Origin of the sequence: Embleya scabrispora DSM 41855, assembly GCF_000372745.1 — a bacterium.
GTDB lineage: Bacteria > Actinomycetota > Actinomycetes > Streptomycetales > Streptomycetaceae > Embleya > Embleya scabrispora.
On record NZ_KB889678.1, the window covers coordinates 1 to 113,020 of the forward strand.

The following is a 113,020-nucleotide window of genomic DNA, read 5'->3' on the forward strand; positions in this document are numbered from 1 at the left end:
GCCTCGGAGCCGGCGGCCGACACCTCACGCAGCGACAGTCCACCGCGCTTTCAACCAACGAGGTGGCGGGCACGTTACGACGCCGGCGACACACCACCGTCCGCAGGCTCGCCACGCGGGTGACCGTCGGTGCCCACGACACGCCTGCTAGCATTTGCTAGCATCGACTTATGGCGAAAACACAACTCAACGTGCGCCTGGACGAGGACGCGGCCGACGCCGCCCGCCAGGCCGCCGAGACCAGGCACATGACCCTGCAGCAATACATCGAACACCTCGTGCGCAGCGACACCGATCCGCTGCGGGCGGCGTTCGTGGCGTCCGCGCGCGATGTGATCACGGAGTACGGCGATCTCATCGAGGAGCGCGCGCGTGCACCTCGCGGTTGACCTGACCTGGATCCTGGAGATCGCGCGCCTCGCAGGCGAACAGGATCCTTCCCCCGACGACTTCGGGGTGCCCCTGGCCGCGGTCGAGCGCCACAAGGCCGTCCTGTTCGATCGTGACGTCTACGACGGCGTCCACGCGCGCGCCGCCGCCCTCGCGCACACCCTGGGCCGCCTGAACTGGCTCGAGCGCTCGAACATGACGGTCGCCGTCGCGGTCGCCGTCGCCTACCTCCAGGCATCCGGCAGGTCGGTCAAACCCGGGCCCGAGGAGATCACCCGGCTCGTCGACGAGCTGCGCCGCGAAGACTGCAGCGCCCACTCCGTCACCGCCCTCCTGCGCTCCTGGCCCGCCTGACCGGCCCGGACACGCCGGTCGGCGGACGGGGATGCTCCCGGACCCACTCGACTCGCGAACCGTTCTCGCTCCCGGAGGCGAAAGATGCGGACCCCCTTCATGGTCGATGGTCTGTTCCCGGTCCGGGGTGATCTCCCATTCCAGGCCCGCGGGCAGTTCGGTGGCCAGGTGGCGGCGCAGCGGTTCGAGGACATGCGGGATGCCGTCGGTGCCGCGTCGGGCGTGCTCGACCTGCGGGACCCGCACCCACCAGGCAGCGATCGGGCGGGCGCACACGTCCGCGAATCACTGGCCGCGGCATCGTACGCGTCGCCGGGCTGGGCGGCCGCCACAGCCGTCCAGGCCCTTGCCGAGGCCCCCACCACACCGGGCGATGCCGCCGCACGCGCCCACGACCTCCTCGATCGCGTCCCCGTGCAACACCTGCGCGGCACCACCCGCGAACGGCTCGACCGCCTGACGTCGGCACTGCCCCGGGACCTGCAAGCAGGCTACGAACTCCGCGAACGCCTGAGGGAGTTGCCGCCGGCCGTCGACACCCACGGACAACCACCGACACCGTAGGACCACCGCAGCCGCCCGTGAGGCCGCCTCGCCGGGACTCGTCACCTCCCCTCGTTCCGGAGGCGGAGCCCAGGTGCATGTCGCCCGAGCGCGTTCGTCTCCTGGGGTGAGCCGCTCGCGCCGGGGAGCTCGGGATGTCGATCCACCGTCGGATACATCACCGGGTAGCCGGGATGTCCTCACGGTCAGTGGGAGGGGCGGGGCCCGGCGGCGCGGCGCAGCCGGTTGGCGACCGCTGCGCCCAGCCGCTCTTCCGGTGGCAGTGACGCGAGGATGACGTCGCAGTCGTGCTCGTCGAGTTCGCGCAGGAATCCGAACAGGCCGCGCGCGTATGCGGTCGTCGAGGCGGGCACCGCCACGATCGCGTGTGCCTTGACCGCCTCCTCGGGAACGGAGGGAGGAAGGAGGATGCCCACGCGCCGGCCCCGGTCCTGCGCGAGCGCCGCTTCGGCGGCAATGCGGTCGGGCGCGACGAGAACCACCGGGGCTCGCGGAGCGTAGTGGGAGGGATGTTGGCCCGGTACTCGGACACGGCTGGTCTCCGGAACCGGCAGGGCACGGCCGAGCACTGCTTCGAGGTCCTCGCGGGTCACACCGCCGGGTCGAAGGATGCCGAGGGTTTCGCTTGTGGCGTCGACGATCGTCGACTCGACGCCGACCCGGCACGGGCCGCCGTCCAGTACGACGTCGACGGCATCGCCGAGTTCCGTGCGCACGTGGTCCGCCGTGGTGGGGCTGACCGAGCCGAAGCGGTTGGCGGACGGGGCCGCGACGGCACCGCCGAAGGTGGAGAGCAGCGCGAGCGCCACGGGATGGTCGGGCACCCGCACGGCCACCGTCTCCAGGCCGCCCGTCACCTCCGGCGGCACGCGGCGCCCGCGCCGCAGGACCAGCGTGAGCGGGCCCGGCCAGAAACGCTCGGCCGGCAGGCGCGCCGCGGCCGGCACGTCGTCGACCCATGCGTCCAGATGCTCCGCGCCGGCGATGTGGATGATCAGCGGGTGCGAGGGCGGACGGCCCTTCACCTGGAAGACGCGTGCGACGGCGGCGGGGTCCTCGGCGTTGGCGCCGAGACCGTAGACGGTTTCGGTGGGGAGCGCCACCAGGCCCCCCGCGCGCAGTACGTCGGCCGCCTTCTCGATCTCGCCGGTTCCCGCCGTCACCCTCGTGGCCCCTCTCCCGGTACCTGCTGCCGGAGCCATTCTCCTCCTCGACGGCGCCGGCGCCGAATCAAGGCCGGACGGAACAACAGGCCGGGCGACGAACACTCGACGGTGCGGGACGCAGGACCGTCGTCGACGCCGCCCGCCCGTTCGCCGTCCCGCTCGTCGAGGACGACATCGCCGACACCGTGGGTGGTCGTCGTCCGACACACGTTGGTCACAACTCGCAGGCGGTCGGCTCTCGTTCCCGGGCGAAGGGGGAAAGGTCGGCGCCCGCCACCTGTGGGGCCGCCGTTTTCAGGCGCTCGGGCTCGGGACCGTCGGTTGGGTGGGCAGGCCGTGGGCGGTGACGAGTCGGGCGCTGCCGTCGGCCAGGCGGTAGGACAGGCCCACCACGGCGGTCCGTCCTGCGGCGACGCGCTCGGCGAGTTCCCGGGATCGGTCCATGAGGAGGTCGACGCTGTGCCGTATGTGCTCGGCGATGATGTCGTCGTCGTGGGTGAGCCCGGCCGCGCGGGCGGCCAGGATGCTGGGGGTGACGCGTTCGATGACGTCGCGTACGTACCCGGTGGCGGCGACACCGTCGGTCACGGCGGCACGGGCGGCGGCGACCGCGCCGCACGAGTCGTGCCCGAGCACTACGACCAGCGGGCAGTCCAGGACGCTCACGCCGTATTCGATGCTGCCCAGGACCTCCGGACCGGCCACGTGGCCGGCGGTGCGTACGACGAACAGGTCGCCCAGGCCCCGGTCGAAGATGATCTCGGCGGCCAGGCGCGAGTCGGAACAGCCGAAGAGCACCGCGAACGGGCGCTGGCCGGGTGCGGTCTGCGCGCGACGTGCGGCATCCTGGTTGGGATGCTGCGGAGTGCCGTCCACGAAGCGCCGGTTGCCGGCCAGCAGCAGTTCGACGGCTTCGGACGGGGTCAAAGCGGCGACGTCGATCATGGAGGCAGGCTACGTCCGATCCCGCTCGCCACGACATCGGGGTCCGCCGAAGGGCGAGGCGGATGTGGCGGACCACGATCGGGTGTCCGGCATCGCCCGGCACCGGGCCGGATCGGCAGCGCCGGCTGCCGGAGCCCCCGACACACAACAAACCCGCCCTGGGTCACGACGCCAGGAACAGCAGCCCCACACGGGGGCGGTCGGGCCTTCGCGCCGCCACCGCAGGCCGCTTCCGACCTTCTCGAAGGACGCAACTCGACCCGCGGTGCGGCGGGCCGACCGCCGATCCTGCGGTGCGCCGCTCGAACCCGTGACCGTCGGCGGGCGCGCGGACGCGGGCTGCGCACCCACTCGGCCCAACCGCCGCCGCAGGGGCTCGGCGCCCCACCCGGGCCCCGAGCCGGAACGACCCGTGACACGCCCGCGTGGAGGTGCGCTCCGAGGGCGGCGGTAGTTGCATGGACGACGACCGTGCCCGAGACCACGGAGGTCGACATGCACATTCTGCGCGCGGTGGAGAGCGAACGGACCCGCTGGTGGCACGCGATGGCCCGCAGGGACATCGCCCTGTGTGGAGTCGCCCTCCCGGGCGAGGCCGGCCCCACACCCGACGGATCCCTGACCGACCTGCTGTGTCCTCCCTGCATGTCCGCGATCGATCGAGGCGTCGAGAACGCCGAAGCCACGGCCTCCCGCATCGAGGCGGCGGCCATGGAGCAGCCACCCGCGCCCGGCCCGGCGTGACCGACGCCGCCCGAGGGTTGCCCCGCATGGGTCACGCGCTCGTCGACCGGTGCGGGCCCGAGGTCGTCGTGGACGTGGGCAGCGCACTGCCCGCGTGCCGGGGCTCGTTCGAGGCGGGCCGGTTTTCTGCGGTGGGCCGCGCCCTCGGTCACGGCCGCTGCCCGGCGTTCGACGCGCGCCCGCGACGTCTTTCGGGGGCCGGTCCCCGGACGAGGGGCGCGACGAAGGGCGACGCCGTGGCCTGCGCGTGGCGGTCGGCACCGGCCGGAACTTTCGGTGGTGCGGGTGCGGGTGCCGGGGGTGGGCCGACCACCCGGGCGCGCGGGGTGGCCGTCGCGCAGGTGGCGCACATCTCGGCCAACCGCCATACGCAGCCGAGCCGGTTGGGCACGACCACGAAGCGGATGGTGCCGGCGCAGCGGCGCGGGGTGCGCCCGTGCCAGGCGCAGCCCTCACTGTGGCAGCGGCACTTGGCGTCGGGGCGGGCGGGGCCTTCGGTGCGGGCGTGGAAGGCGAGGTGTTCCAGGGCCGCGGCGGGGCAGCCGCCGGGTTGCCGTGTCCGGCGGGGTCGGCCGGGCATCCGTGTCGGGCGCACTGGATCCTCGACCGTTTCAGCGCGGGGCGGCCGTGGGCGACAATCCGTACGGTCCACAGCCGTCCGGTGGTGTTCACGCAAGCGTCGGACATCGATGGGACCTCTTTCGTCGCCCCGGCCTCGCCGGTGATGACCCGTGGCCCGACACGATGGCGCCGGCGGGGCGTTCTTCGCGCGGCGGTCATCCTGCAAACGGAGCATTCGTGTCTCGAACGTGTGACGCGCCTGAGCCGATCGGGCACCCCGACTCCGGTGGTCCGCTCCGGCGGGCCGGATCGCACGGCGGGACGTGGCGCTTTGGGTGGCCACCGCCCCCGGGTCGTCCCGGGCTCCTTCGTCCTTTCCGACACGGCCGGAGGCCACGGCTGTGCTCTGCCGGATCCTGCCGCCGGTGCGTGCCGGGATGAGGAACCCGGTTGCCGGGGACCGCGACTCCCGTGGGTGAACTCAACCGTCGTGGTCGGCAAGGGGCGTGGGCGGGAACCGCTCCGCACAGGTGCCCGGGGTCCGCCGGAACGAAGGGGAGATCGGTGAGCGCGGTCAACTCCTACGACGCCGTATGCGTTGCCTGCGGCTCGCACGTCGCGGCCCGTACGGGCGTCGTCACCTGCGCTGCGGTGGGTGCCGACCGCAACGGTGCGCGGGTGCTGGTACGCACCTGGTGCGACGGTTGCGCACCGGACCCCGACCACACGACGGACCGGACGGCGCCTGTCGGCGTCCGATGCGCCGCGCGCGTTCTCGACCACGGATGACTTCGACGCGCGCCGGGCCTCGATGCAGCGCGATGCGGTGGCCGCCAGGCGTGATCCCGCAGCGGGTGGGAGGCCGGGCGCCCCCTTGGCCGGAAGTCCGCGCAGCGGCGCGGGAGTCCTCGGCGTCGGCGCCCAGACCTCTGCCACCAACGCCCGGTTCGAGGGGTGCCGTCATGGGCCGGCGGTTGGGCGGAGAGTCGGATCGAGCAGATTCGACCCGTCCCGGCTCGTCTGCCCGGGGCATTGTGGAGGCCGTGGCTGCTCGACCGCGGTTGACGATCGAGCGGGCCGGCAAGGGCCGGGCGTCGCCATTCGGCCGACCCTCCCGTCACCGTCACCCGGTCAGCCCGACAAGCCGCCTTGTGCATTGCTTTCCGCCGCGGCCGGCGAAGCACTCGGCACGATCGTCGGGGCCGGCACCGGTTCCTGCCGCCTTGCCCGGAAAAGCATGCACCGGGCTGCTTCGCCGCCGCAGGTGTCGGTCACCGGACGTCGAGGGCGGCCACCTGCCGCGGGCGCCTCAACTAGGTTGGCTCGCATATCGGTTGGGCAGGCAGCGCGACGTCGTGTGAGGAGATCGGGTGTACGGGGGCACGATCATCGGGGGCCGCTATCGCGTGGAACACGTCCTGGGAAGAGGTGGGTTGGGGGAAGTCTGGGAGGCGCTGGATCTGACGCTCGACCGGCGGGTCGCCGTCAAGTTCGTCACCGGCGTGATGCAGTACCCGGAAGCGGCCACGCGGTTCGCCCGCGAGGCCCGGACCCTCGCCTCGCTCCACCACGCGGGCATCGTCACCGTCCACGACGCCGGGACGATCGACCACGACGGCGGGCCCCTGCCCTACCTCGTGCTGGAGAAGCTGCACGGCTCGACCTGGGAGACCGCACAGGTGGACTCGGTCGTCGAGACCGGCGCCCGCCTGGCCGACGCACTCGCGCACGTCCACGAGGCGCGGATCCTGCACCGCGACATCAAGCCCGCCAACATCATGATCTGCCCGGACGGGCGCGTGGTGCTGATGGACTTCGGCATCGCCCGCGACGACGCCTCCCTCACCCGCACCGTCACCGCCCCGGGCAGGGCATTCGGCACCCCCGCCTACATGGCCCCCGAACAGCTTCAGGGCCACCCCGCCACGCCGTCCTCGGACGTGTACTCGCTCGGTCTGGTCCTGGTCGAGAAACTCACCGGCCACCGCCTGCCCGCCGAACAACTCACCGCGCAGGTCCAAGCCGTCGTCCCCGGGCATCTGCTGCCCCTGCTCACCCGCATGACCTCGCCCCGTCCCGACCAGCGACCCACCGCCGCCGAGTGCGCCGAACTGCTGCGGACGCCCGTAGAGCCGGCGAGGTCGCGCGGGCCGGTGCGACACGACGCGTTGGGACGCTTCCTCCCGCCGGCGGTACTGCTCACGCTGTTCGCGATCTCCCTGTTCCTGCCCGCCTACACGTTCTCGGGGACGGGTGAGGCCTGGATCGACGACCAGGACGGGCAATGGACGGTCAAGGAGGCCTTCGGCGGCGGCGGCCTCGTCAAGATCGGCGCCTTCGTCGGACTGGCGACGACCCTGGTCACGACAGTGGTGCTCGTCCCGGGCTCCGGCGTGCGCACGCGGCTGGCGGGCTACGCGGGAGCGGCACTCGCCGTGGGCTGCCTCCTGTGGCTGGGCTCGTCCAACCCTCCCTACTACGACCTCGACGACGAGGAGCAAAAAGCGATCCGCTCCGGAATGTGGCTCTTCTACCTGACGACGGCCGCCGGCGTCGCCACGTACATCCACCGCGACGTCCGTACCCGCAGCGGGACCGCACTGCCACGCGAACGGCTCGCCGCCCCGGCGATGCTGCTCACGCTGTTCGCCATCACCCTGTTCCAGCCCGCCTACCTGGACTCGAAAGGCTATTGGAGCGTCATGGAGGCCGTCGCCGGCGACGGCCTCACGAGCGTCGGCGTCTTCGCCGGACTGGCGACGACCCTGGTGGCGACGGCGGTGCTCGTCCCGGGCTCCGGCGTGCGCACGCGGCTGGCGGGCTACGCGGGAGCGGCACTCGCGGCGGGCTGCCTCCTGCGACTGCACGCGGCCCCCGACGCCGACCTCGACGCCGATCCGACCTACCTCGCGCTGCGGCTCTTCCACCTGACCTCGGCCCTGACCATCGCCACGTTCATCCACCGCGACACCACCAGGTCGTTCCGGTGAACCTCCCGCGACGGTGGCCGGGTCGGTGCAAGGGTGGGCGGGTGCCCTTCGCGGGGTCCACACATACTCGCCTGGTGGCGTGCGTGCGGGCTGTGCGCCGCGCGGGTCGACAGGGAAAGGCTCCGGCCGCGGCAACGCGCGGCCGGAGCCTTTCTCCCCGGAGGGGACTCCACTGGACATCACTCGCCCCTTGGTACCGCGCCGCCGGCCGGAGATCGAAGGCGCCGACCATTTCGTGCCGATGGATGCCGAGGAGATCGTCACGTAGATCTCCAGGGCGTCCCGCGTCGCCCTTCACCGCCCCCGCCACCCGCCGACAATGGCCCGAGTGTCCTCGCCGATGGCCCCGGCGTAGCGGGCCAACACGGCCGTTGTGTGCTGACCGAGCTGCGGCGCGGGCGCGAGTTCGAAGGGCTCCGAACCGGCGAACGGGGCGCCGGGCACGCGCAGTCGCCCCAGTCCCGGTGCGTCGATGTCGTGCCAGATTCCGGTCTCGGCGAGCGTCGGGTCGGCGAGCAGGTCGGCGGGCCGCGCGACGTAGGAGAACGGCGCGCCGTGTTCGACGGCCGCCGCGTGGACCTCCGCGTTGGTCCTCTCGGCGCACCAGCGGCCCACGAGGTCGCGCATCTCGCCGGCCAGGAACGTCTTGTCGGACATGCGGTCCCGGAGGTCCGGCCGCCCGATCGCGGCGAGGAAGGAGTCGATGTTGGTCGGATTGACGAAGATGCCGACGTCTCCGTCGCGGCTCGGGTAGTACGACCACAGCGAGTGGGTCGAGTTGCCTATGCGTTTGCCGTAGCCCGGGTAGGGCGGGTCGCCGTTGTAGGCCATCGGCCCTTGCATGTCCATGGCACTCGCCTGCAGTTCCTGCAGCGCGAGCTCGACGTAGGACGACCGGCCGGTCCGCAGCTGCCTGAGCACCGCGGTCATCGCCGCACCGAGCACCGACAGCGCGGCCTGGCAGCCTGCCTGGTCACCGTACGGCTTGACCGGCTCGCGATCCGGCGAGCCCATCAGCGACAGCTGACCGCCGGCGGCGAACGTCGTCAGCTCGGTGACGAGATGGTCCGCCTTCGGTCCGTCCTCCCCGTACGGCGTGACGGCGACGACCGACAGCTTCGGGAACCCGGCCGCAAGCCTTGGTTCGTCGAGGCCGAGTGCCTCGAGCTCGCCGCGGCGACGGTCCGTGACGAGCAGGTCGGCCGCCGACACGATGGCGGTGAGCGCCGAACGGGCGGCCTGCTGCCGCAGGTCGAGCACGACCGACGACTTGCCGCCGTTGAAGTACAGATGGGCGGCGCTGGACTCGCCGTCCGTCCGCCCGTCCGGGAATGCTCCGACGTGGCGCAGGCAGTCACCCTCGGGCGGCTCGACCTTCACGACCTCCGCGCCGAAGCCGGCCATCGTGCGGGTGGCGAGCGCGGTCGTCACGCCGCTTCCAAGCTCGACGACGACCAGACCCTCAAGCATGACGGCTCCTTCCCGGCTTCTCCTGCGGTTCCTTCGCGATGACGCCCTGCGCCTCGAGTTCGTCGACGTAGTCGTCGGACAGGCCGAGCCGGCCGCGGAGGATGTCGCGATTGTGCTCGCCAAGGCCTGGCGCGGCGCGGAGTTCGACGTCCAGCCCGTGGAAGTGCCACGTGGGTGCGGTCAGCTTCATGGGCGTCATGGTGGCGTGGTCGACGGTGCGCAGGAACGCTCGCGCGGTCAGCTGCGGGTCGTCACGGAGATCGTCCGGCGTGAGCACCGGCGACGCCGGCACGCCGACGGTCTGGAGCTTGTCGGCGACGGTCGCCGCAGGCATCGTCCGGGTCCACGCCGCGATTTCCCGGTCGAGGTCGTCGTGAGTGGCGCGGCGGGCGCGGGCGTCGAGCAGCCGTGCGTCGGCGGCGAGGTCCGGGCGGCCCATGGCCTCGGCCAGCCGGGTCCACTGCTCGTCGGTCGTGACCGAGACCGCGACCCAGGAGTCCGCCTGCTCCGCGGGTGTCCCGTCCGCACCCTGGCTGGGGTAGACGCCCTGTGGTGCGTGCACGGGGCTCCGGTTGCCCTGCCGTTCGACGTGCGCCCCGAACTGATGGGCGACGAGGGCGTCGCCGATGAAGGTGAGCAGAAGGTTGCGCTGGCTGACCTCGATGCGCCGCCCGACCCCGGTCCGTTCGCGGGCGACGAGCGCCATGAGAACTGCGGCCGCACCGCCCAGCCCGGCCACCGGGTCGCCGTAGGAGATCCCGAACTTCTGGGGTGGTCCGTCGATATAGCCGCTCAGGTGGGAGATGCCGCTCATCTGCTCGACGTTCGGCCCGTACCCGGGCAGCCGGCGTTCGGGTTCGAGGCCCGAGTACGCCGGGAGGGACACCATGATGACGCGCGGGTTGGCGCGGCGGAGTTGCTCGTATCCGAGCCCGAGGCGATCGATCGCTCCCGGTCGGAAGTTCTCGACCACGACGTCCGACATCGCGGCCAGTTCCTGGACGATCCTGCGGCCGGCGTCGGTCTGCAGGTCGATCGCGAGGCCGTATTTGTTCCGGTTGTACTCGTTGAAGTAGCGGCTGGTGTTGTAGGGCTCGGCGACCGATCGGTCCGGGACCGACACGGTGCGGACGTGGTCGATCCGCGTCGGGCCCTCGACCTTGATGACCTCGGCGCCGAGATCCGCGAGGTGCTTCGTCGCGAAGGGGCCGGCCCAGAACATCGAGAGGTCGAGCACGAGGAAGCCGGCGAGCGGCAGCTCTGCCCCCCCTCCCACGGCCGGCCGGTCCGTGCCGCTGGGTTCCGGGCTCACGGCGCGTCCGCCACTTTGGCACGGCGTAGCTCCGAACCCACGGGCTCGTAGTGCAGCAGCTCCGGTCGACCGACGAACAGCGAGCCTACGAGAGCGAGGAATTCGTCCAGCAGTCCGTCCTTCGCGAACGTGACGGTCTGGTCCTCGATGTGGTCCCATGTCGCCTCGATGACGTAGCGGGTCTCGTCCTCGACGCAGCGGAGCAAGCGGGCCGAGTGCCAGCCCCTTGCCCGCCGGTAGATGCCGTCTGCCTCGGCGAACGCGGACTCGAACGCGGCCCCGTCGGCAGCCGCCACGCGCAGGGCGGCGAGTTCGACGATCACGACGACTCGTCGACTGGGAACTGGATCGCCGCACCCGAGCCGTAGACCGGTGTGACGACGTCCTCGGCGAAGCGGTCGTGCGCGGGGTGCGCGAGGTACGCACGCCAGTCGGCCTCGTCGGCGAACCTGGCGATCACGACGACGTCGGCGTTGTCCCGGCCCATGCCGAGATCCCCGCCGAACGTGAAGGAGAGGATTCCCGGGATCTGCTCGGGCAGGGTGGCGAGTGCGTCGAGCACCGCCTGGCGCTGTTCGGGGGTGCTTTCCGGCTTCATCCGCATGCTCCACACGTGACAAATCATGGAAGTCTCCTCGTCTGGTCCGGCCGTGGTCGTCGGCCCGTGTTACTGGGCGAATACGTCGGTGTACAGCTGCTCGATCTCGGGCGCGCTCGGGATCCGCGGGTTGTTGGCCGGTGATCCGGAGGCGAGTGCCTGCTCGGCCATGAGCGATGTCAGGGCCGACCACTCGGCCGCCGGAATGCCGCATGCCTGCGGGTTCGGCACCTCCAGGGCCTCGTTGAGCCTGGTCAGTGCCGTGACCAGCGCGAGGCAGGCGGCCGCGTCCGAGTCGTCGTCCGACGCGACGCCGAGTACCCGGGCGCAGGTTGCGTACCGGTCCGGGGCGCCGTCGACGGAGAACTCGGTTACCACCGGCAGAAGCATGGCGTTCGACAATCCGTGCGCGAGGTGGAAGTGCGCGCCGATCGGGCGGCTCATGCCGTGGATCAGCGCCACGCTCGAGTTCGAGAACGCCATCCCGGCCTGGGTCGCGGCGAGCATCATGGCCGAGCGTGCGTCGTGGTTGTCCGGGTCCTCGTAGACGCGGCGCACGTTGGCGTAGATCGTGCGCATCGCGGGCAGCGCCAGGGAGTCGGCGAACGGATTCGCGCGCCGGCTGACGTATGCCTCGATGGCGTGTGTCAGCGCGTCGACCCCGGCGTCGGCGCTCAGTCGGGGTGGCATCGTCAGTGTCAGCCGGTAGTCGACGAGCGCGGCGACGGGCAGGAACGCGAGCCCGGCGCACAGCATCTTGTCGTTCGTCTCGGTGTCGGTGACGACGGTGAAGCGCGTGCACTCGGACCCGCTGCCCGCGGTCGTCGGGATGGCGATGATCGGAAGGCCGGGCGTGTCGGTCAGCGTCGGCGTTCGGTAGTCACGCATCCGCCCGCCCGACGCGGCGAGGATCGCGGCCGCCTTCGCGGTGTCCATCGGGCTTCCGCCGCCGAGTCCGACGACGCAGTCGAAATCGCCCGACCGCAGGACGTCGGCCGCGGCCTCCACGCAGTGGTCGGTCGGATCGGGAACCGTGTCGGCGAACACGACCGCCTCGATCCCGGAGCCCAACGATCCAAGGACACGGTCCACGACCCCGCTGTCGTGCAGGTAGGTGTCGGTGACGACGAGCGCGCGGCGACACTCGAGCGACGAGAGGATCGAACCGAGTTCCGCGCCGGCGCCTCCGCCGATCAGCAACCGTCGGGGCAGGTGGATGGATGCCGTCATGATGTGGTGGCCATGTCGTTGTCACTCCAGATCGCCAGGGCGTCGATGACCTCGACCTGCGCCCCGTGGACGCGCAGGGGGTTGATCTCCATCGCGGACAGTGCGGGCCCGCACGCGGTCGCGAGATCCGCGATCCGCGCGATGACCGCACCGAGGACGTCCAGGTCGGCAGCCTGCGAGTTGCGGGCGCCGAGCAACAGGGGTGCGCTCTTCAGGCTCATCAGCATCGGCTTGACGTCCGAGGGAACCACCGGAAGCAGACGAGCGCTGACGTCGCTGAGGACCTCGGTCCACGTCCCGCCGAGGCCGACGGTGAGCACCTTGCCCCACTGGGCGTCCGTCGTGATTCCGACGAGCAGTTCGAGAGCCGACGACCTCATCGGGCTCACGAGAACGCCTTCGAGTCTGGCCTCGGGGCGAGCCCGGCCGACACTGTCCATGATGGCCGTGAACGCCCGGCCCACCTCGCCCGGACCGGCCACGCCGAGACGGACGCCCCCGACCTCGGTCTTGTGGGCGATGTCCGGGGACGCGATCTTCATCGCGACCGGTCCCGCGAACTCCGCGGCCACGGCGATCGCCTCCTCCGGCGAATGCACGAGCCGACGCGGGACCACCGGGACGCCCCAGTCGGAGAGCATCTCGCCGGTACGGACCTCCGACCACGTGCCACGTCCCGGCTCGGGGGTGGATGTGTGGGGGTTCTCCGCGTCGCCCGGCGTGCGCTGTGACGCGTTCAGTCGCTGGTGCGCCCACCATCGCTGCCGGGCCAGCGCGGACAGCGTGATGTCGAGACCGCCCCCGAGGTAGGGGATGTCGAACTCGGTCAGACTCTGCTTCTGCCGATCGGTGAGGCCTTCGCCGGTGGACGAGATGAGGTAGGTCGGGATGCGTGCCTCGCGCATCGCCTTCGCTCCGTTGATGATCGAGTCGGTGGGCCGACTGCGCTTGCCGAGGTTCTCTTGGCACAGCACGACATCCGCCTGCCCGTCGTCCGCGACCGCGGTCAGGACGTCCGCGAGCAGTTGCGGGTGGCGCACGACGGCGCCGGTGAGGTCGAGCGGGTTGTGTGCGCCGGCGAAGTCGGGGAGCAGATCCGCGAGCCGCCGGCGGGTCGATTCGGCGAACTGCGGAAGGGGGATGTCGAGTCGATCGCAGCCGTCCGCGACAAGATCGCACACTCCCCCGGAGATCGCGGCGACGGCCACCCCGCGCAGCGGTTCGACGCCGACCTTGGCCAGCACTCCCGTGGTGACGACCAGGTCCTCGAGACTGTCGACGCGGATGATCCCGTCCTGGGCGAGCGCCGCGTCGACGACGGCGTCGTCGCCGACGATCGAGCCGGTGTGGGTGGCCGCCGTCTGCGCGGCGAGTTCGGACCGTCCGACCTTGAGCATGACGATCGGCTTGCCGACGGCGAGCGCTCGCTGTGCTGCGCGGCGCAGCCCGGCCGGGTTCCGGATCGACTCGGCGAAGACCCCGATCGCCTTGGTGGCGGGATCGTCGATCGCGAACTCGATGACGTCGCTGACCGTGAGGTCCGCCTCGTTGCCGGTGGCACACAGGAAGTTGATGCCGATGTCGTGCGCTGCGGCGTAGCCGGTCATCATGCCGCCGAGAGCACCGCTTTGGGTGACGAGGGCGATCGATCCGGGCGTGACGTCGCCGAGCCCCTTGCCTGCGGGGTACAGGAGTGTGTTGGTGGTGAAGTTCAGGTACCCGAGGGTGTTCGGGCCGAGGAGCACCTGTCCTTGAGCGCGGACCGTCTCGCCGATCCCCTGCTCGATCCGCCGGCCGGACGCACCGGACTCGCCGAACCCGGAGGACAGGACGATGAGGCTGGGGATGCCCACCCTGCCCGATTCGAGCACCGTGTCGAGTACCGCTGCCGCAGGCGTCATGACGTAGGCGAGGTCGACCTGAGCGTCGATCGCGGACAGCGACGGGACGGCGGCGACGCCGTGGACGGTCTCTGCGCGCGGATTCACCAGCTCGACGTCGATACCGGAGCGGATGAGTGCTTGGTACACGAGGCGCGACCACGCGGAGCGGTCGCTCGCGCCGACCAGCGCCACCCGCCGCGGGCTGAACAACCCCGCGACCCGCGCCGAGGCATCGGCGCCGTCAGGCCTGCGGCTCTCCGTCGGTGACACGGGCGTTCCTCCCTCGGTCTGTCGGTGGGAGTGATCCACTCGTCCCGTCGAGCAGGCGGCCGTCGTCGTCGAACGGGTCCGGCCCGGTGACGTTGACGATCCCGGGCCCGAACAGGTCGGTGCGCCGCCGCTTGAGCACCGCGATGTACTCCTCGCGAGGGGTGTTCGCGAGCTGACGGGCCGTGGGTGAGGTCATGGCGCTGCCGTCGGTCATGGCCGCCATCTTGTGGAGCATGTGGAGCCCCATGAGTTCGAGCGTCGTGTTCTCGATGCGCTTCTGGCTGGCCAGCAACTGCCAGTCGATCTTGCTCAGTCGCCGGACGAGACCGAGGGCCTCCGCACGCGCCTGGTCCGCGGGCAGGGCCTTCAGGACGAGGCCGATCCGCGCCGCGTCGGCACCGGAGATGCTGTCGCCGGTGTAGAGCAGGCGCCTGGACCACTGCGGTCCCGCGTAGTAGGTCCACATCGGCGCGGCCGTGGTCCCCATGTCCCGGATCGGGGGGAATCCGAGTTGGGCGTCGTCGGTGACGATCGCGATGTCGCAGAGCGCCACCAGTTCGGTGCCCGCCGCCAGGCAGTGGCCGTGCACGAGCACGACCACCGGCTTCCGGAACGTCCACAGCGAGCGCAGGAGACGCCGGGGGGCCTCGACGGTCTCCACGTGCTTGCTCATGTCGAGGTCGGTGTTGCGCGCGTTCGGTTCGGCCGCGTCATCGCTGCCGACGTCCATGCCACTGCAGAAGTCGGGGCCGTTGGCGGTGATGAGGACCGCGCTGACGTCGTCGTCCGCATCGGCCTCCGCCAGGGCGTCGCGCAGCTCCTCGAGCAACGGCATCGACAGCGCGTTGCGCTTCTCCGGGCGGTTCAGCACGAAGTGCCGCCACCCGGGCTCCTTGATCACTTGCAGGATCTCGCTCATTGCTGCCCTCTCGAAGTCGTAGCGGTCAGGGACAGGGTCGGTGGTGGTCCGTCGGGCGGGAGCACGATCTGGCGTTGCACGCCGAGCCCGGTGATGCCGAGCTCGACCACGTCGCCGGACCGGAGCCAGACCGGGGGGTGGTGTCCGAGGCCGACGCCCGGTGGGGTCCCGGTGTTGATGAGGTCGCCGGGCTCGAGCACGAAGAACTGGCTGAGGTAGTGCACGATGACCCAGGGGTCGAAGATCATCTGCGCCGTCGTGCTGCTCTGCCGCTGCACGCCGTTCACGGTCAGCCACAGGTCGAGGTTCTGCACGTCGTCGATCTCGTCGGGGGTCGCCAGCCACGGGCCGACCGGGTTGAAGGTCTCCGCGGACTTGCCCTTGGACCACTGCCCGCCGCGCTCGGATTGGAAGGCGCGCTCGCTCACGTCGTTGACGACCACGAAGCCGGCGACGGCCGCGCGCGCCTCGGTCAGGTCGGACAGGTACCTGGCGCGGGTTCCGATCACGATGCCGAGCTCGACCTCCCAGTCGAGCTTGGTGGCTCCGCGGGGGGTGCGGATGCCGTCGTTGGGGCCGGTGATCGAGTTCGGTGCCTTCGTGAACACGAGCGGTTCTTCCGGCACCGCTGCCCCGGTCTCGGCAGCGTGGTCCGCGTAGTTCAGGCCGACGCACAGAATCTGGTGCGGCCGTGCGATCGGGGCACCGATGCGCACGTTGCCGAAGGTGTCGACCTGCCCGCGGGCACTGCGTTCGTCCACGATCGACCGCAGACGGTCCGTCTCGCCCGCGGCGAAGAACCACTCGTCGAAGTCGCCGACCACGTCGGACACATCGACGTAGCCACTCTGGGCGACACGCACGACGGGGCGCTCTGCGCCGGCCGGTCCGATTCGCATCAGCCGCATGTCCTAGTCACCTTTCTCCGCGCGGCCGACCTCGTCGGCGCGCGCGATGCTCAGTGGTACGCCGGCCACGGCCCACGAGTCGGGTTCCGTCGGCTGGGCCCAGCCGCGGATGACCGACCGGTCGACGTCGAGGGACTCCTCGATCACGTCGGTCAGGCGTGCCAGCAGCGCGGTGCGTTGTTCCGGGGGGCGATGGGAACTGACGTGGCAGACGAAGAACGGCGCACCGATCTCCCCCGGCGCCAGCGGTCGGCCTCCGACGGCTGCTCGTCCCGGATGGGTGTGGATGAAGACGCGCGTGCGGTCGATCGGCGTCTCGAGCGTGTCGGCGATGACCCGGCTCGCCCGCGTCAGCAGTTGCTCGTACCGCCGGCGGTCGGCGATGTCGTCACCGAGGTACAGCATCAGGATCGGCATGGGTCACTCCGCCTTGATCACGATGGAACCGAGGTGCGTGAAGTGCGCCGCCACCCGCGACCCGGGGTGCAGCGGCACCGCCTCGGTGAGGCCGCCGGTCAACACGACCCATCCGGCCTCCAGCGCCTGCCCGCGCTTGGCGAGTTCGTTCGCGGCGAAGGCGAGAGCGTGTGCCGGGTTGCCGAGGATCGCTGCGCCGGTCGCGCTGTCGACGACCTGCCCGTCGACCTCGAGCAGGCAGCCCTCGAGCGCGAGGTCGAGCCCGTCGGGCGGGAGTTGCAGCGAGCCGGTGATGTAGCGACTCGACGAGTTGTTGTCGGCGACGACGTCGGGGAGTGTGAAGGAGAACCCCGTAAATCGGCTGTCGATGATCTCGATGCCGCCCACGACGCTCGCGACGGACTGCATCGCGCGCGCGGCGGTCACGCCCGGGCCGCAGAGTTCGCTGCCCAGCACGAAGACGATCTCGGGTTCGGCCCGCGGATGGATCAGCCGGTCGGTCGGCACCGCCGTCCCCGGGGCGAGTTCCATCGTGTCCGTCAGCCAGGCGATCGACGGGGTGTCGACGTGCATCTGCCGCTGCTTGGCCACCGACGTGAGTCCGAGCTTGACCCCGACGATCCGCTCCCCGCGAGCGACCCGGAGCCGGACCGCCAGGTCCTGGGCACGGTAGGCGGCGTCCAGGTCGAATTCCGGCCAGCGCGACGCGATGCCCTCGGTCGGGGTTCGCCGGGCCTCGGCGTCGAGAAGCAGTTCGGCCACGATCTCCGATGTCCACGAACGCTCGGGGCCGGCCATCAGGCGGCTTCCTGGGTGTCCGTGGCGAAGACGGCGCCGACCGACCCCAGCCCGGCGAGGTGCGCGCTCACGGTGTCGCCCGGGCGGACGGACTGGGCACGCGTCATCGCCCCGGAAAGAATGACGTGCCCGGCCTCCAGCGTCACGCCGAGCGATCCGAGGGCGTTGGCCAACCAGACCAGCGAGTTCAGCGGCGACCCGAGCACGGCCCCTCCCGCACCTGTGGCAACGACCTCTCCGTTGAGGTGCAGCACGCACCCCGCGAGCCGCGGGTCGATCGACCGCGGTGAGACGGGGTGACCTCCCAGCACCACGCCCCCCGACGAGGCGTTGTCGGCGATGGTGTCGACGATCGTCAACTGCCAGTCACGGATCCGGGAATCGATGATCTCGATCGCCGGCAGGAGGCAGTCGATCGCTCGGACGGCGTCGGCCATGGTGACGCCCGGCCCCGAGAGGGGTCGCGCGAGGATGAATGCGATCTCGGGCTCGATGCGCGGCTGTATGAACCTCGTCGAGGGGATCGGGAAGTGCCCGAGCTCGAACATGCTGCGCATGAGGTGTCCGTAGTCGGGCTGGTCGACGCCGGTCTGGATCTGCATCGCGCGCGACGTGAGACCGACCTTGTAGCCGACGATCTCGTCACCGCTCTCGATCCAGCCGGCGACCTGCTGCTTCTGGATCGCGTAGGCGTCGTCGACACCCAGGTGCGGATGACCGTCGATGACGGGGTCGGTGGCCTCGCGACGCTCGTAGGCGCGGCTTAGTCGCTGCGCGGTCGCGCGATGTACGGCGGCGTTGTGGGTGTTGTCGTGCTCAACCAGGCCCGCAGACATGCTGGTGCTCCTCATCAGTACGTTGAGCGGCCGCCGGAGATGTCGAAGACGGCCCCGGTCGCAAAGGAACATTCGGGTGAGCTCAGCCAGGCGAGCAGAGCTGCGACCTCCTCGGGGCGACCGAGCCGGCCCATCGGGATCTTGGAGGTCATGTAGGCGACGTGCTCGGGCGTGGACTGCCCGACCATCGGGGTTGCGATGAGCGCGGGCGTCACCACGTTGACGAGCACGCGCGTGGCGACCAATTCTTTCGCGAATGCCTTGGCGAACGCGATGACGCCGCCCTTCGACGCGGAGTAGGCCGCGGCCCGCGGATTGCCCTCCTTGCCGGCGACGGACGCGAGGAGGGCGATCCGGCCCGCGTCGGACCGGCTCAGCGCCGGTGCCGCGGCGCGACACATGCGGAAGGTGCCGCCCAGATTGACCCCGACGACCGAGTCCCACTCGGCGTCGGACGTGTCGGCGACCGGGTCGTTCGCCCCCGGGATGCCAGCGCAGTGCACCAAGGCATCCAGTCGTCCGAGAGCGTCGACGGCATACCGCACCACTGCGGCGCACTCCTCGCCGTCACTGACGTCCACGCGTACCGCCCGTGCGGTCGATCCGGAGCCGGCCATCTCGTCCGCGAGCTCCGCGGCGGCGTCCACGTTCCGATCGGCGACCACGACGGCGTACCCGTCGTTCGCCAGCCGGAGTGCGGTGGCGCGCCCGATGCCCGACGCGCCGCCCGTCACCAGTACGACCCGTTGCTGATCACTCGCACGCTTGGTCCGATCCATGCATTCATCCTGTTGAGTTCGCCTGGGGCACACCAGATCGAAGAACTGGAGTCCGCTATCCGCAAAGTGGATCGGTCGGGGTCGGATCCACTGCGGTGCCGTAGGAAGGACCCGACACATTCCGGGTTCCGCACAGATCCGTGGACCCGGCCGACTCTCCGTGCCGAAGCGCCGTCGTCGCCGGCTGCGGACCGCACGGCGGCCGTCCCGGCGCGGACGACGAAGAGGGGGGTATGACCGTGCAGGTTGACTGGCTGACCAGCTTCGTTGCCGTCGTCGACCACGGAGGCTTCGCGGCGGCGGCGGAAGCGATCTTCCGTGCACAGTCGCGGGTATCGGCGCACGTCGGATCTCTCGAACGGGAGTTGGGTGTGCAACTGTTCGACCGCCGTGCGCGGCCGGTGGCCCTGACGCCCTCCGGCGAGGCGTACCTGGCCTATGCCCGCGGCACGCTGACACAGCTGGACCTCGGACGCAATGCGGTCGCCGAGGTCAACGGCCTGATCCGCGGCCAGCTCGCGGTCGCGGCGCACCCGAGCGCAGCCGCGAGCTTCCTGCCGCGGGTGATCCGGGACTTCCGCCGCCGGTTCCCGGGCATCCACGTCGAACTCGTCGAGGAGTTCGTCCACGTCGACGAAGCGTTGCTGACCGGCCGGGTGCAGTTGGGGCTGCGCCCGCGCTACCCCGCGACCCAGGACGGACGCCTGCGGGGGGTCCCTCTGTGGAGCGAACCGATGCGCGTCGTCGTTCCCGCGCATCACGAGCTGGCGCGCGTCGGCGAGCCCGTCCGCACCGAGGACCTGGGGCTGTACGACCTCGTCGTCCCGGGCCACAACCTCGGCCAGACGGAGGCGTATCAGATGCTGCTCCAGCACGACGTCACGCCGACCGTCGCATACCTGACCAACATCCCCCAGACGCTGATCGCGCTGGTCCGCAACGACCTCGGCGTCGGGTTCACGAACTCGCTCGCCGTCGACGGCTGCGGGCACGACGGTGTGTGCGTCCTGCCCTTGGCGGACCCGGCGCTCGTGCGCGAGGTCGCTGCCGTGTTCGAGACGAGTCAGGAGTTCGCCGTCATCCGCAGCCCGTTCTGGCAGGCGATCCTCGACGCCCCGCTGCCGGCCGGCACCGTCGACCTGCGCCCGGCCCCGATCGAGGCTCCAACTCAGCGGTGATGCGCCGCGGCGTAGTGCCGGGCGAGAAGGTCCTTGCCGTAGTCGTTGCCGTTGGGCGTCCGCACGATCGTGTGGACGTGGTACGGCTGCGGCTCGGGGTTGTCGAGGAACACCCCTGAGTGGTTGTCGTACTCGATCAGGATCACGGGGCTGTGGACCCGGTAGTAGAACGGCTCACCATCACCCCAGCCGCCCATCCACAGAACGTGTGTCACGTCGAGATGGCGATCGATCTCGGCCTGCCGCGCCAGGCGTGAACCGTCCGGGAGCACTCGCAGGTAGGGCCGGACGAGGTTGCGCAGCAACGTCCGCTGCTCGCGGTCGAGGCTGTCGCCGGAGAGCCCCTCGTAGGGCAGCACCAGGTTGTCCTGGCCGGCGCCGGCGACGTGTCGACCGTTGATGGGTCCGGCCAGATGCGGTGGCAGATCCGCGTTGCGGATCGACCGGTACGCGACCGCTCGGTCGCGCTGTGCTCCGTTCAGGGCGTCCATGAAGCGCACGCCCGCCTTGATGTGTTCGGCGAACAGTTCGTGGCCGTCGAACTCGGTCCCGAGGAAGCTGGGGGTCAGCACGACCTGACCGCCCACGATCAAGCAATTGAGGTCGAGGTGATGCCCCATCAGCTGCCAGCCCCACGGCTCCGTCTCCGACGGTTCGCCGAAGATGGTCAACCAGTACATGTACTCCTTGAGCGTGTCCTCGTAGCCCGCACACAGCTCGCCGAGGCGGGCGTTCAGCCGCATCGCCGTCCGGATGTCGTCCATTCCGGCTGCCGACACCGTGGCGCGGACGAGGTCCATCGCCAACCCACGCCGGTCGGCGCCGAGTTCGTCGAGCAACACCCCGTGCTCCGGGAAAGTCAGAAACGCGTTGATCCAGTGCTGCCACTCCACTGCTTCGACGGACAGGACGGCCTTCCGCCTGTGATCCGCGTCGAGACAGTCGAGCCAGGCGCGGGCCGCCCCGGCGATGACAGCCGTGGAGAGCCCCTCGTCACGCAGCCCGAAGAGGTCGGGCCGCGGTACGCCGTCTTCGGTGACCCCGACGAAAGACTGTGCCGAGGTATGGAGGACCGGGGCAGCCTCCGACACCGCCGCGAACACCTCCGGCCCGAGCGGCATCATCGACGCGTCGATGTGGCCGCGGCGGAACGGGCGGCGGACGGGGCTCGGTCGGGCCCCTCGGTAGACCGTCCGGTCGTCGTCTGAGGGCATGACATTCCTCCGATCACGGTTCGGGTGACAAACAGGAGTTGTGGGCAACCGATGAACGGTCGCGACACGCCGCCCGTCCGGGGTGGTGATCCACTCGGGAGCTCGAATTCTGCGAGACCGTAACACCGGGAATCGGCCCGGCGAACCGAACCGGATCTCGAACCTCGCAGGTGATCGATCCGGATCCCGGATAGTGACCCAACGCCTTTGGATCCGGGGGCGCCAGTGGTGCCCTGACCGGATTGGTTCGTGGCGTTGGTGTTCGGCGCTGTCGGCCGGAGTCTCGGTTGGAGGGTCCTTCGGGGTTGTTCGGGTCGTTCGAGCGGGAGGGTGCGGGTGGCCGAGGGAGTCGTGGTACGGCGGTCGAGTAACAACATCGGGCGCCGCGTGCAGGCGATCGTGCGCCGGGACCGACCAGTGTCCGTGCCATCGTCCGCCTCCTCCAGGCGGACGATGGCACCGTGCGGGATGTGATCCACCGGTTCAACAACTCGGGATGGAAGCCTGCACCCACGGTCGACGGGAGGCCGTCCCCGCCTGTCGACGCCTGACGACGAGGACTTCGTCGTGGCGACGGACACCACACGCCCGACGAGACTCGGCCTGCCGTCAACCCGCCGGCCCATCCGCAGACTCACCGAGCACCTGCCAGGACTGCCGACCCCACGCGCACGCGTCGGCACCGAGGTCCTGGGCGCCTTGTCGGACCGCCGCAGTGTCACGTTCCAAACGGATCGAGCACGTCACGCGGCACTTTCCCGACCGGGTTTCGCGAACGCGCCGCCTACCTCTTGACGAACGGGTTGAAGGCCGGTCTCTCGACGTACTGGCCGTTCACGATCTCGTTCGTGAACGTGATCGGGTTGACGATCCTCGGATAGTCCTTGAGCGGGCCGGCCTGGTCGAACGACAGCGATTCGAGCCAGTAGAACTTCATGTTCTCGACCTTGTTCATGGCACCGAGCACGCTGGCACGAGTGATTGGCCCCTTGATGTCCTGGGCGACCTGCGCAAAGAGCTTGACCGCGAGCCAGGCGTTCAGGCCGACACCCGTGATGACCTTCTCGTCCGGCGCGTACTGGGCCATCGACTCCGAGTACGCCTTGCCGGTCGGATTGGTCGCGTTGCTGGACGGTGTACCGACGCAGACGTAGTTGCCCTCGGTGATCTTGTTGCCGGCCTGCTTGATCAGGTCGGCGGAAACCGTGGCATCGCTCATGACTGTCTTGAGGGCCGACTTGCTGGAGCTGATGGCCTGCCACAGGGCTAGGTTGGCCTGCGGAGTCATGCTCGAGACGACGACCTGCGCACCGGCATCGTCGAGCTGCGAGACGTACTGCGTGAAATCGGTCGCGTCGGCTGGGACCTCGATCTTCTTGACGATCTTGACGTCGGACGTCTTGGCACCGGCCTCGAAGTAGGAGTTGAGCGTCCCGACGGCCGGCGTCGAGATGTTCATGACGCCGATCCTGCTCGCATTGAGGTACTTCTTGGCGACCGCCGGCATGGCGGCGAAGCCAGGGACACCGGCAGACGTCGCGAAGCTCATCGGACTCCTGGCGTCGGAGTCGGACACCAGGGAGACACCCACGTTGGCGAGTTTGGCCGCCTCGATGATGGGATTGATCTGGTCGCCGAAGAGGCTGAGCCCGCCGACCAGAGCGACATAGTCCTTGTCCTGGGTCGCGGTCTGCGCACATTTCACCGCCGCGTTCGGATCGTTCCTCTCGTTGCACGAGGCGAGTTCGAGCCGGCGCCCCTTGATGCCGCCGGACGCATTGATTTCCTTGACGGCCGCCTCGGCCGAGGTCTTCATGAACGGTAGCGACGTCGCAGGGGACTGCAGCTCCGAAATCTGATAAAGCTTGATCGGCCCCGCATCGGACCCTGCCTTCTTATCGCTCGAGCCGCACGCGCTCAGCGCCATCGTGACCACGACAAAAAATACCAACAATCGCTTCATGCTGTCTCCTTGTGGAATCCGAACGAGCCCGAACTCGATCCCTGGGATCGTGTGACTCAGATCACGGCGACGTCCACGAAAGCGTGTCTCAAGACGGGCCGGTCGGTCCATGCCGAAAAGGCGACCTCGCTGATCCGGAAACCGGATAGGCAGAACACGTCGTGAAAGCTGTCGACAGGCGCTCACTTCGAGCGCGGCGGTAGATCCGCCGCGTAAGCGACGCACACAGCGCACCGATGGTGCGGGGTGTCGCGGCGGATGCGGCCAGAGCAGGCAAAATCGAGCCTGACGTCATCTTGACGACGGCGGCGACCGGCCCACACTCGGCAACCGGGCAGATAAGTAGAGCCCGTTCTGGATACTCGACAACGAGTTGACTGAGTAGTGAGAGAAACCAGATCCAGAATAAACGTCGTTCGGTTAGGGCCTGCGGAGAAACAAATCGTAGCTTCCGTCGTGGCTGGTCGTTGTTGCGTCATGGGATGTCGGAAGAAACCGAGGCGGTGCGGCGGCAAAGTTCGAGGCGTTGTTTTCCGCATCCGGACGAGCACCGGCGCCGGTTGGCCACAGGAGCGCAGGCCCGGCCGCCGGGTCATGGCGGATCAGGAAGGTGACCGTGCGGCCGGGGTACACGAGGGCACCGTCTCCCACAGGGTCGCTGAACCGGAATCCGGTGCGGCTCCGTGGGGCCGTGTACATAGGGAAGGCGGAGGCCGCAAGCGCACGGTGAATCTCGATCCTGGACTGCGGTCCGCTCTGCCGGCCCCCGTGGAGCCGGATATGCGCGGCGACCCGAAGTCGCCGCTGCGCTGGACGACGAAGTCGACCCGTCATCTGCCCGGCGAGCCGACCGGACAGGGCCACCGCGTCTCGGCGGAGACCGTGGCCGACCTGCTGCGTGAGGAAGGCTTTAGCCTTCAGGGCAACGCCAAAACCGCCGAGGGCAGGCAACACCCGGACTGTGAAGGCCAGTTCCGCTACATCAACGAGCGGGCCCGGGACCACCAAGCCGCCGGGGACCCGGTGGTCGGCGTCGACACGAAAAAGGAGGAAGTGGTCGGCAACTACAAGAACACCGGCAGCGAGTGGCACCCTGCGGGCGAGCCGGCCCGGGTTGCGGATCTGCGGCTTCCCGGACCCGGAGCCGGGCAAGGACATCAGGGCCCTCCCCGTCGCGGAGAGCCGCGCGATCGGCTTCGCGCACGACGCTCCGGAGCAGATCGCGCATTGCGGCCTCCGCTCGTTGCTCGGCCTCGACGACGGCTGAGCCCGCACATCCGTTGATCCGTTTTCCGTATGTCGAGTGCGCAGAAACGGCGTTGAACGGCCGCCGGGTGGGTGTGACGATCATGTGCGCCACCAGTGCCCCGGACGCATCGCAGCCGACCAAGACGACGTCGAACGGTTGGTCGGCGCACTCTCTTTCGGCCACGCGGCCACCCACCAGATGGAGGAGCTCACGTGGAGGACATCGCGTACTACGGCCTTATCGGGCTCGGCCCTGGTGCCATGCTCGGCCTGCTGGCGCTCGGGCTCGTGTTGGTCTATCGCGGAACGGGTGTCCTCAACCTGGCGCACACCTCGCAGGCCGCGCTCGGAGCCTACATGTATGCGTACTTCAGCAACTCGATGGGGATCCCCCTGGCACTCTCCCTGCTCGCCGCCGTCCTCTGTGCCGGCCTGTCCGGTGTCCTTATCCAGCTACTGGTCATGCGCCCGCTGCGCCTGGCCTCACCGTTGACACAGCTCATCGCATCAACGGGAGTGCTCCTCGTGATCCAGGCGGGACTGCTGCTCGCCTTCACGAGCGACGCGCAGAGCGTCAAGTCCCTCCTGCCGACGGCCCCTCTCGATCTGTGGGACGGCCGATCGATCGGTCGGGACCGCCTGCTGCTCGTAGTCGTCGCGATCGTTGTGACGACGATCTTGTGGGCGATCTTCCGCTACAGCAGGTACGGGGCGATCACCGCCGCGGTGGCCGAGAATCCGATCGCTGGGCAGACGCTCGGGCACGACCCTGGACGTATCGCGATCGGCAGCTGGTTCCTCGGCGGTGCGTTGGCAGGCTTGGCCGGATCTCTCCTCGCACCTCTGAGTGGTCTGAATCTCGTGGCCTTCCTCAGCCTCCTCGTCCCGGTGCTCGCCGCCGCACTGGGCGGCGGTCTCGTGTCCTTCCCGCTGACGATCGTCGGCGGCATCGGGATCGGTGTCGCGCAGTCCGAGGCGACGGTGCACACCGACGTCCGCGGCGCCGGAACGATCGCGACGTTCGCACTCCTGGTCCTCCTGATGCTGTTGCGCGGCCGCGCGATCCCCTCGCGTGGCTTCGTCGGCACCCGGATGCCCTCCTTGGGAGACGGCCGGATCCGTTGGGCGCTGGTCCTGCCGACCCTCGCGGTCACGATCCTGCTTGTGTGGGTCGTCCTGCCCGTGGAGTGGAACTTCGCCTTGCTGACGAGCCTGCTCGTGGCGATCCCGATGCTGTCTGTCGTGGTCGTCACCGGATATGCGGGACAGGTTTCGCTCGCCCCGTTCGCACTCGCGGGTGTCGGCGCGGTCGTCGCGTCCGAACTCGCCCACGACCACCCCGGGATCCCGTTCCTGCTGCTGCTGCTGATCGGCGGAATCTGCGCGATCCCGTTCGGCTTCGTCCTCGCCTTCACCGCGAGACGTATGCGAGGGGCAAGTCTCGGGATCATCACGCTGGGGTTCAGCGTCCTGCTCTATGCGACGGTCTTCAGCCGCAGCGATCTCGTGACGGTGCCGAGCCCGACGATCCTCGGCCTGGATCTCACGCCGATCATCGATCCCCGTCGCTATCTGACGGTTGTCATCTTGGTGTTCGTGATCTTCGGTCTGCTCGTAGCCAACCTCCGTCGTTCCCAAGGTGGACGCCGGTTGATCGCGGTGCGAGGCAACGAGCGTGCGGCAGCGTCGATCGGTATCAACGTCAACGGTGCCAAGACCACGGCATTCGTGATCTCGGCCTTCATCGCGGCTGTCGGCGGAGTGTTGCTGGCCTTCCGGTCCACCGCCGTCGTCTACGGCAACTTCGACCCGTTGTCGTCGATCAGCCAGCTTGGCTGGACGGTCATCGGTGGGCTCGGCTGGATCATCGGTCCGCTCGTCGGCATGACGTTCGCGAGTGGAGGTGTCGGCAACCAGGTCGTCGCCTCGGCCTACAACGACCAGTTCGCGTGGCTGCCGATGGTCGGTGGCGTGGTGCTGCTCGTCACGATCCTGCTCAACCCTGATGGAATCGTGTCGGTCAACGTCTCGCTGGTCCGCCGTCTGGCCACTCGTCGCCGGCGCAATGCGCCGGCGCGGATCCCCGAGCCGGCGACACCACGATTGCAGCGCGGCACACGGACACGTCGGGCCCTGACCCTGACCGACGTCAGGATGTCGTTCGGCGCGGTGCACGTACTCAAAGGCGTGTCGCTCACGGTCGAGCCCGGCACGGTGCACGGGCTGATCGGGCCGAATGGGGCGGGCAAGACGACGCTCCTCGACGTCATCAGCGGCTTTGCGCACCCGCAGAGCGGGCAGGTCTGCCTCGGCAACGACTCACTGCGGCGGATGCCAACCTGGAAGCGGTCGCGACTCGGGATCGGCCGGTCGTTCCAGAGCCTTGAGCTGTTCGATGACCTCGACGTCTACGACAACATCCGGGCGGCGTCGGAGATCAACCGTCGAGACCGTGTGGTCCGCGAACTGATCCGGCCGCAGGAGGTTTCCTTGAGCCCAGCCGGCTGGGAGGCCGTGCGCCTCCTCGAACTCGACGGTGTTCTCGACCGCCGCATTGAGGAGCTCTCCTACGGCAAACGGCATCTCGTGGCGATCGCCCGGGCACTCGCCACCGACTCGGACATCGTGCTGCTCGACGAACCGGCCGCGGGTCTGGACGAGGTCGAGACTGCGGAACTGCGTACGCTCATCCGCCGGATCGCCGAGCAGAGCGGCGTTGGTGTCCTGCTGATCGAGCACGACGTGGAACTGGTCATGGATGTCAGCGATGTCGTGACCGCCCTCAACTTCGGCGAGGTGATAGCCAGCGGTGCACCGAGCGAGGTCCGGAAAGCCCCGGAGGTCATCGCGTCCTATCTCGGCGAAGAGATCGAGAGCGTAGGCAGTGCGGATCTGACAGCCGGCACGCACGGAGGTGTCCTGTGAGCCCAATAGTCGAAGCGGTCGAGAAGAACGTACCGATACCGAGTGGCAAGGTCGTACTCGCCGCCCGCGGACTGAGCGTCGGTCACGGTGGCTCGGTCGCCTACGTGCAAAAGCTCGATCTGGAGGTCGGACAGGGTGAGATCGTCGCGTTGCTTGGCGCCAACGGCGCCGGCAAGACGACCACGCTCATGGGGCTCGCCGGGCTCCTCACAGCTCAGGAGGGCACGGTCGAGTTGGACGGCGAGACCGTAGCCACGCCTCTCCACTCCCGCGCGCGCGATGGGTTGTCCTTCGTCACGCAGGAGCGTTGCGTCTTCATGAGCCTCACCGTGCGGGACAATCTGCGGGTCGGCGGATGCGACGAGAGCGCCCTGGACTACTTCCCCGAGCTGAAGCCGCACTACTCCCGGACCGTCGGTCTGCTCTCGGGTGGCCAGCAGCAGATGCTGGCAGTAGCGCGGGCGATCGCTCGTCACCCCAAAGTCCTGCTGGCCGACGAGTTGTCGCTGGGGCTCGCGCCGATGCTGGTCGACCGGATCCTGGAGGCGCTCGTCGAGGCATGCCGGAACGAGAACCTCGGCGTCCTGCTGGTCGAACAGCAGGTCACCAAGGTGATCGGCATAGCCGACCGCGGTGTGGTCCTGCGTCGCGGTCGACTCGAACTGACCGACACCGCCGCATCTCTACGCGGTCGGATGGACGAGGTACGCCGCCTCTACCTGTGATCGCCGGAAGGTTGTCGTTCACTCACCGATGCCGCGCCGCTGACCGGCGAGCGCGCCGGCGGTCTGGACGGACTGCTGGACTTCGACGCGCAACTGCGCTCGTCGAGGCTCGCCGGTTGGGGACCGGGTCAGTGCAGGCGTCGCCCAACAGTGTGGGCGGCGAGGTGGAGAAGCTGTTGTTCCTGCGCGACCTGGACGCGCGCACACCCCGGACCTGTCCGCGCTGCCGCCGAACGGCGCCGTTTCCTGGCCCAGGTCGGGCGGCGTCCGACCTGGGCAGGCGCTCGTGCGGCGCGAGCACACCCGGCGCCACGTGATCCTGCTCACGCTGCCAGCCCAGTTCTCGGTCGACGTCATGGACTCCGTGGTGCAGCTCTTCGACCAGACGCTGTCGGGCTCGGAGTCGCGGGACCGGATCAAGCTGCGCGACGAGTTCGCCGAGCGGGCTCAAGCTCTCCGGGGAGCGGCTTGCCCTACTGGACGAGATCCTGCCCGTCCCGGCCGACGCCGGGATCCAGGACGAGGCGGTGAGCACGCTGCCGCGCGGGAAGATCGGCAGGTCCCGGTTGATCGCCGCAGGCGCCGGGCCACGGTGCGGCTCCCGCGCGAGCGCTCACATCTGCGGCTGTTGGAAGGCTCCTACGCTACATCCGCCAGTTCGCTCCGAAGGCGCTGCAAGAAGGGCGGCACCGAGGCACAGCCGCTGGTCGAGGCTCTGGAGATCCTGCGGGAGCTGAACGCCATCGGCGCCGGCAACGTCGCCGACGGCGCCCCGACGCTGTTCGTCCCAAACCGCTGGCAGGGCTACCTCGACGAGGCCGCGCCAAGGGGGACGCGACCGCCTACCGGCACTACCTGGAGCTGTGCACGCTGCTCGACGACCTGCGCTCGGGGGACATCTTCGTGCCCGCCCGGCAGAACCCTCGTCCTCACCGAGGCCCGGATCGAGGGCCCGGTGACGTTCGAGGAGGAGACCGGCACCTCCAGACGCCTCCACCCGTTCCAGCGGCCGAAGTTCGGCGAACTGCTCGCTTACGCACGGCCCGGCGGCATTGTGCACATCTCCGAGATGTTCCGCCTCGTACGAAGCACCCGACACCTCCTCGACGTGCTCGACGTCCTGCGCCAGGGCCGCCTCCCCCGCGTAGCCGCGACGGCGCGTTCCCCGCCATGGACCTCACCGCCCACCACCCACGCTCCGGAGAACCGCTGTCCACCGTGAAGTTCATGGCACAGACCCTTGCCGCAGCCGGCGACCTGCGGCGCGACCTCCGGCAGGAGCTGACGTACGACGGGCTGCGGGCCGCCGTGGCCAAGGGCAACAAGGGCGGACGCCGCCCAGCCATCACGTCCGAGGACATCAGCGACGTACGCGCCGCCTATCCGGAAGGTCGGTCGATCGCCGCCCTGGTCGGCGAACACGGCGTCAGCCGCAGCGCCGTCCGCACGGCCGTCGCCGACCTGATGCCCAAGCACACCCCGCGGCCGACCCCACGAGGATCTCGCGCCCCCGGAACTGCCGATCACCCTCTACATGCCAGGCATGGTCGCGGCTTCCTCCGCGCCGCCGAACTGGAGCCCGTCGTGCGCGCCGCACTCGACCAGCGCGTGGCCGTACTGCGCGGCCGGGGCTACACCGTCCGCGTCCCCGGCACACCCGCCGTCCCCCGGCACTGTTTGGCCGCCACTTGCCCACCCAAAACGGGGCTCAGCACTGCGGAGAGCGTGGGCGTGCCGACCTCGTCATCAGGTGCCGGGGTCAACCCCCACAACCAGGCAGACCCTGTTCGCGCAGCCCCGCACTACGCAGGCCACGTCGCGTGGCTGGGCGGAGTTAGCCCTGGCGATCTCGGAGATCGTGAGCGCGGTCCTGCGCCTTGTCCACCAAGCGGTAATCGAGAACGCCGCCGCGGATGGTCCCGGGTCGCGTCCGCCCTGATCTGCGATGCCGCATTCACGGTCCGCCCGCACATCGGGGCCGGCTCGGCCAAGACCGCCGAGGACTCGCGTCGGCTGCGCTAGGCGCCGCACATGGCAGGACCGGCGGCTCCGGCTCGGGCGGGCCGAGACACGCGTGCGAGGGATCCAGGACACGGCACGGTTCGGGCCGGGTCTCCGGCCGGACGACGAGATCGTCTTCGGTCTCCACCGAGTCAGCGGCCGATCGACGGCGAACGGCAGCTCAGCCGGAGGCGAGTACAGCGCTCGGTGCATCGCACGCCGGCAGGCGGACGGGGCGGAACTCTTGGGCAGTCCGGGTCCGCTGCGCCACCCGGTCGCGGTCTCCCCCGCCGTCGACGAGCCGGGGAGTGGGCGTTGGCGTGGCCGCCGTACCGTCACCCTCCGTGGACGACATCGGCCTCCGCACATCGACGGTTCCCCGCGGCAGTCGGCAGCGCATCAAAACCTTCCAGAACGGGTTCGGGGTGATCAGGGCGACCTGGCTGGCCTCGCAGACCACCGACACCTCCCGGATCATCGTGGCGTCCCCGAGCGGCAGGACGCGAACCCCTTCGGTGGTGCCGTTCGCCACGGCGAGCTCGTTGGTGAGCCCGACTCCGAGGTCGCTGCGCACGAGAGCGATCAGCGTCTGCGGAACGTTCGTCAGATAGGTGATCCGTGCGGTGATCCCGCGCTGCGCGAGCAGTTGCTCGGCCTCTGTCTGACCCGCGCCCGAGCCCGGGACGACCAGGTCGTAATTCGCCAGGTCCGCGGCGTCGACCGCCGAACCCCGCAGGGCGAGCGGATGCTGCGGATGGACGACCACACGCATCGGCTCGCGCCACAGCGCCACGCGGTGCAGACGGCGATCGCCGGACAACGGGTACAGCGGCCTCAGCCCCACCTGCACCCGACCGGTGAGCAGCGCGTCGTCGACCTGGGCCAGCTCCTCGATCAGATCGATGTGGATGCCCGGGTAGCGGCGTCCGAACTCCTGGATGACCTGCGGGAGGAAGGTCGCGGCAGCGCACGGGTCGGCCGCCACGGCAACGTGTCCGCGCGCGAGCTGGTTGACCTCCGCGACGGCATTGCGTCCGAGCTCGAGCTGGCCCAGCATCGCCCGCGCGTGGGTCAGGTAGGCTTCGCCGGCCGGGGTCAGCGCGACAGGGCGTGACCGCCGGTCGAACAGTTGCACCCTGAGTTCGCGCTCGAGCGCGCTGATGTGCGCGGACACTCGCGACTGGGCCCGGAACGTTCCGTTCGCGGCGGCGGCGAACCCGCCGTGGTCGACGACTGCCGTGAAGCTCACCAACCAATCAACCTGCACGACTGTTCCTCTCCGCCCGCGAGTTCACTTCGCCGTCGCCTGCAACCACGGCAGTTCGTCCTCGGGACCCGGACTGCTCACCGAGACGCCGATCACCACCGGCGGCTCGTTGGAGTCGGTCATACCCCGAGCGTCCCGCCGGGCCGTCGGCAACGGCCGAGCCCGGATCGCTCGCACTCGGGAAGGTCGAGCCCGACTTGCTGCTGTAGGAAGCCGGAGTGCCCGGCACGACGGCTGCCGGCGGCGGGGCCACGAGCCGTATCCCTCTTCGCATCTTGACTCCTGGTGCCGACGGGAGTGGGACGCGAACCGCCGGCTCGACAAATACGGTCGGAACGGTCGCGGTCTCGATGGGTTCGCACAGACGCGCGTGCTGCTGCGACGCCGGATGTCCTCGTCGGGTCTGCGCACGACGGGTATTGCCCTTACCTCACTAATAAGAACTAGGTTCTACTTAGCGAAGATACACCGCAACCGGCTCCTGTCAAGAGGCGCGCGCGCAAACTGCCGGACACGGGGACCGCCCTAAAGGAAAAGGGGTGCGAAACGGTCCGGAAGAAAAGCGTCAGGCCGTCGCTGACCAACTCACCGGCGGGAGTTCGATTCCCACCGGATAACGGTGGTCGAAAATCCACGACCCGGTCAACAACAGCGTCGACGACAGGCTTCGGCCGGAGCGCATCGCGTCGAAGAGCCCGCCGGGAGCGCAGCCGAGCAGCGTGACGTCGACGCGATCGGCTCCTTGCATCCCGGGGCCTCGAGCGACCACGGACAGCGTGACGCCATCCGTGGCCGCAGAGACAGCAGGATCGGCAAGCGTCAGGTCTATCAACCCGCCGTGGGCGCGCATGCGCACGGACCCCACGTGGCGGACCACGTCGATTCGGCCGCGCGGACATTTCCGATCGGGAGCGGCCGGAAAGAGAATCCGATCCGGCCGAAATAGCGCGCCGTCGGTGTCACAGGAGCCGCCGACGGCCAGGATGCAGTCGAGAAGTTGCTTTTCACTCCCCGGTTCAGCAATGGTCCCGCTGATTCCTCCGCAGGCACCAAGAATCAACTCGGATTGCCGCGCGCGGGCCCGGTCACGACCTGCAACTCGGTGAAACCGAACAGCCCCCAGGGCCCGTTCTCAACCCCGACACCGCTCCACTTGTGTCCGCCGAAGGGCAGGTGCATCCGCACGCCGCCCCCGTGCGTGTTGACCGAGACCTGCCCGCCGTCGACGCGCTCGGCGATCGCATAGGCGTGGTCGGGGTCCCCCGACCAGACGGACGCGGTCAGGCCGTAGTTCGAGCGGTTGGCGCGCTCAACCGCGTCCCGCTCGTCGCGGAAGGCGACGATCGGCAGCACCGGTCCGAACTGCTCCTCGTCGACGACCCGCACGCCGTCGTCGAGGTTGTCGAGAATCGTCGGAGCATAAAAGTAGCCCGGCCGATCGAGGGCCGCGCCTCCACAGGCGGCGCGCGCACCCCTCCCCAGCGCGTCGGCGACCAAGTCCGACACTCGATCGAACTGTGGGGCGTTGTTGATCGGTCCAAGCTCGGCTCCCGGCACCAGGCCGTCGTCGACCTTGGTGTCGCGCGCGATGCTCGCGAGAGCCTCGACCAGTCGGTCATGGATGTCCTCGTGCGCGTAGACCCGCTTCACCGCGAGGCAGATCTGTCCGTTGTTCCCGAACGCGCCCCAGAACAGGTCGCGGGCGATGGCGTCGACGTCGGCATCGGCCAGCACGATGGCCGGGTCGTTGCCCCCGAGTTCGAGCGTCGTCCGCTTGAGGTCCTCACCGGCGGCGGCGGCCACCCGCATGCCGGTCGCCGTCGAGCCGGTGAAGCTGATCTTGCGGGGAACAGGGTGCGCCACCATCGCCGCACCCAGCGGGTCCGGGCCGCTGACGACATTGAGAACGCCCGGCGGGAGAACTTTCCGGAGCACGGCACCGACGGCCAAGGTCGTGAGCGGTGTGTACGGCGACGGCTTGACCACAACCGTGTTCCCTGCCCGCAGCGCGGGTGCGATCTTCCAGACGGCGAGCAGGATCGGGAAGTTCCACGGCGTGATCGCCGCGACCACACCGATCGGCCGCCGGCGCACCGCCTCGTAGCCCTCGCTGTCGTCACGCAGCACCTCGTCCGGCCACGCGAGATCCGCGTAGTAGCGCAGCCACGCGGACGACGCCTGCAACTCGATCACCGAGTCGTGCAGCGGCTTGCCCTGCTCGAGGGTGAGCAGACGGCTGAGCCGAGCCTGGTCGGCGTCCAGCGCATCGGCTGCGGCGCGCAGGTGCCGGCGGCGAGCGCCGTCGTTCCGCGACCAGGTCCGGAACGCGTCCGCCGCCGAGCCGAAGACGTGGTCCAGGTCCTCGGCCCGGATGGCCGGAGCGGCGCCGAGGATCTCGCCGGTCGCCGGATTCACGACGTCGAAGCTGTCGGAGGTCGCGAAGTCGGCTCCGTCGACCGTGGGGAAAGCCGGTGCCAGGTCGTCGCTGGACGTCATGTTCGCTCCTTCTCTGGTGGGGCCGGGCGCTCCGTGTCGAGGCCGGCAGGGATGAGGACCGGCTTGATCACGGCGCCGGAGATCGCGTCGGCCTCGGCGGCGTCGATGTCACTGAGTGGGTATGTGCGGATGAGACGGTCGAAGGGGAACAGTCCCCGCCGCCAGAGGTCGATGAGGCGAGGCACGAAGACCTGCGGAACGGCGCTGCCCTCGTAGACGAAGGTGACGTGCTTCCCGGCCAGTTCGTATGCCGTGACGCGCACCTCGCCGCTCCCGCCGCCGACGAGGACTGCTGAGCCGGGACGGGCCAGAACGCGGATCGCGGCCGAGATCACCTCGGTGATCGACGTCGTGTCGAAGCTGAAGTCGACGCTCCCGCCGTGATCCCGCACCGCGGCGACCAGGTCGTCCGTGCTCGCGTCGACCGCGTGCGTGGCGCCCGACTCCAGCGCCGTCTGCAGCCTGCCGGGCTTGAGGTCGACGGCGATGATCCGGCCCGCGCCGGCGGCCTTCGCGGCCATGATGGCCCCGAGTCCGACCGCGCCCACGCCGAACACCACGATGGATTGGCCGGGGGCGAGGCGCATCTCGTTGAGGACCGCGCCTGCCCCCGTCTGCAGGCTGCAGCCGAGCGGGCCCATGATCTCCAACGGCACGTCACGGTCGATCACGACGGCACTCGCCTCGGTCGCCACGGCGTACTGCGCGAACGAGGACTGCGCGAACCATCGATTCGCGATCGGTGTCCCGGCCTGGTCGCGAGCGGAGATTCGTCCGTCGGAGTCCGCACCGGTCAGGTTGGCGATCTCGAACCGGGCGCAGTACGCGGGCGACCCCGAGTGGCACGCCGGGCAGGCTCCGCAGGAGGCGAAGCTCATGACGACGTGGTCGCCGGGCTTGATCGCGCGCACGCCCGCGCCGATCCGCTCGACGACGCCGCTCCCCTCGTGTCCCAGGATCACCGGGAGGCGGACCATCTGCTGGCCGGGGATGCGCGCTTGCAGGTCGGTGTGGCACAGTCCGGAGCCGACGACCCGCACCAGCACCTCGTGCGGCTGCAACTCGTCGAGCGTCACGCTCGTCAGCTCGTAGGGCTTGTCCGATGATCGCAGGACTGCGGCCTGGAAGGTCGTCATCACTGTTCCGTTTCTCGTCAACAGCGGGGTCAGGTCACCGGTTCGCGGCTGGAGCGGGCGCAGAGCGAGACGGCGGCGTCCCAGCCGTCCTCGGTCGCAACCATCCGCCGTAGCTTCATGATCTTGCCGGGCTCGTTGAGCGTCGCGGCGCCCACGAGGTGGCCGGCACGCTCGAACAGTGCGACGAACCGGTCCTCGTCCGGCCCTCCGGAGACGAAGGCGACGCTGTCGGCGTCGGCCGTCCCGACGAACTGGATGCGGTGCCCGTACCAGTCGCTCCAGAAGTAGGGGACCGTGCCGTACGCCTGCCGGCTCGCCGGCCGCAGGGCGTTCAGCACGGCACGCGCGCCCTGCTCGGCGGCGTTCGTCCAGTTCTCGAGCCGCATGCGCGCGCCGAAGACCGGGTTCGGCCAGTTGGCCACGTCGCCGGCGGCGTAGACCCCGGGAAGCGACGTGCGCAGGTACTCGTCGCAGACCACCGCGGAGTCGATCGGATCGAGATCGACGCCGGAGCCGACCAGCCACTGGGTGGCCGGGACTGCGCCCACGCCGACGACGACGAGGTCCGCGGGGACGAAGTCACCGTCGGCCAGGAGCACCTGGGTCGCGCGATCGTCCGAACGGACTCCTATCACGCGAACCCCGCACCGCAACTCCACACCGTGGCGACCGTGCAGCCCGGCGAGCGCCGCCCCTACGACGCCACCCACCGCGCGTACCAGCGGGACGCTCGCACCCTCGAGCACGGTGACCGAGGCACCGGCATCGAGTGCGACGCACGCGACCTCGGAGCCGATGAACCCTCCACCGACCACGACCACGCGCCCGCCCCGTCCGACCCGATCGAGCACGGTCCGCACGTGGTGTGCGTCGTCGAGCGTGCGCAGACTGTGGACCGCAGGATGCGCAGCCCACTCGCCGACGTCGCGCGGGGCGGAACCGGTCGCGATCAGGAGCCGGTCGTACGGGACGACCTCGCCGCCGACGACGACGCCCTCACCCGGACGCAACCCGATCGCCCGCTTCCCCAGCCGGAGATCGACGCGCAGGTCGTGGAGCAGTCTCTGCTCGGTGGCGAGCGCAGTCGGGTCGCCACCGGCGAGGAAGGACTTCGACAGCGGCGGGCGATCGTACGGTAGGTGCATCTCGTCACCGATCAGGGTGATGCGCCCCTGGTACCCGGATCGCCTGGCTGCCTCGACGGCCCGGAGCCCGGCGAGCGACGCGCCGACCACCACGAGCCGACGGGCCTCGGGGCAGCCGAAAGGCGAGTCGTCCGCCTTCGGGTGTCCGCTGTTCGTCGTCATTCCGACACCACGGACAACGCCACAGCGGGACACGCTCGGACGGCCTTCATGACGGTGTCGTCGCCGTCGTCGGCCGTCTCGGACACGAGCACGAGCGCGCCGTTGTCATCGATCTCGAAGTGCTCGGGGTCCAACGACTCGCAGATGCCGATACCGGAGCAGCGCTCTCGGTCCACCACGATCCTCATGTGCTCTGTCCGCTCTCTCGCCGTCAGTTGGTCCGCACCGGAAGGCGCCGGATCCCGTTGATGAACTCGCTGTTGAGCATTTCCGGCTCCCCGACCTCGAGGCGCGGCAACTGTGTGAGGATCTCGGCGAACAGCGCGCGCAGCTGGGCTCGGGCGATGCCGTTGCCCAGGCAGTAGTGGATCCCGCCGCCGCCGAAGCCGACGTGCGGGGTGCGGGGACGGCCGAGGCTGAAGCGGTGCGGATCCTCGAACACGTGCTCGTCACGGTTGCCGGAGCAGTAGAAGATCCCGACCTTGTCACCGGCCTGGATCCGGACGCCGCGGAGTTCGACGTCCTCCAAGGCGACGCGGCCGAAGCACATGACCGGGGTCGCGTGCCGGACGAACTCCTCTATGGACCCGGCGATCCGGCCGGTGAAGTCCTCCAGAAGCCACGTCCGTTCGTCGGGATTGCGGTCGAGGTTGAGCACGGTCCAGCTGGTCGTCTGCTTGGTGGTGTCGTTGCCCGCGACGCTGAGCAGCAACATCGTCGACGCGATCTCGTCGTCGGACAGGGGTTTGCCGTCCATACGAGCACTGCCGAGCGCGGTCGCGATGTCGTCGGACGGGTGCTCGCGCCGGTAGTGGACGAGGTCGACGCCGATGTCCCGCAGCACGGTGAGTTGACGGACCATGAAGTCGACCTGGGTCATCCCGGGCGGAAGCATCGACTCGTCGTGACCGCCGACGAAGTTGTCGCCCGCCTGGGCGAACGTCGTCACGAGGCTCTCCGGTACGCCGACCATGTCCGCGATGGTCAGCATCGGGAGCTTCGCCGAGACCGAGGAGACGAAGTCGATGTCGCCCGCCCCCACGACATCGTTGACGATGTCGTGTGCACGCTTCTCGATCTGCGCGTTCAGACGCGCCACCGCCTTGGGCGTGAACGCCGCGCTCATGATTTGGCGGTACCGCGTGTGCTGTGGCGGATCCATCTCGAGGAAGTTCGGCGTCATGATGGTGTCGGGGTGTCGGGGCCGAACCATGATGCTGCCCTGCGAGGTGGAGAACAGCCTGTTGTTCTGGCTGATGTAGGAGATGTCCTCCGCGCGGGTCACCGCCCAGAAGCCGGCCTCGCCGTGCACGTCCGGCGGGACGTCTGCGTCCTCGAGCGGCTGCTGCCAGCTGACGGGGCAGTGCTCGCGCAGCCAGGCGAAGGTCTGGTCACGCTCGACGAATGACCGGCGCCAGAACGCCATGCTCGAGATGTCCTGCCCGGATGTCACCGGGTGGTCGGTCGCGAAGAGTCGGCGGATCATTGGATGCTCCCTCGACGGTGGGGGGAAGCCGGCTCCGCCGAGTGCGCTTGCGCGCTGTCGGGGCGAGTCGTCGGCCGGCGATTATGTAGAACTCGGTTCTAATTGTGGATGAGTGTGCGGTTCGTGGTGTCACGTGTCAAGCATCCGGAGCCGACAAGGTCGGCCCGGTCCGCGCAGGCCACGCGGCTCAGCGGTAGACGGCCCGGAGCTGCATCGCGACGGGTCCGCCCTCGGCCACGACACCGTCCGCGAGTGCGGCACGGATGTCTGATTCGTCCACTCCCGCCTCGCTCAGGACCGCGGTCGTGTGCTCGCCGATGCCCGGCGGGCTCATCGGTCCGCTGCGTTGCGTGCGGGAGAAGGTGGCATGTCGACCGGTGGTGGCGAAGGTGGACCCGTCGGTCGCGGTCCTGAGGTGCACGAACTCGGCCGACCGCAAGCGGGGGTCGGAGACCGCCTCCGAGATCCGGCGGGCGCGGACGGCGGGGATCCCGAACCGGGCCAGCAAGGCGATCGCCTCCCGCGCGTCGAGGTCGGCGAGCGAGGTCCGCATGCGGTCGACGGGGTCGCCTGGGGCCGAGCCGAGCACGTCGTCGACCGTCAGTCGCGGATCGCGCGACTGCAGGCGCACCCAACCGTCCGACACCGGGTAGTAGCGATCGAGCGGGCCGGGCCCCTTGAAGTCCGGGCCGCTCCGGACTGTCGGGGCTCGGCCCGGGAACCGGACGAGGTCACCCGACTCGAGCAGCGACGCGGCACCGACGAGGGACGCCGAGACCTGCTGTCCGGCTCCGCTGCACTCCCGGTGCAGCAAGGCGGCGACGACCCCGAGGGCGCACAACGCCGCCGCCGTGACGTCGATGATGGCAATCGTCGTGGCGATCGGCAGCTCGAGGTCGCCCTGGGCGCTCATCATGCCGCTCATGGCCTGCACGACCATGTCGACACCGCCCCGGTCGGCCATCGGCCCACAGACGCCGTAGGCGGACAACGAGACCGACACGAGGTCGGGGTTCGACGTGCTCAGGTGGGCGTGGTCCAGACCCAACGCGGCCATCACGCCGGGGCGCATCCCGCCGATCAGCGCGTCCGCGCCGTCGCACACCCGCTGCACGAGGCGGCGACCCGCCTCGGCGCGCAGGTCGACGGCAAGACTGCGCATGCCACGGTTGAAGACGAATCCGGCGTCGCGGAACGGATCACCGGTCGTCGGCTCGATCTTGACCACGTCCGCGCCGAGTTCCGCGAGGAGGAAACCCGCGTACGGCGTGGCGACGAAGGTTCCCATGTCGAGGATCCGCATCCCGTGCAGTGGGCCCGGACTCGGCGCCGATGGTCCGGCCGGCGCCGCCGACTCCCGCGGCGGCCAGGACGGGTGGTCGTTGTGCTCGCCGAGGGGTGGCGCGGCACCGGCGACCCGCGCGGGCGACCTGCCGAAGCGCAGTGGCACGCCGGGCATGGCGACGGTGCCGCGGTCGGCGTCCTGCACGTCGACCCGAAGATCGTTGGCCGCGACCTGTGGGTGATCGAGCCAGTCGTCGCGCGACCCAACCGGGCCCGCCGGGACACCGCGCTGCTCCAGTTCGCGCAGCCAGACGTCGCGTGGGCGGCAGCGGAACGCGGCGGACACCCGTTCCATGACCCACTCGACGTTCTCGGGCAGCACCATGTTCGTCGTCGTCCCGGCCAGCCGTGGGTCGTCGAGGATGTCCGCGATCCCGAGCACCTCCAGGACGGCTCGCTCGAACTTCGGGCCGAGGGCGCCGCAGGCGAGCCAGGCGTCCGCGGCGCGCACCGCCCGATAGGTCGGGTGGCGTCCGAGCACGCCGACCGCGGTGTCGAGGTCGGGTGCGTCGGGAGAGACGGCCAGCGTGTACGAGCTCGCCTCCATCACCGCGTTGACACCGGTGACGGTCACGTGTTGGCCGCGCCCGGATCGCTCCCGTTCGACGAGGGCGGCCAGCGCGCAGGCGGCCGCCCAGACGCCCTGGATGTGGCTGAGGTACGGCACGACGAAGTCGACCGGTGCGCCGTCCTGCGAGGCCTGGCGCCAGGACACACCGGTGTGCGCGCTCAGCATCGCCTCGGACTCCTCGTCCCCGAGCCAGGGGCTCCCCTCGGCGAGGTAGGCCGGCATCTCCAGCACGACCAGCCGATGGTTGGCCTCCGCGGCATTCACCACCCGGTCCCCGTACGCCGCGAGCGACTCGTTCGGCGCGAGGATGCAGACGTCCGCTGCGGCCAGCGCCCGGGCGAGCCACGCCCGCCCGCGCCGGTCGCGGGCCGGGTGGCATACCGAACGTTTGCCCCGGTCCCATACGGCGTATCCCGGCACGTCACGGCGCCGTTGCCCGCGCTCGGGCCGCTCAACGAGCACCACGTCTGCGCCGAAGTCGGAGAACAGCATGCCGGTGACGGCGGCTGCGGTGCTGACCCCGAGTTCCAGCACCCGCCGCCCGTGCAGGGCTCCGGGTGCGGCGGTCGACGACATCGTGCTCACCTCGGTATCCGGGACGTGAAGATGGACGGCGCCGGACCGTCGGCGACCGGCCGGAACTCCTTTTCGACGCGGTCCATGAGGTCGGCGACGCCCCACGGGCCGTCGGACTCGAGGGACCGGACCACCTCGGGCGTGTTCCACAACGTGATCTGCCGCCCCACCGCGCCCAACACCCGGCCGGACAGCCAGTCCGAGCCGGTGCCGGCGATATAGGCGACCAGCGGTGCGACGTTCTCGGGTGTCATGTCGGCGACGGTCGCCGGGTCGGCACCCGCAGCCTTGTCCGGGTCGACGGCCGCGGTGAGGCGGGTCGTGGCACCGGGGGCGATGGCGTTGGCGGTCACGCCGAGGCGCCCCAGCGCGTTGGCGAGCGACATCGTGAGTCCCACCACGCCCATCTTCGCCGCTGCGTAGTTCGGCTGACCAGGAGAACCTTGCAGGCCGGAGTCCGAGGTGAAATTGATGATGCGGAAGTGCCCGTCGGGCTTGCGCTGGGTGCGCCAGTACGCGGACGCCGGGCGGATCGTGCTGTAGTGGCCGCGGAGGTGGACCCGGATGACGGCGTCCCAATCCTCCTCGCTGAGGTTGAAGATCATCCGGTCACGCAGGATGCCGGCGGCATTGACCAGGACGTCGAGCCGGCCGTACTTCTCCACCGCGGAGTCGACCAACCGCCGGCCGGTCTCGGAGTCGGCGATGTCGCCACCGTCGACGATCGCCTCGCCACCCCTGGCGATGATCTCCTCGGCGACCTCGCGGGCCGGGCCGAGGTCCGCCCCGCGCCCGTCCGACTCGGCGCCGAGGTCGTTGAGGACGAGCCGGGCTCCCTCTGCGGCGAACAACCGGGCGACCGACGCGCCGATCCCTCGTCCGGCACCGGTGATGATCGCTACTCGCCCCTCGAGGTTTCCCATCTTCTCCTCCACGTTCCAGGGTTGATCGCGCCCGCGTGGATCGGCGAGCGTGTTGTTCGGTCGTACGTGCCGAGCACTCAGCCGATGAGCGCCCGTCCTCGATCGATCACGGCGTTCCCGGCCGAGTCCGTCGTCCGGAACCGCGCCGTCTCGCCGTCGACCCAGATGCTGACCGTGAGGGTCTCCCCCGGCACGATGGGCTTGGTGAAGCGTCCCGACATCGACCGGAACCTCTTCGGATCGGAGTCGGCCGCCGTGTGCAGCAGGGCTCGTCCCGTGTACCCGTAGGTGCACATGCCGTGCAGGATCGGCCGCTCGAACCCACCGCGCGAGCTGAACGACGGGTCGGTGTGCAGCGGGTTGCGGTCGCCGGTGAGGCGGTACAGCAGCGCCTGGTCGGACCGGGTCGCATAGATGACGACGTGGTCGGGTGCCCGGGTCGGCAATTCCCACGACGACGACGGTCCTCGGTCCCCGCCGAAGCCCCCGTACCCGCGGAAGAACACCGACGTGCGCAGCGTCGCCGCCAGTGAACCGGCGTCATCGTGCGCAGTGGTGACCGTCTCGACGAGCGCACCCGATCCCTTGTCGTACACGCCCGCGATCTCGCACCGGGAGTTGACAGCCCCGCTCGTCGCCAAGGTGCCCGCGAGTTCGAAGGCCTGCTCGGCGTGCAGCATCTTGGTCATGTCGACGTCGTCGGGCAGCGGGAGCTCGACACCCAGGGCCACGTTCGCGAATGTCGGCAGGACCAACTGCTCGTGGCCGCAGGTGTTCTCGGTCGTGAACGCGAGCTCGCTCAACGGATTGATCTGTCCGGCTCCGACCGAGATCGCGTAGAGCATCGCGTCGTCGGCGGTCCAGCTCCGTCGCACGGCGGGACCACTACGGCCCACCAGCGATTCGTCAATCGGCATCGTCTCGTCCTCCCGGCTGTGCACCTCGTCGGCACCGCACCACCGACCACCCGCCGGCACCGAAATCCGACCACGCGCCCCCCACCTGGGCAATCGATCAACCGTTCTCCGGATAGTGCGATGCCACATTCGGTGGATGACGTTGACCTTGAAGTCGTGATCCGTGAAATTCGCACCGACAGTCCGCGCCGGCTGAACCAGGAACGACCCTCGGCGGTGGACTGACCCGAGCGTGAGTCGTCGAGAGGAACCTTGATGTCTGGCTTCGAGCCGACCCCGACGCCGGAGACGGCGCCGTATTGGGACGCCGCCGCGCGCGGCGATCTGTCGGTGCAGTTCTGTTTGCAGTGCGCGCGCCACTACTTCTACCCCCGACCCGCGTGCCCCCGGTGCGGCGGCGAAAGTGTGGAATGGCGAACCGTCGCCGGGCGCGCGAGGCTCGTCTCCTACGTCATCAACCATCGCCCCCTGCCGCCGTTCGACGCGACGGTGCCGCAGATCGTCGCGCTCGTCGAGTTGGACGAGGGGCCGCGCATGATGACCGCCATCGTCGGCGTCGAGCCCGCACCCGAGCATTTGCCTCTGGATCTTGCGCTCGAGGTGGCGTTCGTCGACTGCGGCGACGTCCGGCTCCCCGTGTTCAAGCCGATGGCGGTCGCGGCATGAGCGCGACCTCGATGCACGGTGGCCGGGTGGCGATCGTCGGCGCTTCGGAGACCGACACCATCGGGAAGCGCCCCGACGCCTCGGTGCTCGGCCTGCACGCGGAGGCCGCGCGCAACGCGCTGCGCGACGCGGGCCTGACGATTTCCGACGTCGACGGGATCGCCACCGCCGGCATCTATCCGCAAGACATCTCCCACTACCTCGGCATCACCCCGCGATGGCTCGACGGCACGCTTGTCGGCGGTTGCAGTTTCCTCCTGCACGTCCGGCACGCGGCGGCGGCGATCGCCGCCGGTGCGGCCGACGTCGTGCTGGTGACGCACGGCGAGTCCGGTCGATCCGGCGTCGGTGCGGACCCGTGGATCCGCAACCCGGCGGCAATCAGCGGCCAGTTCGAACAGCCTTACGGCGCCCAGGCCCCGTACTCGACGTTCACCGTTCCGGCGCTCCGCTTCCTGCACGACCGGGGAATGACCGTCGAACACCTGGCCCACGTCGCGGTCGCCCAGCGCACCTGGGCCGTCGACAATCCCCGCGCGGCTCGGCGCGACCCGGTCACCGTCGCCGACGTCCTGGGCGGTCCGACCATCGCCTACCCGTTCACCCGCGACATGTGCTGCGTGGTCACCGACGGCGGCGGAGCGCTCGTACTCACCAGCGCCGAACGAGCACGTGACCTGCCGTCGACGAACCGAGCCGTGTACCTCCTCGGATCGGGCGAGTCCGCGGAATCGTCGATCGTCTCACAGATGGCCGATCCGGGGTCGTTCGCGGCATTTCGGCACGCGAGCGCGGAGGCCTTCCGAACAGCGGGACTCACGCACGCGGACATCGATCACTTCATGGCCTACGACGCGTTCGCGCACCTCCCGCTGTACGCGCTCGAGGACGCCGGGTTCGTCGGACGCGGTGAGTCCGGTGACTTCGTCGCCGAGGGGAACACCGTCAAGGGCGGACGCCTGCCGGTGAACACCAACGGCGGCGGGCTCTCCTACACGCACTCCGGCATGTACGGCATGTACGCCATCCAGGAGGCGGTTCGACAGCTCCGCGGCGAGGCACACGCACAGGTTCCGGGCGTGGATGTCAGCTTCGTACTCGGCGTGGGCATGTTCTTCGCGGCCGCCGGCAGCCTGGTGCTCGCGCGCCACCCGGCCTGACATGGCAGCGCCGCAGGATCGACTGCGCTGCCTGGGAAGATCGGGTCGGCGGGGTGTACGGCTCCGCTATCGTGAATGTGCCGGGTTCGGGCGACAGTCGGCGGGCCGCCGAGCAAGAAACACCGGTCGCCACGGATACCATGCACCGACAGTGCGTGGCGAAGGACTTCGGAGTGACGATGTCAGCGATTCGAACCACCGGGCGCACACCTGCGGCGCAAGCCTTCCGCGCCAACCAGGTGATCGAGACGGCACGTCAGCTCGCGTCCGAAGGCGGCTACGAGGCGGTCCAGATGCGCGAGGTCGCCAAGCGCGCTCGCGTCGCGCTCGCCACGCTCTATCGCTACTACCCCTCGAAGGACGATCTCATCCGGGCCTTCGTCGACACGGACGTGCAGCTGCTGCGCGACGACGTCATCGCGCGGCCGCCGCACGACTCGACGCCCAACGCGCGGGCGGCGACGGTGTTCATCCGGGCCTTCCGCGCGATGACCCGCGATCGCGGTTTCGCGCAGGCCGCGATGAGCATTCACCACTCGCCGCGCCCGCTCGGGCTCGGCCGCGGCCCGGTCGCGGAGCCACTGCGGAACTCCTTCGTCGACATCGCGGCGCTCGCAGCCTGGGGACCGGACCACGAGACCACGGCCGACGAGTACCTCGCCCTGCACGTGCTCGAGTCGTTGCTCAACAGCAGCGTGCTCAGTTGGCTCGATGGTGCCATGACTGCGGAGTACGTCGAGGAACGGCTGGCGTTCGCCGGAACCCGGATGCTCACTTCCGAGATGCCGGCCCAACCCGCAGATGTGAAGACGGGAACCCGCCGGGTCCGATAGCCAGGCGGAATCGCCATGCGCCGCCCGCACGACTGCGAGCCGCCCGTCCGGACCGTGATTGAGGATGCACGGTCCACGATCCACCTGGATCCTCGCCACCTGTCTTCTCGGCGTCTTCGTCACCACGCTGCCCGTCACCCTCTTGACGATCTCGGTCGGTCGGATAGCGCGGGACGTCCACTCCGTGCCGTCCGTCGTCTCGTGGACCACCACGGCTCCCATGCTGGCGGCTGCAACTGCGATGCCGTTGTTCGGTCGCCTCGGCGACATTCACGGTCATCGGCAGATCTATCTCCTCGGACTGGCCACCGCGACGTTGTTCGCCGGAGCCACGGCGTTCGCCTGGGATGCGCCGAGTCTCATCGCGTTCCGCACCCTGTCGCAGACCGGCGCGGCGGCCATGGTGCCGAGCACCTACGCGACCCTGTTCGCCACGTTCACCGAGGAGAAGAGGGTTCGTGCATCCTCGCTCGCCGGCGCGACCCAGGCCGCAGCAGCGGCCGGCGGCCTGGTCGTCGGCGGACCCCTGGTCGACCTGATCGGGTGGCGAGCGCTCTTCCTGGCTCAGGCCGGCGCCGCCGCTGCGGCCCTCGTCGCAGGTGCGGGCGTGTTGCCCGCGACCAGGAGACCCGGGCCGTCCCCGTCCCTCGACCTGCCGGGCGCCTGCCTGCTCGGCGTCACCACGTTCTCCGTCACGTTCGGACTGAACCGACTGCTCTCCGGCTCCCCCGCCCTCGCGCTGCCGATCCTCGCCGTCGCACCCGTCTCCCTCCTCGCCCTGGTGGGCGTCGAGCGTCGAGCGCGGCATCCGCTGCTTCCGCTGCACCTGCTGACCGACCGGGACACGGCGGTGGGATGCGGTGTCTCCTTCGTGGTCAACATCGCATGGATGGGGAACTTCGTGACGGCCCCCCTGCTCCTGCAGTCGGTGTTCGGTCTCTCCACGACCGCGACCTCTCTCGTGAGCGCCCCACGGACCTCGCTCATCCTGGCGGCCGCACCCGCGTCGGCCGCCTTGAGCGAGCGACGGGGTGAGCGACGCGTGGTCACGGGTGCGGCCATCGTGCTCGCAGCCGTAAGCGGTGGCCTGAGCGTCGCGAGCCATCTTCGCGAGCTCGCGCCGATGGCGGTCCTGCTGGCGGCGAGCGGCCTGGCCCTGGGGCTCGTCCAACCCCCGCTCGTGTCCGCCACGATTCGCACCACGCCCCCGGACGAAGTCGGCCTCGTCGTCTCGCTGCAGCAGACCGCGAATCAGATCGGCGGCGTGGTCGGCATAGGCGCCGGGACCGCGATCGCCGCCGACGCGACCACGCCGCAGCCGTTCGTCATCGTGTTCGCGCTATCGGCGGGCCTTTTCGCCGCCGCGGCACTTCTCAGCACGAGGCTCAGGCGCCGCAGGTCAGGTCGACCCGTCGAAGTCGAGTCCCAGTAGCTCGCCGGCGTTGCGGTACGCGATCCGCGCGAGAACATCGGGAGGGAAGCCGATTGCGTGCATCTCCCGGACAGGGAACGCCGTGTAGAAGTTGCGCGGCCCGGAGTAGTGGTCGGTGCCGAGTACGAGCCGGTCCGGTCCCCAGCGCTCGACGAAGTGCGCGAATCCATGCGCCACGGCCGTCGCGACGCCGGTGTCGAACCAGACGTTGGGGAAGTCGCCGGCGACCTCGACGAGTTGGGCCGCCTGCTGCGGGCTGGAGAAGCCGTCGAGCGCGAGGAACCGCACGTCGGGATATCGGCGTGCCAGCGCGAAGAGCCGCCAGGGTGACTCCATGTCGGAGGACTCGGCGAGGATGTGGACGAGCACCGCGCGGTCGAACGCCCTCGCCGTCTCGAGCACCACCGACATGCGTTCGTCGTTGACGGTCAGGCCGAGGTAGCGGTGGTGGTAGGACACACCGCGGAAGTCCAACTCGTCGAAGCATCGGACGAGTTCGGCTTCCGCAGACTGCGGCTCGGCAGGGTTGACCGTGGCGCAGGCGGCCGCGACGAGATCCGGCCGCTCGTCGCGGTACCGGGCGAGCACGTCGTGGGCGGTCGCGTACCTCTGATTGTCGTGCGTGAGGGTCATCAGCGGCATCGGCATGATGACGCAGCGATCGATGTCGTTCGCTGCCATGAAGTCCTGCCGGTCGGCTTGATCCTGCTGCCGCCACTCGGGTTGCATCCACTCGTCGGGCTCGATGTTCCCCACGTGGTGATGACAGTCGATGACCGGAATGGAAAGCTCGGCACCGCCGGCTGCGTCGAACACGCGGTATCCCATGTCTCCTCCGAAATTCCGACTGGCCCGCGCGCCGTCGCCGGCGTGCTGCGCACAGACAACTCGCCATCGCCGACGACCGGCGCCGGCTGTGAAGTCGATGACTCACGGGCAACCACCCCGACCGTCGGCCGCGGGTGGCCACTGCGGGAGCAGCCAACCGCATCGAATCGGCGATCAGTGCAGTCACACCGCGTCATCTGCATCGATCAGGTGACACTGAAACCGCCGTCGACGATGACCGTCTGACCACACATGTAGCCACCGGCGGCCGAGACCAGCCAGATGATGGTCGCCGCGATCTCCTGCGCTGATCCGAACCGGCCGAGCAGAGTGCGGCTGGTGAGCTTGGCGAGTCGGTCGTCGTCGTAGACGGCGGTCATCTCCGATGCGACGTAGCCGGGGGCGATTGCGTTGACCCGGATGCCGAATCGCTGCGCCCACTGCTGGGCGAGGTCACGGGTCAGACCGACCAACGCCGCCTTGCTCGCCGAGTAGGCGGCCTGCGGCAGCCCGGCCGTGGTGTACGCGAGCACGCTCGAAAGGTTGACGATGGCGCTACCGGGTTGCATCACTCGCGCGCACGCCTGCGCGAGCCAATAGGCACCCATGAGATTGATGTCGACGACCTGCCGGAACTGTTCCGGCGTTTCCCGAAGAGCCGGTACCGCAGTTCCCAATCCGGCGTTGTTGACCAGGACGTCGACATGACCGAAGTGGTTCATCGCCGCATCGACAACTGCCTGGCAGTCCTCCGGCCTGGTCACGTCGGCCGGCACCGCGAGGGCCTCCCGGCCGGCCGCGCGGACCAGTTCCGCGGTCTCGGCCAGTCGGTCTCCGCGGCGGGCGGCGAGCAGGACATCCGCACCGGCCTCGGCCAGGCTCACGGCGAACTGCACCCCCAGTCCAGAGGATGCGCCGCTGATGACCGCGACCTTGCCGTCCAGTCGAAACGAATCCAGGACGCTCATACGAAGACCTGCCTTCTGGAAGGGGGCGGCGCCGAGCCGGGCGCTATGCGCCATCGAGCAGCCTGAGGCCACGGGCCGCGAGAACGGGCACGGCCGTCCCGACCTTGTCGTAGCCCTCGCCCACGGCGAGCCCGCCAAGGTGGCGCGCATGCACTCCTTCGAGGATTGCTGCGAGCTTCATCGCCGCGAGGGCCAGGTAGATCGGCAGCTGGGACAGATCACGTCCGGTCCGGGCCGCGTAGCGCTCGGCCAACTCGGTGGTCGTGCGGAACCCGGGCAGGGTCGTCAACCCGGCAGCCACCGAAATGGAGTCCCGCTCAACGTCGTCTCGGTCGTGCCAGTAGGTAAGCATGGACGCGAGGTCGACCACCGGGTGCCCGAGGGTGGCCAGTTCCCAGTCGAGGATGGCGAGTACCCGTGGCGGGGCGGTGTTGACGATGGTGTTGTCGAGTCGATAGTCGCCGTGCACGACCGTGGTCTCCTCGTCGGCCGGCACGGCTTCTTCCAGCCTGGCGAGCAACCGGTCCATGTCCGGGAGTTCACGGGTCCTCGAGTTCTGCCACTGCTTGCCCCAGGTGTGCACCTGGCGGGCCGCATAGCCGCCCCGCTTGCCGAAGTCGCCCAGGCCGACCGCGTCGACGTCCACCGAGTGCAGGTCACCCAGCGCATCGACGAGGCCGTCGCTGAGCGCGGCCCGCTGTTCCGGCGTCAGCTCGCCGGCCTCCGCGGCGCCTCTTACCACCAGCCCGCGAACCTCGCGCATGACATAGAACGGAGCGCCCAATACCTTCTCGTCGTCGCAGAAGGCGAGCACCTCGGGAACGGGGACCGGGGTCGGGCCGAGCGCCACCAGCGCCCGGTGCTCGCGTCGCATGTCGTGCGCACCACGCAACGCATGTCCCAGCGGCGGCCGGCGCAGTACCAGACGCTGGTCACCGGCTTCGATCCGAAAGGTCAGATTGGAAAGGCCGCCGGAGATGACCTCGGCGGACCAGTCGGAATCGAGACCGAGTTCCCTCCGCAGGTAGGTGGCGGCCGATTCCCGCGGCAGGCCGGGCAGGTCTTTCCGGGTGAGGCTCATCGGGTCTCCGCCCTCGCCCGCCGTGCCGCGCGCTTGGCCAAGGACATCCGGTGCACCTCCGAGGCGCCGTCGTAGATACGGAACGCCCGGATGTCGGCGTAGATCCGGCCGACGACCAGTTCCTCGCTCATGCCGAGACCGCCGCAGAGCTGCACGCTGCGGTCGACGATCCGGCCGGCTGCCTCGCTGACGAAGACCTTGGCGATGGACGAGGACTCCGTGCTTCGGTCGCCCTCGGCGATCGTCCAACTGGCCTGCCACGTCAGCGCGCGGGCGGCCGCGAGGTCGATCTCATTGTCCGCGATCATTTGCTGCGCCATGCCGTGTTGCGCGAGCGGTTCGCCGAACAGCTCGCGGGTGACACTGCGGGCCAGCGCGATCTCGTGCGCCCGGCGCGCGGCGCCGAGCCAGCGCATGCAGTGCGTGAGCCGCGCCGGGGCCAAGCGGACCTGGGCGTAACGGAATCCTTCGCCCGGCGCACCGAGGACGGCCGCGTCGTCGACGCGAACGTCATCGAACGTGACCCGGCAATGGCCGCCGACCATGGTGCGGTCGATGGTGCGGGCGTGGCCGGTGATCCGATAGCCGGGCGTATCGGAATCGATCAGGAACATCGTGGCTCCACTGCCGTCGGTATTGGCGGCCATGACGATGCAGAATCCCGCGCCTTCGGCTCCGGTGATCAGGTGCTTGACGCCCGAGATCGACCAACCGCCGTCGACTCGAGTCGCGGATGTGCGCAGGGCGGTCGGGTCGGACCCGGCCCCCGGGAGCGGTTCCGTCATCGCGAAGCAGGAGCGCATGTCACCGGCGACAAGCGGGACGAGGTAGCGCTCCTTCTGCGCCTCGGTCGCGACGACATTCAACAGGTGGATGTTGCCCTCGTCCGGTGCCGCGCAGTTGATGGCCAGCGGGCCGAGCAGCGAACGGCCGGCCTCCTCGAGCAGCACCGCGGCCTCGTCGAAACCGAATCCGCCACCGCCGACTGCGGCGTCCGCTTGGGGGGCCCACACACCGGCTGCCTTGGCCGCCGCCTGAAGCGTGATGCGCACGTCGTCGGTGAGACCGTTGGCGAATACCTCTTGCTCGATCGGAATGACCGTGCAGTCGACGAAGTCGCGAATGGCTTCCTGCCAGTGTCGTACCCGGTCGGGCACCGTGAAGTCGAACGACAAGTCCTCCGCTCCTTTCGAGTGTGCCGGCGAAAACATGGCGCGGCGGACTGCTGATGATCGGCTGACGCGGACGCGGAGTCGGTCAGGGCGCAGCCTCTACCAGGGTGATCGCCAGCGTCGGGCACATGTCAGACGCTTCCTGGAGCTGCTCGCGCTGCGATTCGTCCAGGGCCGGCGACACATAGCGGTCCGTGGATTCGGAGCGAAAGGCAAGCAGTCCCTGGTCATCCAGGCTGAACACCTCGGGAGCGGAAAACATGCATTGCCCGTGATTGTTGCATCTCTTGAGGTCGACTTCGATTCTCATTCGCTCTCCCATTTGGCTGCAGATGCGGAATCATGTCGCTGCGAATCGAAGCGGAAGGGCGGACAATCTGTTGACACCAACGAAAGGCAGCGTACGCACATCGTCCAGAGGAATAGCGGAACGAATGTCGCGCAGCCGCTCGAACAATACCTCGAATGCTATCCTGGCCTCGGCACGGGCGAGGTTTACCCCGAGACAGAAGTGGACGCCGTGGCCGAATGCCATGTGGGCGGAAGTGTCGCGATGGATGTCGAAGGTCGCCGATTCCGGGAAGTAGGCTTCGTCTCGGTTGGCCGATGTCCACAGCGGGCGCACCGTCGCACCGACCGGAATCACCGTGCCGCTCATCTCCACAGGCCGACCGACGATCGTACGTCGAGTCCAGCGCGCCGGTGAGACCAGCCGTACCGACTCCTCGAGCATGGCCGGGATCAGGTTTCGATCGGCGAGCACCTCCTCGAACTGGCTTCGGTGACTCAGCAGCAACCTCATCGTGCCCGAGATCCAGCTCGCAGTCGTCTCGTTGCCGGCAGTGAGGAAGACTCGGATGAGATCGAGAATCTCCGGCCGGTCCAAAGGCCGCTCGCCACCGACCCGGGCTGCCAGCAGCGCCGAAATCAGGTCGTCGCCGGGCGCCTGCTCCCGCTTCTCGATCTCGTTCGCGAAGAACTTCTGGAAGTCGATCACATGGTGCTGGATTTCCAGCATCCGCTCCCGGGAGAGGATTTCTCTTCCCTGGATGGAGTCCACGAAGTCGTCCGCCCACCCCATGAATCGATCCTGTTCGCCGCGTGCCAGACCCAAGGCGTCTGCGATGATGTATCCGGGCACCAGGCTGGCGAACTCGCTGACGAACTCCACGCTGCCGCGCTCGACGAACCCGTCGATCAGGTCGTGGACGATCCGCCTCATGCTCGGCTCCAGCGCTCGGACCGCCTTGGGGCTGAAGGCCTGGTTCACGAGCTTGCGGTACCGGGTGTGGATCGGCGGGTCCGTCATCGTGAGAGTGGGGACCTGCGGGTAGCCGGACGCCTGGATCTCCTCGAGTTCGGAATCACCGGCCCCAAAGAACGGGCGATCGCTTGAGAATGTCAGCGGGTCACGCATGGCCGCCTTGACATCGTCATAGCGGGCCAGCATGTAAGTGTCCATCGCTTCCACGTAGGACACCGGGCAGCGTTTCCGCATTTCTTCGAATACGGGCTCGGGATGAGCGATGGCGTCCTCGGACGTGAGGTCGTACTCGTTCGGATGCATGAACTGTCCCTCTTCTTTGAAGACGCTCTCGGCGTCTTTTCGGGAGCCCGTCAAAAAATATCAGGCGGACGGTTCCAGCCCCAGGCCGGAGCTGCTCGATTTCCGGCGATTCGCAATCCGCTTTCCGGATGGCACCGAATCGTCATCGCCATGGCGTGCGGTGGAGGTCCTCGATCTGGGCGGTTGAGGGCCCCGCGCGTTCCGGTGAGCGGAACCCGAGGTCAGGGGCCTGTTCGACCATCGCCGGCGCTCGCTCCCGCCCACTACCTTCCGGGAATCCCGAACCGTCGGGGGCCGGCACCTCGAGTTCGACATCGAAGTCGGCAAAGGTAGCGACCGGACGCGCCGCCGCCGGAGCGTCCGAGGCGCCTTGCCAAACGGACCAGGACTCGGACGCACGTCGCATACCCGGGGTCTTTGCGTGAGGTGCGGGATCAAGACCCGCTGTGTTCTTGCCGAAGGTGTGGTTACGGATCAGCGTTCGAGGATCTGTCCCCGGCCTGACGTACGTCGTGGTAGCGGCGGGGTGCGAAGCTCAGGTCTCCAGGCCCAAAGGCTCCTGTTCCATCCGGGAGTTACAGGTCGCGGGGAAGGCCGACAGGGTGAACCCCTGGTGATGCCTCGTCATCGGAAGCCCTGCGGATGGGTCGTTTGAGCGGGGTCAAGGACTGGCCGTTGAGAAGCGGCAGGCGCCGACCGGAAGACTCCGATAGGGGGCTCCGGCGCGGCAACGCGCCGGAGCTACCCGACAGAGGCCCACAACCCAAAGAGTCATATAATTCCCCTTTCGCCAAAAAAGAGAACAAAGTTCTAGTATGTTCGCATGACAGATTCGGTGGCACGGTACGAGGCGCTGCCGATGAGCGACCGCGATCTCCTGTGGCGGGCGCTCACGAGCCAGCGGGACGTAGGCGTCGTCGTCACGGACGCCGACCTGCGGATTCGTCGCGCCTGGATGGCCCCGGACGCGTTCCGCGGCCTGGTCCTGAAAGTGGGGGGTTCACTGCCCGCCCTCGTGCCCCCGGAAGATGCCCCGGGTCTGGAGCAGGAGTTGCTCCGGGTGCTGGCCACCGGTCAGCCCCTGCTCGACCGGACCCAGCCGATGCCGGAACGGCCGAACCGACCACCGTCAGGGCTGGTGGTATCCCTCGCCGCGCTGCGGGCGGGCCCCGACGCACTCCTCGTCACGCTGGCCGACCGGACCGACGAGCACTGGGCGCGGCGCAGCCGCGACCTGCTGTTCCGGGCCACGGAGAGCGTCGGGGAGAGCCTGGACGTGGTGGTCACCGCCCAGCAGATCACGGATCTGCTGGTCCCGGCCCTGGGTGACGCGGCGGCCGTCACCCTGGCCGACGAGGTTTTCCTGGGTCGGGAACCGCCACGGCGCGGCGGACCGGAGTTGGGGCTGCACCGCGCCGCGGTGACGGACTCCCCCGGCTGCCCGTGCCCGCCCCCGTATGCGCAGCCCGGCGAGGCCATGCCCCCGATGCCGCCTGTGCCGATCGTGGAGATGTACCGGCGCGGCGATGTCGTGCCCATCCCCGACCCGGAGTCCATGGCCCGCGAACTTGACCACGATCCGGCGCTGATGGCCCGCCTCGTCCCGTCGGCAGGCGCGGACTACCTGGGGATCGCCCTGTTCGCCCGCGGGGTCCCCCTCGGCAGTATGGAGGTCTGGCGGCGGCACGGCGCCCGGCCCTTCGACGCCCACGACCGGCAGGTTTTCGGCGAGATCGCGGCGCGCACGGCGCTGGCGATCGACAACGCCCGCCGACACACGCGTGAAATCGAACTGGTCTACCGCCTGCACCGCTCGATGCTGCCGGGCCACGCCCGCACCACCGCGGCGGAGACGGTCGCCCGCTACCTCCCGTCCGACCGCGCGTCCGGCGACTGGTACGACGTGATCCCGCTGTCGGGCTGCCGCGTGGCATTCGTCGTGGGTGACGCGGTCGGGCACGGCGTCGACGCCGCGGCCATGATGGGGCGCCTGCGCACTGCCGGACGAACCCTCGCCACCCTGGACCAGGCCCCCGACGAGGTCCTCACCCACCTGGACGACATCGTGGTCGAACTCGCCGAGGACCAGCCCCCGGACGCCCCGGACGAAGTCCTCGGCCGCCTCGTCGGCATCGCGGCCAAGGCCACCGGGGAACCCCCGCAGGCAACCGACGGACCCACGGCCACCACCTGCTGTGTGGCCGTCTACGACCCGGTGAGGCATCGCCTCTCCGTCGCCACCGCCGGTCACCCCCCGCCCCTGCTGGTCCAACCGGACGGCTCGGCAGCCTTCGTCCGTCTGGACCCGGGCCCGCCGCTGGGCGTCGGCTGGCTGCCGTTCGAGGTGACCGAGATCGCTCTCCCACCCGACGCCACTCTGATCTTCTTCACCGACGGACTGGTCGAGAGTCGCACCCGGGACATCGGCGCCGGGATGGACGCACTGAGAGCACAGGCAACCGGCCTGCGGCCCGGCGACGATCTCGGCGACCTGGCGAACCGCCTGACGACCTTCGCCTCGGCCCGCGACCGGGAGGACGATGCGACGCTCCTGATCGCCCGTCTCCGGGAGATACCCACCGAAGACACCTCGGCATGGGAATTCCCGGCCGAGGAGGCGCAGGTCTCCTCCGCACGGGCGCACGCCACCCGGTGGCTGACGGGACTGGGCGCCTCTGACGACCTCGTCGCCACCGCCAAGTTGATCGTCTCCGAACTCGCCACGAACGCTGTTCGCTACGGCTCCGGACCGCGTATGGGACTGCGGCTGATCCGCGACGCCGAGGAACTCGTCATCGAGATGTCGGACGACGCCTCGACATCCCCCCGCCTCAGACACGCACGGCCACGCGACGAGGGCGGCCGGGGCCTGCTCATCGTCGCCCAACTCACCGGAGGCCATTGGGGCGCACGACACGCAGAGCAAGGGAAAACGATCTGGACGCGGATCTCGTGGCGGCACCCGCCCGAACCCGTCCCGACCATCCCGCTCGACCTCGACGGCCTCGACCCGTAACCACCCTCCGCGACCACGGCTGCGCCCTCGAGCCCCACGTCTCCCGAATCGCTGAGACGGCAACTCTCGCGGACGCGCACCTCCCCGATCACGCGCACGAGGCGCACCACAGCTTCCTGCTCTGCGACATGCTCGCGCTCGAAGGACACCTCGCCCCCGGTCCTGGGTGCTCGACGACCTCACCGACGCGTTCCTCGCCGTCCACTGCCCCCGCTGTTGCACCGATGTCACCATCGCGGTGGGCGACTACGGCCACTACTCCGCAATCCGAGACCGGGACCGGGGAGACATCGATCGCCGTCCCCTACGGCCGACCGAACCCCAAGAGACGTCCCCGCTCGGTGCCCGCCTACTCTCGATCGCGATGCGCGACCGGCAGACCTCGCCTGCCCGCGGCCTGCCGTACATCTTCGGAACGGCGGAATACCCGCCCCGCGGAAGCGTCCTCATCGACGCCATGCCGCGCGATCGTGGGCGCGAGTTCCGGGTCGGACACCAAGGCGGCGATCCGCCCATCTATACGCCGTTGGCGTCGAGCCCGACATCGTGCTGGTTCGTCTCCAAGGCGTCGTCCACCGAACCCTCGTTGCCGATGATCCGCGCGCGGTACCGGAGTTCGCCGATCTTCGTGACCTTGGCCTTCCAACCGCCCGCCACTCGAATGTGCCCGGGCCGGTGTGTCCGTCGCCCATCCAGGAATGGATCTTGCCGTCCCGCGTGAGCACGACGAACATGTCGTTGGCGTCGAGCCCGGCCTCCCGCTGGTTCGCCTCCAGTGTGGCGAGGACGTCACTACGGCTGACGATCTTGGCGAGGTACTCAATCCGTGCTGCACCCGGGATCAGAGCGCCACACCCGCACAACCCGGCTGAAACGACGTACCGGGGGCGGTGGATGCCGCACGAGGCACACACACGCCGATCGGCGGGCACCGCAGGGGACGGAGGGGATCACGGTCGTTTTGGGCCTGTCGCCGGCTACGCGCCACCTGCCCCTCGCGCCGCCGGGGATCATCCATTCCAGGGGACGCGGGCAAGGACGAGCCAAGGATCGTGTCGGCGAGGTGACCGAGTTCATGGCCGCGTTGGAGCGGGTCGCCGACGGGGCCGCCGCGAGGCCAGGGTCCTCGGCCCTGGTGGGTGAGGATCGCCTCGGCGGCGCCCTGGATGTCGGGTACCAGGATGCACAGGTAGCCGAGATCGCCGGGTGCGAACAGCGCTCCGGCAGTACGGGATTCCGGTCGGCCGTGTGCCCTGTCGCGGCGGGGTGGACGGCAGCGCCTGGCTTTGCCGGGGCGCTGCCGTCTCCGTGGGTGGGCGTCAGGGCTTGGGCAGGGTGCAGCCCGGCAGACTCAGGTCGACCTTGTTGCCGATACCTATGCAGGGCACGATGATGTACGTCTCCTGGGCGTAGTTGATGCCCTGACGGATGGTGACGCTGCCGTTCTCGTCGACCTCACACGGGTTGTTCTCCGAGCAGGTGGCACCATCCTCGTTTCCGGTGTTGTTGACGGCGACGACCTTGCCCGTCGTCGTGTCGATCACCGGGGAGCCGGACGTACCGCCGATGGTGTTGCAGGACGACGTGTAGCGGACCGAGTCCTTCCAGGTCCAGTCGGCCTCCTTCAGGCGATAGACGAAGCCGTCCACGTTGCAGCCGTAGATCCGCTTCCAATACCCGGAAACCACCTTGATCGCCGAACCGGCCACCGGGTGCCGGTCGTTGAGGGTCAGCGCGCTGATCCCATACGACCTCTGGATCTGCGCGTAGGTCCGGGTGAGCTGGTAGATCGAGATGTCCGTGTCGGTCATCGTGGCGTACGAGACCTTGTCGGCCCGCAGGGTGGCGACCCTGGAACCGGAGGCGCCGAGCAGGGAGAAGGTGCGGGACGACGGCCGGTCGGTGATGACCTCGCCGGCGCCGGGGAATCCGGTTTCGAGGCAGTGGCCGTTGGAGAGGACGAGCGCGGGGTCGTCCGGCTGCGAGCCGGGCATCCGGATCACGGATCCCGAACAGTTGCTCAGCGCCACCGTGCCGGCGAAGTCGACCGCCTTAACGGTGGTCTTGCCAGTGGTCGGCGGGGCGCCGACGGCCGGTGCCGTGCCCGCAGCCGCGAACAGCAGGGCGCAGACGACGCCGAGTGCGCCGACGAAGGACTTCTTCATGTGAGGTTCCCCTTTTGAGGGTGGGGACGATGAAGGAGCGCGATTGTGTCGTGCATGCGCATTGTTGAGTGTCCGACACCCAGGAAACAAGTAGACAAAGTGAGTTGGGAGTTTCTTTGCGCGCGCCGACCGCGAGCGCATCCGAGGCGGCCGATGCGACCGGAGCCGCCGAACCGGCGACGCATCTCCACGCACGCATAGGCAACCCCACCGCCGCCGAGGCCGTGACCCACCGGGCCGACCCGCCCGTCCACTCCCGAGACCTTCGCTCCACAGGACGGCCACGCAAGCCCAAGAAGACGCCCAAGCCGCATGGGACTTCCACACGTTTCCCGCGACCTCCCGTGCGAACCCGGGCCGGGGGTTGTGACCCGAGCCGCCTGCGTCCGCCCGGCGAGCACTACCGGGACTGGTACGACGTCCCGCACGCCGACTGGGACGGCGCGCTCCCCGACGGTCCACGCTCGACTGCGGGAAGCCGTGATCCGTGGTGCCGGTTGAGGGCGCCGGGCTCGCAGTACGGCGGCTCGTTTCCGCGTGCATCCACCCCGCCCCGAGCGATGCCGACCAACACACCGCCACCGCACCGCCCACTCGCACCTGCGTGGGCACGAACCTCCTTGATTTGAAGCGTACTTGAACTTATGCAATGGCGGCCCGCACATGACATGAATGAGCGGGCGATAGGCATGGCATCGACGCCACCATTGGATGTCACCGAGCCGAGGAGTCCGAACGCGGCGACCGTGGTGAGAACCCACTCGGCACTCACGCTGCCGGTCGTCCTCGTGGGAGTGGTCCTCGTCGGGATGTCGATTTCGGGAACGGCGGTCGCCCTTCCCGACATGGGCGAGGATCTCGACTCGTCGGGGGCCGCGCTGAACTGGGTCGTCGCGGAATACAACCTCGCGTTCGCGGCGATGACGCTCGTGGCGGGCTCGACAGCCGACCGTATCGGCCGCCGGCTCGTCTTCGTCGTCGCGGCACTGGTGTTCACCGCGGGATTCGTGACGACGTCGGCGAGTTCGTCGATCGTGCCGACCGATGCCTCCAGGATCGTCTCCGGAATCGGGGGCGCCGGAGTCATGGCGGCCGGCGGTGCGATCCTGGCGAACTCCTACCACGGCGCCTCCCGCACGTGGGCCTTCGCGCTCATGGGCAACCATGGCCGGCATCGGCCTCGCGGTCGGCTCGATCTTCTCCGGTATCACGATCGGTGCGACGGGCCAGCGGGCGAGCTTCCTCATGTACGCGGTGGGCGGCCTGGCCATCGCAGCGGGGCCTGCGGTTGCCCGAGTCGCGTGCCATCGGCGGCGGACGGGTCGACTGGCCGGGCGACATCACGTTCATCCTCTCGCTCACCCTCGTGATGTTCGCCGTCATCGAGGCCCCCACACTCGGCTGGACGAGCCCCCTTCGTCCTGGGAACGACGGGCGCCGGCGTGGTCTCGCTGTTGGCCTTCGTCCGGGTCCAGCGCACGAGCGCGGCGCCCATACTCGCCCCCGCGCTGGTGGCCAACCGCGGTTTCCTGGGCTGGAGTCTGGTGAACCGCTCCGGGTTTGATCCAAGGCCGCGTAGTTAAGGTTTGTCGGCGCAGGTCAAGAGGGCTTTGAAGATCCCGAGATAAGGCGAGGGGGCCCCTGGTATACCTCGGGAGTCCGCCAAGACATCTCAAGGTTCAGAGGTCCCCTTGCCGTTCCAGTATTCCACCGCGCCCGCTCCGGAGCTACGTGGACGGGTACTGCGCTCAATGGACCCGGCAGGACTGGAACAGGAACTGTGGTCCCTGCTCACGCTGTACCAGATACTGCGCCACGCGATGGTCGATGCCGCCCGGTCCCGACCAGATCTGGATCCCGACCGGGTCAGCTTCACCGCTGCCGCCGCCACCGCCCAGGCCACCGTGGTCCACGCCGCTGGAATCGCCGACCAGCACGATCCGGCCCCGCCCTGGGCCGTCGCCACCGCCGTCCTCGCACACCCGCTCCCCGCCCGCCGGGCCCGGCTCTCGGCTCGCAAGGTCAAGTCACCGATCTCGCGCTACGCCGGCCGCCCGCTCGAGGAACGCCCTCTGACCAGCACTCTGATCACCGGCATCGACATCGACGTGGAGAGCCCGGGAACCGCACCCCGCCCCGAGCCCTCACCAGCCGCCCAAACGAAAATTATGAAACCCGGCTCCCGCGTCGACCGCGTCTTCGCATTCCTCGGAGCCACCCCGGACCGCTCCTTCACCCCGAGCGAACTCGCACAGGTCCTCGGCATCACCAACATCAACAGCTTCAGCGTCCAGCTGGCCACCTGGGCTCGTCGAGGACTGCTCGGCAAACCCGCCCGCGGCCGATACACGATCCCGGACACCTGCCCTTCACCAGTCCCTTGACTGCGCCGACAAGCCTTAACTACGCGGCCTTGCATCAAACCCGGGGCGGTTCAAAACCCCAACCCACACCACCGCCTACACACCAACCACCACTGCGAAATCACACCCAAACCCCCTTGCTGTCGGAGGCCCGCCAACTGCGTAGCGCTCCCTGCCAGTTCTCATCGACTGAGCCCCGCGCGCTCATTCGTCTGATCGAGAATCAGGTCATCTGCTCCGCACCCAGTGAGTCGAGGATTTGGCGAGTGAGGTTCCATGCCAGGGATTCCGGATCGATCACCGTGAAGTGGTCGCCGTCGAGAGCGAGGAGGCTGGCCTGTGCTCCTCGCAGGCGCGCTTGTTGTACATAGTTTTGGGACTGGGTGATCGGCACGGTGTCGTCGCTCCACCCGTGGATGCACCACAGGGGGGTGTGCAGCGGGATTTGCTGGTAGGGGTCTATGGCGGCGTTGACCGGCATGTCGGGTCCCCCGAGAAAGTCGTCTACCGCGCCGTCGCCGAGATTGGCTCGCCGCGCCGCGACAAGGTCGAGTACACCGGCTTGTGCGATTACTGCGGTCACCGGCACCTTGCTGGCGGACCAGCGCGGGTAGCGCTGTCGTCCGGCGGAGAATGCTGCAAGGTGTCCGCCTGCGGAGTGGCCGATGGTGACTACCGTGGACAGGTCGAGGTCGTCAAGGACAGCGAGGTGGTTGATCCCGGCCGATATGTCGTCCAGGGTTGCGAGGTATCCGCCGGGATTGCCGACTCGTCGGTATTCGAGGTTCCAAGCTGCCCAGCCGTGCGCGGCAAGGTCGTGGGCCAGTGGGCGGCCCAGGGTGGCGGTGTACTTCGCTCTCCAGAATCCGCCGTGGATCACTACGGCCACGCCCCGTGGGTGCCCTTCAGGGCGGTAGAGCTCGCCGTACTGGGCGGGGTCGGAGCCGTAGGCATGCCACTGTCCCGACCGGGGCGCCCCGGCATATTCATCGCACTCCGCTGAGGACGTCGCCGCGCGCGCTCCATGCGCCGGGCTGCCACCGGTCGGCTTCATCCGAGGTCGGTCCGGATGGTCCACAGTTCGGGGAAGAAGCGGTGTTCTGTGATGCCTCGCAGCCACCCGACTCCCGCTGAGCCGCCCGAGCCCGGCTTGAGCCCCAGGATGCGCTGCACTCCGACGAAGTGGTTCCACCGGTACTGGGTAAATGCCATGGCCGCGGTGACGAGCGCCTCGCCGAGCAGGTAGAGGTCGTTGTCGATGTCAGCCTGCTGGTAGATCTCGCGCCAGGCGCGCTTTACGTCCGGCCTCTCCTGGTATGGCGCCGCGTAGTCCTGGCCCTGGCCGTCGGAGTCCTCGAGCAGACCACGGCGTGTGAGGAGTGCGGACACCTCGTCCCACAGGCTCGGTCCGTTCAGCGCCGCCTCAAGCGCCGGCCAGACGTCGGGGTTGTTCTCGTGAGCCCGAGTGAGTGCTTCGTTCTTGTTTCCCAGGATGAGCTCGACGTGGCGGTACATGTAGGACTGCTGCCCCGACGATATCCCGAGATGGTCGCGGAACTCGTTGAACCCATGCGGTGTGATGGTTGACAGCACACGCCAGGTGTCGCGGATCTGCTCGATGAGCAGGGTGACGCGCGGCAGGCGCACCAAGGCGGCACGCACATCGTCGTTGCGCACCGAGTGAGCCACGTTCGCCAGCTCGAAGTGCACGGCCTTGAGCAGGAGCTCGGTGACCTCGGTTTCGATGATGAAGGTCATCTCGTCCGCGCCGTCGCTGCGCATGTGCTGCAGGCTCAGCAGTACATCGTTGCGGTGGTAGTCGACGTAGGGGTTACTGGTGCCGTCGAAGCGGGTGATCGGTTCGCCCGATGTCTGGGTGACCATCTCGCGGCGGGAGGATTTGCTGGCCGTCGAGATGTCGCGAATCAGTGACAGCTCGAGGTCTTCAGCGCGAACCTGCGGAGTGATGTGGGTGCGGTGCATAAGAACTTCCAGGTCAGTCGATGCCGATGGGACTGGTTGCTGCAGCCTAGAGGCCGGTAGTTGGTATCCGGCTCGTCAGTTCGGCGGTGAGCCGGGTGTGCTGTGTCCAACTCCGCCGTCAGGCCTTGGACGGTGTCGGGCTTTCTGCGTAGACGCCGGATAGTAGGTGGCCTGCGCCCGGGGCGACCGCAGCCAGGTCGAGGGAGCGCAGCATCTGATGGGCGGTGCATACCGCGGAGGAGACCACGGGGCGGCCCAAGAGCTGTTCGGCCTCGTCTATGGCTCCGAGGGAGGGCATTTGAACGCAGGCGGACAGGACAACGGCGTCGGCCTGGGCGTAGTCCAGGCGTCTGGCGATTCCCGGTAGCCGCTTGGGATCGTGGGCGGCCACATCGAGGTTGTCAGGGATCTCCAAAGCCCGGTAGTCGATGACCTCGATCCCCTCGTGCTCCAGGTATGCGACCACGGTTTGAGTCAGAGGCAGCATGTACGGGGCGATCAGCGCGACTTTGGAGGCCCTGAGGGTCTTCAGCCCATGGACGAGGGCTCCGGCGCTGGTCACCACGGGGGCGGGGGCGCCGTTGTCGACGGTGAGCGCATGCAGGCGTTCTTCGGAGATCCGGTGGTAGCCGAGGCCCATGCTCATGATCGCTACGAGGCAGGCGTAGCCAAGGACGTCCACGTGGGCGTCGGACAGTTCCACGGCGCAGCGGTCGGAGTCGGCATCCATCGACTTCAGCTGCTCGGGGGTGACATGGGTCATCCGCATACGGCTGGAGTGGAACGTGAAGCGCTCTGGTTCGATGTGCTGACGGGCCTGCAGAATCGCCGGGATCTCTGTCTCCATGGTCACGTTGGAGCTGGGGACGATCTGCCCGACTCGGTAGGTGCGACTCACAGGGTCGCTCCTTCGCGCAGGCCCGCTGCCGCGTCCGTATTGCCGGCGGCGATGACCGGGTTGGACAGCGTGCCGATGGATTCAATCGTTGCTTCGACCAGGTCACCTGGCTGAAGGAACTGCGGCGGGTCGAAGCCGGCGCCGACGCCTGCGGGAGAGCCGGTGGCGATCACGTCGCCCGGCTCGAGGGTGATCCCGGAGGTGATGTCTGCGATGAGGCGCGGAATGGTGAAGAGCATGTTTCGGGTGTTGGAGTTCTGCTTGAGTTCGCCGTTGACCCGCAGCGACAGGTTCAGTGCCATGGGGCGGGCGATTTCGTCCCGGGTGACGACAACCGGACCGAAGGGGGCGTAGCTGTCCTGGCCCTTGGAGAAGAACCACTGCCCGGAGCGGCGCTGGTCACGGGCGCTGATGTCGTTGATGATGCTGTAGCCGAAGATGTGGTTCCAGGCGTCTTCCGCGGCTACGTGGCGGGCGGTGCGGCCGATGACGACGGCGAGTTCGCATTCCCAGTCGAGCTGTTCGGTCAGACGGCTGTCGTGCAGGATGGGGCTGCCCGGCCCGGTGACGGCGGTGCCGGGCTTGCTGAAGAGTACGGGCCGCGACGGCAGGCTGCTGTCCGTGTCGAGAGTGCGGCTGGATTCCTCCACGTGCTTGCGGTAGTTGAGGCCGACACCGATGATCTTTCCGGGCCGGAACGGCGCGTGCAGGGACACTTCCGCGCGGGAGCGGGTGTGATGCCGCAGCGTCTGGGAGTCCCGCTCGGTGAGCAGGTCCCTTACCGCGTCGATACCTGCTGCGGAGGATCCGATCAGGGTCAGGAGATCGTCGGGCAGGTCGATGCCTTCCGCGGCGGCCAGGCCGGTCAGGTCGATGATGTGGTCTCCCGTCTCGGCGCCGAGCCGAGGTGCGGAGTCTCGCTCGGAGAAGGTGAGGAAACGCAAGGCGTGCTCCAGTGCTTGAAAGATGAGACGGCCGGGTTGGACTGGGCCCTGTCCGGCGGATCTTGGCGACGCCATACCGCCCGGTACCGTGCCTCGGCGCACCGGAGATGCAGCCGCATAGAAGCAACTATGCGGCTGCATCTCCGGCACGCCGAGGCACGACACCGGACGACGCGGCCCGATCCACCGAGATCCGCCGTACAGGCCCTAAGTCAGCAGCTGATGGCCGTCGTTGTCCGTGTAGGCCTCTTCGCGGTGGAACGCCAGAGCGCGCATCACGGGGAAGTCGTTGAAGGAGAACAGGACGGCGTCGTCGGACTGCGAGATATTGCCGTGCTCGTGCCAGGACCAGGAAGGCACGCAGAAGATGTCGCCGTCGTTCCAGTCGTGGCGGCGTCCATCGATGATGGAGTAGCCGTTTCCCTTGGCGACGGTGTAGATGACCGAGCCGGTGTGCCGGTGTGCCTGGGTGCGCTGGTCGGGGCGCAGGAGCTGGATGTGCGCGCTCATCGTCGGCATCACCGAGCCGCCGGTGAGCGGATTGGTGTACTCCATGATCAAGCCATCGAAGGGGGAGCCTTCGCTCGCCTCGGCCAGGTTCAGGAGCGACTCGTAGGTCGACTCCCACGGGAAGGCAAGGAGTGGTGGGCACGGCCTGGTCCAACGTTCGGTGCCGTAGGGCAGCAGCGGGGCTCCATAGGTCGGTAGCGAGGAATTGACTATCCTTCCGGACCCTTGTCGCAGATTGGGGTGGACCTCGTAGAAAGGTGCGTCGAGCGCGTTGACCAACGGGATGTCCAGGCCGTCCTGCCAGATGCACGGGGTGGTGGAGGACTCGTTGCCGTGCTCGTGCCAGGTGCCGTTGGGGGTGATGGCGAAGTCGCGTGGTCCGACCTTGATTTTCTGCCCTTCGACGATGGTCCAGGCGCCCGATCCTTCGAGGACGAAGCGCAGGGCCGCCGCCTGGTGGCGGTGTGCGGTCATGGCCTCACCCGGCCCCATGATCTGCAGTCCGGTATACAACAGGCCGACGGCGGCACTGACGTCTCGCCGGCCCGGATTGGTGAGCATGACGACCCGACGTCCGGCGTCATCTGCTGCCACCAGGGACAGCGCCTTGCGGACAAGCGGGCGCAACTTGGCGTAAGGCCAATGGGTCGGGACCGACCTCGGCTGCGGGTACCAAGGCTCGATGTCGTTGGCGACGGTCCACAGCGCGCCCGCTTCCTGCTCGGCGAGTTCCTTGTAATAAGCGGCGAGTTCGGGAGTCTCGGTGACGCGTGCGCGTCCGATCTGGGTGTCGTCGTATGCGGTGGTCATGCGTCCATACCTTCCTTCCTGGGTCTGTTCCGGTCATTCGTAAGATCAGGAAACCCAGGGGTCCTGGGTGTGGCTGTCCTCCTGGGCTGATGTGGGGCGGGAGGGAAAGTCGGCAGCGAAAATGATGGGCTGTTGGGGGCGGTTGTCGACGTGGAGGCGGAAAATGTCGAACCGGTTGTAGTGCCCGGTGATGTCGTGCATCTGCTTGGGCTGGATGCAGCGTGCCAGGTCGATCTCGCCGTAGACGATGCCCTCGTCATCGACGAGCGGCTCGCTCACCGGCCGGCCGTCGGGACCGAAGATGCCCGACAGTGCGCTGCGCGGCCGGGCGAACAGCCGGCGCATCTCCTCGTCGCCGCCCGCGACGGTGTCCACGATCTCCTGTGAGATCGCCGAGCAGGAGACGACGGAGAACACCTTGCCCTCGAAACTGTGGGCGGCAGTGCGCACGGCGATTGCCTCGGCCATGTCGTAGTCGGCCGGCGCCACGGGCAGGGAGATGTAGTTCGCTGTGTGTATGAGTTCGCCTTGGGCGAGCAGCGTGAAGCGGGCCAGAGTGTTGGTGTTCTCGCCGCAGGCCAGCGCGCCGAGGGGACCGATGGGGGTGGAATGCACGCGCAGGGTGCTGGCGTCACCGCCGGTCCACGTGAGCTTCTCGGCCCAGGTGGGCACAAGTTTGCGGTGCACACCCAGGAGATCGCCCTCGGGGCCGATGGTGACGAGCGAGTTGTAAAGCGCGCCGAGACTGTGGCTGTGGCGCTCGTTGACGCCGATGACGAGTACGACGCCGTGGGCGCGGGCGGCGTCGCGCAGGGTGTCCACCTCGGGCCCGGGGATGTTGATGGCGGATCGGTACAGCCGTTCGTACCAGGCCGACCCCTGCACCGGGTTCATCGTCCAGTTCCAGTACGGGTATCCAGGGATGAAGACTTCGGGGAAGACCACCAGCGAGGCGCCGTTGCGGGCCGCCTCCGCGATCAGCGCAACCGCTTTGCTGGTGGTCGCGGCGGTGTCGAGAAAGACCGGGGCGGCCTGGACTGCAGCGGCGGTGAAACGAGGCGGATTATCGAGGTCGATAAGTGACCCCTTGCAGGAATTATTTGCGAGTGCCATGCCCTCAATCTATGAACAGCGCATCGCTGCATCTATCGACTTGGCGCGGCCCGAAATCGGATGTGCGCAGAGGGCTTGGCACGTTACTGGTAGCCTGTCGTGCCGTCTCCGGCGCGGGCCAGCGTGGCGGAGGGGGTTTCACCAAAGCGTTGGCGGTAGGCCGCCGCGAACTCGCCCAGGTGTCCGAACCCCCAGCGGAATGCGATCTCGGTGACGGTCGCCGATCCGGCCGTGGACGCGAGCAGTTCGTGCCGCACATATTCCAGCCGCAGCCGCCGGACCAACGCCATGGGGGCGATGTCGCGGTGCTGTTTGAAGCCTGCGTACAGGCTGCGGGTGCTCACCCGTGCGTGCACAGCCAGGTCGGTGACAGTGATCGGGTCGGTGAGATGGGCATGGATGTACTCCTCTGCCTTGCGCACATACAGCGGGGCGGCCGCCCCTCCGGGTGGGGCGGCGGCGGTGCTGGGTTGCGCCTCCAACAGCGAGGAGGCCAGGAGCTGTTCCAAGTGGACGCCCAGCCGGGGTGAGTGCTGAACCTGGGTGAGGAAGTCGTCGCTGCTCAGCAAGGCTTGTGCGGCTGCCGCCCATACGGCCCATGGCGCTGAGCCGGTTTCGAAGGCGAGTTTGAACTGCAGGGGCTGATCGTCCGATCCCCCGGCTCGGGCGTCTCGGGCGCGTTCCATGACGCGCTGGTCGATCCGCACGATGAGCTGGTCGTAGCCGGCGTCCATAACGATGCGAAAGGGCTGGTGAGGGCTGAGCACGGTGGCCGTCCGCGGAGTCGCCGTGACCGTCTCGCCACCGTGCTCATAGATGGCGTTTCCCGCCAGCGGCAGGCTGACCAGGTAGCAGGAATACAGCGGCCCGGAGTCGACGACAACGCTACGGCCGTACCGGAGCCGGATCGCCGACACGTGCCCGGCGGTCACTCGCTGCAGCAGACACGAGGCATCGAGGACGTCCATGCAATGGAGGCTATGTGGGCGCAACACCTGGCTCACTCCGGTGACGATCTCTTCCTGGTCCCGGGACTGCAACACGGTGTAACGACGCCAGTCGATTCCGACAGTCAATGGTTGGTCACTGGTGCGCATGGTGTCTCCCAGATCCGCTCTCTAGAAGAAGAATAGAATGGTATCCCGCTCTGAGGAAACAGAATCATGCGAAGATTCCTCTATGCGGAACACAGAGAGAGTTCAGGGTCTGGCGTCGGTGGACAATGCGTTGCGGATCCTGCTGATGTTTCAGCAGACACCCGAGCTGCGCGTCACGGATGTTGCCCGGCGGCTGGGTGTGTCCCGCTCCACGGCCCACCGGCTGCTGACAACACTGTGCGGCCGTGGGCTCGCCGTGCAGGACGGCCGCACCCGCGCCTACGTCCCTGGCAGGACGCTGGTCGATCTCGCCCACGCCCTGAGCCGCCGGCCCGATCTGCTGGGTCTGTTGCGACCCCATCTGGTGGAACTGTGTGCACGGCTGGGCGAGACGATCAGCGCCCAGGTGTTCCAGGGGCCCGATGTGGTGTTCGTCGACGGGGTCGAGGCCGAGCGGGTACTGAAAGCAGGCCTGCGCACCGGCGCCAAGATGCCGGCGTACGCCGTGTCAGGCGGCAAGGCATACCTGGCGGAGTTGAACACCGCCGAGGTGCGCGCGCTCTACCCTCGTGGCCTGGTGAAACTAACCAGCCATACGCCTGGGGATTTCGAGGCGCTGGAGCAGGAGCTGGCGCAGGTGAGGGCACGCGGATACGCGGTCAATCTGGAAGGCACGGAGACCGGCCTGCATGCGGTGGGTGCGGCCGTGCACGATCATGCCGGGCGGGCCATCGCTGCGCTGGCGGTGTCGGCGCCGGCTCAACGGTTGGGCCCCGAGCGCAGGCACGAAGTGGGCGCGTCACTGATACAGGCGGCTCGTTCGGTAGAGGCCGAGCTCGGCTCGCTGCAGTGACGGACACGCTGTGCTAATCCCGGCTCAGCCACAGCAGGACAGTGCGGGGGCGAGCCGCCGCACTGTACAGACGCCAGGATGAGGTTCTTCAGGAGGCGTCGAGGTCACCTTGGGTGGAATCGAGTTCTGATCGCACACTCAGCAGCAGACGGTGGGCAACAGCCAGCACGATGAGCACGGGGACCCCGACATAGCAGGCCAAGCGCATGTCGGACACGTAGAGGCCTGTTGCGTAGACCGACAGGAGCGCCGCGATACCCAGCAGCGGAATGACCTTGCCACCCGGCAGATGCATAGCCGATGGTGGCCTGCTCGGGTCCGTGCGGAAGGCCAGCAAAGTGCACAGGATGATGATCCAGACGGCGATCACCCCGAACGTACCGAGGGCCAGCAGTAGGGAGAAGATACGATTGCCGCGTGACGCGGCCAGCGCGGTGACGGCCAGGACCGCCACTGCGGAGAGCAGAATCGCCCTGCACGGCACCCCGCGGCCGGTCGTCACGGCCAGGGCACGCGGGGCGTAACCGTCGTTGCCAAGGGAGTGCAGCATGCGGGCGCCGGCGTAGAGGTTGGCGTTGGCGGCGGACAGGGCGGTGACCAGGACGACGAAGTTGGTGACCGCGGCAGCGGCGGGCACACCTGCGGCATCGAACATCACCACGAAGGGGCTGTTCTCGCTGGAGTGGCTTGTGGCCAAGTCAGGCCAGGGAGTCACGGCGAGCATAACGGCGATGGCGCCCAGGTAGAAAAGCGTCAGACGGATGATCAACGAACGCAGGGCGCTGCGCAGCGCCGGCCCCGGCTCCTTGGCTTCCGGGGCAGAGATTGCGACGAGCTCGATGCCCGCGAAGCTGAACACCACGATGGACATCGCCAGCCAGATCGCCATGGTGCCCTGGGGAAGGAATCCACCGTGCGCTGTCCAATTGCCGATTCCCGTGGCAGGCCGGTGAGGAAGCCCGAAAACTATGAGCACTCCACCGATCAGGACGAAGGCCGTCACCGCACAAGCCTTGATCATGCTCAGGACCGACTCGGCTGCGCCGAACCCGCCAACCCCCACCACGTTCACGCCGGTTACCGCGGCGGCGAACACCGTGACCACCAGCCACAAGGAAATTTGCGGCCACCAAAGGCGTAGGTACATGCTCGCCGCCACCAGTTCGCCGCCGATTCCCACGATCAGCGCCAGCCAATAGATCCACCGCACCGCGAAGCCGGCCAGTGACCCCAAATACCTTGCTGCGATCGTTCCGAAGGATCCCTGTACCGGCAGTGCACTGACCATTTCCCCCAACGCGAAGGCAACGGTCACCGCGATGAGGGCGCCGATCGCATAGCTGATCAGTACGCCCGGGCCCACGAGCGAGATGGCCCCGCCCGCTCCGAGGAACAGGCCCGTGCCCAGAGCCGATCCCAGCCCCAGCATTGCCATCTGCCGTCTTCCAAGGCCCCGATGCAGTCCATTCGCAACCAGGTCTTCCTTGACCTCTGTCGAGGTCTGAGTACTCACGACAGCACCTCCGTGGCGAGCTCACGGACTCGATCCAGAGCAGTCCACAGTTCGGTGAAGCTCGTCGATAGTGGGGACAGGCCGATGCGGATGCCGTCGGGAGCACGGAAGTCGACGATCACACCGTTGTCGATCAGGATGTCGGCGAGCTTCTTTGCCTGCGGGTGCGACAGGGTGACGTGTCCGCCGCGCCGTGCGTCGTTGCGAGGGGAGGCGAGAGTGAAGCCCAAAGGCGCCAGCCAGGCGTCGCTCAGCACGATGGCCAGCCGGGTCAGGTCGATGGATTTGCTGCGAACCCGTTCGATGCCTGCCTCGGCGAGCAGCTCGATCCCAGCCGCGACACCCGCAAGTCCGGTGACGGCGGGAGTGCCCGACAGCATGGCGCGGATGCCTGCGGCGGCCTGGTATTCGGGCGCCATGGCGTAGAGGTCGGCCGCGCTCATCCAGCCTGGGACAGGCTGGATGAGCCCGAACTGATGCTCGGAGCGCGCGTAGATGAAGGCGGGCGCCCCAGGGCCGGCGCTGAGAAACTTGTAGGTACAGCCAACGGCGAAGTCGCTGCCGGTGGCATCCAGTTGCACGGGTACGGAGCCCACCGTGTGGCACAGGTCCCACACCACCAGGGCGTCCACCGCATGCGCGGCCTTGTTGATCGCCGGCATATCGGCGATATGGGCGGAGCGGTATGAGACGTGGGAGAGGGTCACGGCAGCAGTGCGGTCGCTGACGGCGTCCGCGACCTGTTGCGCAGTGACACCGGAAGCGGGGTCCGATTCGATCCACCGCACCGTCAAGCCCCGGTCACGAGCGATGGACTCGACGATGTAGCGGTCGGTGGGAAAGTTGTCCGTGTCAGTGACGATCTCCTCCCGGTCCGGCCGCAGGCTCAGAGCTGCATGCAACGTCTTGTACAGACAAACGGAGGTGGAGTCGGCGAGGATCACTTGGCCGGGATTCGCACCAAGTGCAACCGCCCCAAGACGATCACCGATGCGTTCAGGCAGTTCCAGCCAGCCCTCCTGCCAACCACGAATCATCCGAGATGACCACTGTGAGGTCACCAGGTCCTGGATGATTTCCAACGTACGGTACAGCGGACGACCGAGAGAGTTGCCATCGAGATAGGCAACGACAGTGGGGTCCTCGATGGGCAGAAATCGCTCCCGGAACGGCGCCAAGGGGTCGCGCTGGTCCAACAACCCAGCGTCATCCAATGACGGTAGATCGACAACGGTAGCCACAGACGGATCCTTTCTCTGTGATCTCCCGCTCTGCTACGGCGGTGCCCCGTAAGGGCGTTGCCCAGGCTTCAGGCAGCACGGTGAGATCCTTGGGCAAGGCGGCGACGGTGCGAGATCCGGCAATCTGATGCGGTCGCAAACAGGTGCCCTCATCACAATGAATTCGCGTAGTCCCGCAAGCTGAGCCTAAGTAGCGCGCTTGACCGCGGCACACGGCTAAGCGCACACCTCTGTCGTCCGAGCGCACGGCCAAATCTCTCTGTCAAACGTGGACGAGTCAGGTAATCTTCACAAATCAATGAGTCGAGGGCGGAGAAGGAGGAGTCCCGTACGGCAGCAGGTTGAAGGGCTGGAAGACGAAACCGATCCGTGAGCCGCGCAGCGCGGTGCGGTCGCGTTCCTTGAGAGGGCCGGTGTCGATGCCGTCCAGGCGGTACGTCCCCGACATGGGCCGGTCCAGCAGACCGGCGACGTTGAAGAACGTCGACTTGCCGGAGCCGGACGGGCCGGTGATCGTCACGTAATCGCCACGCTCCACGACCAGGTCGCACGGGCGCAGCGCGGGCACCGGCGGCGGACCCGGATAGGTCAGGCCCACCCCGGTGAACTCCACCACGGGCTCCCCCTGTCGCTCCCGCGTCACGACTGCGAACCGCTCTGCGGAACGCTGCCCGGACCACCCTTGTCGCCCTTGCGGGCGACACCAACGACCACCCGATCGCCCTCGGTCAACGGTGAAATCCCATGGACGGTGGTCCTACGGACCCGCAGAGGCCTGTACCGATCGCAGGCCGTGTGCGGCGGCGGGTGTTCCTGGCCGGTGCGGCGGTCGCGGCGGCATTGCTGTTGGCGGAGATGGCCGTCCCGCACCCGGCCCGGCCACACTCCGCGCTTTCCCGCCATGCTGTGGTCCCCTCGCGCTTTCGCGTCCGGGTAAGACGGGCGGCCCCGAGGTGGCTCCTTCCGAACCTCGGCTCCCTGCGGGAGCGATCCGACGCCGAGTGAAACGGCGCACATTTGAAATCGATGCGGCAGCGGACCGCTTCTGTCGCTTGCCGGTCCGACAGGCCCAGCAGGAACTGCAGTACGCAAACGGTGGCCAACTGGGAGGGCGAGAGACCGGGACGGCCGTCGCGCGGGTACCAGTCGGCGAAGTCCTCGTCGCACCACAGCCCGTCCAACCGGTCCCGCACCCATATTGCCGTCGTCCCGCCCGGGTTGCTTGCCCGCGCGATCTGCGCGGTCAGAGACGGGACTTGCTCACCGGAACGGGGACGGAGCGACAACGTCGTCGTCACGACAAACAAGCCCCTCGACAGACCTGCTCGACGACTGGATTCTCGGGTTCACCGGCCCCCGACGGGAGGCCGAGGAGATCAAGGAGGAGGTCGGTCGGTTCCTGCGTGACGAACTCAAACTGCAACTGTCCGAGACCAAGACCGTGATCACGCACGGGCGGTCGCAAGCCGCCCGATTCCTCGGCTACGAGATCGTGATCCTGGACAACGACGACAAACACGATCGACGCGGTCGCCGCAGCATCAACGGGCAGATCGGATTGAAAGTGCCGGCCGACGTCGTCCACGCCAAGTGCAGGCCCTACCTCCACCACGGTCGACCGGCCAGGATCGCCGGACGCATGGTCGACAGCGACTTTTCGATCGTCGCCCAGTACCAGGCCGAGTTCTGCGGGATCGCGGAGTACTACCAACTGGCTTTCAACCGCCATCGCTTCCGACGACTGAAGTACGCCATGGAGATGTCGCTGACCAAGACGCCGGCGCAGAAACACCGCACCACCGTCCCGAAGGTCTACCGACGCTACCGCGCCGTGCTCCAGACCGACCAAGGCCCTCGCAAGGGGCTGCGGGTCACCGTGAAACGCGGCGACGGACGACCGCCGTTGGCGACCGTGTGGGGCGGGATCTCGCTGAAGCGAAGGATCAGGGTCGCCCGTCTCGACGACCAGCCCCGCAAGGTCTGGAACGGTGATCGGACGGAGCTGCTGCAAAGGCTCCTGGCCGATGTCTGCGAACCGTGCGGTTCGCGGACGGATGTGGAAGTGCACCACATCGGGCACCTGAAGGACCTGAACGTCAAGGGGAGGCCCAAGCGTTCGGCATGGGCCAGGACGATGGCCGCACGCCGTCGCAAGACCCTGGTCGTCTGCCGACGCTGCCACCAGGACATCCACGCCGGACGTCCCACAGGCAGCGACTCACGAAGAACGGCACCGGAGAGCCGGGTGCGGTGACAAGCCGCACGCCCGGTTCGGGAAGGGGCCGTCGGAAAAGGACCCCAGCCAGGGGCACCTCGTCGGCGGCCTACTTCACACGCCCTCGCGCTGGAGCTCGATGATCCCGGCTTCCACCACAGTGTGCCGGCCGACTTCCGCGAGCGCATCGCCCAGGACGACCGCGCCGACCGTCTTCTCGACCTCGCGCTCGCGCGCCTGAAGGAAGCCGGACTGGTACGCGAGCGCACCACGCAGCGCACCGATTCCACCCACGTCCTGGCTGCGGTGCGCGACCTGACCCGGCTGGAACTGGTCACCGAGGCCGTCCGTGCCGCGCTGGAAGAAGTCGCCCGTACCGCTTCGCACCTGCTGGTCGGCTTGGTCGACGAGGAATGGGGGCGCCGCTACGGTCGTCCCGTCCGCCTGGGCAAGAACCCCACCCGGCCCAAGACCAGGATCCTCGCCACCGGCGACGACGCCCACCGGCTGTTGGAGCATCTTTACCGGCACGAATCGGGCTACCGTCCCGGCCCTCGGGCCGAGGCCCTGCGGCAGATCGTCCTGCAGAACTACTACCGCGACGCGGCGGGCCGCCTGCGCCGGCGCACCGCCGACGACGGCGGACTGCCGCCTTCCTCCTCGGCGCTCGTCTCGCCCTACGACACCGCGGCGCGCTACGTCCGCCACGGGCACGTCATCCGCTGGAAGGGATTCGCCGCGCATGTCACCGAGACGTGCGCCTCCGACAGCGTCAAAGTGATCACGGATGTGGCGACCACCTCGGCCGCCACCAACGACGCCCAGGCCCTGCCCGGCATTCACACCCGCCTGGCGCGTCGCAGCCTGTTGCCCGACGAGCACCCGGTCGACGGCGGCTACACCTCCCTGGTCCACCTGGAACGCGCGATGCGCGAACACCAGGTCACCGTCAGCGGGCCGCTGCCGGGCAACCCCACCCGCCGGCACCGCNGGAACGAAGGCTTCGACCGCGACGACTTCCACATCGACTTCGACCGCCGACAGGTCACCTGCCCCCAAGGCCAGGTCAGCAAGGGTTGGCACGGCCCCTACCCGACCTCCTCGCCCACNGCGGCACCCCTGATCGTGGCGCGGTTCACCATGGGCCAGTGCCGGCCGTGTCCGGACCGCCCCCGGTGCACCAACTCCCGCGAGAGCACCCGCAACGTGGGCTTTCCCTCGCGGGAGCCCCGCGACCTGCAAGTCCGCGTCCGCGCCGAGCAACAGACACCCGATTGGAAGACGCGCTACGCGGTCCGCTCCGGAGTCGAGGGCACCATCAACGAGTTCGCCCACGGACACGGAATGCGCCACTGCCGCTATCGAGGACAGCCGAAGACCCACCTGCAACACGTCCTTACGGCCATCGCCGTGAACATCGAACGACTCAGCAGTCAGTCAGCGACCGAGGAACCCTCTACACCGAGACCCCCGACCGCCTTCCAGACCTTCCTGGACGAGAACGAGATCCCCCGGTCGAAGTCCTGGCGAACTCTCGGCAGCTGAGCCCAACCATCCAAGATCACCGACAGAGTCAAGGCGGACACCGAGATACCTTCTGCCGCTTGACGAACCATAGGGGCATCTGGGACATGCTCGACCTCGACCACAGCGACCAGGTCGCGTCGGCGCGGGTGCGGGCGCTGCCGGACTGGGACTGGGGCGCGCGCAAGGGCGTGTGTCCGGACGGGCAGCGGCTGATCGGCGTGTCCCACAAGGACGGCCGGGGTCTGTGCACCGACGCGGGTGGGTCGGGGCTCGCCGTGACCCCCGTACCGCTGACGGTGGTCCACGACGAGCGTTACGTCCAGCAGGGCGACTGGGCGGGCGGCTACACCAAGTACCAGTGCGGGCCGAACCAGTTCATGATCGGGTACAGCGTGCGCGAGCAGGCCGTGTCCGGTGTGCTGTGCGCGACGGCGAACCGGGCGCTGCCGACGACCGGGCGGACCGTGTGGTGACGACACCGAACCGGGCCTTGACGTGACGACACGTCAAGGCCCGGTTCGGTGATCTCCGGGTCACGTCGTCCCTGTCCCGCAGAGGCCCCGGCGGGACAGGGACGTACCTCGCAGACGGAGAACGTGGTTCCTCTTCCGGAGTTGGGTCGCTTCGGTCGCTTGCATTGCTCAACCGACAACACCTTCGCACATTCGCGCCTGGTTCATTCCTTCGCTCGCTCGACCCCACCCATCACAGGTTCTGAGGCTCCTCGACGAGAACCCGAACCCGGGGGCCGAGCTTGTCCTGCGCGAACTCGACATCCCCGCGTCCACCTACTACCGCTGGCGCCGCGCCGCCGAAGTCCCCTGTGAACGCCGCAGGTTCGATGGCGAACTCATCGCGCGGATCACCACGGTCCACGCCGAATCCGACCACACCTACGGCTCCCCGCGCGTCCACGCCACCCTCGCCCGCGAAGGCGTGCGCGTGGGCCGCAAACGGGTGGAACGTCTCATGCGCGAGGCCGGACTGCAAGGAATCAGCCCGAACAGACGGCCCAAAGGCTTCACCCGCCGCGACCCGAACGCCGGGCTCGCACCCGACCTCGTGCAGCGCGACTTCACCGCCGAGACCCCGAACAGGCTGTGGGTCACCGACCTGACCATGATCCCGACCGGCGAGGGGCCGCGGTGGCTCGCGGCGATCCGCGACGCGTTCTCCCGCCGGGTGGTGGCCCGGGAGACGTCCGCACGCGCCGACGCCGACCTGGTCCTGACCGTCCTCGAATACGCCCTGCGCGGACGGGACGTCCCGCCTGACACCCTGGTCCACCACGCCGACCACGGCTGCCAGAATCGGGCAAGGGGATCGAACCGATCATCGAGGCCCATGCCGTAATCCTCGACGGGATCAGCGAACACGACCCGGAGGCGGCGGCACAGGCCATGCAGACACACCTGCTCCAGGCGGGCGAAGGCCTCGCCCTCGTCGAGAGCGGCGGCGGACACGCGCCAAGGAGTGACGTCGGCGTACATGCGAACGTGACTGCGGCAAGGTTCCCGCACCGCCGACACGGTCGCCGAAGACTCGGAAGTCGCGCGTGTCCCCGTCGTACCGCGTGGGCGTCCAGCGGAGATCGGAACTGCAACGGCGCGGACGGGACCGGCACTTGCTGCTACCTGGTCATGGGCGCCCTCGAAGCCCGCCGAGGGTGGCGCCCGATCGGTGGCGCGATCGCCGTGCGCCGGGCAGGTGTTCCCTTCGGGGTGTTCCGTGGAGTATGTCCGGCATGGGGCTCCGCAGCGGATGACCGTTCTTCTCGCAGCGTGTGATGAATCGATGACGACGCCGCTGAGCAGGAAATTCCCGGTGTTCCATGGGCGACATGAAAAGGCAGACCAACACTTCCCCCCGCCGTCGGCGCACCGTCCGCCGCGCCACCGCAATCGCCCTCGCCGCAGCGACGGCGGTCCTCGGACTCACCGCCTGCGACGACTCGGACAACAAGAGCGCAGCCGGCGGCGACCGGTCCGATGTGGGTGCCCCTCCCGCCTCGGCCCCCTCCGCCGATTCGAAAGCGTCCGGCACCGGGACCGGGACCAAGAACCAAAAGCTCGGCAAGCTGCTGTGGATGGGTGACTCCATCGCCGAGGCCGAGGCCCCCGCGATCGGGGCGGCGATGAAGGCCGGCGGTACGGAGTTCAAGTCGATGGCGGCCGCCGGCGGCGGCGGCGTCCTCGGCCCACCCGAGTTGGCCCAATCCACGTGGGACCAGTTGCCGAACGAACTGGGTTCCTTCAAGCCGAACGTCGTCGTCTACCAAATCACGTCGTACGACTGGGGCAAGCCGGAGGAACAGCGCGTGGGCTACGAGCGACTGGTCAAGACGGTGAACGACGCGGGCGCCGAACTCCTCATCGTGTCCGCGCCGCCCTTCCTGATCGACGGCTTCTACAAGCCCCACGAGGCCGACATCAAGACCGCCCCGAAGTCGGCCAAGGAAGTGGCGGACAAACACCCGGGCAAGGTGCGCTTCCTCGACGCCGCAGCCCTGTGGGGCACCGACAATGCCGCCGACAAGGCGCAGCGGAGCAAGGACCACATCCACTCCTGCCCGCAGGGTTCGGCCGCGTTCGCCCAGTGGCTGGCCACGGACCTCGCCAAGAAGTACGGCTACACGCCGGCGCCGGTCGACCAGTGGGCCACCGGGTCGTGGACCGGCGACAAGGTGTACCTGAAACTCGACTGCAAGTAGAGGCCCGGGCGACATGGTCGTCCTCCTTTCCCACGGCACAAGCGACCGAGGGGCGGGGCGGGTTCGGGCTCGTTCCGCCCCGCGTCCTCCGGAGACCAACCCCATGCCTGCGCAGAATTCCCCCCCGCGTACCCATCGACGGGCACCCACGTCCTCCGCGACGCCCGCAAGCACGCCCGCCTCGGCCAAACGCCACATCGGACCGCTGGACGGTTTGCGCGGTGTGGCCGTCGCGGCGGTACTGCTCTTCCACGCCGGACACTTCGGCGGTGGCTTCCTGGGCGTCGACCTGTTCTTCGTACTCTCCGGGTTTCTGATCACCGGACTGCTGCTCAAGGAGACGGCGGCCGGCAACGGTCGCATCAACCTCGTCGCGTTCTGGGGACGGCGCGCCCGCCGCCTGTTGCCCGCACTCGCCGTGATGGTGTCCGGCACATTGCTGCTGGTGTGGGCCTTCGGCTCGATCACGCTGATCCGCACCGCGCTCGACGACAGTCCGTGGGTGGCGGCGAACCTCGCCAACTGGCACTTCATCGGGGATCGGATGGGCTACTGGAAGTCCGCCGACACCCGGGTCTTCAGCCATCTGTGGAGCATCGCCGTCGAGGAGCAGTTCTACCTGTTCTGGCCGCTGCTCCTGGTCCTGGTGGCCCGGGGCAGGAACGCGGGCCGGAATGTGGCCGCCGTGGCGGTGATCGGGGCCGCGGTCTCGCTGGCGCTGATGATCGATCTCGCCGATCCGATCGACAGCACCCGGGTGTACGAGGGCACCGACACGCGTGCCTTCTCCCTGCTCCTGGGTGCTCTGATGGCCACCCCGCCGGCCACCCGCGCGTCGACCCGGCTGGGCGAGCACCTGGCCGGGTGGTTCGGTCTTGCCCTCGCGGGCGGCATCGGCGCGTACTGGGTCATGGCCGACGGAGAGGATTCCCCCTCACTGTTCCAGGGGGGAATGTTCCTGCACGCGCTGGCCGTCGCCCTGCTGATCCTCTGCCTCACCCGAGCCCCGGGCAGCCCCCTCGGCCGGGTCCTGGGCAGCACACCGTTCCGCTGGACCGGCTTGATCTCGTACAGCCTCTATCTGTGGCACTGGCCCATTTATCTACTGCTGGACAAGGAACGCCTCGGCTTCTCGGGCTGGGGCCGGACGGCTGTGATCGTCGCCGTTTCCGTTGCCGCAGCCGTGCTTTCCAAGTTCCTGGTGGAGGATCCGATCCGCTTCCGGGCCCGTTGGGCGAAGGGTTGGACCGGGGCGGTCGCCCTGCTGGCCACGATCGCCGTGATGGGGGGCCTCTGGGCCGTCATACCGGAACCCCGGAGCGGGGGTCCCTCCGTGGACATCACCCGACTCGCCCCCGGGGAGTGAGAGTTCGGTCGGAGGTTGCCGGTCGGTCCACGGGTTCGGCCGGCGGCTCCGGGACCATGTTCTTGTGGTCCCGAGGCCGAACGCGGCCGACACGCCACGGGCCGAGCCCGGTCGGCGATCCGCGTCGACGGTCGGCAGTCGGCGTTCGGCGCCGGTTCACGCTTTCGGGAAGCTGTAGTGGTAGCCCTGCGCGTCGAACCAGGTCAGCAGCTTTTCGAGGGCCTGGAAGGTCTGTTCGCGGTTGCCGCCCCCGTCGTGCAGCAAAACGGTGGGGCCTTTGGCCAGTTGCTGTTGGACGCGGGTGACGATGGTGTCGACTCCGGGGCGCTGGTAGTCGCTCGGGTCGACGTTCCAACCGAGGGGGCGCATGCCGTGTGCGGCGGCGATCTGGCGGCTTTCCGGGGTGAACGCGCCGCCGGGTGCGCGGTAGTACTGGATCGGTCGGCCTCCCGAAGCCTGGTCGATCATGTCCTTGGCGTCGAGGATCTCCCGCGCCTGGTAGTCGGCGGGCTTCTTGTCCATCGCGGTGTCGTGATGCACCGTGTGGTCGCACAGGCGGTGGCCGGCGTCGACGATCCTGCCCAGCAGATCCGGATGGGCCTTGGCGTTCGGCCCCAGGACGCAGAACACGGCCTTGGCGTGGTGCTTCGCGAGCAGATCCAGGAAGCGGGGGGTCCAGACGGGGTCCGGGCCGTCGTCGAGGGTGAGGTTGACGGTCTTGCCGCCGTCCTCCGAGTCCCGGGAGATCGACGGATCGACGCCGGCCGCGGTCGGCACCGGGCGGGCCGCCGGTTGGGTGGCGCCGACGGTCGGGTCCGCCGGTGAGGGGGAGGAGCCGCCGCAACTCACGAGGGCCGCCGCAGTCACCGAGAGGACGATTGCCGCGCCCGCGCCCCTGGCAATACCGTTGCGACGTATTCCACGAATCGTCATCGATATTCCTGTCTCGATAATCCCGGATCGTCGTCCGACTGCTCGACGAGCCAAACACGTTCGGGTATCGAAACCGGAGGCTGTCATCGTCTCGTCACATATCGCGCATGAAACCGTCATCCGGGGACCATAGGATGGTCAACCGGGCTCCGAGCCGTGCAGGCGGGCGGCAACACGCCTGCGGGGAGGCCCGGGGCGGGATCGGCACGGCGAATTCGTCGTAAAAGTCGAAGGGTGCCGGAAGGCTGCCCTCCGCCCCACCAAAACATTTTCGGACAAGCCTGGACACAGTCCCACAGAATCTACCCGTGACGACTCGGCAGGGAATTGTCACCACATGCCACGCATATTGCTTATCGAAGACGATCCCGCGATCCAAAGAGGCGTCGGTATTGCGCTGCGGCGGCGCGGACACGAAGTGGCCGTCGCGCCCACGGGGGAGGCCGGACTCGCCACGCTGGAGGACTTCCGCCCCGATCTCGTCCTGCTGGACCTGATGTTGCCGGGCATCAACGGCCTGGAGGTGTGCCGCCGGATCCGGGAGCGACACCAACTCCCGATCATCATCCTCACCGCGCGCGGCGACGACATCGACATCGTGGTCGGTCTGGAGGCGGGCGCGGACGACTACGTCGTCAAGCCGGCCGGCGGCGAGGTCCTGGGCGCCCGGATCAAGGCCGCCCTGCGCCGCGCCGTCCCCGCCGACACCGAGGACGGCGTCGAGGACTCACCGGCGTCCCGGGTCGACCGGTACGGCGAGTTGACGATCGACCGGGCCGCGCTCATCGTGTCCAGGAACGGAACCGAACTCGCGCTCGCGCCCTCCGAACTCAAGCTGCTGCTGTACCTGTCCGCGTCCGCCGGATGCGTGTACAGCCGCGACATCCTCCTCGAACGCGTCTGGGAGTGCAGCTTCGCCGGAGACGCCCGGCTGGTCGACGCGTGCGTGCTGCGCCTGCGCGGGAAGGTCGAGAACGACCCGCGCCACCCCCGCTACGTGCAGACGGTCCGCGGATTCGGATACCGATTCGGTCCGCTGTGACCACGCCCGTCCCCCATTCCACGCCCCGGTCGTCGAGGCCGGGCCGCCGGTTGTCGCTGCGTGGTCTGCGCCCCCGACTGATCGTCGCCTTCCTCCTGGTCTCCGCCTTCGGCGCGCTGATCACTTCGGCGCTGACGTTCGACCGGGCCCGCGACGCGATCCTGGACCGCACCCGGGAGGCCGCGACCGATGAACTGCGCGCCCAACTCGACTCGCGCGCACCCGACCTGCCGTATCCGCCCAGCACCGAGAACCTGCTGGAGCTGACCATCCTGCTCGACCGCGCGGGCAGCCCGCGCAACTGGCGCACCCACGTCTCGTATCAGGACGGCCCGCTCATCCCCGCTCGGCCTCCCGGCGATCCCGGCGCGGTCACCGCGGCCCTGCGATCCGCGGTGTTGCGGGCGAACGGCGCGGTGTCCCAACGCGTGGCGCGGGCCGACGGGCCGTGGCTGGTGATCGGCATGCCGATCGTCCATGCGGGGCAGGGCGGGGGCCCGACCCGGATCGTGGTGTACGCCGAAATGTCGCTGAGCGGCGAACAGGCCGACATCCACGCCCTGGTCACCGCGGCCCGCTACGGCGCGATCCCCGCCGTCGGGCTCGCCATTGTCCCGGCGCTGTTCGCCGCCGCGCAGGTCCTTCGCCCGGTACGGCGGCTGCGCGCGGGAGCCCGCCGCATCACCGAGGGCGGACTCGACACCCGCATCCCCGTCTGCGGCACCGACGAACTCGCGGACCTGACCGCGACGTTCAACACCATGGCCGACACCATCGAGCGCGACCAAACCGAACTGCGCCGCTTGGAGGCCGACGCCCGCCGGTTCGCCGCCGACGTCTCCCACGAACTGCGAACCCCCCTCGCCGCGATGGTCGCCGTCACCGAGGTCCTCGACGAGGACACCACCCACTTGGACCCCGACGTCTCCGAAGCCCTTGGACTGGTGGCCGAGGAGACCCGCAAGCTCGCCCGCATGGTCGACGACCTCATGGAGATCTCCCGCTTCGACGCCGGGGCCGCCGCCCTGCACACCGACGAGGTCGACGTCGCCGCCTCGGTACGCCGGACCCTGCGGGCACGCGGATGGACCGACCGGGTCGACACCGAACTCCCCGACGGCATCCGTGTCGTCCTCGACCCTCGGCGCTTCGACGTGGCCCTGGCCAACCTGGTCGGCAACGCTCTGCGACACGGCGGCAGCCCCGTCCGCGTCGTCCTGTGTCGCGCCGGCGACCTGGTCGTCCTCGACGTCGTCGACCACGGCCCGGGGCTGGATCCGGCCGTGCTCCCGCACATCTTCGACCGCTTCTACAAAGCCGACTCGGCCCGGCCCCGATCCCAGGGCAGCGGCCTGGGACTTGCCATCGCGCGAGAAAACATCCACCTGCACGGCGGCACCCTCCGCGCGGCGAACGCCGCGGGCGCGGGCGCCGTCTTCACCATCGAGCTCCCCCTCGCACCGCCGGCCGCCGCGCCGCGCCCCGGCCGCGTCGGCGACATCGGCGCACACCGCACCGACCACCGTGGCGAGCCCCGGCCTCGTCGGCGCCATCGACGCACACCGCGCCGACCACCGTGGCGAGTCCGCGCCATCGGGAGCGGGCGGACACGAACGCCCGGAGGACGAATGAAGATCCGCACCGTCGTGGTCGCCGCCTTGGTGGCCCTGGCTGCGGCCGTACCCGCCGCCGGATGCGGCATCCCCAGCACGGCGCCACACGGAGCCGGGCCCCCGGCCGCCGGCGTTCCCCAGCCCGGTACCGCCGCCCACCGGGCCCGCCTGTTCTTCCTGACCCCCTTCGGTATCCGACCGGTCACCCGACCCGCCGACCGAACCGTCGACCCCGACCAGGCGATCGCACTGCTGTTGGAGGGACCTACCGAGGCCGAACGCCGACAGGGGCTCACGACCGCCCTACCGGATCTCGCCGGCCGCGTCGGCGTCGACACCGGGGACGGCCAGGTCACGTTCACCCTTCCCGTCAACGTCGCCAAACTGCCTACGGAATCGATCAGTCAACTCGCGTGCACCGCGGCCAACGCGCTCGTCCCGGGCGGTCGACCCGCCACCGAGGTCGACATCTACTTCCTCGAACCCGCCTCGACGCGCCCGTGGGGCCCCCTGCACTGCACCGCCGCCGGCTACGCCCTGCCCGAGACGAACCGATCCCGGTCCTGAACGACCATTCGGGGACCCGCGATCCGGTTCGTGCCGGCCGTGCGCGTCCCCGCCCCCGTTCTCCGGGCGCTCGATGCGGTCCGCGGAGAAGAAGTCGCAGGCCGGCAGCGCGCCGGCCCCTATGGAACTTACAACATTCCTCACAATTTCATGGGGCTTCGTGGTGGGGCCTGATCGAAGGGTAATCAGGGTGGGGCCATCCGTACGACCGATTGTCAACGGCCATTGAGATGCGGCTCTGTCGCGAGCTTGGTGAAACTCGAGATGTGGATCTTGGCGGCTCGTGATGATTCCGAGTGTCCGTTGCCGATCTCCTCGCCGTCCTGTTCCCGCACTTCGTGCGCCTGCATGTCGAGTTCGTCCGGGTCACGGGCCGTACGGTCCGGATCCAGGCGCGAGGCCGGGAGCCGTCGGCGATCTGCCCGGGCTGCGGCACGGAGTCGATACGAGTGCACAGCCGGTACGAGCGCAGGATCTCCGATACTGCGGTCTCGAACCAGCAGTGCGTTCTTCACCTGCGGGTCCGCCGCTTCTTCTGCGACAGCACGGGCTGCGTGAAGGAGACCTTCGCCGAGCAGATCCCCGACCTGACCTTCCGCCACGGCCGCAGCACCCTGTCGTTGCGCACGATTCGTGAGGCAATCGCCCTGGCACTCGGCGGCCGGGCGGGTGCCCGGCTCGCCGAACTGCAGGCGATCGGCGTCGGCAGGGACGCGTTGCTGCGGCTCATCCGCGCGCTGCCCGACCCGGAGCCGCAGCTGGTGCGAGCCCTGGGCGTCGACGACTTCGCACTCAAGCGTGGCCACAACTATGGAACGATCCTGATCGACATGGACAGTCGGCGCCCCGTTTCGTTCCGATCGACCGTCCCGTCCAGGCGCTACTGCGCACCTGGCTGAACGAACGCGCCGGACGCGGCGGCGACCCACTGTTTCCGACCCGCACCGGCCGCCGTCTCAGCCGCGACGCCGTCGCACAACGTCTGGGCGTCCACACCGCGACCGCGGCTCAACGCTGCCCGTCCTTGCTGAGCAAAAGCGTTCATCCGCACGTTCTACGACACAGTTGCGCGATGTCCTTGCTCCAGTCGGGTGTCGACACCACCGTCATCGCGCTCTGGCTCGGGCATGCCGGCGTCCGCTCCACCGATGCCTACGTGGCTCCTCCGGACGGCACCTGTGCACAACTGCCGTTCCAGGAGGTGGGGTTCATGGACGTACTGCACGAGCGGTGCGCCGCACTCGGCGGCAGGACTGCTGCACTGCGACCTCCGGGACATGCCGGGACCAGGACGACGAGAACGAGGAGGCCGGCGACAAGGAGCCGTTCCTTGCGCGGTTCATGGTTGAGCGCGATCCGGCGCGCCGACTGCGCTCCGAGTATCGAAGTCCCCCCGCGACAGTGTCAAGAGATAGAACCTAACCATCCATCCTGTCTGTCCCATAGATCCCATACATCAGATGCCTGTGGTTCTGGATGCGGCGACGCGATCGGGAACCGAGGGGCTCACACCGCCCACCGGCCTTCTCAGCGATCGCCGCGCACGCTCCGGCTGCTGTGCGGGGACCGGATGGATGGAAGGTACCGGCTTCGTGCCGACGATGCGGGCGGCTTCCCGGGTGCTGTAACCCTGCTCCATGAGCTGGAAGTATGCGGCCCGCTCGGCGACCAACCTGCGGCCCCTGGGGCTTCCGTTCTTCCCGAATCGCGAAGTCCATCGCGTCACCTGAGCTGGGGTGTTACGACGACCACCAGAACGGAAGGATCTGCGGGGGCTCTTCGTGGAAGAGGGAAGCCTCGCCACGTCCGAGAAGCGAGGGCGCCGGTCCGGCATGTGCCACCCGTTCCTGTCGACCGCCCGGCTTTCGTGGGTGAACTGTTCGAATTCCGGCGCTTGCCGACGCCGGTCGGCTGACGGGTGAGCGCCACATTCGTCCGGTGGGGGGCGATCCCCTAGGCCGCACAGCAGCCGGAGCGTGCGTGGTGATCGCTGAGAAGGCCGGTGGGCGGTGTGAGCCCCTCGGTTCCCGATCGCGTCGCCGCATCCGGAACCGCAGGCCTCAGATGAATCGGATCTATGCGACAGACATCATGGAATGGTTGATCTTCATCTCTTGACACTGTCGCGCGGGGACTTCAATACTCAGAGCGCAGTCGGCGCGCCGGATCGCGCCCCGCCATGAACCGCGCAAGGAACGGCTCCCACCGCCGGCCTCCTCGTTCTCGCCGCCCTGGTCCCGGCATGTCCCGGAGGCCACAGCGCAACAGTCCTGCCGCCCGACGAACAAGGGAACCGGGCAGGCTTCTTCGAACCCCCATCCCCCACGCGCGCAAGACACCCTTCATCGGCGTCCCACGACACCGCGTCGCCGACCCGCTCCGGCACAGCCCACATACCGCGCACCATGTGCGTGGGCTGCTCGACCACTGCCCGGATCAGCTCCAAACCCGGCGGGACGTGAGGTCCCCACAGGTGAGTGACGCGGGAAATCTCCGACGACGAAGGCGTCACCGGTCGGGCCGTGATGACCGAAGGGGCTGCGAGTCCGCCCCGACGAGCCAAAAAACCACCCAGCACTCCATGGAGAATGCCGTGAACACACTTCCCGCAACCGGATCTCTCCACCCTGTGGTCATCATCGGCGGCGGCCCGGCCGGCTCCACCGCAGCGGCTCTCCTTGCCCGGGAGGGCGTCGATGTGGTCCTGCTGGAGCGTGAGAAGTTCCCCCGCTACCACATCGGGGAATCGCTGTTGGCCTCCTGCCCACCCGTACTGGAGTTGAGCGGGGCTCTGTCCAAAGTCGAGGCGGCCGGTTTCGTGGACAAGCGTGGCGGACTCTTCCGCTGGGGCCCCGAAGGTGACTGGGTCATCAACTGGCAGGAGATCTACGGCGAGAACCGGCGCTCCTGGCTGGTCGACCGCAGTGAGTTCGACAAGATTCTCCTCGACCACGCCCGTGACCAGGGGGCCCGGGTGGTGGAAGAGGCCACCGTCCAGGAGGTCGAGTTCGAGGACGGCCGACCGGTGGCCGTCCGGTGGAAAGGCCCGGACGGGCAGCAGTCGGAGCGGCTGGCCTGCTCCTGGGTGATCGACGCGTCGGGGCGGGCCGGAGTCCTCTCCCAGCAGACGTTCCGCAACCGCGAGCACCACAAGGTCTTCCAGAACGTCGCGGTTTGGGGCTATTGGAAGGGCGGCAAAACTCTGCCCGCCACACCGCCGGGCGGACTGAACTCCATATCCGCTCCGAACGGCTGGTACTGGCTCATCCCCTTGGCGGACGGCCGGCTCAGCGCGGGGTTCGTCACCCACCGGGACGCATTCCGCGAACGCCGTGCCGAATTCTCCTCCCTGGACGACATGGTGAAGGCGCTCATGGCCGAATCCGACGACGTACGCCCACTGATCGAGGGCTGTGAGTTCATCGGGCACGCGCGCGCGGAGCAGGACTACTCGTACGCCGCTTCCCGCTTCTGCGATCCTGGCTACATGCTCGCGGGGGACGCCGCGTGCTTTCTTGATCCGCTGCTGTCCACCGGCGTCCACCTCGCCCTGTACAGCGCGACCGTGGCGGCAGCGGGAGTTCTTGCGATGCGCGACGGGACGGTGACCGAGCAGGAAGCGCTCGACTTCTACGAGTACTGCTACCGGCGTTCGTACGCCCGGCTGCTCACGCTTGTCTCCGGCATGTACGAGCAGTATGGGGGCCGGCAGTCGTACTTCTGGTCGGCACATCAGCTCAGCCATCAAGTCCCGACACTCGACCGGCAGACTGTCACCAACCGGGATTTCGCCGACATCAGCGCCGGGCTCACCGATCTCGCCGAGGCTGGGGACATGGCGTCGGAGGGTCGGCGCATCGCCACCGAGGATCTGCTGCGCGATGCCCATCAGGCGCAGCAGCGGGCCATCCGGCTGGGCACCAGCCGCTCGGCCAGCCCGCTGGACTTCGCCCCCGCGCACTGGGAACCCGTCAATGGGCATGAGACGGGCAGCGGGCTGACCCTCGTCACCTCGCCCCGCCTGGGCCTGGCCAGGATCTCGCCGCCGGGACAGGTCACGCCGGACGAAGCGCACACCACCCCGACCGAACCGCCCACTCCCTCGGACCTTCTCACGCCATGAGCGGTCCACCAATGGCTTCTGCGACGGCGGCGGCCGACGTCCGGGAAGCCGGGACGTTCGCGTATCCCGACACCCGGATGCTGCTGGCGAGTGACGGTTCAACCACCGTGCTGCTGCAAGCGGTGGCTGGTCCGATCCGGGTCGTGGTGCGTGAGCAGTACGAGACGGCCGGCGCCGGGCTTCCTTCCGACGCGAGGGCAGCTCTGCGAATCACGCCGGACAGTGTGGCTCTGATGAGGCGCTCGGCGCTGTACGACGAGCACGGCCGGTGCGTGTCCGTCAACGAGGTCGTGGCGGTGTGCCATCAGGACCCCGTGCTGGGCCCGTTGGTGACCGACACGACGCGTCCGCTCGGCCGCAACCTTGTCGACGTGGGACTACGGCGCCGTGTCCTGGACACGGGCCTCACCGTCTGGCCGGAAGACCGGCAGGCGCCGGCCGCCGCGTACAAGACGTACATCCTGCTCGACGGCGACCAGCCCGTTCTCCACATCAACGAGACCTTCAACCCCGAACTGATCAAGCCGGATCTGCAACCGGGCACCGGTGACGCTGCCGGCTCCCGGGCGCCGGAACCGGCGTAACCTTCCGGCCACCCGACAACCCGACCGGCCGAACTCGCAAGACGTCGAGCGGGACGTGCGCGGCCCGACTCGGCTGCTGCGGCGACATGGTGAACGGGGCCGATCTCACCGTCTTTTCCGGCACACCCGACCCGCAGCGCCTGCGCAGGGCCTACTTCCACTCGGCGGCCACGCTCCACGCGCTTGCGCTGCCTTGGCCCGGCTGCGCCCCGGCAGCATGCCGCTCTTCACCTCCCACGAAGTCCTGCCTTCCGTACGAGGAGGCGCCGACTCACCGCTGCGAGACCACTGGCCTGTGGTACGCCACCGCGGCACACACTGTCTGGATCGGCGAACGCAACAATGACCCCGCCGCGGCGCACGTGTACTTCGCCGCAGGCTTCGCCAACCCCGTGGCCGTCATGATCGGTCCGACCTCCAATGCCGAGCAACTCGTCGCGCTGTGCGAACTCCTCGACCCCGCACGCGTCCTGAGGGCCGCAGGACAGTACGCGCTCGCAATCGCGGGGCATGGCCTGTAGCGGGGCAATGAGGGCTCTCCGGCCTGCGGGAATCGCAGAAGTCTCGCCCGAGGCACCGCTTCGGCGCCGCCTGTCCCCCGATACGATGTAAGGCTGAAAACGAAACCATGACCTCACATCAACTCCTCCTGCTCCTGCTCCAGATCACCGTGCTTCTCGCCTGCGCGACGGTCCTGGGCCGGCTGGCGATGCGATGCGGCATGCCCACCGTCGTAGGCGAACTCGTGGTCGGCGTCCTGGTCGGCCCCAGCGTCTTCGGAGCCCTGGCCCCGGGCATGTCCCACTGGCTGTGGTCGAGCAAGGACGGCCAGCCGCAACTACTCGAAGTTATCACCCAGTTCGGGGTACTCCTGTTCGTCGGCGTGGCGGCCGCACATCTCGATGTGCCCATGCTCCGTCGCCGGCGGAGGACCATTGCCACCATCGGCGGCTCGGCGCTGCTGATCCCGCTGACGCTGGGCGTCACAACCGGCTGCCTACTCCCGCGATGGCTTGTGGGCCCAGAGGGGAACCGCACGACCTTCGCCCTGCTGGTCGGCGTGGTGATGGCGGTAAGCGCCATCCCCGTCATGGCCAAGACCCTGACCGATCTCAACATGATGCACCGCGATGTCGGTCAACTGATGCTGGCCTCCGCCGCAGTCGACGACGTGGTCGCCTGGCTGATCCTGTCCCTCGTGTCCGGGATGACGGTATCGGGATACAGCGGTTCCGCCCTCGTGCTCAACGTGGCCCACCTGATCGCCTTCGTGCTTGCCGCCGCTCTGGTGATGCGTCCCCTGGCACGAGCCGCACTGCGCGTCGCGGACCGGGTCGAAGGCCCCGGTCCGACCATCGCCACGGCCGTCGCGCTCATCCTGGGCGGATCCGCAGCCGCCCTCTCACTCGGCCTGGAAGCCGCTCTCGGCGCCTTCGCGGTCGGCATCGTGATCAGCTCGCGCGGCGCCGTCGATGTCACCAAACTCGCCCCGCTGCGCACTCTGGTCCTCGCCGTGTTCGCCCCTCTGTTCCTGGCGAGCGCGGGCCTGCGCATGGAAATCTCCGTGCTGGCCGACCCCGGCGTCGCGCTCATCGCCGTCCTGGTCTGTGCCCTGGCCATCGTTGTCAAACTCGGTGGCGGCTACCTGGGGGCCCGGCTGAGCCGACTGACGCACCGGGAGGGCCTGGCAATCGGCGCGGGTCTCAACGCCCGTGGCGCAGTGGAGGTCGTCGTCGCCACCATCGGCTTGAGGATCGGGGTGCTCAGTGAGGCGATGTACACCATCGTCATCCTCGTCGCCGTCGTGACGTCGGTGACAGCCCCGCCGATCCTGCGCTGGGCCATGGCACGGGTCGAACAGGTCCACCACGAGCGGCTGCGCGAAATCGAGATGACCGCCTGGTCCTGACGCCTGGGAAGTGGGGGTGCGTGGTCTGGGTTTCGCAGATACGGCGGGTGGTTTTCGGGTGCGCGGAACCGGCGGCAACAGTCCGCTGATGCAGGTACAGAACCATGAACGTTTGCGCGGGACGGATTCCAATGACATCGCCGTCATACTCCACCTGATGTACGGACTGCTCGGCATGGCCGTCATCATCGCCTTACCCGGCCTGTTCAACGCCCTCCGCGCCTCGCGCCGCGTAAGCAGGGGAACTGAGATGGCCGTGACCCATCCCTTGCGCGAGCGCCCGTACGTCCTGCTCATGCGCGCGCTCCACGGAACAGGCCGCCAGGTGGACGCCACACGTATCGCTGTTGCCTGCGAGACTGGGCAACGGTCCCCATGGGGCAGCGGTGCACGCGGTGGGACGCGCCTGGCCGACGAGAGCGCCTGTCGTCGGGGTCTCCCGCACGGTGCGGAGCGTGGGAGGCATCGACCGCCTGCGCGGTCGAAGGGCACTCAGGGGCGGTACGCCGCCACGTCGGTCGCGGTCGGCGGGTCGGCACCGGGGCGGGCGCAGGTCAGGGCCGAGGTCAGGGATGCCTCGGCCAGTACCTGTGCCGGCAGGTCCGGGCGGAGCCGGGCGGCCGGGTCCTCGGCGCCCAGGATGCCGCGGCGGTGGAGCGCGTCGAGCATGCCCGCGGTGTAGGCGTCGCCGGCGCCGACCGTGTCCACGCGCGTCACCGGGATCGCGGGGACGGATACGGCGCCCGCACGGCAGAGGCCGTACGAGCCCTTCGCGCCGAGTGTGACCACCACCATGGCGGGTCCGCGGTCCAGCCAGTCCGCGGCGACGTCGGCGAAGTCGCGGGTGGGGTGGAGCCATTCGAGGTCCTCGTGGCTCACCTTGACGATGTCGGTCAGGGCGACCAGCGACTCGATCCGCGTCCGGGCGGATTCGGGATCGCCCATCAGCGACGGACGGCAGTTCGGGTCGTACGACACGGTCGTCCGTCCCCATCCCCGCTTCCACTCGCGTGCCCGCTCGACGAGCGAGCGCACGACGGACGCGCCCGGTTCGAGTGTCGCCGCGATCGAACCGGTGTGCAGGCAGGTGCAGTCGGCCATCGGGAGGGTCCCGTCCGGATCCCAGGTGATGTCGAAGTCGTACAAGGCCACCCCGGATTCGTCCACCCGCGCCCGTGCGACACTCGTCGGGCCGTCGTGCACCGACCCCGGGACGACGGTCACCGAGCTTGCCGCCAGGTGCGCGGCGAGCAGCGCACCGTAAGGGTCCCGTCCGAACGCGGTGACCAGTCGGACCGGCGTGCCGAGCCGCCCGAGTCCCACCGCGACGTTAGCCGGGCTTCCCCCCGGACGGGCCACCGGAGTACCGCCGTCGGGCCGGACGAGATCGACTATGGTTTCGCCCACGACGGTGATCACGGGCCGACCTCCCCGGGGCCCCGCGGAACGCGTTTGGTGCGCAGGGTGATGTGCCGCACGGGTGTCGCGTCGCCTTCCGGATGTCGGAGTACGAGTCGCACAGCCGCCTGGCCGATTCCGAACGAGTCGTGCAATACGACCGTCGCGACGCGCGTCGGGAGGTCGGAGACCCGGAAGTCGTCGAACCCGACGAGGGCGGGGCGGAGCGCCGGGAGCCGTCCCGATCCCGCGCGCCCGAATCTCGTCATCGCTGCCGCTCCCACCTGTGGTCCTGCCGTCGGGACTGTGGTCGCACCCGGTCGTCACCGCCGGACGACGAGGAGTGCGGCAACAGGTCTACTCGACGGCGAGTCACCAGGGCGTCACCCGAATTGGTCCGATCCTCTCTCCCGGGAAGAGCCCTCGCAGATCCCTTCCATTCCAGTGGCCGTCTCGCAACACCCCAGCTCAGGTGGCGCGGTGGACTTCCAGTCCCGGGAGGAACGGAAGCCCAGGCCCCGCAGGTTGGTCGCCGAGCGGGCCGCACACTTCCAGCTCGCGGAGCAGGGTTACAGCACCCGGGAAGCGGCCCGCATTGTCGGCGACAATGCGCGGACCGGCAGGAAGTGGCGCAACGACCACCACTCGCCGGGCAAGGGAAAGAAGCCAGTACCTTCCATCCATCCGGTTCCGCACAGCAGCCGGAGCGTGCGTGGCGATCCCCAAAGCGAAGCAGGGCCCTGATGTATCGGATCTATGGGACAGACATGATGGAATGGTTGATCTTCATCTCTTGACACTGTCGCGGCGGGACTTCGATACTCAGAGCGCAGTTGGCGCGGCGGATCGCGCTCAGCCACGAACCGTGCAAGGAACGGCTCCTTGTCGCCCGGCCTCCTCATTTTCGCCGCCCTGGTCCCGGCATGTCTCGGAGGCGGCAACAAGTGGGCCGTCCCACGAACAGGGAAGTCGGGAAGGCTCCTTCGCAACCCCATTTCTCACGTGCGCAAGACGCCCTCCTTCGGCGTCCCGCAACAACGCGTCGCCGACCCCATTCCGGCACAACCCACATACCGCGCACCGTGTGCGCCGGCTGCTCGAACACTTCCCGGATCAGCTCCAAGCCCGACGGGACGTAGCGGGGCAAGACACGAAGATCGGCTCGGTGGCAGACACCGGCACGATGACAAGCACGCCACGCACATCTCGTGTTTCACCGAACGAGCGCCAAGGCCGGAATTCAAAGGCCCTTGGCGTCGGTGCAGTTGGCGAAATCGGATGTCCGCTCCAGGACACTGACGTGAAGGAGTGATTGTCTTGACCGCTCGACTTCGACACGACGCAGGCTCGTGGAGGGTACTGGCGCTTTTAGCGGCCCTGTGCGGGCTCGTCGGCGGTACCGTGTTGGGTACGACCTCGGCGGTGGCGGCCGATCAGCGTCAGGCGATCTACGCGATCGCGCATCGGGTCGACACGCTGGACGGCGTGGACGCCGCGATCAACCACGGTGCCAACGCCATCGAGATCGACGTCTGTGCCTGGTGGAACCCGAACGAGTGGCGTGCCTGGCACGACTGTTCCTCGGCCGGTGAGAACCGGCTGGGCCCCNGCTTCGACNNCATGNTCGACCGCATCNTGTCCAANGCCANGGCGGGGCGCCGGCTGGCGCTGGTCTGGCTGGACATCAAGGACCCGAACTACTGCGGGGAAGCGCCGAACCGCACGTGCAGCGTCGCCGGACTGCGGGACAAGGCACAGCGCCTGACGGCGGCCGGGATCCAGGTTCTCTACGGTTTCTACGAGTACCACCCCGGTAGCACCCCGGACGTCGGCGGCAGGGGTTGGAAGAGTCTGGAGGGCAGGCTCGGCCCGCTGGAGGGCATCACCACCACCGGGACCCGCGACCGGGTCGTGAACGCGTTCGATCGATCCGGTTCCGGATTCCCGGCCGGCCGGCGGGCGATGGACTACGGCGACAGCGACATCACCAAGGGCTTCGGCAACTGCACCGAGGCCACCTGGAACACGTGCGCCGAACTGAAGAAGGGCGCCGGGGACCGCGCCGCCGGGCGACTCGCGGCCACACTGTCCTGGACGACCACATACAACGATCCGTGGTACGTGGACAAACTCCTGGGCGACGCACGCGTGGACGGCATCATCGCGGGCTACGGGGCCTTCACCGGAGTGCGCGAGTACGACAACGGTTGGCAGTGCGCCGACGCCATCAACCTCGTCCGCGACTGGGTGAACCGCCACAGCGCCACCCATCGCATGGCCACCGGCGGCGACCGCCTGTTCAGGTAACCGGCAGCCGCAGGCGAGCCCGCACCGCCCGCGCCGTGATGGGCCCCGCAAGTCGTCGGCCGGGCTCCCGGCCGACGACTTGCCCCGACGCCGTTACCGTCGCGGCACACGCACCCGCCCCGACGTCGGCCCCCGGTCCGGCGCGGCGAACACGGTCACGGACGACGCGTCGAACGGTGTGACCCGTGCCTTGCCGCGGATGTCAGCGACCCGGGCTTGGGTGTACCCGGGCAGGCGGGTGGGCTGATCATCCCGTGAGTGCTTCGACGTTCGATAAGCAACCACCCCCGGGCGTAGCGGTGTCCGGGTCTGTCGTAGGTGGTTCCCCTTGCAGGTCACGTTCCGGTGGCGGCTCCGTCGGCGGTGTCGTGTCTGTCATTCTCGAGGAGGAGTACATGGTTTCCAGGCGTTCCTTCGTCACCGCGGTCGGCGCCGGTGCCGTCGCCGCGGTGGGTTCCTCATTGTGGTCGCGTCTGCCGTCCCGGGCCTCGGCCGCGCCGGCGTCGCTGCCCGTCTCATTGAAGAACAATTCCGGCAACGGTACGGTCTATGCCTATGTCAGTGGCTCGGACGGTACCGGTTGGCCCGGTTTCGTCACCTCGGCCGGGTATTTCGAGCGGTTGCCCAGTCCCTCGTCGGTGCTGACGCCGGTCGCCGACTACTCCATCCCGTTGGGCGCGTCCGGCTCCGCGGCCACTACGTTCACGCTCCGGGACCACGTGATCGGTGGCCGGGTCTGGTTCTCCGTCGGCACCAAGCTCCGGTTCTTCGTCAACCCGCCCGGCGGCGGTGGGGGTGTCCCCGGCCTCGTCCAGCCCGGATTCACCGCCGACGACCCCAATTGGTCGACCAGCTGGACCTTCTGCGAGTTCACCTACAACAGCGCCAACCTGTACGCGAACATCTCCTACGTCGACATGGTCGCCCTCCCCGTCTCCATGGCGACCACCGGCAGCGGTGGAACGCAGTCGGTCAGCCCGCTCCCCCCGGGCGCACTGGCCTCCATCGCCTCCGGGCTCCGGGCGCAGCACGCCGCCGACGGGGCACCGTGGGACAGGTTGGTGACCACCGACTCCTCGGGTGCCACGTTACGGATCCTGGCTCCCGCGCACTCGCCTGTCGACTTCGGCGGCTACTGGTCGAACTACCTGGACCGGGTCTGGAGTTACTACCGATCACACACACTGACCATCAACGGTCAGGGCGGCATCGGCTCCTACTCGGGCACCGTCTCCGGCGACACAATGGTCTTCGCGGGCCTGAACACCAACGGCGTGCCCTTCACCAAACCCGGTGCGGTCGATGTCTTCGGCTGTGCGAGCGGGCCGCTCTACAACTCGGGCGGCGACGCGCGCGGCGCGGTGGCGGCCCGCCTGGCCGCGGCCCTGAACCGCAGTTCCCTGTTGGTCGGCGGCGGCCACAACCAACCGGACGGCGTCGCACCGTCCGGCTACTACACGGACGCGACGACCAACCACTACGCGCGCCTGGTGCACAAGTACGCGAGTGTGGGATACGCCTTCCCGTACGACGACGTCGGCCCCACCGGCGCAGCCCCCGTCGACGGCCACCTCCAGGACGGCGCACCGACCTCCTGGACGATCTCGCTCGGCCCCGGCGCCGGCTCGGGCACCACCCCGCCTCCCGGCGGCGGAACCGGCGCGTACGGCACCATCCAGGCGGAGTCGTACAGCGCGCAGAACGGCACCCGAGCCGAGAGCTGCGCCGACACCGGCGGCGGCCGGGACGTGGGCTACATCTCGAACGGCGACTGGCTGAAGTACCCCGGTCTGGACTTCGGTTCGTCCTCGCCCACCCAATTCATCGCGCGGTTGGCGTCCGGCGCGGGGAACGGGATCAGCGGCGCGATCCAAGTCCGCGTGAACGGCACCACCGGCACCAAGATCGCCGAGATCGATCTCGGCAACTCCGGCGGCTGGCAGAACTGGCGGACCGTGCCGACCAACATCACGGCCCCGGTCACCGGCGTACACGACGTCTATCTGGTGTTCTCCTCAGGCAGCACCGCCGACTTCGTCAACGTCAACTGGTTCACCTTCACCAAGTAGGGACAGCCGGGCAACGAGATATCGTCGTTCCGTTCCACTGCCCCGAGGAAGAAGGTTGGACCGCGATAGCACAACGACGTTGGCTCGGCTGCGGATTCCGTCCCTACCCCCGGTCTGCGGGCAACTGGACACCGAGTCCGGTACCAGCTTGCACCGGAATCCGCGCTCGGCGATCTCCGGGGCCTCGCCCGGGAGTTCGTCGGCGCCGGGACGCGCGGGCAGCGAGGCGCCGGCGGCGGCAAGGACGACAGACGTCGTCGAGCCCGCCGCCGGCCGGGTGCACCGCGTGCGAACGCGACATCCGTCCGGACAAGCGCGCACCCGAATATTCCTGATCCATTCCCCAGGGAAGCGACTACGGGTGACCCTGTGACCTGGGCAAATATTGCAGCGACGGCTTTCTCGTCGAGCAAATACATCTGATGTACTGCTTGTGCTTGTCGGGCCATCACTTCTAGAGTCCCGGCACATCATGTTGCGAGGCCCGAAGGGACGCTCTCGGATGAAACAGCGACAGCAGCGGGTGGGATCCGTCGGCCACGAGGTGCCGGCCGTATCGGCGGACGACGGACGTCTGCCGGACCTCTCGTCCATCACGGCCGAGATCGACGGTCGCTTCCTGGCGGGCGACGATGTGGCGCGGGCCCGAAGCGCACCGGCCCGGGGCCTGCTCCCGCAACTCGGCGGCACCGACCGGCGAATCGGGGCCCACGTGGCCCGCCTGGGCAAGTTCGCCTGCATAGGTCTGAACTATCGTGATCACGCGTGAGAGACGGGTGCCACCATCCGGGATCGTCCGGTGGTGTTCATGAAGGATCCGGCAACCGTCGTCGGCCCCGACGACCCGGTCCTGATCCCCCGCGGATCGGTGAGAACCGATGGGGAAGTGGAACTCGCGGTGGTCGTCGCACGCCGCGTCCGCCACCTGGACTCGCCGACGCAGGCCGCGGCCCATGCGGCGGGATACACGATCGGCAACGACGTTTCCCGACGCGAGTTCCAACTCGCATGCGCCGGCCAAGTAGGACTTCGGCAGGTCCTGCGAGACCTTCGACCCGCCGGCCCCCTGGCTCGTCACCCGGACGAGATCCCCGACCCGCAGGACCTGCGGATGACCACCACCGTCGACGGCGTGCCGCGCCGGGACGGCACCACCGCCGACATGATCCTCGATGCGACCCACCCGATGTACCACCTCAGCCGCCACCGTCGAGGGCAACCCGGACGACCGGCGGCATCGGGTGCTCGACGTCAGCGTGCTCGGCGTCGTGCGCACCACTCGCGCCGCACTGCGGCACCTACGCCGGTCGCCCCACCCCGCGAGGCCGGTCGTCGCACGGGAAGTCGCCGCCGCCATCGCCCGATTCGCTGGCCCCGCGGCCGGCTCGACGACCGGCACCGCGCCGGACGTAGACGGCGGCATGGCCGCCGACCGCGACCCGCGGCCGGCTCCGACCCGAAGACACCCGGCCGGATCGGCCACCCGTCCCCCGAGCGGTCCGGCCGGGTCCCGGCGAGAAGCGTCCGCGAACCCGTGCGCAGCACACCCCTCGGACGCACCGCCGGCACGATCACCGAACCGTCCCTGGGCGCCGACCCCGCCACGGGACAACCTGTTCCACGCCATCGACACCATGATCGGCGCCCAGGGGCGGCGCGAGAACTTCGGCGAGGCACCGGGGCGTGGGCGGAGGGCCGAATGTGGAACCGCCGGGACACGACCGCGCCGAGGCAGGCTCGGCCGGTGCGCGTCCACACCCCGCCCGGCGCGCACGGTGGCGTCGATCCGGTGCCGGCCGCAGACCCGGTGTAAGGAAGAAGGTGAGCTTTGCATGAGTATGCCTGAGAGTTTCGTGAACGTACTGACCCGGCACGTGGCAAACCATCCGGAACGGATCGCCTGCCGTTTCCTGGTCGACGGAGACGTCGACGGACCGGCCGATGTATGGTCCTTCGGCCGCTTGGAGCAACGCTCGCGGACCATTGGGACGTTGCTGCGGTGCGAGCAACCGCCCGGATCCCGCGTCCTGTTGCTCTATCCGCCGGGTCCGGATTTCATCGCCGGATTTCTCGGCTGCATGTTGGCCGGGATGGTGGCGGTCCCGGCGTATGTTCCCGATTCGGCTCGCCTCGATCGCACGCTGCCGAGGCTGGCTCGGATCGTCTCGGACAGCGGCGCGTCCGCGGTGTTGGCCACCGACGCGAGTCTGGGGCTTGCCTCGCCCGCCCGGGAGTTGGCACCGCGACTGGCGGAGTTGCGTTGGTTCTCCACCGACACCTCGGACGGGCCGTCCGTCGACGACATCGATCTGCCGGGCGGCGGGCCCGACGACATGGCGTTTCTGCAGTACACGTCCGGTAGTACCGGAATTCCCAAGGGTGTTGTCATCACCCATGGCAACCTGATGCACAATCTGCGCAGTCAAAATGCGGCGTGGCACCAGGATCAGAATTCTCAGATCGTTTCCTGGCTGCCTCCGTACCACGACATGGGCTTGGTCGGGGGTCTGCTGTACCCGCTGATGTTGGGGGCGACGGCCACGCTCATGTCTGCGTCGGCCTTCGTTCAGCGGCCGCTGCGCTGGTTGGAGGCGGTCTCGCGATTCGGCGGCACGCTGAGTCTGGCCCCCAACTTCGCGTACGACCTCTGTGTCCGCAAGGTCCCCGAGGCGGCGGTGGAAACGCTGGACCTGTCCTCCTGGGCCGTGGCCGGCAACGGCGCCGAACCGGTTCGACAAGCCACGATGGACCGTTTCGCGGAACATTTCGCCGCGTCGGGTTTCCGGCGTGACGCGTTCAGGCCCGCCTATGGGCTGGCCGAAGGGACGTTGTTCGTCACTTCCGTACGGACGCCCGTGTCTTCGGCGGGCGGATCGGAGTCGGAAGGTCGCGGCGTCTCGTGCGGGCAGCCGAGTCCGGGCACCGAGGTCGTCATCGTCGATCCGGAATCGTGTGAGCGATGCGTGGACGGGCGTACGGGCGAGATCTGGGTGAGAAGTCCCGGCAACGCGGCCGGCTACTGGAACCGGCCGGCGGAAACGGAGGAAACCTTCCATGCTCGTCTCGCCGATGGGGACGGCCCCTACCTGCGTACCGGCGACCTGGGTTTCCTCGACCGGGGCGATCTCCATGTGAGCGGCCGGATCAAGGACTTGATCATCGTCAACGGGGCCAACCACTATCCACAGGACATCGAGTACACCGTCGAGCGCTGTCATCCGAGCGTACGGGGCGGCTGCGTGGCCGCCTTCGCGATCGACGAGGACGACGGGGAACGGGTGGTCGTCGTCGCCGAGGCGGCCGCCGCTCCCGACGACGGCACCGACGAGGTGGTCACCGCCATCTGCGGCGCGGTCGCCGCGGCGCACGGTGTCGAGGTGCACGACATCGCGCTGATCGCCGCTCGTACGATTCCGAAGACCTCCAGCGGGAAGATCCGGCGCCGCGAGGCGCGCGAGCGCTACCTCACCGGCCGCCTGGCGGCGAGTTCCGCCCCCGGCGAGGCCGCGGCGCCCATGCGTACGGTCCAGGAGATCGAGTCGTGGCTCGTCGCACAGTTGGCGCTGCGGGTGGGCCTCGTGTCCTCTCGCATCGTGGCCGACCGGCCCTTCGAGAGTTACGGGCTGTCCTCACTCGATGTAATCGGTATGTCCGGCGACATTTCCGACTGGCTGGGGCGCCCCCTGTCGCCGACCGCCCTGTACGCGTATCCGACCGTCCGCGCACTCGCGCGCCACCTGTCCCAGCCCGAATCCGGGGATCCCCCCGCCGCCCCCCTGGGGGAACCGCCCGCGCCGCCCACGGTTTCCGGTCAACCGGTCGCCCCGGCGGTCGCACCGACGGCGGACGTCCCCGTGAACGAGCCCATCGCGATCATCGGCATCGGCTGCCGCTACCCCGGCGCGGAGGGGCCGACCGGATACTGGACGCTGCTTGCCCAAGGGCTCGATGCCGTCCGAGAGATACCGACCACGCGCTGGGACGTGGACGACGTCTTCCACGCGGACGGCCCGATGCCGGGCAGGATGTACACCCGCAGCGGCGCCTTCCTGGACGACGTGACCGGCTTCGACCCCGCCTTCTTCGGTATCTCCGATGTCGAGGCCAAGTACATGGACCCGCAGCAGCGACTCCTGCTGGAGATCGCCTACGAGGCACTCGAGGACGCGGGCCTGCTGCCCGAGCGGGTGGCCGGAACCGACACCGGCGTGTTCGTCGGCATCACCACGAGCGACTACGCGCAACTCCAACTCGTCTCCGGAGTCGCGGCCGGGCCCTACGCCGGATCGGGCAACGTCGCCTGCATGGCGGCCAACCGGCTGTCGTACGCCTTCGACTTCCGCGGGCCCAGCCTTTCGCTCGACACCGCGTGCTCGTCCTCTCTGCTCGCCATCCACCAGGCATGCGCGAGTCTTCGCAGCGGCGAGTCCGAACTGGCGCTGGCCGGTGGGGTCAATCTCATGCTGTCCCCGAAGACCACCGTGGACCTCTGCCAAAGCGGAGCACTGTCCCCGGATGGACACTGCTACGCCTTCGACGCACGCGCCAACGGCTATGTACGGGGCGAAGGCGCGGGAATCGTCGTGCTCAAACCGCTCCGGCGCGCCCTCGAGGACGGCGACCGGGTATATGCCGTCATCCGCGGCAGCGCGGTGAATCAGGACGGCCGCTCCAACGGCCTGACCGCCCCCAACCCCCAAGCCCACACACGCGTCATCAGGCGGGCACTCGCCGACGCCGGACTGCCTCCGGAACGGATGCAGTACGTCGAGGCACACGGCACCGGCACGGCGCTCGGCGATCCCATCGAGGCACGCGGAATCGGCGACGCCCTCGAGGCCGGGCTTGCGCCCGGCTCCCGCTGTGCGGTCGGCTCGGTGAAGACCAACTTCGGCCACCTCGAAGCCGCCGCAGGCGTGGCCGGTCTGACGAAGGTCGCCTTGGCCCTGCACCACGGCGAACGACCGGCGAACGTGGACTTCGACGTGCCGAACGCGCGGATCGACTTCGACGCCCTCGGGCTGGAGGTGCAGGCCGTGCGCACGCCCTGGGCGACCGATCGCGGCACCAAGGTCGCGGGGGTGAACAGCTTCGGGGTCGGCGGCACGAACGTCCACATCATCCTGGAAGAGGCGCCTGCTCGGCTGCCGTCCGCGCCCGACGGCGAGGGCGCGGACGCGATTCCGCGGCTCCTGGTCCTGTCGGCGCGTACGCCCGCCGCGCTCGCCGCGCTCGCCGCCCGGTTCGCGGCCTTCCTCCCCGGTTCACCGGCCTCCCTCGACGCGATCTGCCACACCGCTGCGCTGCGACGCACCCACCACGAGCACCGGCTCGCCCTCGTGGCCCGCACGAAGGACGAGATGGCCGAGCGCCTCGCCCAGGCGTCCCGGGGCGGGGCAGGGATGACGGGCCGCGCCCGCAAGGGGCCTCGCCGCCGGCTCGTCTTCGTCTTCCCCGGCCAGGGCTCGCAGTACGTGGGCATGGGCCGCCGGTTGCACGCTGCCGAGCCTGCGTTCCGCACCATGTTCGACCGCTGTGAGCGCGCGATGCAGCCGTACCTGGACTGGTCGCTGCGCGAGGAGTTCTTCGCCGACGAGTGCGCCGGCCGGCTCGACCGGGACGAAGTAGTGCAGCCTCTGCTGTTCGCCGTGCAGGTCTGCGTGGCGGCGGTCTGGAGCGCTCGTGGCGTGGAACCGGACGCCGTCGTCGGCCACAGCATGGGCGAAGTCGCCGCCGCCTACGCGGCCGGTGCGCTCACTCTCGACGACGCGGCCCGGGTGACCTGCCTGCGCGCGAACCAGTTGGCGGAACTGCTGAAGACCGTCCGGGGTCAGGGCGCGATGGCGGTCGTGGCCCTGTCCCGCCAGGTCCTCGTCGACGAACTCGCCCGATACCACGGCCGCCTGCACCTGGCGGCGTGCAACGGACCCGCCTTGTCCGTGGTGGCCGGTGACAGCGACGCCGTCGCGCGGCTCCGGCACGATCTCGACCGTCGCGACATCTTCTGTCGGCTCGTCAACGCGGGAGGGGCGGGTCATTCACCCACCGTGGAGCCCGCCGCGCGGGCGATGGCATCGGAACTGGCGCAACTGCGGCCCGATGCCACGCGGGTGCCCCTCTACTCGTCGGTCACCGGCGAGCCGATAGCGGGCGAGGACCTCGACGGCGGGTACTGGGGCCGCAACCTGCGCGAGCCGGTGCTCTTCTGTCCGGCCGTCGAGCGGCTGGCCGACGACGGCTACGAGCTCTTCGTGGAGATGAGTCCGAATCCGTCCCTGGTCATCCCCATACAGCAGACACTCGCCGCCCGCGGCAAGGCGGGCCACGCACTCGGGTCCCTGGCCCGCAACCGCGACGACCAGGAAACGCTGCTGGAAGCCTTCGGCGCCTTGCACGCACACGGCATCGAGGTGGACTTCGACCGTCTCCACCCCACCGCGTCGCCCGTGGTCTCCCTCCCTTCCGGACCCTGGCAGCGCAAGCCCTACTGGTTCGAGGATCTGCCCGGCGCCGAAGACGAAACCGCCGCGGACGGCCCCCGGACCATCGCCGACACCGTGAAGGCCGCGTTCGCCGGTGTGCTCCGCGTGTACCCGGTAGGCGACGACGACAACTTCTTCGAGCTGGGCGGCACATCACTGATGGCCGCTCAGATGCTCTACGACCTACGGACGACGCTCGTACGGGAGATCCCCCTTCGGCTCCTGTTCGAGAATCCGACCCCGGCGGGGTTCACCCGCGCACTCGAGACGCATCAGGTCCTCACGCCCACCGCCGCGGCTCCGACCGTGGACATCGTGCGTGTCGACGCCCCCGACCACCCGGTCACCATCAATCAGGAACGCCTCCTGCACGCCGAACGCGAAGAACACAAGGGCAGTGCCCACGTGCTGGCCCTGCACCTGCTGATCGACGGCCCGCTCGACGTCGACGCACTCGAACGGGCGCTGCGCCGTGTCCTGGAACTCCACGAAGGACTGCGCACCGTCTTCGTCGACACCGGTGAGGACGGGGACATACGCCAGCGCATCGCGCAGAGCACACCGTTCACCCTCCCGATGACCGACCTGACCGCCTCGGACGGGGAACCGGCCCCCGACCCCCTCGCGCATCTGCGCGAGACGGAACGAGCCCTCCCGCCCTTCGAGGGCCCGCTGTACCGCTTCGCCCTCACCAGGATCGGCGACGGACGGCACGTGCTGAGCATCGTCCTGCACCACCTCATCACCGACGGCTGGTCGCAGGGCGTCCTGTTCCGGGACCTGGTGCGCACCTACGAAGCACGGCTCGCCGGGGAGCCCGACGGCATGGCGCCGACGCCGCTGCGCCTGGTCGACTACGCACGCTGGGAACGGACCGTGTACTCAGGGGCCTTCCTCAAGGAGCGCATGGAGTACTGGCGGGACAGGCTGCACCACGTCCGGGCACCGCGCGTGCGGATCGTGCGCCGCGAGGGCCTCGCCGAGGGATTCCGACCCGAAGCGCGCCTGGTCGAAGCCCGGATCGACGCGACCCGTCTCGCGCGTCTGGAACGAACCGCTCACGCCACCTCGACGACCATGCAGATGGTGATCCTCGCCGCCTTCCTGCTGGCGCTGCGCGCATACTCGGGACAGGACGAGATCACGCTGCCGACCAGTTCATCGGCACGTGAGAGGCCCGACCTCGAGAACATCATGGGATTCCTGTCACAGCCGCGACTCATCACCGTGGACTTCTCGGGAGCCCCCACGCGGCGCTCGTGCCTCGCCCGGGTACGCGACGCCGTGCTCGCCGCCGGCGAGGAACAGGGCCTGTCGATGAGCCAGTTCTACCACCTGGAAGGACTCCAGCAGGAGGACATCCCCTTCCGCATCTCCATGAACTACCTGCCGGACGTAGACCTGCCCAACCATTTGGGCGAGGCGGCGGTGACGATGATGCCCCGGCAGAGCGGCTTCGCCCTCTTCCGCGACATGCTGCTGATGGTCCGACGGGTGGACGACCAACTGCGACTCTCCTTCGGCTACCCGGACCGGGTCATCGGCGACGAGGACATGGCGGCGTTCGTGTCCCACATGGAGGCGCTGCTCGACGCGTTCACCAGCGACCTGGACACGCCGCTGGCGCCGATCACAGCACCGGAAGGCGCTGGAACCGAGGTGTGAACCAGGCCGCTTCACCGGCGCCAACGACAACTCCCCCACCTCTCTCGGAAATCCCCTTCGCCCTCCCCGAGGAGACGGTGTCGGCCGCTGTGCACGAGCGGCCGGCCCGGCCGACCGGGCGACGTACCTCCCTGAAAGGAACCTCATGCAATCGACCCAAGCCTGGCTGCTCCCCGCAGGCCGGGAGAAGAAACCCGTCCCCGGCCGGCTCGTGCTCGGCCACGTGTCGCTCGGCGAACTCCGGCCGGACGAGGCACTGGTCGAGCCGCTCCTCGCCGGCTGGGAAGGCAACTGCTTCCACGCCGTCCAACGCAAGCCGATCGATGTGTGCGCCGCCCGCGGCGAATCGAACGTCGTCCTGGGAAACAGCGGCGTCGTACGGGTATTGAGACCGCCGGTGGCCGAGAACAACGACAACCTGCGCGAGGGAGACCTCTGCCTCCTCCAGGGGAACTACAAACCGGACGCGTTCGGTTACGGCATGAACGGGGCGGCCTTCGGCTACGACGCGCCCGGAACCATCGGGCTGCTGGCCAAGCAGACCAAGATACGGGCCTCCTGTCTGGTACCCCTCCCACGGGCCACCCGCCACTCGCTGGAGCAGTGGGCGGCCTTCTCGATCCGCTACGTCACCGCCTACGCCAACTGGCGTGTGGCATACGGGACATGGCGCCTCCAGGTCACCGAGCAGGATCAGCCGTTCCCCTACGTGTGGGGATGGGGCGGTGGCACCACGTTCGCCGAACTCACCCTCGCGGTCCTGCACGGGGCACAGGCCACCATCGTGACCTCGACCGAGGCCCGCATGGCCCTGGCGAAGGCGAACGGACTATCCACCGCGGACCGCAGACGGTTCCCGGACATCGCCTTCGACGAACGGCAAGGCGCGGACCCGGATTACGTCGGGCGCTACCACGAATCCGAGGACACGTTCCTCAGGATCGTCCACGACACCACCGACGGGATGGGCGCCTCCATCTTCGTCGACTACCTGGGCGGCACGTCCCTGAGAGCAACACTCAAGGCCCTGGCACGCGAAGGCGTCGTCACCACCGCCGGCTGGCGCGAAGGGCTGCGCACCACCTTCATACGCGCCATCGAGTGCATCGAACGGCACCAGCACATCCACACCCACTACGCACGGCGCAGCGAAGTCCTGGAGGCGATGGCGTTCGGTGAGGAGAGAGGCTGGATGCCGCCCCTCGCCGCCCTCGCCGAGCCCTGGCCCTACGATCGCGTTCCCAACCTCGTGGACGCGTACGCCGCCGGCGACGTCGCCACCTACTTCCCCCTGATCAAGGTCAACGCGTAACGCCGGGTACGGGCTCGGCCGCCTCGCGCCTCTTGCAGGCGCGAGGCACCACCCGATCGGCGGGTCACCGGTCCGGCCCTTCCGGACAGGTACTCAATATATGTGCAACGTGACATGCAGTCGATCATAGAATCAAGACCTTGTTCAGATCTATTCGGTTGCACCCGGGACGGCCCCTGCCCTGCAGATCGCACTGGCGCGACTGCGTCCCGCAGGGCAATTAGCGACAGAGTCAAGGACATTGCCAGTGTGGATGCCTATGCGTCCGGCCCTCTCGTCACTCAGGGCTCAGGCTTCATGATGTAGCGCATACATGGTGCGGGAGGAGTCCGATGATTCGGTTCCATTGCTTGACACACTTGCCGACGGACTTCGATACTCATGGCGCAGTCGGCAATCAACGTCGGATCGTATTCGGTCAAGAACTGCACAGGACCCCGCTCATGAAGCCCCCTTCTCCTCATTCGACCTGGCTTCAAGTACGCCTCCCGGAGTTTCGCGACGGCGTTGCCGCCCGACAGCGTCGCCGGGCACGACCCCGATCCCGCAGCCTTCTCCGACGCCACCCACTCCGAGATCGACCGGACGTGAGCGAGCGTCGACGAGACCTGCGGCAGGAAGCCGCGTGGAACATCGCGGCGCCACCCGCGAATCCCGACACCCCATCGCAACCGCTCGACATCTCCCAGGGAGCACAGGTGCCTGTGCGCTCTCACACGGCATGGCCCCACGAGTGCACACGATCTCGGTCATGGGTCCGCCCGGAGGCAGGATCCGCCTCCGAAACCCCCGATGTGCGGCAACAGTTCAAGGAAGTCGCCCGAACAGCGTCGGCAAACTGGTATCCGACCGATGAACATCACCCAGGACCCGCAGTCGCGCAAGAACGTGCAGCAGTCACGAAGTTCTTCGCTGTGGCGGGAACGGTAACCGTACGAGGAAAACTTGTGTATCGGATGTTGTCATCAGCTTCACTGGTGGTCGCCCGTGCATCGAATCGTCGAAGTGCCATGCCGAATTCGTCACCGTCGATTCAGGATGCATTACCAAAGAAATGAAGGGTGCACACGCCGGCGGCACCGGTGACTTCGCGATGACATAGACGGCGATTCTCGGCCGCACGAACGCTCGATCCCTTCGCCGAGACGAAGCCGCGGTTGAGGAGTTCGCTCCGGGGTCTGCCGCGACATCGCATCACGCCTTCAGGTCTACAGGTCAGACCGCTTCGGGGCGTACAGCAAGGCTTGCGCACAGGATCCGGCGGTTGAGGACGCCTGCGTACGCTCCTTGCCGGCGGTAGCGGTATCCGAACCGCCGCCGCGATCGGCCCGCAAGGCGAGCCGTTCGGTACGGGCAGTCGCGTCGGTTCCTCACGGACATCGAGGCCACCCGTTTCCGGCCGTACTCGGCGAACGGTCCCCTCCACGGGCCGCACCTCCGACCGACCGCCGAGGAAAACCCAACCGAATTTCGGTGGCACCGCGGAACCCGCATGGCGACGAAGAACCCCACGGCGCCCATGCATGACATTTCCGATGCGATCTGGCGTGACGTGAGCCGCCCCTACGGATTCAGAGAGCACGTAATGTCCGTTGTACTTCCGGAACAGCTTGACCGAATCGTCTCTTCCGTCAACTCCCTTGGCGCGCAGGCCGATAGCCACGCGATTGCGTGGGCGCTGGACCACGGCCTGATCCGAACGGAGAAGGCCCGTCGGCGGCTCGCCGGAACCAGACCCGGGTCGCTGGCGGCGCACTGCTATCCGAGCGCGGACCTTTCCGCGCTGTGCCTGTTGGGCGACTGGATGACGTGGCTGTTCATCCTCGACGACCTCAACGACGAGGGGACCTACGGCTGGGATCCCGAGGCGCTGGAGCAGGCGTTGACCTCGGTCGTCGTTCCCGGCTCGTCCGGCTTCGGCAACACCGACAACCCGTTCGGCGCTGCGCTCGGCGACATGGTCGGACGTGCCGGGGCACACATGTCGCCGCAATGGCGGCGCCGGTTCCAGCACCACGTTCTCGACTACTTCAGGGCCTACGTGTGGCAGTCGGCACACCGCCGCGCAGGGCAGATCCCGGACGCCGACACGTTCCCCCAGCAGCGCCGCGAGGCCGGGGCGATCATCCCCTCGTTCGACCTCATCGAGTTCGTGGAGTCCACGACCCTGCCGCCGGGCCTGTACTACAGCCGCACCTATCAGCGACTTCTCACCACGGCGGCGAACGTGGTCTGTTGGACCAACGACCTGATGACCTTCGAGAAGGAGGTCGCGCGCGGGGATCACCAAAATCTGATTTCCGTCGTGCGCGAAGCGGAAGGCCTCGCACTGGACCAGGCCATGGCCGCGGTGCGGAGCCGCACCGGTCGCGAGATCGAGCGATTCCTCGCCACGGAGGCCGACCTGCCCCGGCTTTTCACCGCGTTGGCGGTCTCCACCGAATTGCGGGCGACAACGCTTCGCTGCGTCGACATGTTGAGAGCCTGGATGCGGGGTCATGTCGACTGGGGGCAGGAAACCGCCCGCTACCTGGAGTTCGAGCATTCGGCCTCGCCGCCGGAGTATCTGGACGACCTGCTCGCCGAGGACTCGACCATCAGCCGGAAAGCGTGAGTTTCATGACCACCTCGACAACACCCGGCCGGGCCATCGTCGTGGGCGGCGGGATCGCCGGACTGAGCGCCGCTTTCAGGCTTCGCCAAGCGGGCTTCGACGTGAAGGTCCTGGAGCGGGCGGATCGGGTCGGCGGTCGGATGCACACCGTCGACCAAGGGGGCTACCGCATCGACGCGGCCGCCAGTGTCCTGCCGACGACCTACCGGCACACCCTTCGACTCATCGCCGACGCCGGCTTGAGTGGCCTGACGCAACCGACGTGTGACGTCATGGGCATTGCGCGCCCGGAGCGCGTGCACCACCTCCACAGCCGCAAACGCACCGACCTGCTCCGCACCAAACTGCTCGGCCCGAGATCGAAACTGAAGCTCGCCAAGGTGCTGGCCGATCTCCATCGGCACCGGGCGGCGCTCAACCAGCCGTTCACCGAGGCGCTCGGCCGCCTCGACACCGAGACGATCGCCGACTACGCGAGCCGGGCACTCACCGTCGAGGCCATGGACTACTTCGTTCAGCCGCTGACCGGCGATTTCTATCTCACCCCGCCCGAGGAACTGTCGGTGGTCAACCTGTTCCTGCTGCTGAAGACCATGATCGGCGCCGACTTCATCAACTCCGATCAAGGCGTCCGGTTCCTGCCCGAAGGGCTGGCCCGGCAGGTTTCGGTGGAAACGTCGGCGGCGGTGACCAGCGTCGAGGAGCACGCCACCGGGGTCACAGTGACGTGGGATCGGCCGGGTTCCGCCGAACGGACCGAGTCCGCCGACGTGGTGGTGGTGGCCGTGCCCGCCACCGAAGCCCCGGGGCTCCTTCCACAGTTCAGCGACGAGCAACGCGGGTATCTCGCGACGGTGCCCTACGCGCGGAGCCTCGTCGTCACCTTGACCCTCACGAAACCACCAGTCGAGCAGGCCATGTGGCTCACCGTCCCCGACCGCACCCACCCGGACGTCAACGTGGTGATCCTCGACCACAACAAGGCGCCGGGCCGAGTTCCGCCCGGTGCGGCGATGGTCACCATCTACTGGCATCGACACTGGGCGGACAAGTATTGGGACACCGACGACGATCAGTTGCTGTCGAGGGCAATCGCGGCAACGCACGAGGTACTCCCCGGGGTTGAGAACACCGTTGTCGACGGTTACGTCTGGCGCTGGGACCCGTGTACGGTCGCTCGGCCCGTGGGCGGGTTCCGCGACCTCGCCGAGTTCACTGCCGGGCTCGACCCCGACAGCCGTGTCCAGCTCGCCGGCGACTATTTCGCCATCACCACCGTGGACAACAGTGTGGCCTCCGGCGAACGCGCCGCCCGCCGGCTCATCACCAGACATTCCAACCCTTCGACGGCCCGGTGAGGGGGGACACACCATGACGCGGAGAAACGCACCGACGCAGGCAAGCATGGGCACGATCCCCGGCCGGCGATGGCTCGCCGGGCACGCCCTGAAGATGGCCGAGGACGCGTTCGCGGTGATGGATTCCGCCCGGGACTGCGGCGATATCGCGGTGCTCTGGTTGGGTCCGAAGCCGGCGTACGTAATCAGTCATCCCGGCCTGATCCGCCGGCTCCTCACCGCCGAGGACAAAAACCTGGACAAGGGGCCGCTGTACGAGAACCTGGCGCAGCTCATCGGCGTCAGCATCGGCACCCTGATCGGGCGCGCGCATCGGGCGCGGCGGCGGGCCGTCGCTCCGGCCTACGTCCCGAACGTGACCATCATGGCCGACACGGCGATGGAACTCGCGTCGTCCTGGCAGCCTGGACAGGTCTACGACATGGCCACGCAGATGCGCCGCTACTCCTTCATGGTGATGGCCAGGACGTTGTTCGCCGGCGCGATTCCCCCGGCGGCCGAGGCCGAGTTCGTCGAGCTGTTGCCGGTGGCGCTGACCGGCATCGCCAAGTACACGGCAGACCCCACCGGCGTACTGAAACGGCTCCCGACACGCGACAACCGGCGGATCAAACACGCTTTGGCGACCTTGAAGAAGATCACCGAGGACGGGCTCGCCAACCATCGGAACGGCAGCGGCGGCCAAGGCGGCGTCCTGGCCGCGCTCATCCGGGCTCGCGATCCGGATACCGGACAGCCGCTGACGGCCGAGGAAATCCGAAACGAAGCGATGGTCATGATGTCCGCCGGTTCCGAGACGGTCGCCGGGGTTTTGGCCAACGCCTGCGCCATCCTGGCGTGGCAGCCTGACATCGCGCGACGACTACACGCGGAGACCGACCGGGTGCTCGACGAGCTGCCGATCGTCGAGGCACGACTGCCGGAGCTGGAGTACGCCGGGCGGGTGGTCACCGAGATTCTGCGGATGTACCCGCCCGGCGCGTTGATGTCCCGCCGCGCCATCGTGGACCTCGATCTCGGCGGCCATCGCATCCCGGCCGGCGCCGCCGTGTTCTTCTGCCCTTACCTGCTGCACCGCCGGGCCGACCTCTACCCCGATCCCGACCGATTCGATCCCGAGCGGTGGCTGCCGGAGCGAGCCGCCGCCCTTCCCTACGGTGCGTTCATGCCCTTCGGCGCAGGCGCACACATCTGCGTCGGCGAAGCGATCGCCTGGCAGGAGGCGTTGATCGCGGTCGCAACCATCAGCAAGCTGTGGCAACTTCGCCCGGCCTCCGATCAACCGCCGCGCCCGGTCCTGGCGCCCACCCTGGGGCTCGACGCCGTCCACGTCACCGTCGTGCCCCATCCGTCCCGCCGACAACCCTTCGAACCCGAGGAGACCGCTGATGGCGACCGAGCCTGAGAATCCACCGGGTCCGTGCGTCCCGGACAGCGGAACGGAACACCTGGTCCGCGCCGCCGCCGACCTGGTTCCTCGGCTGTTGGCCGACGCGCCGAAGTCGCGGGCACTCGCGCGGCTCACCGACGAGGTCGTCCACGCGCTGGCCGAGGCCGGACTCGTCACCGCTCTGGCGCCCAGGTCCAGAGGCGGTAGCCAGGTGCCGCTGGGTGATTTCGTCCGAATCCAGGAGGAGCTCGCCAGGGGCTGCGGCTCGACCTCGTGGGTGACAGGCGTGTACGCCGCCGCCCTGTACATGCTCAGCGCGTTCACCGACGAGGCGCAGGACGAGGTCTATGCCACCGCCACCCCCAAGAGCGTCGCCGCGTTCAAGCCGGAGGGCATGGCCGGCCCCGCGAGCGGCGGGTATCGCCTGACCGGAACCTGGCGGTTCTGCTCGGGACAGCATCACGCGGACTGGGCTTTGCTGTCGTCGATCCTCGTCATCGACGATGTCCCCCAGCCGGCGCAGTTCCTGATTCCCCGATCGGACTGGGTGAGTGCCGACGATTGGGAGGTCACCGGGCTGTCCGGCACCGGGTCCGCCACGCTGTCGGTCGATGACGCGTTCGTGCCCGAGCACCGGGTGCTGCCGCTGACCGGCCCGCCCCGCTCGGTGGCTCTCGCGGGCGACCCCTACTTCTCGATCCCCTTCATCCCGCTGTTCGTGACCGGCGCAACGGGCACCCCACTCGGCCTCGCGAGAGCGGCGGTCGACCTCTTCGGCCGGCGGATCCGCAGGCGCGGCATCACCTATACGCCACACGAACGGCAGGCCGAGGCCACCGTGACCCATCTGCAGCTCGACACCATGTCGATGAAGCTGGAACAGGCCCGGTTCCACGCACAGCGAGCGGTGGCAACCGTGCCCCTGGTCACCGAGGACCCGGATAACGCGGCGCTGCGCGTGCGGTGCCGGGCGGACGCCGCCTGGGCGACCAAGCTGTGCCAGGAAGCGATAGCGGTTGTCCGGGAGGGCTCCGGCGCGAGCGCCATCGGGCTCAAGGATCCGTTGTCGCTGATCGTGGGCGACATCGACGCACTCGCCCTGCACTCCTTCCTGCTGCACAGCAGCATCGCCGAATTGCACGGCCGAGTGCTCGCCGGCCTGGAACCCGGAGTTCCGTACCTCTAGCCGAGCCCAGCACGCGTGGATACCCCCAAGGCACCGGTGAAGGAGACAAGCATGTCGTTCGAGGACTTTCCGTCGGCATTTCGAGGTGCGGTGTACAGGCCCGGAGACGCCGGCTACGCGGACGCGCGGTGCATATTCAACGCGCACGTCGCCGACGCGACACCCGCGCTGATCGTGCGGGCCGAAGACGAGGCGGATGTGGTCACGGTGGCGCGGTACGCCACGGCGACCGGAACACCCTTGGCGGTCCGCGCCGGCGGGCACGGCGTCGACGGCACCGCGATGCCCGACGGCGCCGTCGTTCTGGACCTGACTCGCCTCGACACCATCGACGTGCGGCCGGAGACGGGCGTCGTGCGGCTCGGGGCGGGTGTGTTGTTGGCGGACATGGACGCCACGCTGGAGAAACACGGTCTGGTCGTGCCATCCGGCACCGTGAGTTCCACCGGGATCGCGGGCCTCACTCTGGGCGGCGGCGTCGGCTACAACATGCGCCGCTACGGCGCCACGGTGGACAATCTGCTCTCCTGCGACATGGTGGCGCTCGACGGCCGCCGCGTCACGGCCAGTGCCACCGAGAACCCGGACCTGTTCTGGGCGCTGCGGGGCGGCGGCGGGAACTTCGGCGTCGTCACCGGCTTCGAGTTCCAGGCGAAGCCGCTCCCGCCTTTGGTGAGTGCGGGGTTCATCGTCTTTCCGCTGGACCAGGCCGCGGCCGTCCTCGGAGCGCTCCGTGAGTACCTACCAACGGCGCCACGGGAACTGGCGATCATCGCGGTGCTGACCAAATGTCCGCCGCTGCCCCCGGTGCCGCCGGAGTTCCACGGCGCCGATGTGCTGATGCCCGTGGTCGTCTACACCGGGCCGCAGGAGAAAGCGGAGCCGGTGATATCGGACGTGGTTGCGCTCGGCACGCCGGTGGCGACGGCGGTGGGGCCGATGCCGTGGTCGGCCGCGAACCGGATGCTCGACGTCATCGCGCCGTCCGGCCGCCGCTATTACACCAAGGGCGGATACCTGGCCGAACTCAGCGACACGGTGATCGAGATCGTCGTCCGAAACGCCGCGAACGCCCCGGCACCGGTGCACCCCATGTTGCCCAGCGCCGTGCAGAACGTCTGGGCCATGGGCGGGGCGATCAGCGAGGACTTCGACGAGGACTCCGCCGCGTTCTCCCGCGAGGGCGCCGCGTGGATGTGGGAGATCATCACCGAATGGGACAGCCCGGCCGACGACGACACGTTCCACGGTTGGCTGGACAACGCCCGGGCGGACCTGACGCCGCACCTGCGGGGCAACTGCTACATCAACCTATCGACGGACAACGGCCCGGAGTGGCGGCGCAGCGCCTGGGGAGGTGAGGAGCGGTACTCACGGCTCGTCGAGGTCAAAACCGCCTGGGACCCGCAGAACCTGTTGCGCTTCAACAAGAACGTTCCGCCGTTGTAGCACCGCCGCCATCCGGCTTTGGTTGTCCGCGCTCTCCCGCCTCGGCGGTCAACGGCCGACGTCGGGCCTCCGTAACGGTAGAGCTCGGGGAACGTGAAGCGTTCCGGGTTCGCCAGAGACTCGAGGTTATGGCGATGACCTGCGGTTTGGTTGCCTCTGGTAGTGCTTGACTTCATGTTCGGCGGGTGGGTGGCTCACCCGTGATCTCCGTGCCGCAGGGCGGTGCGAAGAACGCCCGTGTGGCTCATGGGTGCCTGCTGCGCCGGCAGGTGGTGCGGCGGAACGGCGGCAGCCTGTCCTCGACTCCCGCCGTCCCGCCGGGACCTATTTGGTGAATGCGAACCCATTGACGTTCACGAAGTCGGACGTGCTGCCTGAGGAGAACACCAGATAGACGTCGTGCCGACCCCGACCGATTCGACGNTGNGGCGTGGGCGCTGCGTGGCGGCGGTGTGCAGCGTCAGCGGCGTGTGGTGGGGCGGCAGCGGCGCATGTAGTAGGCGTAGGTCAGTGCCAGGGTCATCGGCCCCCACAACATGCCCGGCGCGATGCACACCCGGGCGAGCGTGCACCACCA

87 protein-coding genes and 6 pseudogenes are annotated in these 113,020 nt (G+C 68.7%); 45 read left to right on the top strand and 48 right to left on the bottom strand.

From position 1 onward, the window contains the following. Nucleotides 1-170: 170 nt before the first annotated feature. From A3IC_RS0128135 to A3IC_RS0128145, 3 genes are all read left to right on the top strand, one after another. Nucleotides 171-389: a hypothetical protein gene (locus A3IC_RS0128135; RefSeq protein WP_020553410.1), complete on the top strand. Its 219-nt coding sequence runs from the start codon at nucleotides 171-173 to the stop codon at nucleotides 387-389. Next, nucleotides 373-744 carry a hypothetical protein gene (locus tag A3IC_RS0128140; protein ID WP_020553411.1) on the top strand — a complete coding sequence of 124 codons (372 nt, stop codon included), beginning with the start codon at nucleotides 373-375 and terminating at the stop codon, nucleotides 742-744. The genes A3IC_RS0128135 and A3IC_RS0128140 overlap by 17 nt, the downstream gene beginning before the upstream one ends. Nucleotides 745-828: 84 nt before the next feature. Then, complete coding sequence (locus tag A3IC_RS0128145; RefSeq protein WP_020553412.1) at nucleotides 829-1,308, top strand: hypothetical protein; 480 nt, start codon at nucleotides 829-831, stop codon at nucleotides 1,306-1,308. A 185-nt stretch (nucleotides 1,309-1,493) separates the two neighbouring features. On the opposite strand, the gene A3IC_RS0128150 is transcribed toward A3IC_RS0128145, so the two are convergent. Both A3IC_RS0128150 and A3IC_RS0128155 read right to left on the bottom strand, forming a co-directional pair. Then, nucleotides 1,494-2,471 carry an L-threonylcarbamoyladenylate synthase gene (locus A3IC_RS0128150; protein WP_020553413.1) on the bottom strand — a complete coding sequence of 326 codons (978 nt, stop codon included), beginning with the start codon at nucleotides 2,469-2,471 and terminating at the stop codon, nucleotides 1,494-1,496. Nucleotides 2,472-2,768: 297 nt separating this feature from the next. After that, a complete protein-coding gene (locus tag A3IC_RS0128155; protein ID WP_020553414.1) occupies nucleotides 2,769-3,419 on the bottom strand; it encodes a carbonic anhydrase in 651 nt (216 codons plus the stop codon). 471 nt (nucleotides 3,420-3,890) lie between these two features. On the opposite strand from A3IC_RS0128155, the gene A3IC_RS0128160 reads away from it, so the two are divergent. Together A3IC_RS0128160 and A3IC_RS62770 are read left to right on the top strand one after the other, a co-directional pair. Beyond that, a complete protein-coding gene (locus A3IC_RS0128160; RefSeq protein ID WP_020553415.1) occupies nucleotides 3,891-4,163 on the top strand; it encodes a hypothetical protein in 273 nt (90 codons plus the stop codon). Between the two features lie 1,931 nt (nucleotides 4,164-6,094). After that, a complete protein-coding gene (locus A3IC_RS62770) occupies nucleotides 6,095-7,714 on the top strand; it encodes a serine/threonine-protein kinase (RefSeq protein ID WP_052173839.1) in 1,620 nt (539 codons plus the stop codon). A 294-nt stretch (nucleotides 7,715-8,008) separates the two neighbouring features. Here the strand turns inward: A3IC_RS62770 and A3IC_RS0128180 are convergent, their stop codons facing one another. From A3IC_RS0128180 to A3IC_RS0128235, 12 genes are read right to left on the bottom strand one after another with little or no spacing between them, the layout of a single operon-like run. Further along, nucleotides 8,009-9,184, bottom strand: a complete 1,176-nt coding sequence (locus tag A3IC_RS0128180) for a CaiB/BaiF CoA transferase family protein (RefSeq protein WP_040877287.1) — start codon at nucleotides 9,182-9,184, stop codon at nucleotides 8,009-8,011. Continuing rightward, nucleotides 9,177-10,460 (bottom strand): CaiB/BaiF CoA transferase family protein, encoded by a 1,284-nt coding sequence (locus A3IC_RS56940; RefSeq protein ID WP_158696125.1) that lies wholly within the window; start codon nucleotides 10,458-10,460, stop codon nucleotides 9,177-9,179. The genes A3IC_RS0128180 and A3IC_RS56940 overlap by 8 nt, the downstream gene beginning before the upstream one ends. Before the next feature lie 32 nt (nucleotides 10,461-10,492). Next, complete coding sequence (locus A3IC_RS62775; RefSeq protein WP_020553420.1) at nucleotides 10,493-10,819, bottom strand: antibiotic biosynthesis monooxygenase family protein; 327 nt, start codon at nucleotides 10,817-10,819, stop codon at nucleotides 10,493-10,495. Continuing rightward, nucleotides 10,816-11,121, bottom strand: a complete 306-nt coding sequence (locus tag A3IC_RS0128195) for a Dabb family protein (RefSeq protein ID WP_026218833.1) — start codon at nucleotides 11,119-11,121, stop codon at nucleotides 10,816-10,818. The genes A3IC_RS62775 and A3IC_RS0128195 overlap by 4 nt, the downstream gene beginning before the upstream one ends. Before the next feature lie 42 nt (nucleotides 11,122-11,163). After that, the gene (locus A3IC_RS0128200) at nucleotides 11,164-12,324 is read right to left on the bottom strand and encodes an iron-containing alcohol dehydrogenase (protein ID WP_020553422.1); all 1,161 of its coding nucleotides are present in this window, start codon (nucleotides 12,322-12,324) and stop codon (nucleotides 11,164-11,166) included. Next, entirely contained in the window at nucleotides 12,321-14,477 is a 2,157-nt protein-coding gene (locus tag A3IC_RS0128205) for an acetate--CoA ligase family protein (protein WP_052173840.1), read from the bottom strand. The genes A3IC_RS0128200 and A3IC_RS0128205 overlap by 4 nt, the downstream gene beginning before the upstream one ends. After that, nucleotides 14,449-15,396, bottom strand: coding sequence for an enoyl-CoA hydratase-related protein (locus A3IC_RS56950; RefSeq protein ID WP_020553424.1), 948 nt, complete (start codon nucleotides 15,394-15,396; stop codon nucleotides 14,449-14,451). The genes A3IC_RS0128205 and A3IC_RS56950 overlap by 29 nt, the downstream gene beginning before the upstream one ends. After that, complete coding sequence (locus A3IC_RS0128215) at nucleotides 15,393-16,304, bottom strand: fumarylacetoacetate hydrolase family protein (RefSeq protein WP_020553425.1); 912 nt, start codon at nucleotides 16,302-16,304, stop codon at nucleotides 15,393-15,395. Before A3IC_RS0128215 ends, A3IC_RS56950 begins: the two co-directional genes overlap by 4 nt. Nucleotides 16,305-16,307: 3 nt before the next feature. Continuing rightward, entirely contained in the window at nucleotides 16,308-16,721 is a 414-nt protein-coding gene (locus A3IC_RS0128220; protein ID WP_020553426.1) for a tautomerase family protein, read from the bottom strand. Nucleotides 16,722-16,724: 3 nt separating this feature from the next. Next, nucleotides 16,725-17,519, bottom strand: coding sequence for a 2-keto-4-pentenoate hydratase (locus tag A3IC_RS0128225; RefSeq protein WP_020553427.1), 795 nt, complete (start codon nucleotides 17,517-17,519; stop codon nucleotides 16,725-16,727). Beyond that, the gene (locus A3IC_RS0128230) at nucleotides 17,519-18,355 is read right to left on the bottom strand and encodes a 2-keto-4-pentenoate hydratase (RefSeq protein WP_052173841.1); all 837 of its coding nucleotides are present in this window, start codon (nucleotides 18,353-18,355) and stop codon (nucleotides 17,519-17,521) included. Before A3IC_RS0128230 ends, A3IC_RS0128225 begins: the two co-directional genes overlap by 1 nt. Before the next feature lie 14 nt (nucleotides 18,356-18,369). Next, nucleotides 18,370-19,134, bottom strand: coding sequence for an SDR family NAD(P)-dependent oxidoreductase (locus A3IC_RS0128235; protein WP_020553429.1), 765 nt, complete (start codon nucleotides 19,132-19,134; stop codon nucleotides 18,370-18,372). A gap of 233 nt (nucleotides 19,135-19,367) precedes the next feature. Between A3IC_RS0128235 and A3IC_RS56955 the strand changes: the two genes are divergently transcribed. Further along, nucleotides 19,368-20,312, top strand: a complete 945-nt coding sequence (locus A3IC_RS56955) for a LysR family transcriptional regulator (RefSeq protein ID WP_020553430.1) — start codon at nucleotides 19,368-19,370, stop codon at nucleotides 20,310-20,312. On the opposite strand, the gene A3IC_RS56960 is transcribed toward A3IC_RS56955, so the two are convergent. Together A3IC_RS56960 and A3IC_RS0128250 are read right to left on the bottom strand one after the other, a co-directional pair. Continuing rightward, complete coding sequence (locus A3IC_RS56960) at nucleotides 20,303-21,526, bottom strand: DUF3500 domain-containing protein (RefSeq protein WP_020553431.1); 1,224 nt, start codon at nucleotides 21,524-21,526, stop codon at nucleotides 20,303-20,305. The genes A3IC_RS56955 and A3IC_RS56960 overlap by 10 nt on opposite strands. Nucleotides 21,527-22,310: 784 nt before the next feature. After that, the gene (locus A3IC_RS0128250) at nucleotides 22,311-23,489 is read right to left on the bottom strand and encodes an ABC transporter substrate-binding protein (protein WP_158696126.1); all 1,179 of its coding nucleotides are present in this window, start codon (nucleotides 23,487-23,489) and stop codon (nucleotides 22,311-22,313) included. Nucleotides 23,490-23,971: 482 nt separating this feature from the next. Between A3IC_RS0128250 and A3IC_RS71405 the strand changes: the two are divergent. The 5 genes and pseudogenes from A3IC_RS71405 to A3IC_RS71415 all read left to right on the top strand — a co-directional run. Continuing rightward, nucleotides 23,972-24,648, top strand: a pseudogene (locus tag A3IC_RS71405) (ISAzo13-like element transposase-related protein); the annotation flags it as partial. A gap of 302 nt (nucleotides 24,649-24,950) precedes the next feature. Further along, nucleotides 24,951-27,662 (top strand): branched-chain amino acid ABC transporter permease/ATP-binding protein, encoded by a 2,712-nt coding sequence (locus A3IC_RS56965; protein ID WP_020553435.1) that lies wholly within the window; start codon nucleotides 24,951-24,953, stop codon nucleotides 27,660-27,662. Next, the gene (locus A3IC_RS56970) at nucleotides 27,659-28,387 is read left to right on the top strand and encodes an ABC transporter ATP-binding protein (RefSeq protein WP_020553436.1); all 729 of its coding nucleotides are present in this window, start codon (nucleotides 27,659-27,661) and stop codon (nucleotides 28,385-28,387) included. Before A3IC_RS56965 ends, A3IC_RS56970 begins: the two co-directional genes overlap by 4 nt. Nucleotides 28,388-28,700: 313 nt before the next feature. Further along, the gene (locus A3IC_RS71410; RefSeq protein ID WP_245599608.1) at nucleotides 28,701-29,609 is read left to right on the top strand and encodes a recombinase family protein; all 909 of its coding nucleotides are present in this window, start codon (nucleotides 28,701-28,703) and stop codon (nucleotides 29,607-29,609) included. 5 nt (nucleotides 29,610-29,614) lie between these two features. After that, on the top strand, nucleotides 29,615-30,409 hold the full coding sequence (locus A3IC_RS71415; protein ID WP_245599610.1) for a serine integrase family protein: 795 nt from the start codon (nucleotides 29,615-29,617) through the stop codon (nucleotides 30,407-30,409). A 160-nt stretch (nucleotides 30,410-30,569) separates the two neighbouring features. On the opposite strand, the gene A3IC_RS0128290 is transcribed toward A3IC_RS71415, so the two are convergent. The 10 genes from A3IC_RS0128290 to A3IC_RS0128340 all read right to left on the bottom strand — a co-directional run bounded on the left by A3IC_RS0128290 (nucleotide 30,570) and on the right by A3IC_RS0128340 (nucleotide 42,411). Beyond that, a complete protein-coding gene (locus A3IC_RS0128290; RefSeq protein ID WP_106669027.1) occupies nucleotides 30,570-31,655 on the bottom strand; it encodes a LysR substrate-binding domain-containing protein in 1,086 nt (361 codons plus the stop codon). 565 nt (nucleotides 31,656-32,220) lie between these two features. Further along, nucleotides 32,221-32,715: an HtaA domain-containing protein gene (locus tag A3IC_RS65365; RefSeq protein WP_158696128.1), complete on the bottom strand. Its 495-nt coding sequence runs from the start codon at nucleotides 32,713-32,715 to the stop codon at nucleotides 32,221-32,223. Beyond that, a complete protein-coding gene (locus tag A3IC_RS0128305) occupies nucleotides 32,712-34,151 on the bottom strand; it encodes an aldehyde dehydrogenase family protein (RefSeq protein WP_020553442.1) in 1,440 nt (479 codons plus the stop codon). Before A3IC_RS0128305 ends, A3IC_RS65365 begins: the two co-directional genes overlap by 4 nt. After that, nucleotides 34,148-35,287 (bottom strand): NAD(P)-dependent alcohol dehydrogenase, encoded by a 1,140-nt coding sequence (locus tag A3IC_RS0128310; RefSeq protein WP_020553443.1) that lies wholly within the window; start codon nucleotides 35,285-35,287, stop codon nucleotides 34,148-34,150. The genes A3IC_RS0128305 and A3IC_RS0128310 overlap by 4 nt, the downstream gene beginning before the upstream one ends. Nucleotides 35,288-35,316: 29 nt before the next feature. Beyond that, a complete protein-coding gene (locus tag A3IC_RS0128315; protein WP_020553444.1) occupies nucleotides 35,317-36,594 on the bottom strand; it encodes an NAD(P)/FAD-dependent oxidoreductase in 1,278 nt (425 codons plus the stop codon). Further along, nucleotides 36,591-36,782: a ferredoxin gene (locus tag A3IC_RS0128320; RefSeq protein WP_020553445.1), complete on the bottom strand. Its 192-nt coding sequence runs from the start codon at nucleotides 36,780-36,782 to the stop codon at nucleotides 36,591-36,593. The genes A3IC_RS0128315 and A3IC_RS0128320 overlap by 4 nt, the downstream gene beginning before the upstream one ends. A 23-nt stretch (nucleotides 36,783-36,805) precedes the next feature. Beyond that, a complete protein-coding gene (locus A3IC_RS0128325; RefSeq protein ID WP_020553446.1) occupies nucleotides 36,806-38,080 on the bottom strand; it encodes a cytochrome P450 in 1,275 nt (424 codons plus the stop codon). Between the two features lie 187 nt (nucleotides 38,081-38,267). Further along, complete coding sequence (locus A3IC_RS0128330) at nucleotides 38,268-40,571, bottom strand: CaiB/BaiF CoA-transferase family protein (protein WP_040877302.1); 2,304 nt, start codon at nucleotides 40,569-40,571, stop codon at nucleotides 38,268-38,270. Nucleotides 40,572-40,576: 5 nt separating this feature from the next. After that, nucleotides 40,577-41,494 (bottom strand): SDR family NAD(P)-dependent oxidoreductase, encoded by a 918-nt coding sequence (locus A3IC_RS0128335; RefSeq protein WP_026218839.1) that lies wholly within the window; start codon nucleotides 41,492-41,494, stop codon nucleotides 40,577-40,579. Nucleotides 41,495-41,571: 77 nt separating this feature from the next. Beyond that, nucleotides 41,572-42,411 carry a MaoC family dehydratase gene (locus tag A3IC_RS0128340; protein ID WP_026218840.1) on the bottom strand — a complete coding sequence of 280 codons (840 nt, stop codon included), beginning with the start codon at nucleotides 42,409-42,411 and terminating at the stop codon, nucleotides 41,572-41,574. Between the two features lie 255 nt (nucleotides 42,412-42,666). On the opposite strand from A3IC_RS0128340, the gene A3IC_RS0128345 reads away from it, so the two are divergent. From A3IC_RS0128345 to A3IC_RS56990, 4 genes are all read left to right on the top strand, one after another. Next, on the top strand, nucleotides 42,667-43,077 hold the full coding sequence (locus A3IC_RS0128345; RefSeq protein WP_020553450.1) for a Zn-ribbon domain-containing OB-fold protein: 411 nt from the start codon (nucleotides 42,667-42,669) through the stop codon (nucleotides 43,075-43,077). After that, the gene (locus tag A3IC_RS0128350; protein WP_020553451.1) at nucleotides 43,074-44,237 is read left to right on the top strand and encodes a thiolase C-terminal domain-containing protein; all 1,164 of its coding nucleotides are present in this window, start codon (nucleotides 43,074-43,076) and stop codon (nucleotides 44,235-44,237) included. The genes A3IC_RS0128345 and A3IC_RS0128350 overlap by 4 nt, the downstream gene beginning before the upstream one ends. Before the next feature lie 179 nt (nucleotides 44,238-44,416). After that, the gene (locus tag A3IC_RS62790) at nucleotides 44,417-45,070 is read left to right on the top strand and encodes a TetR family transcriptional regulator (RefSeq protein WP_158696129.1); all 654 of its coding nucleotides are present in this window, start codon (nucleotides 44,417-44,419) and stop codon (nucleotides 45,068-45,070) included. Between the two features lie 64 nt (nucleotides 45,071-45,134). After that, complete coding sequence (locus A3IC_RS56990) at nucleotides 45,135-46,502, top strand: MFS transporter (RefSeq protein ID WP_020553453.1); 1,368 nt, start codon at nucleotides 45,135-45,137, stop codon at nucleotides 46,500-46,502. Here the strand turns inward: A3IC_RS56990 and A3IC_RS0128365 are convergent. The 6 genes from A3IC_RS0128365 to A3IC_RS0128390 all read right to left on the bottom strand — a co-directional run bounded on the left by A3IC_RS0128365 (nucleotide 46,470) and on the right by A3IC_RS0128390 (nucleotide 52,118). Further along, entirely contained in the window at nucleotides 46,470-47,330 is an 861-nt protein-coding gene (locus tag A3IC_RS0128365; protein WP_020553454.1) for an amidohydrolase family protein, read from the bottom strand. The genes A3IC_RS56990 and A3IC_RS0128365 overlap by 33 nt on opposite strands. A 206-nt stretch (nucleotides 47,331-47,536) precedes the next feature. After that, nucleotides 47,537-48,298, bottom strand: a complete 762-nt coding sequence (locus tag A3IC_RS0128370) for an SDR family NAD(P)-dependent oxidoreductase (RefSeq protein ID WP_020553455.1) — start codon at nucleotides 48,296-48,298, stop codon at nucleotides 47,537-47,539. Nucleotides 48,299-48,341: 43 nt separating this feature from the next. Then, nucleotides 48,342-49,379, bottom strand: coding sequence for a phosphotransferase family protein (locus tag A3IC_RS0128375; RefSeq protein WP_020553456.1), 1,038 nt, complete (start codon nucleotides 49,377-49,379; stop codon nucleotides 48,342-48,344). Then, complete coding sequence (locus A3IC_RS0128380) at nucleotides 49,376-50,554, bottom strand: acyl-CoA dehydrogenase family protein (protein ID WP_020553457.1); 1,179 nt, start codon at nucleotides 50,552-50,554, stop codon at nucleotides 49,376-49,378. Before A3IC_RS0128380 ends, A3IC_RS0128375 begins: the two co-directional genes overlap by 4 nt. Nucleotides 50,555-50,636: 82 nt before the next feature. Next, on the bottom strand, nucleotides 50,637-50,861 hold the full coding sequence (locus A3IC_RS0128385) for a ferredoxin (RefSeq protein ID WP_026218842.1): 225 nt from the start codon (nucleotides 50,859-50,861) through the stop codon (nucleotides 50,637-50,639). A 30-nt stretch (nucleotides 50,862-50,891) separates the two neighbouring features. After that, the gene (locus A3IC_RS0128390; RefSeq protein ID WP_158696130.1) at nucleotides 50,892-52,118 is read right to left on the bottom strand and encodes a cytochrome P450; all 1,227 of its coding nucleotides are present in this window, start codon (nucleotides 52,116-52,118) and stop codon (nucleotides 50,892-50,894) included. A gap of 823 nt (nucleotides 52,119-52,941) precedes the next feature. Here A3IC_RS0128390 and A3IC_RS56995 point away from each other — a divergent pair. Next, complete coding sequence (locus tag A3IC_RS56995) at nucleotides 52,942-55,134, top strand: SpoIIE family protein phosphatase (protein WP_020553461.1); 2,193 nt, start codon at nucleotides 52,942-52,944, stop codon at nucleotides 55,132-55,134. Between the two features lie 516 nt (nucleotides 55,135-55,650). Here the strand turns inward: A3IC_RS56995 and A3IC_RS73675 are convergent. Further along, entirely contained in the window at nucleotides 55,651-55,791 is a 141-nt protein-coding gene (locus A3IC_RS73675) for a hypothetical protein (protein ID WP_020553462.1), read from the bottom strand. A gap of 662 nt (nucleotides 55,792-56,453) precedes the next feature. Continuing rightward, complete coding sequence (locus tag A3IC_RS0128410; protein ID WP_020553463.1) at nucleotides 56,454-57,299, bottom strand: S1 family peptidase; 846 nt, start codon at nucleotides 57,297-57,299, stop codon at nucleotides 56,454-56,456. Nucleotides 57,300-57,967: 668 nt separating this feature from the next. Between A3IC_RS0128410 and A3IC_RS57005 the strand changes: the two genes are divergently transcribed. Further along, a complete protein-coding gene (locus tag A3IC_RS57005; RefSeq protein ID WP_158696131.1) occupies nucleotides 57,968-58,669 on the top strand; it encodes an MFS transporter in 702 nt (233 codons plus the stop codon). Between the two features lie 381 nt (nucleotides 58,670-59,050). Continuing rightward, nucleotides 59,051-59,683 (top strand): hypothetical protein, encoded by a 633-nt coding sequence (locus A3IC_RS0128420; protein ID WP_020553464.1) that lies wholly within the window; start codon nucleotides 59,051-59,053, stop codon nucleotides 59,681-59,683. Nucleotides 59,684-59,885: 202 nt separating this feature from the next. Here A3IC_RS0128420 and A3IC_RS57010 read toward each other — a convergent pair whose 3' ends face one another. From A3IC_RS57010 to A3IC_RS57015, 7 genes are all read right to left on the bottom strand, one after another. Further along, nucleotides 59,886-60,716, bottom strand: coding sequence for an alpha/beta hydrolase (locus A3IC_RS57010; protein ID WP_106669029.1), 831 nt, complete (start codon nucleotides 60,714-60,716; stop codon nucleotides 59,886-59,888). Continuing rightward, nucleotides 60,713-61,645 (bottom strand): tryptophan 2,3-dioxygenase, encoded by a 933-nt coding sequence (locus tag A3IC_RS0128430; protein ID WP_020553466.1) that lies wholly within the window; start codon nucleotides 61,643-61,645, stop codon nucleotides 60,713-60,715. The genes A3IC_RS57010 and A3IC_RS0128430 overlap by 4 nt, the downstream gene beginning before the upstream one ends. A 118-nt stretch (nucleotides 61,646-61,763) precedes the next feature. Then, nucleotides 61,764-62,492: a maleate cis-trans isomerase family protein gene (locus tag A3IC_RS0128435; protein WP_052173850.1), complete on the bottom strand. Its 729-nt coding sequence runs from the start codon at nucleotides 62,490-62,492 to the stop codon at nucleotides 61,764-61,766. A 47-nt stretch (nucleotides 62,493-62,539) separates the two neighbouring features. Beyond that, nucleotides 62,540-63,628: a fumarylacetoacetate hydrolase family protein gene (locus A3IC_RS0128440; RefSeq protein WP_245599613.1), complete on the bottom strand. Its 1,089-nt coding sequence runs from the start codon at nucleotides 63,626-63,628 to the stop codon at nucleotides 62,540-62,542. A gap of 66 nt (nucleotides 63,629-63,694) precedes the next feature. Beyond that, the gene (locus A3IC_RS0128445) at nucleotides 63,695-64,807 is read right to left on the bottom strand and encodes a cupin domain-containing protein (RefSeq protein ID WP_020553469.1); all 1,113 of its coding nucleotides are present in this window, start codon (nucleotides 64,805-64,807) and stop codon (nucleotides 63,695-63,697) included. Between the two features lie 45 nt (nucleotides 64,808-64,852). Continuing rightward, nucleotides 64,853-65,920 (bottom strand): carbon-nitrogen hydrolase family protein, encoded by a 1,068-nt coding sequence (locus A3IC_RS0128450; protein ID WP_020553470.1) that lies wholly within the window; start codon nucleotides 65,918-65,920, stop codon nucleotides 64,853-64,855. Nucleotides 65,921-66,003: 83 nt separating this feature from the next. Continuing rightward, entirely contained in the window at nucleotides 66,004-67,017 is a 1,014-nt protein-coding gene (locus A3IC_RS57015; protein ID WP_079026734.1) for an AraC family transcriptional regulator, read from the bottom strand. Between the two features lie 118 nt (nucleotides 67,018-67,135). Between A3IC_RS57015 and A3IC_RS0128460 the strand changes: the two genes are divergently transcribed. Next, nucleotides 67,136-67,870: an IclR family transcriptional regulator gene (locus tag A3IC_RS0128460; RefSeq protein ID WP_026218844.1), complete on the top strand. Its 735-nt coding sequence runs from the start codon at nucleotides 67,136-67,138 to the stop codon at nucleotides 67,868-67,870. A gap of 88 nt (nucleotides 67,871-67,958) precedes the next feature. On the opposite strand, the gene A3IC_RS57020 is transcribed toward A3IC_RS0128460, so the two are convergent. The 4 genes and pseudogenes from A3IC_RS57020 to A3IC_RS71420 all read right to left on the bottom strand — a co-directional run bounded on the left by A3IC_RS57020 (nucleotide 67,959) and on the right by A3IC_RS71420 (nucleotide 71,922). Further along, a complete protein-coding gene (locus A3IC_RS57020; RefSeq protein ID WP_040877289.1) occupies nucleotides 67,959-69,383 on the bottom strand; it encodes an amino acid permease in 1,425 nt (474 codons plus the stop codon). Continuing rightward, nucleotides 69,380-70,624 carry a kynureninase gene (gene kynU, locus A3IC_RS0128470; RefSeq protein WP_040877290.1) on the bottom strand — a complete coding sequence of 415 codons (1,245 nt, stop codon included), beginning with the start codon at nucleotides 70,622-70,624 and terminating at the stop codon, nucleotides 69,380-69,382. The genes A3IC_RS57020 and kynU overlap by 4 nt, the downstream gene beginning before the upstream one ends. A 322-nt stretch (nucleotides 70,625-70,946) precedes the next feature. Next, nucleotides 70,947-71,267: pseudogene (locus tag A3IC_RS66895) on the bottom strand (ATP-binding cassette domain-containing protein); the annotation flags it as partial. A gap of 85 nt (nucleotides 71,268-71,352) precedes the next feature. Continuing rightward, on the bottom strand, nucleotides 71,353-71,922 hold the full coding sequence (locus A3IC_RS71420; RefSeq protein WP_321184050.1) for a transposase: 570 nt from the start codon (nucleotides 71,920-71,922) through the stop codon (nucleotides 71,353-71,355). Between the two features lie 143 nt (nucleotides 71,923-72,065). On the opposite strand from A3IC_RS71420, the gene A3IC_RS57030 reads away from it, so the two are divergent. The 6 genes from A3IC_RS57030 to A3IC_RS0128505 all read left to right on the top strand — a co-directional run bounded on the left by A3IC_RS57030 (nucleotide 72,066) and on the right by A3IC_RS0128505 (nucleotide 78,442). Then, nucleotides 72,066-72,878 carry an HNH endonuclease gene (locus tag A3IC_RS57030; protein WP_052173845.1) on the top strand — a complete coding sequence of 271 codons (813 nt, stop codon included), beginning with the start codon at nucleotides 72,066-72,068 and terminating at the stop codon, nucleotides 72,876-72,878. An 888-nt stretch (nucleotides 72,879-73,766) separates the two neighbouring features. Beyond that, nucleotides 73,767-74,384 carry a transposase gene (locus A3IC_RS73680; RefSeq protein ID WP_425387365.1) on the top strand — a complete coding sequence of 206 codons (618 nt, stop codon included), beginning with the start codon at nucleotides 73,767-73,769 and terminating at the stop codon, nucleotides 74,382-74,384. 59 nt (nucleotides 74,385-74,443) lie between these two features. Further along, nucleotides 74,444-74,839 carry a hypothetical protein gene (locus A3IC_RS0128490; RefSeq protein WP_158696132.1) on the top strand — a complete coding sequence of 132 codons (396 nt, stop codon included), beginning with the start codon at nucleotides 74,444-74,446 and terminating at the stop codon, nucleotides 74,837-74,839. A gap of 241 nt (nucleotides 74,840-75,080) precedes the next feature. After that, complete coding sequence (locus tag A3IC_RS57035; protein WP_205353560.1) at nucleotides 75,081-75,719, top strand: IS3 family transposase; 639 nt, start codon at nucleotides 75,081-75,083, stop codon at nucleotides 75,717-75,719. 478 nt (nucleotides 75,720-76,197) lie between these two features. Beyond that, nucleotides 76,198-77,076, top strand: coding sequence for an SGNH/GDSL hydrolase family protein (locus tag A3IC_RS0128500; protein WP_020553481.1), 879 nt, complete (start codon nucleotides 76,198-76,200; stop codon nucleotides 77,074-77,076). A gap of 103 nt (nucleotides 77,077-77,179) precedes the next feature. Beyond that, nucleotides 77,180-78,442, top strand: a complete 1,263-nt coding sequence (locus tag A3IC_RS0128505) for an acyltransferase family protein (protein WP_026218847.1) — start codon at nucleotides 77,180-77,182, stop codon at nucleotides 78,440-78,442. 156 nt (nucleotides 78,443-78,598) lie between these two features. On the opposite strand, the gene A3IC_RS0128510 is transcribed toward A3IC_RS0128505, so the two are convergent. Beyond that, nucleotides 78,599-79,309, bottom strand: coding sequence for a polysaccharide deacetylase family protein (locus A3IC_RS0128510; RefSeq protein ID WP_026218848.1), 711 nt, complete (start codon nucleotides 79,307-79,309; stop codon nucleotides 78,599-78,601). Between the two features lie 403 nt (nucleotides 79,310-79,712). Between A3IC_RS0128510 and A3IC_RS0128515 the strand changes: the two genes are divergently transcribed. The 4 genes and pseudogenes from A3IC_RS0128515 to A3IC_RS73685 all read left to right on the top strand — a co-directional run. After that, nucleotides 79,713-80,417, top strand: coding sequence for a response regulator transcription factor (locus A3IC_RS0128515; RefSeq protein ID WP_026218849.1), 705 nt, complete (start codon nucleotides 79,713-79,715; stop codon nucleotides 80,415-80,417). 50 nt (nucleotides 80,418-80,467) lie between these two features. After that, nucleotides 80,468-82,597, top strand: a complete 2,130-nt coding sequence (locus A3IC_RS57040; protein ID WP_020553485.1) for a sensor histidine kinase — start codon at nucleotides 80,468-80,470, stop codon at nucleotides 82,595-82,597. A gap of 296 nt (nucleotides 82,598-82,893) precedes the next feature. Beyond that, entirely contained in the window at nucleotides 82,894-83,496 is a 603-nt protein-coding gene (locus A3IC_RS0128525) for a transposase family protein (RefSeq protein WP_020553486.1), read from the top strand. After that, nucleotides 83,493-83,699, top strand: a pseudogene (locus A3IC_RS73685) (tyrosine-type recombinase/integrase); the annotation flags it as partial. The gene A3IC_RS0128525 and the pseudogene A3IC_RS73685, both read left to right, overlap by 4 nt. Nucleotides 83,700-84,182: 483 nt before the next feature. On the opposite strand, the pseudogene A3IC_RS73690 reads toward A3IC_RS73685, so the two are convergent. After that, a pseudogene (locus A3IC_RS73690) lies at nucleotides 84,183-84,315 on the bottom strand (IS30 family transposase); the annotation flags it as partial. 875 nt (nucleotides 84,316-85,190) lie between these two features. Here A3IC_RS73690 and A3IC_RS57045 point away from each other — a divergent pair. The 5 genes and pseudogenes from A3IC_RS57045 to A3IC_RS72655 form a co-directional block, all read left to right on the top strand. Next, nucleotides 85,191-86,720 (top strand): NAD(P)/FAD-dependent oxidoreductase, encoded by a 1,530-nt coding sequence (locus A3IC_RS57045; RefSeq protein WP_211232313.1) that lies wholly within the window; start codon nucleotides 85,191-85,193, stop codon nucleotides 86,718-86,720. Between the two features lie 11 nt (nucleotides 86,721-86,731). Then, nucleotides 86,732-87,304, top strand: a complete 573-nt coding sequence (locus A3IC_RS57050) for a hypothetical protein (RefSeq protein WP_020553488.1) — start codon at nucleotides 86,732-86,734, stop codon at nucleotides 87,302-87,304. An 86-nt stretch (nucleotides 87,305-87,390) separates the two neighbouring features. Then, entirely contained in the window at nucleotides 87,391-87,825 is a 435-nt protein-coding gene (locus tag A3IC_RS0128540; protein ID WP_020553489.1) for a 3-deoxy-7-phosphoheptulonate synthase, read from the top strand. 107 nt (nucleotides 87,826-87,932) lie between these two features. Then, nucleotides 87,933-89,213, top strand: a complete 1,281-nt coding sequence (locus A3IC_RS0128545) for a cation:proton antiporter (RefSeq protein WP_020553490.1) — start codon at nucleotides 87,933-87,935, stop codon at nucleotides 89,211-89,213. Between the two features lie 175 nt (nucleotides 89,214-89,388). Further along, nucleotides 89,389-89,538: pseudogene (locus tag A3IC_RS72655) on the top strand (BTAD domain-containing putative transcriptional regulator); the annotation flags it as partial. Between the two features lie 167 nt (nucleotides 89,539-89,705). Here the strand turns inward: A3IC_RS72655 and A3IC_RS0128550 are convergent. Then, nucleotides 89,706-90,632 (bottom strand): carbohydrate kinase family protein, encoded by a 927-nt coding sequence (locus tag A3IC_RS0128550; protein ID WP_026218850.1) that lies wholly within the window; start codon nucleotides 90,630-90,632, stop codon nucleotides 89,706-89,708. A 459-nt stretch (nucleotides 90,633-91,091) separates the two neighbouring features. Here A3IC_RS0128550 and A3IC_RS73695 point away from each other — a divergent pair. The 11 genes and pseudogenes from A3IC_RS73695 to A3IC_RS0128605 form a co-directional block, all read left to right on the top strand. After that, nucleotides 91,092-91,319 (top strand): annotated as a pseudogene (locus A3IC_RS73695) (IS30 family transposase); the annotation flags it as partial. 1,994 nt (nucleotides 91,320-93,313) lie between these two features. After that, nucleotides 93,314-94,987 carry a beta-1,3-glucanase family protein gene (locus tag A3IC_RS0128565; RefSeq protein WP_026218852.1) on the top strand — a complete coding sequence of 558 codons (1,674 nt, stop codon included), beginning with the start codon at nucleotides 93,314-93,316 and terminating at the stop codon, nucleotides 94,985-94,987. A 502-nt stretch (nucleotides 94,988-95,489) separates the two neighbouring features. Further along, on the top strand, nucleotides 95,490-95,756 hold the full coding sequence (locus A3IC_RS62795; protein ID WP_052173846.1) for a hypothetical protein: 267 nt from the start codon (nucleotides 95,490-95,492) through the stop codon (nucleotides 95,754-95,756). A gap of 30 nt (nucleotides 95,757-95,786) precedes the next feature. Further along, nucleotides 95,787-96,800, top strand: a complete 1,014-nt coding sequence (locus tag A3IC_RS73700; protein WP_052173847.1) for a fumarylacetoacetate hydrolase family protein — start codon at nucleotides 95,787-95,789, stop codon at nucleotides 96,798-96,800. Nucleotides 96,801-96,819: 19 nt separating this feature from the next. Beyond that, nucleotides 96,820-103,134 carry a type I polyketide synthase gene (locus A3IC_RS57060; protein WP_158696133.1) on the top strand — a complete coding sequence of 2,105 codons (6,315 nt, stop codon included), beginning with the start codon at nucleotides 96,820-96,822 and terminating at the stop codon, nucleotides 103,132-103,134. Nucleotides 103,135-103,279: 145 nt separating this feature from the next. Then, a complete protein-coding gene (locus A3IC_RS0128580; protein ID WP_020553496.1) occupies nucleotides 103,280-104,446 on the top strand; it encodes an MDR/zinc-dependent alcohol dehydrogenase-like family protein in 1,167 nt (388 codons plus the stop codon). Between the two features lie 1,492 nt (nucleotides 104,447-105,938). Next, the gene (locus A3IC_RS68980) at nucleotides 105,939-107,060 is read left to right on the top strand and encodes a terpene synthase family protein (protein WP_158696134.1); all 1,122 of its coding nucleotides are present in this window, start codon (nucleotides 105,939-105,941) and stop codon (nucleotides 107,058-107,060) included. Between the two features lie 5 nt (nucleotides 107,061-107,065). After that, entirely contained in the window at nucleotides 107,066-108,418 is a 1,353-nt protein-coding gene (locus tag A3IC_RS0128590; RefSeq protein ID WP_026218853.1) for a protoporphyrinogen/coproporphyrinogen oxidase, read from the top strand. Then, nucleotides 108,300-109,823, top strand: coding sequence for a cytochrome P450 (locus tag A3IC_RS0128595; RefSeq protein ID WP_158696135.1), 1,524 nt, complete (start codon nucleotides 108,300-108,302; stop codon nucleotides 109,821-109,823). The genes A3IC_RS0128590 and A3IC_RS0128595 overlap by 119 nt, the downstream gene beginning before the upstream one ends. Then, nucleotides 109,807-110,994 (top strand): acyl-CoA dehydrogenase family protein, encoded by a 1,188-nt coding sequence (locus tag A3IC_RS0128600; RefSeq protein WP_020553500.1) that lies wholly within the window; start codon nucleotides 109,807-109,809, stop codon nucleotides 110,992-110,994. The genes A3IC_RS0128595 and A3IC_RS0128600 overlap by 17 nt, the downstream gene beginning before the upstream one ends. Nucleotides 110,995-111,045: 51 nt before the next feature. Then, complete coding sequence (locus A3IC_RS0128605; protein WP_026218855.1) at nucleotides 111,046-112,443, top strand: FAD-binding oxidoreductase; 1,398 nt, start codon at nucleotides 111,046-111,048, stop codon at nucleotides 112,441-112,443. Nucleotides 112,444-113,020 lie beyond the last annotated feature (577 nt).

Bases quoted from the DNA above. Each gene is read 5' to 3' on its own strand.
- A3IC_RS0128135 (WP_020553410.1), top strand. From the start codon at position 171: ATGGCGAAAACACAACTCAACGTGCGCCTGGACGAGGACGCGGCCGAC.
- A3IC_RS0128145 (WP_020553412.1), top strand. From the start codon at position 829: ATGCGGACCCCCTTCATGGTCGATGGTCTGTTCCCGGTCCGGGGTGAT.
- A3IC_RS0128155 (WP_020553414.1), bottom strand. From the start codon at position 3,419: ATGATCGACGTCGCCGCTTTGACCCCGTCCGAAGCCGTCGAACTGCTG.
- A3IC_RS0128180 (WP_040877287.1), bottom strand. From the start codon at position 9,184: ATGCTTGAGGGTCTGGTCGTCGTCGAGCTTGGAAGCGGCGTGACGACC.
- A3IC_RS0128195 (WP_026218833.1), bottom strand. From the start codon at position 11,121: ATGATTTGTCACGTGTGGAGCATGCGGATGAAGCCGGAAAGCACCCCC.
- A3IC_RS0128200 (WP_020553422.1), bottom strand. From the start codon at position 12,324: ATGACGGCATCCATCCACCTGCCCCGACGGTTGCTGATCGGCGGAGGC.
- A3IC_RS56950 (WP_020553424.1), bottom strand. From the start codon at position 15,396: ATGAGCGAGATCCTGCAAGTGATCAAGGAGCCCGGGTGGCGGCACTTC.
- A3IC_RS0128215 (WP_020553425.1), bottom strand. From the start codon at position 16,304: ATGCGGCTGATGCGAATCGGACCGGCCGGCGCAGAGCGCCCCGTCGTG.
- A3IC_RS0128220 (WP_020553426.1), bottom strand. From the start codon at position 16,721: ATGCCGATCCTGATGCTGTACCTCGGTGACGACATCGCCGACCGCCGG.
- A3IC_RS0128225 (WP_020553427.1), bottom strand. From the start codon at position 17,519: ATGGCCGGCCCCGAGCGTTCGTGGACATCGGAGATCGTGGCCGAACTG.
- A3IC_RS0128230 (WP_052173841.1), bottom strand. From the start codon at position 18,355: ATGTCTGCGGGCCTGGTTGAGCACGACAACACCCACAACGCCGCCGTA.
- A3IC_RS0128235 (WP_020553429.1), bottom strand. From the start codon at position 19,134: ATGGATCGGACCAAGCGTGCGAGTGATCAGCAACGGGTCGTACTGGTG.
- A3IC_RS56955 (WP_020553430.1), top strand. From the start codon at position 19,368: ATGACCGTGCAGGTTGACTGGCTGACCAGCTTCGTTGCCGTCGTCGAC.
- A3IC_RS56960 (WP_020553431.1), bottom strand. From the start codon at position 21,526: ATGCCCTCAGACGACGACCGGACGGTCTACCGAGGGGCCCGACCGAGC.
- A3IC_RS0128250 (WP_158696126.1), bottom strand. From the start codon at position 23,489: ATGAAGCGATTGTTGGTATTTTTTGTCGTGGTCACGATGGCGCTGAGC.
- A3IC_RS71415 (WP_245599610.1), top strand. From the start codon at position 29,615: ATGGCACAGACCCTTGCCGCAGCCGGCGACCTGCGGCGCGACCTCCGG.
- A3IC_RS0128305 (WP_020553442.1), bottom strand. From the start codon at position 34,151: ATGACGTCCAGCGACGACCTGGCACCGGCTTTCCCCACGGTCGACGGA.
- A3IC_RS0128310 (WP_020553443.1), bottom strand. From the start codon at position 35,287: ATGACGACCTTCCAGGCCGCAGTCCTGCGATCATCGGACAAGCCCTAC.
- A3IC_RS0128315 (WP_020553444.1), bottom strand. From the start codon at position 36,594: ATGACGACGAACAGCGGACACCCGAAGGCGGACGACTCGCCTTTCGGC.
- A3IC_RS0128320 (WP_020553445.1), bottom strand. From the start codon at position 36,782: ATGAGGATCGTGGTGGACCGAGAGCGCTGCTCCGGTATCGGCATCTGC.
- A3IC_RS0128325 (WP_020553446.1), bottom strand. From the start codon at position 38,080: ATGATCCGCCGACTCTTCGCGACCGACCACCCGGTGACATCCGGGCAG.
- A3IC_RS0128330 (WP_040877302.1), bottom strand. From the start codon at position 40,571: ATGTCGTCGACCGCCGCACCCGGAGCCCTGCACGGGCGGCGGGTGCTG.
- A3IC_RS0128335 (WP_026218839.1), bottom strand. From the start codon at position 41,494: ATGGGAAACCTCGAGGGGCGAGTAGCGATCATCACCGGTGCCGGACGA.
- A3IC_RS0128340 (WP_026218840.1), bottom strand. From the start codon at position 42,411: ATGCCGATTGACGAATCGCTGGTGGGCCGTAGTGGTCCCGCCGTGCGA.
- A3IC_RS0128345 (WP_020553450.1), top strand. From the start codon at position 42,667: ATGTCTGGCTTCGAGCCGACCCCGACGCCGGAGACGGCGCCGTATTGG.
- A3IC_RS0128350 (WP_020553451.1), top strand. From the start codon at position 43,074: ATGAGCGCGACCTCGATGCACGGTGGCCGGGTGGCGATCGTCGGCGCT.
- A3IC_RS62790 (WP_158696129.1), top strand. From the start codon at position 44,417: ATGTCAGCGATTCGAACCACCGGGCGCACACCTGCGGCGCAAGCCTTC.
- A3IC_RS56990 (WP_020553453.1), top strand. From the start codon at position 45,135: ATGCACGGTCCACGATCCACCTGGATCCTCGCCACCTGTCTTCTCGGC.
- A3IC_RS0128365 (WP_020553454.1), bottom strand. From the start codon at position 47,330: ATGGGATACCGCGTGTTCGACGCAGCCGGCGGTGCCGAGCTTTCCATT.
- A3IC_RS0128370 (WP_020553455.1), bottom strand. From the start codon at position 48,298: ATGAGCGTCCTGGATTCGTTTCGACTGGACGGCAAGGTCGCGGTCATC.
- A3IC_RS0128375 (WP_020553456.1), bottom strand. From the start codon at position 49,379: ATGAGCCTCACCCGGAAAGACCTGCCCGGCCTGCCGCGGGAATCGGCC.
- A3IC_RS0128385 (WP_026218842.1), bottom strand. From the start codon at position 50,861: ATGAGAATCGAAGTCGACCTCAAGAGATGCAACAATCACGGGCAATGC.
- A3IC_RS0128390 (WP_158696130.1), bottom strand. From the start codon at position 52,118: ATGCATCCGAACGAGTACGACCTCACGTCCGAGGACGCCATCGCTCAT.
- A3IC_RS56995 (WP_020553461.1), top strand. From the start codon at position 52,942: ATGACAGATTCGGTGGCACGGTACGAGGCGCTGCCGATGAGCGACCGC.
- A3IC_RS0128410 (WP_020553463.1), bottom strand. From the start codon at position 57,299: ATGAAGAAGTCCTTCGTCGGCGCACTCGGCGTCGTCTGCGCCCTGCTG.
- A3IC_RS57005 (WP_158696131.1), top strand. From the start codon at position 57,968: ATGAATGAGCGGGCGATAGGCATGGCATCGACGCCACCATTGGATGTC.
- A3IC_RS0128420 (WP_020553464.1), top strand. From the start codon at position 59,051: ATGGACCCGGCAGGACTGGAACAGGAACTGTGGTCCCTGCTCACGCTG.
- A3IC_RS57010 (WP_106669029.1), bottom strand. From the start codon at position 60,716: ATGAAGCCGACCGGTGGCAGCCCGGCGCATGGAGCGCGCGCGGCGACG.
- A3IC_RS0128430 (WP_020553466.1), bottom strand. From the start codon at position 61,645: ATGCACCGCACCCACATCACTCCGCAGGTTCGCGCTGAAGACCTCGAG.
- A3IC_RS0128435 (WP_052173850.1), bottom strand. From the start codon at position 62,492: ATGGAGACAGAGATCCCGGCGATTCTGCAGGCCCGTCAGCACATCGAA.
- A3IC_RS0128440 (WP_245599613.1), bottom strand. From the start codon at position 63,628: ATGCAGCCGCATAGTTGCTTCTATGCGGCTGCATCTCCGGTGCGCCGA.
- A3IC_RS0128445 (WP_020553469.1), bottom strand. From the start codon at position 64,807: ATGACCACCGCATACGACGACACCCAGATCGGACGCGCACGCGTCACC.
- A3IC_RS0128450 (WP_020553470.1), bottom strand. From the start codon at position 65,920: ATGGCACTCGCAAATAATTCCTGCAAGGGGTCACTTATCGACCTCGAT.
- A3IC_RS57015 (WP_079026734.1), bottom strand. From the start codon at position 67,017: ATGCGCACCAGTGACCAACCATTGACTGTCGGAATCGACTGGCGTCGT.
- A3IC_RS0128500 (WP_020553481.1), top strand. From the start codon at position 76,198: ATGGGCGACATGAAAAGGCAGACCAACACTTCCCCCCGCCGTCGGCGC.
- A3IC_RS0128505 (WP_026218847.1), top strand. From the start codon at position 77,180: ATGCCTGCGCAGAATTCCCCCCCGCGTACCCATCGACGGGCACCCACG.
- A3IC_RS0128515 (WP_026218849.1), top strand. From the start codon at position 79,713: ATGCCACGCATATTGCTTATCGAAGACGATCCCGCGATCCAAAGAGGC.
- A3IC_RS57050 (WP_020553488.1), top strand. From the start codon at position 86,732: ATGGCTTCTGCGACGGCGGCGGCCGACGTCCGGGAAGCCGGGACGTTC.
- A3IC_RS0128540 (WP_020553489.1), top strand. From the start codon at position 87,391: ATGGTGAACGGGGCCGATCTCACCGTCTTTTCCGGCACACCCGACCCG.
- A3IC_RS0128545 (WP_020553490.1), top strand. From the start codon at position 87,933: ATGACCTCACATCAACTCCTCCTGCTCCTGCTCCAGATCACCGTGCTT.
- A3IC_RS0128565 (WP_026218852.1), top strand. From the start codon at position 93,314: ATGGTTTCCAGGCGTTCCTTCGTCACCGCGGTCGGCGCCGGTGCCGTC.
- A3IC_RS62795 (WP_052173846.1), top strand. From the start codon at position 95,490: ATGAAACAGCGACAGCAGCGGGTGGGATCCGTCGGCCACGAGGTGCCG.
- A3IC_RS57060 (WP_158696133.1), top strand. From the start codon at position 96,820: ATGAGTATGCCTGAGAGTTTCGTGAACGTACTGACCCGGCACGTGGCA.
- A3IC_RS0128580 (WP_020553496.1), top strand. From the start codon at position 103,280: ATGCAATCGACCCAAGCCTGGCTGCTCCCCGCAGGCCGGGAGAAGAAA.
- A3IC_RS68980 (WP_158696134.1), top strand. From the start codon at position 105,939: ATGGCGACGAAGAACCCCACGGCGCCCATGCATGACATTTCCGATGCG.
- A3IC_RS0128590 (WP_026218853.1), top strand. From the start codon at position 107,066: ATGACCACCTCGACAACACCCGGCCGGGCCATCGTCGTGGGCGGCGGG.
- A3IC_RS0128600 (WP_020553500.1), top strand. From the start codon at position 109,807: ATGGCGACCGAGCCTGAGAATCCACCGGGTCCGTGCGTCCCGGACAGC.
- A3IC_RS0128605 (WP_026218855.1), top strand. From the start codon at position 111,046: ATGTCGTTCGAGGACTTTCCGTCGGCATTTCGAGGTGCGGTGTACAGG.